The sequence below is a fragment of the Rhodococcus sp. TAF43 genome, assembly GCF_052113525.1.
GTDB lineage: Bacteria > Actinomycetota > Actinomycetes > Mycobacteriales > Mycobacteriaceae > Prescottella.
The window spans coordinates 1-113,448 of sequence record NZ_JBFRDL010000008.1 but is presented as its reverse complement, the minus strand read 5'-3'; the positions used below and the strand labels follow the sequence as shown (position 1 = coordinate 113,448).

Genomic DNA, 113,448 nt, shown 5'->3' with positions numbered 1-113,448 from the left:
CCATGCGGCGGGCGTGCCGGATGTAGCCGCCCAGCAGGCGGCGCAACGCCGCTGAGTTCTCGTCCCTGAGATCGATCGAATATTCGACCCCGCCCACGGAGAACTCGATCGTTTCTCCGCCGGATTCGATCTTCTTCCCGTCGAGATCGTCGAAGATCTCCACGACCACCTTGTACACCACAACCCCCTCGTTGTGAATGTGGTTGGGCTGGTACAGCCTCCGTGTCCGTCCCTGCTTCCCGTGGGTTTCCGCGGTTCTTCCTTTGGAGGTCCTCGCCAGCATCGAGCCCGCGATCGAGCCCGAACACGCGTAGGGCCCCTGCCTCGTCGGCAGGGGCCCTACGCACTTGCGGTAACCGATGAGGCCCGTCAGCCGAGGCTTTGCCAGCCACCACCTTGCGCCGAGGCTGTGTAGAGGCCGATCAACGTGATGTTGCCCAGGCCAACGATGAGGTCGAGGGATCCGTCGAAGAACTTTCCGAGCATGATGTCTCCTTTATGAGAGTGCCTTGAGGAAGTCGGTGCCGAGCCATGCGGAACCGGTGTAATCACCACCCATCCACGAGCCCATCCCCACCCGGAGTAGATCTGTCAAGAGCTGCCGGAAATCCACGTCGATGTTTCCTTTCTGCTGGTTTCTATCCGAGTTAGGCGGGTGCGCCCAGGGACAGCGTCACGGGCCCCTGCACCAGGAGCAGGAACAGGATCGGGAGCATCTGCTCGACGGTCTGGCCGAGCGAGCTGGTTGCGTTCTGAATCGAGAGCATCGTTCCTCCGTTGGGTTTCGAGCTGCTAGGAGTAGCTGTTTCCGGACATGGTGTTCAGTCCGGTCAGCGAGCCACTGAGGATCGGCGCGAACCCCATCACGAATGTGCGCAGGGCTGCGAGGAGATCGTAAGACATGTATTTCCTTTCCAGAGGTGTGTGTCACTGCATGAGCCACCATTCATCGCCCCCCGGCAAAGGGATGCCGAGGGGCGATGAACAGCGTGCAGATGGATCAGAGAGTGCCGTTGAACCCGTAGGCAGAATTGAAGTACACGGAATCCACGTGGGTAAAGAAGTCGCCAGTGCCGATACCCGACGTCCCCCAGGTTCCGAAGTTGACCGCGGAGGTCCCGTTGGTCCCGGAGAGGACGACCTTGGCACCGCCGAGGACAGCACTCTTCATTGCCGCGTTGCCCTGAAGGCAGTACCCGCCGTCAGAAGCCGTGGTGGCCGTGTAGGTGCCGCCGGTGCTCAGGTTGCCGGTGACGGAGACGCCACCGACGCCAGCCCCGCCACTGGTCACGTTTCCGCACATCTGGTAGTCCGCGGTCGGACGCTGCGGGGTCCCGGCCTGTGCAACGCCCGCACCGAGCGCGGTCATCGCGGCGGCGCCGGCGAGGACGCCGGCAAGTGCTGCCTTGTTCCGAACGTTCATACAGATTCACCTCTGGATTCCATATGGCGGCCCACTAGGAAGATCGCCGTCACGGGGTCGGGCCGTCGGATGTCCCCAGCGACATGCGGAACGCTATTACGGATCAATCAAGTCCGTTAACGATTCCGCATATCTACTATTCGGTAACTTTTCAAACAACAGCCGCCGAAGATTATTGCGGGGTCCCAGTTACGTTAACAAAACTCGCGGGCGGCGTTAATTTTGAACTGCGGTACAATTTAGTCCGCGTCGGCAGCTTGCTTCTGAACGTTTGTTTTAGATCGAGGAATAAGTGCAGGATATAGTCCGCACGCTAAGGCACACGACAGCAAGTGGATCCCTCCCAGTCCGACGTGCGCCAGGTCCGGGAGCGGCGACGCCAGCGCCCTTTGCAGTCTTCGCAAAAACGTCATACGGCTCGCGTCGCTGCGACGTCATCGACGATGGTTCCGCCGCCGTGCGCTCACCAGTCGCGCGCGGGAGACGAGGTTGCGCGCGGCGACCGCCCGGGTCGACGCGCAACGCACCCTCCCGCCGACACCCCCGTCGGCGCTAGATTGCTTGTATGGCCGATCGCGATCGGGACACCCTCGGCAAGCCCCGCAACGCCCGCCCCCGGGACCGGTTGGGCCGGCCGCTCGAGTGGGGCGAGGAGGGGTTTCCGACGATGCCCGACGATCTGGATCTGGATCCCGGCGAGGCGATCACCGAGGCGCAGCGCCTGCTCGACCACGACCTGCCGTTCCACGCGCACGAGGTGCTGGAAGCGGCGTGGAAGAAGGCGCCGCACGAGGAACGCGGGCTGTGGCAGGGGCTGGCGCAGCTGGCCGTCGCCGTCACCCACCAGATGCGCGGCAACCCGGCCGGCGCGGTGTCGCTGCTGAGGCAGGGCCGGCACCGGATCGTCCCGTTCGAGGAGAATCCGCCGCACGCCCTCGACATCACCGGGCTGGTCGCGTGGGCCGACCATCTGATCATCGAACTGGACCGGGACACCCCGCCCGACACGGTCCCGGTTCCGAGGCTCCGAATGCCGTGATGGGCCATTCTGGTCGAATGACCGTTCTGCCCATGTTTCCCCTCGGCTCGACGCTGCTGCCCGGGGAACGGTTGCCGCTGCACGTGTTCGAGCCGCGCTACCAGGCGCTGGTGCGCGACTGCCTGGCCGCCACCGAGGGGCCACGGTTCGGCACCGTCCTCATCGCGCGTGGCCACGAGGTGGGTGGCGGCGACGTCCGGCACGAGGTGGGCACGTCGGTGCGCATCGTCTCGCACGTCGACATCGGCGACGGCCGCTACGCGCTGAACTGCGTGGGCGAGGAGCGCATCCGCATCCGGCACTGGCTCGACGACGACCCGTACCCGCGGGCCGAGGTGGAGTCGTGGCCGGTGGGACCGGGCGGCCGGGTGGACGACACCCGGCTCGAGCAGCTCACCGACCGGCTCACCGAGCTGTACGTCCTGCTCACCCGCATCCGTGGCCGCGAGGACGACCCCCAGCCGGCGCCGCCGCGGCTGTTCGACATCCTCGAACAGCCCGGCGATCACCTGTATGCGCTCGCGGCGTGGGTGCCGATGGGCGCCGCGGACCAACTCCAGGTGCTGACGGCGGAGTCCGCGGACGACCGCTACCGCGCGGTGTCCGAGGCGATCGACAACGCGCGCGAGATCGCCGAATTCCGACTCTCGGGACGCCAGTGACGGGGGTCACGTTCGACGTGTACTAGCGTCCACTCTCCAGGTTGTTCAGGGGAGGGGAGAACTCATGATTCACGTTCGCCACAAGGCGGTGGCCGTCGTTCCCGTCGAGCTGGCCTTCGCGCACATCGACGACTACCGCAACGTGCCCGACTGGATGTTCGGCATCACCCGGTTCGACCCGATCGGCGCGCTCGACCAGGGCCTGGGCGCCACCTACGACGCGACGATGCAGCTCGGCCCCAAGGCACTGAAGTCGACGGTCGAGGTCACCGAATGGGAGCAGGACCGGCTGATCACCCTCAGCTCGGTCTCCGGGTTCGGGAACCGGTCCAGCTGGATGTTCACGCCCGTCGCCGACGACCACACCGAGCTGTCCGTGGACTTCGGCTACGAGCTGCCCGGCGGGCTGGCCGGCAGGGCGCTCGGCAAGCTGATCGAGCCGTTCGTCGTCACCGCGATCAAGCAGACCGAGGCGAACCTGCGCAGGCAGATCGAGGCGCGGAGGCTGTAGCTCAGGCCGAGTGCCGACCGCGGTATCCCAGTGCGCGCCGGGCGAAGTCGAGGCTGAAGGCGATCGTCATGGTGCTCTCCTTCAGGACCGTGCCCATCACCGGGTAGGCGTGGATCTGGCCGCTCCACACGTGGGTCTCCACGGCCTGCCCGGCGTCCTCGAGCATCCCGGTCATCGCCTCGACGTCGGGGCGCATCAGTTCGTACTGCCCGACGCTGAAGAACGTCGGCGGGTACAGGTGCGGGTCGGCCTCGATCGGTGAGTCGGCGCCGACGATCGGATCCGGCCCGCCCACCCACTTGTCCTTGAGCGCCTCCACCTGGCTCATCGGCAGGTAGGCGTCGCGGCGCATGTAGTCCGGATCGTGCTTCTCCAGCGCGAGATTGAGCAGCGGCGAGTAGCCGATCACCGCGGCCGGGGTGATCATGCCGCGGGTCGCCGCCAGCTCGGCCACCTTCATCGCGAGGTAGCCGCCCGCCGAGTCCCCCGCGACGATGATCTTCGTCGGATCGGCGCACGTGCCGAGCAGCTCGGTGTACGCGGCCATCGCGTCGTGGATCGAGGTGCCGATGCCGCCGTACGGCAGCTGCCGGTACTCCACCGAGATCACCGGGATGCCCGCCCGCGCGGCCAGGACCGCACACAGGCTGCGGTGAGTGGCCAAGCCGCAGAACACGAATCCGCCGCCGTGGAGGTACAAGATGGTCGCGCCGGCCAGCGAGTCGGAGGCCTGGCGGTGATGCCTGATCAGCTCGCTCGGCACGCCCCCGAGGGTCATCGGCTCGATGTGCACGCCCCGCGGCCGCGGCAGCCGATCCACCACCTTCTCGAGATGCCCGAGGGCCGCGATGCCGCGATCGGTGGTGGGCCACGCCGCGAACAGCGGTTTGACGAAGATCCGGGCGAACCAGAACACCAACCACGCCCGCAGGCTCACCTTCCAGTGCCGGATGATCGTCGTTTCACGCGTTCGCATGCCGCCCCCAGTCGTCTCCGCACGGGTGGCTCCGTCCACCCCGTCCGCCACCCTAGAGACCAACGACGCCGCGCGCAGCCGCTCCGACGGTCAGATCTGCAGCAGCGGCACCAGCAGTTCGTCGTCGGTGAGCGCCCCGTGCTGCCCCGCCAGCATCGACATCCGGGGTTCGGCCTCGCTGCGCACGATCGCCGACCCGCCGCGGGCGATGGCCACCACGTCACCGATCCGGCGCCGCGCGGCCTCCGACGGGTCCGGGCCGAGCAGTCCCGCGGCCACGACGTCGTCGCGGGTCCCCACCCACGCCCGCTCCCCCAGCTCCGCCCGCCACCGCCGCAGCACCGCCTCGGTGTGCCCCGGCTCGGTGCGGACGTAGCGGCAGCGGGCCTCGCCGGTGAGCGCCGCGACCCCGTCGGACAGCGCGGCATCGCCGTCGAAGTCGATCCGGTCGGCGGCGGCCACGGGCACCATGCCGTGATCGGCGGTCACCAGCAGGTTCACGTCGGATCCGAGATGCGCGACGAGGTCCTCGACGAACCGGTCGACGATGGTCAGCTGCGCCACCCAGCCGTCGCTGCCGGGGCCGTACACGTGGCCGAGGGTGTCCATCTGGCTCAGATAGCAGTAGACGAGCGTCCGCTCCCCCGCCTTCGCGGCGTGCACCGTCGAATGCAGCAGGTCCCCGTACGCGACGGTGCCGACGAAGCGGGCGCCGCGCAGCACCGCCCGCGTCAGCCCCGTCCCGGCGAACTCGCGGGGCAGCACCGTGGTGGTGACGATGCCGTCGGCCGCCGCCCGCTCGAAGGCGGTGTGGGACGGCTGGATCCGCTCCGGCACCACCTGCCCGAGCACGTCGCGGTGGTCGCCGACGCGCTGCCAGCGCAGCCAGTTGAACGGGCCGCCGGCCTCCGCGACGTCGGAGACGTACCCGGTGACGCCGTGCCGACCCGTCGGCAGACCGGTGCCGAACGACGCGAGACTGGTCGCGGTGGTGGTGGGAAAGCCCGCCCGGATCGGCCGGCCCGCCGCCTCGTCCAGGAAGGGCGCGGCATCGACGTTGTGGCGCAGCAGGTTCCACCCCAGTCCGTCGACCAGCAGCACCACCGTCCGGTCGGTGCGCGGCAGCCCCAGGGCGTCGATCTCGCCGGGCACCCCCAACGACGCCAGCACCGACGGCAGCACGTCGGCGAGCGTGGGCTCGGCGTACACGTCCCGGAGCGGAAGGTCGTCCGACACTGGTGGTCACTCGCAATCGTCGCTCGGTGTGCTGGGGTTGCACCCGACTGTAGGCGCGCACCCCCGCCGAGTTCGGGGAATCGGCACCGAGAAGCGGCCCACAGTGCCAACCTGAGTTCATGACCGCCGCACATGTCCGTTCACGAGGTGATCGCTGATGGCCCGCCCGGTACGCGTCGTGGTGCTCGGGTCGGGCTCGTGGGGCACCACCGTGGCCAAACTCGCCGCGCACAACACCCCCACCCTGCTGTGGTCGCGCAACCCCGAGACGGCCGACGAGATCAACATCGAGCACCGCAATTCTCGCTACCTCGGCGAGCACGAGTTGCCCGAGAGCCTGCGGGCGACGTCCGACATCGTCGAGGCGGCGAACGAGGCCGACGTCCTGGTGGTGGGGGTGCCATCGCACGCGATCCGCAGCACGCTGGGCCAGATCTCGAACGAGGTCCGCGCGTGGGTGCCGGTGCTCTCGCTCGCGAAGGGCCTCGAGCCGGGCACCCGGCAGCGGCCCACCGAGGTGATCTCCGAATGCCTGCCCGGACATCCCGTCGGATTGCTCGCCGGACCGAACATCGCGAAGGAGATCGCCGACGGCCTCGCCGCCGCGTCCGTCGTCGCGACGCAGGACGAGGACGTCGCGACGGCGCTGCAACCGCTGTTCGCCTCCAAGGTCTTCCGCGTGTACCGCAACACCGACGTGTTGGGCTGCGAGCTCGGCGGGGTCCTCAAGAACATCGTCGCGATCGCGTCGGGCATGGCCGACGGTCTGGGCGTCGGCGACAACACCCGCGCAATGGTGCTCGCGCGGGGACTCGCGGAGATGACCCGCATGGGCGAGGCGATGGGCGCGAACCCGCGCACGTTCGCGGGCCTGACCGGGGTGGGTGACCTGATCGCGACGTGCATGAGCCCGGCGTCGCGCAACCGGCGCGTGGGCGAGGCCATCGCGCGCGGGCTCACGGTGGAACAGGCCGTCGAGAAACTCGGGCAGGTGGCCGAGGGCGTCAAGACCGCGCCGACGGTGATGGAACTGGCCCGCGACTACAACGTCGAGATGCCGATCGCCGCGGAGGTCGAGGCCGTCGTCGCCGGCCGTCGGACGCCCGAGGAGGCCTACCGTGGCCTGCGGAAAGTCGCCCCCGGCGGCGAGGACGAGGTGGCCTGACCCGGCCGACCGATTTGTCTTGAACGACGTTCAAGTTGCACACTGCTGACGTCAGGCGGTGAGGGGAGGCGCTGCGCAAAACCTCACGGATCGGAATGCAGCGTGTCGCAGGAGCAGGTTCGCCGTACCCGGGTGCTGATCGTGGGCGCGGGATTCGCCGGACTCGGGATGGCGCTCGAGCTCACGCGACGCGGCGAGCGCGACTTCCTGATCCTCGAGCAGGCCGACGCCGTGGGCGGCACGTGGCGACAGAACACCTACCCGGGCTGCGAGTGCGACATCCCGTCGGTGCTGTACTCGTATTCCTTTGCACCCAAGCCGGACTGGACGTCGTCCCACGCGGCGCAGCCCGAGATCCTGGACTACCTGTCCCAGCTCACCGACCGGCACAGCCTCGCGGACCGCATCGAGTTCGGGACCACCGTCGCCGGCGCACGATGGGACGAGAACGACTGCCGCTGGAACGTTTTCGACAGCACCGGGCGCGAGTACGTGGCGCAGTACCTCGTGATCGCGTCGGGCGCGCTGAACGTGCCCCGCCTGCCCCGCATCCCCGGCGCCGAGACGTTCACCGGTGTCAGCATGCACTCGGCGGCGTGGAACGACGCCGTCGACCTCACCGGCAAGCGGGTGGCGCTCGTCGGGACCGGGGCCAGCGCGGTGCAGGTGGCGCCGCAGCTCGCCCGCGCCGCCGCGGAGCTGCACGTGTTCCAGCGCACGCCGGCATGGGTGCTGCCGCGCCGACGCCACCGTGCGGCGGTGGCCGGGAGTCGCCGGAGCACTTTGGTGCGCAAGCTTTTTCGAACCGCAGCATATTGGGGCGCGGAGACGCTCGCGGTCGGCCTCGGCCGGCAGCCCCGACTGCTGGGGATCACGCAGGCGCGGGCCCGGCGACACCTGCGGCGGCAGGTCCCCGACCCCGTCCTGCGTGCGGCGCTGACACCGGACTACCGCATCGGCTGCAAGCGGATCCTGCGCTCCAACGACTTCTACCCCACGCTGACCCGGCCGAACACCACGCTCGTCACCGACGCCATCACCGAGATCCGCCCGGACGGAGTCGTGACCGCGGACGGAACCCACCACCCGGTGGACGTCATCGTGTACGCCACCGGATTCCGCGTCGCCGGCGCCCTGAACCGGATGCAGCTCGTGGGCCGCGGCGGCGTCAGCCTGCTCGAACGCTGGCAGCGGGGCGGGGTCCGCACCCACCTGGGTGTCACCATCGCCGGCATGCCCAACGCGTTCTTCCTCTCCGGTCCCAACACCGGCTTGGGCCACAACTCGGTGATCGTCATGATCGAGGCGCAGATCGCGCACGCACTCGAGGCGATGCACCTGGTCGAGCGGCACGGTGCGCGCGGGCTGGACGTGCGCACCGAGGTCCAGGACGCGTTCGACGCGGCCCTGCGGGAGCGGCTCTCGCGCGGCGTGTGGAGCACGGGCGGCTGCGCCAGTTGGTACCTGGACGCGCGCGGGTCCAACCACGCGCTGTGGCCCGGGTCGTCGTGGAGCTACCGGCGCCGCACCCGCGTCGTCGATCCCGCGGACTACGAGCTTCTCCGAGCCGCTCCGGAATCGGTCGCGTGACGGGCAGTCGACGATCGGCCGGAAATTGGCTGGACGGGATTCGGTTCCGGTTGATAGCGTGCGCCCGACCGTGACTTCACGCCAGGAGGTGAGACCCATGTACGCAACATCCATGTGGGTGCTCCCACTCGTGTCCACGGTCGGGCGATTGACGTAGGTGTCGCCGGGAGCGCCTGAACAAGGCAATCCCGAAAGGCCACACCATGCATTTCATCTCCGAGACATCGTCGAACGGTGTCATCGAACGCAATTTCATTCTGGACGGGATCACCGGCGTGCTCTGGTCGCCCGCATCCGGAACCGTCGGCGCACCGCTGCTGCTGTCGGGGCATTCCGGCGGCATGCACAAGAAGGCGCCGGGGCTGGTCGCCAGCGCACTCCACAGCGTCACCACCTGCGGGTTCACCGTCGCCGCCATCGACGCCCCCGGCCACGGTGACCGGCCGCGGAACCTGCAGGATCAACGATGGGCCGAGGCGATCCATCAGGCGCGGGCGGCGGGCGAGCCCATCGCCCCGATCGTCATCGACTACAACATGTCGCTGGCGGAGCGTGCGGTGCCGGAATGGCAGGCGACCCTGGACGCCCTGCAGGCGCTGCCCGAGATCGGCGCCGACGCGCCGATCGGCTACGGCGGCATGACATTGGGTGTCGCGACCGGGCTGATGTTGACGCCGGTCGAACCCCGGATCGCGGCCCTGAGCCTCGGCGGGGTCTTCGTGAACGACGCCCTGATCGAGGCCGCACGACGGATCACCGTCCCGGTCGAGTACCGGATTCCGTGGGACGACGAGGAGATCGACCGCGTGTCCGGGCTCGCGCTGTTCGACGCCTTCGCCTCGAAGGAGAAGACGCTGCACGCCCACCCGGGCCGGTACTTCCAGGTGCCCGAGCACGAGCGTGACAGTTCGGCCCGGTTCTTCGCCCGCCATCTGGGCCGGACCGCCGACACGCCTTCGGACTGACGCGAGGCGGTATCGGCGTCCGGCCCCGCGCCGGACGCCGATACCGGCACCGCGCCCCGGACCCGCGGACGTCCCCACATGCACGAATGCAGATCTTCGACTTTGACAATGATTTTCATTACCCTATAGACCTTGCGGCATGATTCGCATCGAACCCACACCCCGACGCCTCACGCTCGCCGCCTCGGTCGCCACGTGCGCGGCCCTGCTCGCCGGCTGCACGTCCACCGCCGACGGCGCCACCACCGAGACGTCGACGTCGTCGTCGGCCGGGTCGACCGAGCCGACGCAGGCCCGGTCCGCGACACCGCGGCTGGCACTGACCTACGACGGCGGCATCCTCGTCGTCGACGCCGAAACCCTCTCGGTGGTAGGCGAATCCGATCTCGACGGGTTCAACCGCATCAGCCCGGCCGGCGACGACCGGCACGTGATCGTCTCCACCGAGGGCAGCTTCCGGGTCCTCGACACCGGCACGTGGTCGGAGGCGCACGGCGACCACGCGCACCACTACACCGCGGCCCCGGCGCTCACCGACATCACGTTCGACGCCGACAAGCCCGGCCACGTTGTCCGGCACGCGGGCCGCACCGTGCTGTTCGACGACGGCACCGGCCGCGTCGTGTCGTTCGACCCCACCGGGCTGGCCGACGGCATGCCGCAGGTCTCGACGTTCACCACCCCGCACGCGCATCACGGCGTCGCCGTCGAACTCGCCGACGGCGGCCTGATCACCACGGTCGGCGACGAGAAGACCCGCACCGGCATCGTCGTGCTGGACGCCGGCCGGGGCGAGGTGACCCGCAACGAGCGGTGCCCCGGCCTGCACGGCGAGGCCGTCGCCGCGAACGAGGCCGTGGTGTTCGGCTGCCAGGACGGCCTGCTGATCTACCGGGACGGCGCGATCACCAAGGTGACCAGCCCCGATCCGTACGGGCGGATCGGCAACCAGGCCGGGTCCGAGGAATCGACCGTGGTGCTCGGCGACTACAAGAGCGATCCCGACGCGAAGCTGGAGCGTCCGCAGCGGGTGTCGCTCACCGACACCGTCACCGGTGAGCTGCGGCTCGTGGATATCGGCACCAGCTACACGTTCCGGTCGCTGGGCCGCGGAATGTTCGGTGAGGCCCTGATCCTCGGCACGGACGGCGCGCTGCACGTGCTCGACCCGGCGACCGGCGCGACGATCCGGACCGTGCCGGTGATCGACCCGTGGACCGAGCCCGAGGAGTGGCAGTCGCCGCGGCCCGCGCTGTTCGTGCAGGGCTTCACCGCGTACGTCACCGACCCTGCCACCAAGCGGATCCACGCCGTCGACATCGAGAACGGCCAGGTCACGACCAGTGCCGAGCTGCCGCACACCCCGGACGAGATCACCGGCGTGCGCGGCTGACTTGGCCGGAGGGTTGCGTGTATCCGCGAGTCGCGCTTAGAATCCTCGGTCATGCAGCGCATTCAGGTAGTAGTTCACCGCCGTAGCGGGGTCTGATTCGGACCGACCCCTCGCTGCGGGTCGTTGAGCTATCTACTTGTCGGTCCTTCCTTCACTTCAGGAAGACCCCCGAAAATGCGCACCTCCCAGGCTTTCGCCACCACCACCGCTTCGTTCTCCGACGATCCGTTCTCGCTCCGCTTCGGCCTCCCGCTGCCGCGCGACATGCGCGCCCAGGCACAGGGTCTGACCTGGGCCGAGTTCACCGAGCGCTTCGGCCCCACCGGCGGCCCCGTCCGCCTGGGCAGCTGGACGTCGGAGCACCTCGGCGCCGGTCGGCACACCTTCACCRCCACCCTCGGGCTCGGCGACACCATCTCGTCGGCGTCCGCGACGGCCACCGGCCCCATCGCGGCGCTGACGTCGATGCTCTACGACGCCGGTTTCCAGCTCGAGATCCTCTCGTTCCACCAGCAGCGCACGTCGGCGGGCACCGCGACGTTCCTCCTGTGCGAGCACGAGGGCGAGCGCCGCTGGGCGATGTCCATCGCCGACGACTGCAACTCGTCGGCGCGGGAAGCGATCATCGCCGGCGCCAACCTGCTGCACCGCTGAGAAAGTGATCATCCGGACCGATCCGGGGTGGGAGGCGGCTCCGAATACCGGGTGACCGCCTCCCCCTCGGAAAGGACCGCCATGCGCGCCACCAGGAAAGTCACCGCCGGATTGTTCGCCGCTGCCGCCGCGGCACTGCTCGTCAGTGCGCCCGCCGCGGCCCAGCCCACCGGATCGGCCGACCTGTGGCAGCCGCTCGCCCCGATCCCGTCGTTGGACGTCGCCCGCTACGCCGGCACCTGGTACCAGCTCGCGGCCGTGCCGCAGCCGTTCAACCTGGACTGTGCGCGCGACACCCGCGCCACCTACGGCGTGATCGACGCGTCCAACGTCAGCGTGAACAACACGTGCACCACATGGACCGGCGGGACCAACGGCATCGTGGGCAACGCCCGCGTCAACGACCCGGCCACCAACGCTCAACTGCACGTGAGCTTCCCGTCGGTGCCGTTCCAGAACTCGGCCGACGGCCCCACCAACTACGTCGTCACCTACATCGCCGACGACTACTCGTGGGCCCTGGTCGGCGACCCGATGCGCGTCTCCGGGTTCGTGCTCTCCCGCACCCCCGCCGTGAGCGCAGAGGGCTGGCAGCAGATCCGCAACGTCGTCGAGTCCCGCGGCTACAACTCGTGCCTGCTGCTCACCTCACCCACCACCGGCGGACGCTCCGGCATCGCCCCGCTGTGCACCGTGTGATGCTCAACGATCGGTGACTGCCCCCTAACCGGCCTCGTCCTCGTCGGCCAGTTGATCGAGCACGGCCGACAGCCGACGGATCGAGGCGAGCGCGTCGGCCAGCTCGTCCCGTCCCATGGCCCGCGCCAGTCGGGCGGCGAAGGCGGCGTGAGCGGGGCCGATCCCCGACACCGCCCGACGCCCCTCCGGCGTGGGCGTGACGAGCTTGGCACGGCGGTGCGCGGGGTTCGGCTGGTACTCGGCCAGACCCCGGGTGACCAGCAGATCGGCGATGCGCTGCACGCTCTGCCGGGTGATGCCCATCTCGCGGGCGATGTCGGCGACCGACAGCGGCTGCGTCAGGACGGCGCCGAGCACCTGCCACCACGCGGCGGTGAGACCCACCGGGCGGGCCAGCCCCTCCGCCACCTCGAGGAACTGGCCGTTGAGCCGGAACGAGCCGAGCGCGAGACCGCTCAGCAGATCCTGGTCGTCCCGTGCACTCATTCCGCCATCAGTTCGTAGAAGCCCGCGGGATCGCGGTCCCCGTAGAGCTTGAACCAGGACGCCAGCACACCCGGCGCGAACACGTCGAGCCGTTCGAGGATCTCGCGGGCGAAGTGGACCGGCGCGTTGGCCGCGCCCGTGATGAGGTCGCGATCGGTGACGGCCGGCTCGTCGCGGTACAGGTGCCCGCCCGCATACCCGACCGAGTTCAGGAACTCGGCCGCGTTGCTCGTGTGCGCGCGGTCGTCGAGCAGTCCGGCCATCGCCAGCCCACCCGTCGCACCGCAGATCGCGGCCACCGGCACCCCCGCGGCGAGGAAATCGCGAGCCTTCGCCGCGAACGGCGAGAACTGTTCGGTGTTCCAGATGTCGTTGCCCGCCAGGATGAGCATCGCGCTGTCCTGCGGCCTGACCACGTCCAGCGTGGTGTCCGGGACGACGCGCATTCCGCCCATCGTCACGATCGGGCTCGCGGTGGCGCCGACCGTGGCCACGGTGAATAGGCCCGGCTCCCGGTGCCACATCGGCTTGTTGATGTGATCGATCGCCAGACCGATCTCCCAATCGACGAAGGTGTCGTACACGGCGACATGCACTGTTTCAGTCATGACAGGAGGCTGTCACTTTGACAGCATTCTGTCAATACCCACCGGGCCGCACTCAACCGGTCGCGGCGTACTCCCGCGCCGCGGCGCCGGTGATGTTGGTGAGCATGCCCTTGAAGATGATCCCGTGGAACGGCAGGATCGAGTACCAGTAGAGCCGTCCCGCAAGACCTTTCGGGAAGAAGATGGCGCGCTGCTCGAGCCGGGAGCGGTGCGGGCCGTCCGGGTGCACCCGCCATTCCAGCCAGGCACCGCCCGGCGTCCGCATCTCCGCGCGCAACCGCAGCAGCGAGCCGCGGTCGATCTGCTCGACGCGCCAGAAGTCCAGGGGGTCACCGGTGTTCAGGCGGCGGGCGTCGCGCCGCCCGCGGGTGAGCCCGACCCCGCCGACGAGCCGGTCCAGCCAGCCGCGGACCACCCACGCGAGCGGGAACGAGTACCAGCCGTTCTCGCCGCCGATGCTCTCGAGCACCCGCCACAACGTGTCGGCGTCCGCGTCGCAGCCGGCGCCGCGCTCGTCGGTGTACACCGCCTCCCCCGCCCAGTTCGGGTCGGACGGAAGCGGATCCGACGGCGCACCCACCGGCGACGCGCTGGCCCAGTTGGTCTCCACCTCGCCGCTCCGTATACGGCGCAGCGCCAGCCGGACGGCCTGCCGGTACGGCGTCAGCCCCTCCTTCGGCGGCGGAATCACGTCGTCGATGTCGCGGTTCGCGGCGACCGCGTCGTTGTGCAGCGACTCGATGAGCGCCCGCCCCAGCGAACTCGGGATGGGCGTCACCAGCCCGATCCACAGTCCCGCCAGCCGCGGGGTGAGCACCGGCAGCACCAGGACGCGGCGACGCCGCAGCCCCGCCACGTCGGCGTACACCTTCATCATGTCGCCATACGTCAGGACGTCGGGGCCACCGATGTCGAAGGTGCGGCTGCCCGGCAGCGGGGCCTCGGCCGCCGCCACCAGGTAGTAGAGGACGTCGCGCACCGCGATCGGCTGGATCCGGTTGTTCACCCACCGGGGCGTGGTCATCACCGGCAGCCGATTCGTCAGGTGCCGGATCATCTCGAACGATGCCGATCCGGACCCGATGACGACCCCGGCCTGCAGCACCATGGTCGGGATCCCGGAGTCCACGAGGATGCGGCCGACCTGCGCGCGCGAGCGCATGTGCGGCGAGAGTTCGGTGCCCTCGGGGTGCAGTCCCCCGAGGTAGACGATGCGGCGGACGCCGCTCGCCTTCGCCGCGGCCGCCAGGTTGGACGCCCCGATCCGTTCGGTCTCCACGAACTCCGTCGACGTCCCCATCGAGTGGACGAGGAAGTACACGACGTCCATGTCGGCGGTGGCCGCCGTCAGCGAGTCCGGATCGCCCAGATCGCCGCGGACGATCTCGACCTGCTTCGCCCACGGCACGTCCCGCAGTTTCTCCGGGGACCGCACCAGCACCCGCACGTCGTACCCGGCCGCGAGCAGGCGCGGGGCGAGACGGCCACCGATGTACCCGGTGGCCCCGGTGACCAGCACCCGTGGTCGCTGCACCGTTCCACGGTAACCTCGATGTTCATGAGCGCGCTCGACGAACCGGTCCTCCTCGACACCGACGGGGTGTACGGCTACCTGCACCGCCCCGCAGGCGACGCGGTCGGCAAGCTGGTCCTCGCCCACGGTGCCGGCGGCGACTGCGAGGCAAAACTGTTGCAGGCCATGGCGGCCGGATTCGCGGAGCGCGGCCTGCTGGTGCTGCGCTACAACCTCCCGTTCCGGCAGCGGCAGCCGTCGGGCCCGCCCAACCGGGCGCGCGCGGCCGCCGACCGCGACGGCATCGTCGCGGCCGCCGACGCGATCCGCGCACTCGCCGACGGCCCGATGATCCTGGCCGGACACTCGTACGGCGGCCGCCAGTCCACGATGCTGGCCGCGGAACGCCCCGAGGTCGCGGACGGGCTTGTGCTGCTGTCGTATCCGCTGCACTCACCGGGCAAACCGGAGAAGCAGCGCACCGAACACCTGCCGCAACTGCGCACGCCGTCGCTGTTCGTGCACGGCGACCGGGACCCGTTCGGCACCCCCGACGAGGTGCGCGCCGCCCTGGAACTGATCCCCGCCGAGCACCCCCTGCTGTTGATCGAGGGCGGCCGGCACGGGCTCGACCCCGACCGCGCCGACGTGGTGGCACGGACCGTCACCGCCGCCACCGAACTGTTCGCGCTGCCCGCCGTGCGCTGACGCCGGAGCCGTTGTCCCACATCGTCTATCGGTACCCGATCCCCGACGAGCGGGAGGTCAGGGCATCAGCGCCGAGCTGCCCGCACTGACGTCGAGCGACGTGCCGGTGACGTACCGCGCCTGTTCCGAGACCAGGTACAGCACCGCGTGCGCGATGTCCTCCGGCGCCACCCACGGCACGCGCATCGGGGTGATACCGGCGTACCGGGACTCGACGGTCTCCCGCGTCGGATTCTCGACATCCGGGGCGAACAGCCCGTAGAAGGCCTCGTTGTGAACCATCGGGGTGTCGACCGAGCCCGGACAGACGGCGTTGACGGTGATCCCGTATCGGGCGAGTTCGAGCGCGAGCGTCTTCACGAGGCCGATCACGCCCCACTTCGCGGACACGTAGTGGGCGAGGTTCGGGATGCCGGCGCGCCCGCCCATCGACGACGTCGCGACGATGCGTCCGTAACCCCGTTCGATCATGTGCGGGGCCACCGCACGCAGCGTCTTGAACACGCCGGTGAGGTTGGTGTCGACGACGGCGTCCCACATGTCGTCCGTCAGGTCCCACGTCTTCGCGAACGCGCACACACCGGCGTTCGCGACGCAGATGTCGATCTTGCCGAACTCCGCGATCGCGGTCGCGACGGCCGCGTCCACCGCCGCGCGCTCGCGCACGTCCACGACTGCGGTTCGGCAGCGCACGCCGTGCTGCTCCACCAGCCGCCGCGTCTCGTCGAGGTCCGCGACGGCGGCCAGCGGGTACGGCACCGTCGCGACGTCGGCGCAGATGTCGATGCCGAAAACGTCCGCGCCCTCCGCGGCGAGCGCGAGAGCGTGCGCGCGGCCCTGGCCCCGCGCGGCGCCGGTCACGAATGCGGTCCGCCCTTCGAGTTGCCCCATATCTCCTCCAAGTCTCTACTGCCCCAGATCATTACCGATAGGACGCCCGTCCGGTCCAGAGTCTCTTCCACGGAGCGGGCAACGGGCCCTTTCCAGAGCGGGAACCGCGCCGTCCGCAAAGCACTGCCGCGACGTGACCGCGCTGGGTAGTCTGAAAAGCGACCAACTACCGGGAGGTCGAGGAATGCTCTACAGCGATATTCCGAGTCATGCCGAGGTTCGCCGGCTCGCCGGGGTGGAGGGCCACACCTGCATCTCGATCTACACGCCCACCGAGGACGACATCCAAGAGCCGGGCAAGAGTCGTATCGAGTTCACGAACCAGGTCAAGTCCGCGCTCGAGCAAGTCGAAGACCACAAGGAACGGGTGGCATTCGAGCAAGCATTCGACGACCTGATCGAGGACGAGGCTTTCTGGTGGTATCAGGCGCGGACGCTCGTCGTGCTCGCCACGACGGACAGGGTGCGGCGCTACCGACTGCCCAACCGACTCGGAGCGTGTGCCATCGTCAGCGACCGCTTCTACATCAAGCCGCTGCTGCGGACGGTGACCTTCCCGCAGACCGCGTTCGTACTGGCCCTCGCCGAGGGATCCGTCCGATTGATCGAGGTCACGGCCGATCAGCCGCCGGCAAAGATCGACGTGCCGGGTCTGCCCAAGGACGCTGCGAGCTACGCCGGCGTGCCGTCACTCGGCAGGACGACCGGCGGCCGCGTGCACGGTCGGGGAGGATCCGCCGGGGGTGCCGGGAGCGGGCGGGCGGCGCCCGACCGCGCGCCGGGGCGGGTGCAGGGCGAAGAGGGACGAAAGCTGCGCGTGCGCGAGTACGCCCGCGCGATCGACCACGAACTGCGCAGCGTGCTGACGGGACGGGACACTCCCCTGATCCTGGCCGCCGCCGAACCGACGGCCTCGATCTACCGTTCGGTGAACAATTACCACCAGCTGCTCGACGAGGGCATTCAGGGCAATCCGGAAGAAATGAGCGACGAGCAGATCGCCCGGACCACTCGCACGGTCCTCGACGGTCACTACGCCCAGCAACTCGCGGACACCCGCAAACAGTTCGACGACCTGCGCTCGAAGGGCCGGGCCCAGGTCGAGATCTCCGACGTGGCCCGCTCCGCGACGTTCGGCCGAATCGAGACGCTGCTGGTCGACATCGAGGGCATCGTCCCCGGCACGATCGACCCGGACAGCGGAACCGTCGAACTGGCCGAGCTGAACGGCAACCACGAGTACGGCGTGGTGGACGAGATCGCCCGGCGGGCACTGCTCACGGGCGCGAAGGTCCTCGCCGTCCGCTCGGGCGACGTGCCCGACGAGGTACCTGCGGCCGCGATCCTGCGGTTCGCGCAGTGAGCGACGGAACCCACTGCACCGGAACCGATCCGCGGCGTGGGGCTAGGACCCCCCCGATCCGAAGGAGCCACCCGAGCCCGTAGCGAGCGCGTCGGGTACGTACAGGGCGAACCCGATGGGCGGGGTTCCGTACCCGTACTCGGCACCGGTGTGGGTCCACGTCCCGGGAAGGCGGCTTGTCCCGTGTCCTCGAAGATCGGGACGTTCGCGTCGAACGCCGCTTGCAGCGTGGCCAGCGTCGGCGGCAGTGCCGCCCCCTGCCCACTCGACAGCGCCGACCCGGACGCCGCCGATGTCTGCGCCAGGGCCGGCGCGGCACCCGCGACCGCTGCACCGTTACCGGGCACCCCGTACCGAGCCCCGATGGCGCCGCGTCACGCCCCCGCGTCGTCGCGTGCCGCGAGGAACTGGGACAGGGTCGCGACGATGAATGCGTCGGCCGCCGCCTTGTCCACTCCCAATTCGGCGAGCACGCCGGCGCCGTCCTCGAGTTCGAGCAGCGCGAGGAGCAGGTGCTCGGTGCCGATGTAGTTGTGCCCCAGCCGCAGTGCCTCCCGGAACGTGAGTTCGAGGGCCTTGCGCGCGCCGGCGTCGAAGGGAATGAGCTCGGGCAACTCGTCGACGCCCTCCGGCAGGACCGCGGTGGCTGCCTGCCGAACGGATTCGGGAGTAAAGCCCTGGGCGGCGAGCACTTTCACCGCGATCGCCTCGGGGTCCGCCAGCAGGCCGAGCACCAGGTGCTCCGGGGTGATCTGGTCGTTGCCCGCGGCCCGCGCCTCGTTCTGCGCCGCCATGACGACGTTGCGGGCGCGGGGGGTGTACCTGCTGAAGCCCTGACTGGCATCGAGGTCGGCGGGCTCCTCGGGGCCCTTCGGCACGAACCGCTTCTGCGCGGCCTGCTTGGTCACCCCCATGCTGCGGCCGATGTCGGTCCAGGACGCGCCCGAGCGTCGGGCCTGGTCCACGAAGTGGCCGATCAGGTGGTCGGCCACCTCGTCGAGGTGCTCGGCGGCGAGGACCGCGTCGGTCAGCTGTTCGAGTGCATCGGTGTGCACCTTCTTGATGGCTTCGATGAGATCGTCGAGCCGCACGGGGTTCGACATGCGCGTCGGATCAGTCATACGACAACCGTAGGTTGACGATTGCGTGTCGTCAACCCCGGGTTGTCGATTCTTTCGGTGCTCGGACCAGCGCCTCGGCACCTATCGTGAGGAGAGGATCGTCACCAGACGAAGGAGCCTGCTGTGCCCGACTACGGCCACACCATCCGATTCGGCTACTTTCTCGTCCCCGATGCCCACGCTCCGCGAGCGGCACTCGACACCGCCGCCGTGCTGGACGAAGCCGGCTTCGACCTCGTCGGCATCCAGGACCACCCATATCAGAAGAGTTTCCTCGATGCGTGGACCCTGTTGTCCGCCATTGCCGCTCGCACCGAGAAGCTCGCGGTGTTCCCGGACGTCGCCAGCCTGCCGCTGCGCCCGCCCGCGGTGCTCGCGAAGGCCGCCGCGAGCCTCGATCTCCTCAGCGACGGCCGCGTCGAACTCGGACTCGGCGCCGGCGCCTTCTGGGACGCGATCGCGGCGATGGGCGGCGAGCGACGCTCGCCCGGGGAGTCGGTGCAGGCCCTCCGGGAGGCGGTATCGGTGATCCGTCTGATGTGGAGCGGCGAGCGATCGATCCGGTTCGACGGCGAGTTCTACTCCGTGAACGGCGTCCACCCCGGGCCCGTTCCCGCGCACCCGATCGGCATCTGGATCGGCGGCTACAAGCCGCGCATGCTCCGCCTGATCGGGGAGATGGGCGACGGCTGGCTGCCGTCGCTCGGCTACATCGACGCCGACGGGATCGCCTCGGCCAGTGCGGCGATCGACGACGCGGCCACCGCCGCGGGCCGCGACCCGTCGCGTATCCGACGCGTCCTCAACATCGGCGACGGAATCGACGTCCGGGACGTCGAGAACCTCCCCCGCGCACTGTCCTCGCTCGCGCTCGATCACGGCTTCGACACGTTCGTCCTCAGCGGGCCCACCGACGAGCCGTCCCTGCGGTACCTGGCGGGTGAGGTGTTCCCACGCGTGCGCGAACTGGTGGACCAGGGCCGTTCCGGAGCCCGCTGACGGACGGGTCAGTCCTCCGCCGTCACGAACCCCTGGTCCACCAGCCACTGCCGGGCCACGGCCGCCGGATCCTTGCCGTCGACGTCCACCTGACGATTGAGTTCGGTGATCGCCTCGTTGGTGAGCACCGCCGAGATCGGCGCCATCACCTCGGCCACCTCCGGGTACTGCTCGGCGAAGTCCGCCCGCATCGTCAGCGCCGGGTTGTACTTCGGGAAGAACTGCCGGTCGTCCTCGAGCACCACGAGGTCGAGGGCCGCGATTCGGCCGTCGGTGGTGAACACCTCGCCGAACTTGCACTGGCTGCCGTCGGCGGTGGCCTGATAGATGATGCCGGTCTGCAGGATGCGCTTCTCCGCGCGGGCCGGATCGAACCCGTACGCCGCCGCCATACCGGGGAACCCGTCCTGACGGACGTTGAACTCGGTCTCGACGCACGTCGCCGCCGCGGCCGGATCACGTTGCACCAGAGCGGCGTAGTCCGACAGCGTGCGCACGCCGGTCTGCTCCGCGGTGGCCCGACTGGTGGCCAGCGCGTACGTGTTGTTCATCGGCGCCGGGTCGGTCCACACCATGCCGTTGCGCGCGAGGTCCTCGTCCCGGACGGCCTCGAACTGCGCCTGCGAATCCGGGATCGGCTGCTCGTGACCGAGGTAGTTGATCCACCCGGTGCCGGTGTACTCGTAGCTCACGTCGATCTGCCCGGCCAACTGCGCGTCACGGGTGCTGTTGGACCCCTGGATGTTCGTGAGGTCGCGGACATCGGCACCGGCGGCGGACAGCGCGAACTCGATCATGTAGCCGAGAATGATCTGCTCGGTGAAGTCCTTGGAGCCGACCGTGATCCGGGCACCGTCGAGCTCGGGCACCGGCTGGATGCTCGCCGGGCCGACCTTCAGCGGCAGGGCGCCACCGGATTCCAGGCCGCACGACGCGAGCAGGGTGGTGGCGAGCACCACCGCGGTACCGGCCAGGACCCGTCGAATCACCGTCATGTCAGCGCAGCCCCTTCGGCCCGAGGTACGTCTCGGCGAGGGCACCGAGCCAGTCGACCAGCAGCGCCAGCGCGACGGCCAGCACCGCACCGACGACGAGGGTCACGTTGTCGCGCAACTTGTATCCCGTGTCGATGAGGATGCCGAGACCGCCCGCGCTCACCAGGAAGCACAGCGTCGCCGTACCGACGGCGAGGACCAGCGACGTCCGCAGCCCGGCCAGGATGTACGGCACCGCCAACGGGAACTCCACCCGCCGCAGCACCGCGAGCGCCGACATCCCCTGTCCGCGTCCGGCGTCGACGAGGGCCGGGTCCACCTCCTGGTAGCCGAGAATCGTGTTCCGCAGCACCGGTAGCAGCGAGTAGAACGCGATGGGCAGCACGCCGATCCAGAACCCCGTCGTCCGCGTCGCGAGGTAGAACAGCACCAGCAGGCCGATCGCCGGGGCGGACGCGCCGATGTTGGCGATTCCCACGAATACCGGTGCCAGCTTGGTGAATCCGGGGCGGGTCACGAGGGTACCGAGCGGCACCGCGAGCGCCAGCACGATCAGGACCACCACGACGGTGATGAGCACGTGCTGCCACGTGAGGGTCGCGATGTTGCCGATGCTGATGCTCGCCTGCTGGGTGGCAGTGAGATCGCGGGTGAAGGCCCACCCCAGCACGCCCCCCACCAGCAGGAGCACGAGCAGCGGCTGGACCAGGAGCCTGGCCCGTTCGGCGCGTTGCGCGGCAGCCGGTGTCTGCGTGGTCATTTCGACGAGTCCTCCGCCGCACCGGCAGTGCTGTTCTGGGCGTCGACATGATCGTCGGCGTGTTCCTCGCGCATCTCCTGCAGCGCCTGCACCAGGGTGTCGATCGTGATGAGCCCGACGAACTCGCCGCGCCGGCCGGTGACCGCCGCCGACGCGCTGCTCTGCACCAGCAGCGCCTCGAGCGCGTCCTGCAGCGTCGACTGCACCGACACCAGCTCGCCCACCGGTTCGCCGATGTCCTGCAACGACGCCGCCGACGCGAGCTGCGCCGGGGACACCCATCGCAGCGGGCGGTCGCGGTGGTCCAGGATCAGCCCCCAGTGGGCGTCCTCTCGCGCGAGCGCCCGGCGCAGGTCGGCCACGGAGCCGTCCCGGTACGCGGTGGGACAGTCCGTCATCTCGACGTCCCGGACCCGGGTGAGCGTGAGCTGCTTGAGCGAGGCGTCCGCCCCCACGAACCCGGCGACCATGTCGTTGGCGGGATTCGCCAGGATCGCCTCGGGAGTGTCGTACTGCATGATGTGGGACTGACTGCCCAGCACGGCAATCCGATCGCCGAGCTTGACCGCCTCGTTGAAGTCGTGGGTGACGAACACGATGGTCTTGCCGAGCTCCGACTGCAGGCGCATCAGCTCGTCCTGCAACAGCCCGCGCGTGATCGGATCCACGGCCCCGAACGGCTCGTCCATCAGCAGCACCGGAGGGTCGGCCGCCAGGGCCCGGGCCACCCCGACACGTTGCTGCTGACCGCCGGAGAGCTGGCGCGGGAACCGGTCCCGATAGGTATCGGGATCGAGGCCGACCAGGTCGAGCATCTCGTCGGTGCGCTCGGCGATGCGCTTCCTGTCCCACCCGACCAGGCCCGGGACGGTGGCCACGTTCTTGGCCACCGTGAGATGCGGGAACAGCCCGGCCTGCTGGATCGAGTAGCCGATCCCCCGCCGCAGCCGGTCCGGATCGATCGAATGGGTGTCGCGGCCGGCGATCGTGATGGTGCCCGACGTCGGCTCGATGAGCCGGTTGATCATCCGCATCGTCGTGGTCTTCCCGCAGCCCGACGGCCCCACGAACACGACGATCTCGCCGGCGGGAATGGTCATCGACACCCCGTCGACGGCGGCAACGCCCTGCCCGGGGTACTGCTTGACGACGTCGTCGAGCACGATCTCGACGCCCTTGCCGGTCTGTTCTTCGGCGGGTAGCAGTTCAGTCACGGATCCCCCTGGAGGTGGTGAGGCGCCCGACGAGGACCAACAGTCCGTCGAGAACGAGCGCGAGAATGACGATGAGCACGGTTCCGGTGAGCGCCTGCGGCACCGCGGTGGGGCTGCCGACGCGGGACAACCCGGAGAAGATCAGGTTTCCCAGGCCCGGGCCCTTGGCGTAGGCCGCGATCGCGAGGATGCCCATCAGCATCTGGGTGCTGACCCGGATGCCGGCCAGGATCGACGGCCAGGCCAGCGGCAGTTCGATCCGGCCCAGGACGCGCAACCGGTTCATCCCCACCCCGCGGGCCGCGTCGGTGATCGCGGGATCGACCGACGCGAGGCCGATGATCGTGTTGCGGATGATCGGCAGCAGCGCGTACAGCACCAGAGCCGTCACCGTGGGCGCGACGCCCAGCCCGAGAATCGGGATGAGCAGGCCCAACAGGGCGAACGACGGCAACGTCAGGATCGTGCTCGCCAAACCCGTCGCGACCGCCGACCCGATGGGACTCCGGTAGACGGCAATCCCGATCAGGACCGCGATGATCCCGGCGATGACCACCGACTGGACGACGGCACTGACGTGGAGGTACGAGTCCGTGAGCAGCTGCTGGCGCCGCTCGAACACGAAATCCCACAAGGTCTGGAAATCCAAACCGGGCACTCCCTTCTGCAACGCGGAAGGGCGGAAACGCCCACCCGGACAGTCCGAGCAGGCGTTTCCGTTTCGACGCCGCGCTGCGCTTGCCGTCCACATTGCCCCTATCGGGCGGATTCTGCACGGCAATCGAGTCAGAGCGTCAGCGTTCGTGACCGAAGAGCAGTCCGCTGCGCGCGATCGGACGAACCGCGATCCGTACCAACGCCAGCGAACTGTCGTCCCCGGCCGACCGGTTCGAACCGATCCACCCGCAGCCGGCACAGCGGTGGATGATCACCCATTCGCCACCGTCACGCACGGTGATCGAGATGGGGTCCATCCGGCCCCGACACGACGACGCGCGGTCGCCGGGTACGGTCCGGTCCACGTGCCGACTGCACAGACAGTGCGGACAATGGTTGCGATGAGCGGTGCCGGGCGCGCGCATCGGCACGTCCAGCCCGCACCCGACGCACCGGAACGACGAGCCGCGCCGCGCCGGGCCGTCCCTGTGCACCGGCTTGCCGCGTTGCCGTCGTCCGGCTCCGATGTTCCTGCGTGCCATTCGAACTCCTCCCCGCGCTACAACTGGGCGAGGTGCTCGAGCGGGAACGGCGGCTGCGCCAAGGGTTTCACCGCGATCCGCACCAGCAGCAACTGGTTGTCGTCGCCGGCCACCGGGCTGGCCGACAACCGGTCGCAACCGGTGCAGCGATGGATCAGCATCCAGTCACCGTCGCGGAGCACGGCGATGGCGATCGGGTGGGTCCGCGAACCGCAGCGCTGCTCGGCGGTCGAGCCGTGCTTGCCCGCCAGGCAGTTCGGACAGTGCGTGCGCGGGCCCGCGTCCGGCGTCGCCCGGGACACGGCGAGTCCGCAGCGGATGCAGGTGAAGGTCGAGAGATGTGAAATTGGTGTGCCTCGATGGGACACGCGGATTCTCCTCCGTGAGATCGATTGAACGGCAGCGATTGCCGAGCATGTCGATCCCGCGAGAAGCTCACACCGGACGGAAGACCCGATGTCGTCGTCGGATCACCGGCCTGAGCAGTTCACGGGAGCGTGAAGGTACTCGGCGGTTGTCCGGGGCATAATTCACCACTTTCACCAGCGCAGGGACCGGCCGTGTGCCGGATGTCGTGAACCCTAGGTTCCCGTCGGTGGTGCCGCAATCGAATTATCGCGCTGCGGATGCGGTGTCACCGCACTGCAAGTGCGCCAGCGCTACCCGTGCATCGTCGATAGTCGGCGGACACCTCCGGCGGCACCGGAATCGCGCGGGGCCGGGTGTAGTTGCGGACCCGGCCGCCGTCGGGATCGTCGAAGCGGGCGCCGACCACCACCACCGGGTACGCGGCGACGACGAACCGGTGGCGACACTCGAACGCGAATGGGCCGAGGTCGCCGAACTGTGGCGCACCAGCCTCGAGCAGCGGCGCACGGTCCAGCAGCACCTCATGGAGGCACTCGCCGGCAAGGCCGTCGACGTGGCACTGGTCCTGCTCAGCCCGGAGACCTACACGCGAATGGTCTTCGACAGCGACTGGTCGCCCGAACGGTACGAGCGATGGGTGCACGACACAGTGTCGGCCGCAGCCGGGATCTGATCGGAATTCCGAGGGGCGAGAGTTAGTCTCGGGCGATGACCACCCAGAAGTCCGATTCGATCCTGACCCGCGTATCACCGACCCAGTGGGCCGCGCTCGCGCTCGCCGTCCTCGCGATCATCTTCGTCGCCCAGAATCGGCACGACGTATCGATCTCGCTGTTCTTCATCTCGGTGACGGCGCCGCTGTGGTTGACGCTGCTCGTCATCTTCGCGATCGGGTGGCTCGTGGGGATGCTCACCACGCGGCGGCGCAAGTCGTCGAAGGGCTGACCTCGGACTGCGATCGTCCCGACGCCCGGACAGCACCGTGCGAAGTCAGCGTCGACGGCTGAACCACCCCCGCTTGCGTTTGCTCCGGTCGGCATCGAACTTCAGGCGGAGGACGGTCCGGTCGGGGTCGAAGGCGCTCGGGGAGTGGTCGACGACGATCTCGGCGGCTTCGGTGGTGCCGATCGTGTCGCCGTCGTTGATGACGGGTCCTTGCTCGACAAGGTACGAGGCGATGCTCGTGAGGCGGTCGAAGGTGTCCTCGGCGGACTCGGGGGTCTCCGGGATTTCGACGTCCGGGAGGCCGAGCATGTCGAGACCCCGTGTGTGGCCGGTCATCACGCCGTCCGGGCGCTCACCGATGTTGATCGCGACCCATGCAAGCAACGACGGCTCGGGCAGCGTGTCCAGCATGAGATCGCGGAACAACGCCGGCAGGACGACGTGATCGGCACTGCCGAAGTACACAGCGCGAACGGTGTCGGTGAGCGCGATGATCGACGCGACGACGCGGGACAACAACACGGCGTCCGCGATCGCGTCCTCGTGTCCGTCCCCTCGGCCGAGGACGGTGACAATCGTGTGTGCCGAGTAGTCCGCCGGCGCGGGTACCTCGTTCGGCCACAGGCGGCTGTGCTCGACGATCTCGGCGACGTCGTCACCCGCCGGGGACGGGACCGTCAGCAACGCGATCATCTTGCCGTCCAGGTCGAGACACATCGGCGCATCACGGTCGGCGGACTCGTCCCCGCCGACGGCCAGCCCGGAGAAGTCGACGTCGGGCCAGTCCAGCTGCAGTTGCGCAGCCAGGGCTCCTTCGGTGACATCGGCGTCGAGTCGGTCCTGGAACAGCATCGCGAGCGTGGGCATGACTCCCCCTCAGGCTTGGTCGTGTAGCGCGATCGGTCACCTCGCCGGGTGCTTCCGGTGTCCGGTTCGCGCGTTACACCCTATCGGGCAACCGGACAGGGCCTAGGTTGGGCGCACCCCGTCCAGTACCAGCCGAACCAGGTACTCGACGAGGTCGGCCTCGCTCCACGACGGCCGCGTGAGGATCAGCATCGTGACGGCTCCGCGCAGGGTGTCGAGCACCGCACCGCCGTCCACGTCGGCGCGTACCTCTCCGGAATCGATTGCGCGACGGAACACCTCGACGTACCGGGCCCGTACCGGCTCGATGAACCGGCGTTCGGCGGCCTCCTGCAACGCCGGGTCGGCGACCATGTCTCCGATGAGTCCGGGCAGCCCCCGGCGGTACTGGGGCAGGGCGTGCAGCGCCACCATGTCCCGCACCATGGCGGTGAACGTCTCCGCGAAGGTCGCGTCGGCGGGAACCGCACGCGCCGAGAGCGGTTCGGCACGGAACAGCACCTCCTGCACCAGTGCCGCCTTGGAGCCCCACCACTGGTAGAGCAGCGGCCGCCCGACGCCGGCCCGCCGGGCCACCGCCGCGAGGGTGAGCGCCTCGTAGCCGTCGTCGATCAGCAACTCGGTGGCGGCGGCGAGCACCGCACGATGCCGCTCGCGGTCGCGGGGACGACCCCGCCCCGCACCTGTCTCGCCCACTCGACACTCCTCCACCGGATCTACTGACAAATAATCTTACGTCGTGTAAGGGTAATAGTCGGACACCTCACGTCCGGTCCGAACGAAGCGGAGCCCGAATGCCTTTGATCGACGTTTCCCGGCCCAACCCGGCCGTCACGGTGCTCACCCTCAACCGCCCCGAGCGGCTCAACGCGCTCAGCTACGCCCTCGTCGAGGAACTGCACGCCGCGCTCACCGAGCTCGAGTACGACAACTCGTGCCGCGTCGTGATCCTCACCGGGGCGGGACGCGGCTTCAGCGCCGGCCTGGACCTCAAGGACTCGACGCACGTGGCGCCCACCGCAGCCGGACTCACCGGACCCGCGGCCGGGATGCGCACCCAGGAGTACATCGCCTCGCTGGTCCCCCGTCTGCAACGGCTCCCGCAGACGGTGATCGCGGCGGTCAACGGGCCCGCCTTCGGTGGCGGTCTGGCTCTGGCCGCGGCGTGCGACCTGCGGATCGCCGGGGCGTCGGCGCGCTTCGGGGTGCAGTTCGTCAAGGTCGGAGTCTCCGGCTGCGACATCGGCATCAGCTACACGCTGCCACGGCTGATAGGCGCGGGACGTGCCACCGAACTGATCACCACGGCACGGGAGTTCGACGCCACGGAGGCCGAGCGCATCGGATTCGTCACGCGCATCGCGCCCGACGACGAACTGCTCGACGCGGCCCTCGAACTCGCGCGGACGCTCTGCAACCACAGCCCGTTCGCCCTGTCCATGACCAAGCAGGTCCTCGCCGCGAACTCGTCGGCGGGCAGCGTCGACGCGGCGATCGCACTCGAGAACCGCACCCAGATCCTGGCCGGCACCGGCGGCGAGTTCGCCGAGGCCGCAGCCGCATTCATCGAACGCAGACAGCCCGCCTGGGTGGACACAGGAGACCGACCGTGAATCGCGACAAACTGAATCGCCTCTTCGACCTCACCGGCCGTACCGCCGTCGTCACCGGTGGCACCCGCGGCATCGGGCTCGTCCTCGCCGAGGCCTACGTGGCCGCGGGCGCGAACGTGGTGGTGGCCAGCCGCAAGGCGGAGGCGTGCGCGCGCGCCGAACAGCATCTGAAGGACATGGGCGGCAACGCACTCGGGGTGCCCACCCATCTCGGCGAACTGGACGACCTCTCGACGCTGGTCGATCGTTCGGTCGACACCTTCGGAGGGATCGACATCCTCGTCAACGCGGCCGCGAACCCGCTCACGCAGCCGCTGGGAGCGTTCACGCCCGACGCGTGGACCAAGTCCTACGACGTCAACCTGCGCGGCCCGGTGTTCCTCACCCAGGCCGCACTGCCGCACCTCGAGGCCAGCCCGCACGCGGCCGTCCTCAACGTGATCTCGGTGGGCGCGTTCATGTTCTCGCCGGGCGTCGCGATGTACGCGGGTGCCAAGAGCGCCCTGCTGTCGTTCACCCGGTCGATGGCGGCGGACTTCGCGCCCCGCGGGATCCGGGTCAATGCGCTCGCCCCCGGATCCGTCGACACCGACATGGTCCGCAACAATCCGCCCGAGGCCATCGAGGCGATGCGCACGATATCGCTGCAGAAGCGGATCGCCGAGCCCGACGAGATGGTCGGTCCCGCACTGCTCCTCACGTCCGATGCCGGCAGCTACATCACCGGGCAGGTGATCATCGCGGACGGCGGAACCGTCGTGCACTGACCCGGAGTGTGACCCGTACCACTGAGCGAGAAGCGTCCTTCACATCCCCACCCCGACGCGAGATGGTCTGCCTCGAACCGGACAGTCCGGTTCGAGGCAGACCTCGGAGGACGCATGGCACGGCTCGACGGCAAGATCGCGATCATCACGGGCGCAGCGCAGGGCATGGGCGCCGCGACGGCCCGCCTCTTCGTCGCGGAGGGCGCTCGTGTCGCGCTCGGCGACGTGCTAGAGGACAAGGGCCGCGCGCTGGCCGAGGAACTGGGCGACGCGACGTTCTTCGCGCCCCTCGACGTGAGCAGCGAGGCGTCGTGGACCGCATTCGCCGACCAAACGGTCGAACGATTCGGCGGCCTGGACATTCTGGTCAACAACGCCGGCGTCATGCACTGGTCCCCGATCGAGGACATCGACGTCGCGAAGACCGAGCGCCTGCTGGACATCAACGTCCTCGGAAACCTGCTGGGCGCCAAGACCGTCGTTCCGACGATGAAGCGCGCCGGTCGCGGCGTGATCGTCAACATCTCGTCGGTGGACGGCCTGCGCGGCGTCAACGGGCTCGCCGCCTACACCGCCAGCAAGTGGGCGGTCCGCGGGCTCACGAAGGCGCTCGCCTACGAACTCGGCCCGGCCGGCATCCGGGTGTGCTCGGTGCACCCGGGCGGGGTGGACACCACGCTCGGCAATCCCGGCGGCCTCCGCGGCGACGACCTGCAGAGCAAGTACACCGGTGTGCCGCTGCAGCGCATCGGCGAATCCGAGGACATCGCGCGGGCCACCCTGTTCGTCGCGAGCGACGAGGCGTCGTACATCTCGGGCGCCGAACTGGCCGTCGACGGCGGCTGGTCGGCGGGCACCTACTACCCGGGTCTGCCGGGCACCCCGGCGGCGCTGCTCCCCTGACGTACCGGTGGCCGCCGCCCGCCCGGCGGCGGCCACAATGTACGCCGTGAGTTCCGAGATCGCCCCGCCCGTATCCACCCCGAGCACCACCCCGACCGGGCGCGTACGTCGGATCCACCCGGCCTGGCCCGCGGCCGCCGTCGCCTTCCTGGCGCTGGTGGGCGCCGCCGCATTCCGGGCGGCACCGTCGGTGCTCATCGACCCGCTGCACGACGACTTCGGCTGGTCCCGGGCGAGTATCTCGGCGGCCGTGTCGGTGAACCTGGTGCTGTACGGGCTGACGGCGCCGTTCGCGGCGGCGCTGATGGAGCGGTTCGGCATCCGGAAGGTCGTGACCGCCGCGCTGGCGCTGATCGCGCTCGGCAGCGGCCTGACCGTGTTCATGACCACGACGTGGCAGCTAGTGCTGCTGTGGGGCGTGCTGGTGGGCCTCGGCACCGGATCGATGGCACTCGCCTTCGTGGCAACGGTGACCGACCGCTGGTTCGTCGCACGCCGCGGACTGGTCACCGGCATTCTCACCGCCGGCGGCGCGGCCGGGCAGCTGGTGTTCCTGCCCGTCCTCGCGACGCTGGCCGAGCGCTACGACTGGCAGACGGTGTCGGTGACGGTGTCGTTCGCCGCGCTGGCCGTGGTGCCACTGGTACTGCTGTTCCTGCGCAACCGTCCCGAGGACGTCGGCACCACGCCGTACGGCGCCCCCGCCGACTACGTGCGGCCCGCGACTCCGGACGCACCCGGCGGCGCGGTCGGCCGGGCGCTCGGCGTCCTCCGCTCGGCCGCCCGCACCCGCGTGTTCTGGCTGCTGGCAGGCACGTTCGCGATCTGCGGCGCCAGCACCAACGGACTGGTCGGCACTCATTTCGTCCCGGCCGCGCACGACCACGGCATGCCCGTGACGGCGGCCGCGAGCCTGCTCGCGGTGATCGGCATCTTCGACCTGGTCGGCACCATCGCGTCGGGCTGGTTCACCGACCGCTTCGACGCCCGCAAGCTCCTCGGCATCTACTACCTGCTGCGCGGCATCTCACTGATGGTGCTGCCGCTGCTGTTCGCACAGACCGTGCACCCGCCGATGATCGCGTTCATCATCTTCTACGGCCTCGACTGGGTGGCCACCGTGCCGCCCACCGTCGCGCTGTGCCGCAAGCACTTCGGCGCCGACGGCCCCATCGTGTTCGGCTGGGTGCTGGCGTCGCACCAGATCGGCGCCGGACTGGTCGCGTTCCTGGCCGGACTGGTCCGCGACCGCTTCGGCGGCTACGACGCCGCCTTCTTCGTCGCCGGCGGGCTGTGCGCGATCGCGGCGGTGATGGCCCTCGCGATCGCGAAGTCACCGCGACGCTGAGGACGCACCCGCGATGAGTTTCTTCTCCTCCCTCGGTCAGTATCGAGGGGTGCCCCGGGCACGATCGACGAAACGGGAGGTATGCGATGAACGAGACCACCGACGCGAGCATCCAGGCGATGATCGCCGCCGAACGCGGAGAGATGGCGGACCTGCTGGCCGCGCTCCCGGCGGACCTGTGGAATCGCCAGACGCTGTGTGAGGGCTGGCGGGTCCGCGAGGTGATTGCCCACACGACGATGCCGTACCGCTACTCGACGCCACGCATCGTCCTGGGAATCGTCATGGCGGGAGGCAACTTCAACCGCTTCTCCGACCGGGCGGCGCGACGCGACGCCGAGGCACTCGCCTCCGACCGACTCGTCTCGTGTCTGCGGGAGAACGTCCACCACCCGTGGAAGCCCCCGGGCGGCGGGTTCGCCGGCGCGCTGTCCCACGACGTCATCCACGGCCTCGACATCACCGTCGGGCTCGGACTCGACCGGCAGGTGCCGCTCGAGCGGTTGCAACTGGTCCTCGACGGGGTGACACCGAAGAACCTGAAGTACTTCGGCGTGGACCTCGACGGCGTCGAGCTGCGCGCCACCGACCTGGACTTCACGCTCGGCTCGGGCAGCCCCGTCACCGGATCTGCGCAGGACGTCCTACTCGCCGTCAGCGGGCGCAAACTGCCGCCCGGTCATCTGCACGGTGTGCAGGCGCACCGATTCACGCGGGGCTGATCGACGCCGCTCGCTGGTGGCCGCCATCCCTTTCCGTGGCACTGTTCGGGTCAGGGCAGGAGCACGAACTTCCCACGCGCATGCGGTTTCCGGAGCGCCCGGTGCGCTTCGGCCGCGTCGACGAGAGCGAACCTGGTTCCGACGGCGACGTCGAGACCACCGTCGCCGGCCATGTCCACCAGCAGCGGGCGGGCTTCACGGCGAATCCTCGCGCTGTTCTCGTTTCCCCCGCCGATCGACAGGAAGCCGTCCTGCTCCGCCCGGCCGAACGCGACGATGGTGACGATCCGGTCCCGCGGGGCTCCCAACGCGAGCGACGCGTCGACAGCCTCGTCGCTGCCGACCGTGTCGATCACCGCGTCCACCCCGTCGGGGGCGATCGCGCTGATCCTCTCGGGCAACCCCTCGCCGGGCAGCACCGGCAGCGCCCCCAGGGTGCGGAGGAAGTCGTGGTGCCTCTCCCATGCCACCCCGACTACCACCGCACCCCGTGCGACCGCCAACTGCACGGCCAACTCGCCGACCCCGCCGGCGGCGCCCTGGATGACGACGACATCGCCCTCACCGACACCGGTCACCGTGAGTGCGTCGATGGCGGTTCCGCCCGCTACGAGCAGGCCCGCCGCCGACTCCCACGACAACGCGTCCGGTTTGGGCAGAACGTCTTCCGCCGGCAGCACCACCTGCTCGGCGTAGGCGCCTTCCCCGGCGTACGCGATCACCTCGTCGCCGACGCGAACCGCGTCGACGTCGTCACCGACCGCGATGACGACGCCGGCGCCTTCGACGCCCGGACGGACGGGCAGTCGCGCTGGGTCATGTCCGAAACTGCCGTTGTAGAGCTTGTAGTCGACCGGATTCACCCCGATCGCCCTCATCTGCACCACCACCTGCCCGGACTCGGGCGGCGGGATGTCCCGATCGACCACCTCGAGGACCTCCGGCCCTCCGTACGCGTTCGCGACCACGGTTTTCGCCATAACCGAAGAACCGTGGCCCCGCGACGCGTTATTCCCCTCGCCGCCTAACCGTTAAGCCCCTTACCTGCGGAAACTAGTTGGATGCGGCGGCAGCGGCGGTGCGACGCTCGATGTTCTCGGCGACCTCCCGCTGCCAGGCCGCGACGGGCTTGGTGGTGTCCATCTCGAACTCGAAGCGGTTCACCATGTCCGGGGTGATGTCGGCGACGTCGACGTAGAACTGCTCGTACCAGCGACGCAGCTGGTACACCGGCCCGTCCTCCTCGCACAGCAGTGGATTCTCGATCCGGGTCTTGTTCTTCCAGATCGCGACGTCCTGCTCGAAGCCGATCGTGATGTACGACGCCATGCTGGCGGCCAACTCCTGCGCCTCCTCGCCCCGGATCTCGTCGGTCTGCTTGACCTTGATGCCGTACATGAGCACGAACTTGTCCGGCGTGATCGGGTAGTGGCAGTTGATCAGGATCGAGTCGATGTCGAAGTCGGGGTAGCGGTACTTGAGTTCGTCGACCATGAAGGACGGCCCGTAGTACGCCGCCACGGAGTCGTTTCCGATCGGAGTGGTCTTCTCCGCCCCGGCCCGGCGCATGTCTTCCCGACCGACGCCCTCGTAGTACTGCGTGGCGACGTGGCCCTCGAAGATGTTCTTGAACTTGATCGGAAAGCCGTAGTGCACGTAGAAGAAGTGCGCCATGTCGACCACGTTGTCGATGATCTCGCGACAGTTGGTGTCGATGGTGATCGACTTCCACACCCAGTCGGTCCACTCCTCACCGGGCTGGCTCATGTCCGGGATCGTGACCTCCGGCGGCGGCGGGTTGCCCTCGGGGTCGTGCCAGACGAACACCAGTCCGTCCTTCTCCATCGTGGTCCATGCGCGGGTCCGGGCCAGCGGGGGCACGCGGCGGGCATACGGGATATCGGTGCACTTGCCCTTGCCGTTCCACCGCCAGTCGTGGAACGGGCACGCCACCGAATCGCCCTTGACCTCGCCCTGACTCAGGTCGCCACCCATGTGCCGGCAGTACGCGTCGAGCACCTGCAGCTCGCCCTGGCTGTCCGCGAAGACCACCAGTTTGGTGCCGAACGCGTGCACCGGGTGCGGCTTGCCGTCGTTGAGGTCCCGCGTGAGTCCGACGCAGTGCCAGCCCCGCGCGAATCGCGTCGGCGCCGCACCGGCGTCGATCATCCGAACTTCTTCGCTATCCGTCTCTATCGCCGTCATGTCCGCTCCCCGAATCCCTTTCGGTGAAATTGTTCGATCGTTCGATCAACCGCTCGGGCGATCGCGTGTCCTGGCTCACAATCCGACAGGTGTCCGGCGAGAGTGACACGGATCTCACTCAATGGGACCGAATCGGACCATTTGTCCTCGATTGGTGACCAAAGTCCATACGGATCCGGCGATTGAATGCCCGCTCCGACGACCGGCGGGGCATCGTGGAGGAAGCACTGGGTACGCGTTCCACGACCCGGAAGGATCCGCCGATGTCCGACACGCCCGCGGCGCAGTCACCCGATCCGACGGCCTCGAACGGTGCACCGCCGGTCATGTTCGTCCACGGCCTGTGGCTGGCGGCCTCGTCCTGGGATCCGTGGCGCGAGAAGTTCGGCGCGGCAGGGTTCTCGACCCTCGCCCCCACCTGGCCCGGCGAGGCACCGACCGTCACCGACACCCGCGCCCACGCCGACGACCAGGCCGGCATCGGGATCGACGAGGTCACCGCCCATTTCGCCGAGGCGATCGCGCCACTGGGACGCAAACCGATCGTCGTCGGGCACTCGTTCGGCGGCCTGATCGCCCAGAAACTCCTGGCCGCGGACGTCGCCGCCGCCGCGGTCGCGATCGATCCCGCACAGATGCAGGGCGTGAAGGCGCTCCCGTTCGCGCAGCTGCGCTCCTCGTTCCCCGTCCTCGGCAACCCCGTCAACGCCAAACGCAGCGTCACGCTCACCCCGGACGCCTTCGCCTACGGTTTCGGCAACGCGCTCGACCGGAGCGAATCGGACTCGCTGTACGACCACTGGGCCATCCCGTCCCCGGGCCGGCCGCTGTTCCAGGCCGCGTTCGCCAACTTCCTGCCGGGATCACCGGCCCACGTCGACACCAACGTGGAACGCGGACCGCTGCTGATCCTCGGCGGCGGCCAGGACCACACGGTGCCCGAATCGGTCAGTCGCTCGGCGTACCACCGCTATCATCGGGCGCACACCGACAACGACTACCTCGTCTTCCCGGACCGCGGTCACTCGCTGACCGTCGACCACGGCTGGCCCGAGGTGGCCGACACCGTGATCGAGTGGTTGGCGACGAAGGGATTCGGCGCGGCGGTCAGCCACTAGATCCCCCGTCCTATCGGGATCTACCGTTCGATCTCCAGTTCACCCATCCGTGACCAGTCGACTCCGGGAATCTCGGTGTTGATGATGCGCGGAGTCTCACGCAGAGCCGGGCGCATCGCGTCCAGTCCCTTCTCGAAGTGCACGGAACCGACGTGGTCGGCGCCGGCCTGTCCGTCGCGGAACGCCTCGATCAGGACGAACTGCCCGGGACTGTCCACGCTGCGGGTCCATTCGAACCAGAGATTTCCCGGTTCGGCCCGCGTCGCCTCGGTGAATTCCTTGGTGATGACCATCCAGTCGTCCACGCGTTCGTCGAGGACCTCGAACTTCACCACGATAAAGATCACGACGGCTCCAATCTTCGTCAGTAGATATTGGACGGACGGACCATGCCTTCGGCGAGATCGCCGAAGCCCGGGGCCATGATGGCACCAGGATTACCGATGACCTCTTCCACGATGGCGGTCTCGGTCGTGATGAGCAGCGCTGCAATCGATGCCGCGCTTTCGAGGGCGGCACGGGTAACCTTGAAAGGGTCGATCACGCCGTCGTCGAACATGTCGCCGTACGCCCCGGTGAGCGCGTTGAACCCGTGCCCCAGCGGCAGGTCGGCGACCACCCTGACGACGTCGTCGCCATCGAAACCCGCGTTGATCGCGATCCAGCGCAGCGGTTCGTCCAGGGCCCGCCGGACGACGTCGCACCCGATCGCCTCGTCCCCGGCAAGATCGACGTCTGTGAGCGCGCGATGCGACTGTGCCAGCGCGGTTCCGCCCCCGGACACTATCCCCGCCTCGACTGCAGCACGGGTGGCGGCCAGAGCGTCCTCGACACGGAGCATCCGCTCCTTGAGCTCCACGCTGGTGGCGCCTCCGACGCGGATCACGGCCACCCGCCCCGTGAGCCGGGCGATGCGCAGTTCGAGGCTGTCCCGATCGGCATCGATCTTGGCCCGCTCGAGCTGAGCCTCCAGCTGCCCGACTCGGGCATCGAGGAGACGCTGATCCCCTTGTCCGCCGACAATGGTCGTCTCGTCCTCGGTCACGGTGATCCGGTCACACGACCCGAGGCGTTCGAGTGTCACCTCCGACAGCTCGATGCCGGTGTCCTTGGCAATGACGTGCCCCCCGAGCGCCACCGCGAGGTCTTCCAGTTCGGCGACACGGCGGTGTCCGAACCCCGGTGCGCGGACGACCACCGACTGCATCGTCCTGTGCATGTTGCCGCCGACGAGGAGCTGCAGAGCCGGGCCGTCGACATCCTCGGCCAGCACGACCAGGGGCCGGTCGGCGCGCTTGGCCACCTCGATGCTCGGCATGATGTCCTGCACCTGGGTGATCTTCTTGTTGGTGAGCAGAATCAGCGGATGGTCGTGGACGGCTTCCATCCGCTCGGGGTCGGTGACCATGTAACCGGACGTGTAACCGTGATCGAATGCGATCCCGTCGACGATCTCGACCGACAGCCCGAGTGCTTCGCTCTCTTCGGTGGTGACGACCCCCGACTCGCCGACGTAGTCGACTGCCTGTGCGACAACATCTCCGATCGACTCGTCATCGCTCGCGGCGAGCGTCGCGATCCGCTGCAGGTCGTCCCGACCCCCCACCTGAGTCGCCTGATCACGGAGCGCCTCGACGACCACCGTCACGGCCCGTTCGATACCCCGGCGCACACGCATGGGGTTGGCGCCTGCTTCGACCGAACGAAGCCCCTCGCGAACCATCGCCTGGGCCAGCACGGTCGCGGTGGTGGTGCCGTCGCCGACCACACCGTTGGTCTTCATCGCCACTTCCTTGACCAGCTGCGCGCCCATGTTGGCGAAGGGCTCACGGAGCTGGATCTCCCGTGCGATCGTCACGCCGTCGTTGGTGATCGTGGGCGGTCCGGTGAGCTTCTCGAGCACCGCGTTGCGGCCCTTGGGGCCGAGGGTCACCTTCACCGCGTCGGCAAGGGCGTTGACGCCCTGCTCGAGCCGCGATCGCGCATCCGTGTTGTACCGCAGCTCCTTGGCCATGGCCGGCATTCCTTTCGTGGATTTCTGTTGCGGGAGAAGTGCATCTGCGGGAGAACGCGGCTGTCAGGGGACGAGAATCGCCCGGCCTCGCACTCTCCCGGCGTCGAGATCGTCGAGTGCTTGCTGAAAGTCCTCGAGGGGGTACTCGGTGGTGTGCAAGGTGACCTTGCCCTGGGCCGCCAGGGTCATGAGCTCCTGCAGGTCGTTGTAGGTGCCGACGAGATTCCCGATGAAGTTGATCTCCGCGGAGATCACGTCGATCGTCGGGACGTCGATGTTCTCGCCGTAACCGACGACGTAGTAGTTGCCGGCGCGACGCAACACCGAGATCCCTTCGCGAGTGGCGCCACCCTCTCCGACGAAGTCGACGACGGCTTCGGCGCCCTGCCCGCCGGTCAGCTCCAGGACCTGCTGGACGTGGGTACCGTCGGCGACGATGCCGTGATCCGCACCGATCTCCACCGCGAGGTCGACGGCGGCGGGATTGCGATCGAGGACGACCACGGTCACTCCGGAGATCGCCTTGAGGACTTGGATGCCGATGTGGCCGAGCCCTCCCGCCCCGATCACCACGCACACATCTCCGGGTCTGGTCGCCGTCGCGACCTTCGCTACGGCGTGGTACGCCGTCAGGCCGGCGTCGGCGAGAGCGGCGACATCGGCCGGCTCGAGCGAGTCGTCGATCCGTACGACGCTGCGCGCCGTGGTCCGCAGGTATTCGGCATAGCCGCCGTTGAAGTCGATCCCGGGAAACTTGCTGTTCTCGCAGTGGACGTCGTCACCGGACCGGCAGGCACGGCACAGTCCACACGTGATGAGCGGGTGCAGGATCACCTTGTCGCCGACGGCGACGTTGGTGACGGCGTCGCCCACGGCGTGTACCCAGCCCGCGTTCTCGTGGCCGATCGTGTACGGCAGTTCGACGCCGCTCTTCTTCTCCCACTGCCCCTCGAGAATGTGCAGATCGGTCCGGCACACGCCTGCACCACCGATTCGCACGATGACGTCGAGCGGGCCCTCGACCACAGGTTCCGGGATGTCGGTGAGCTGCAGCTTGGTGTGGTATCCGACGACCTGTACGGCCTTCATCGCAGGCTCCTGGTGGTTCTGAGATCGGTGATCCGGGGTGTGGTGCCGACGGAGTCGCCGTCGGCGTAACGGGTGGCGAGCAGACCGCGACAGAAGTGCGCATTGCCTTCCATCGAGATGCGAACGGATTTCGCGAACCTCAGGCGCAGAGGTACCGAATCGGGAGCGATGCGCTGCCCGTTGTCGTCGACGAACACCCGACTGGCAGGGCACACACTCAACCCGAGACGGACGCGGCGGCGCAGCAGTGCGGTCTTGGCCCTTCCTGCTGCAAGGTCACCGAGGGTGAGCTTGTGGATCTCGTTCACGCCCAGGGTCGTCCGCTTCAGGTGGGCTTCGACGCACCGTTCCATTGCGGCCGAATGAGCCTTGGACAGAAAGGTTCTGCGCAATTCGTGCAGACTCTCCTCCGCCTCGGAACCGAACGTTCCGATGTATCCCGCGTCGGCGGCCAGGCCGGCGTTGATCTTGCCGCTGTCGTGGTGGTCGTCCAGCAGAACTCGAACCTCACCGATGTCCTCGACGAGCCGCAGGGCGTCGAGCGCGTCCGACGCCATCAGGTAGGCGAAGTTCGGTGAGCAGAAGGCGGTGGGGAGCCTCAGATGGACGGTGACCCCGTCGTCGTCGAGCGTGATCGAACGGACGAAGCCCAGTTCGGTGATGGGTTCGTCCAGCTCCGGGTCGACGACCGTAGCGAGGGCCTCGACAACGTCGGTCTCCGCGCAGGCAACGGCGGCCGTCATGACGACACGGCCTCTCGGGCACCGGCAGCGACCTCGACACCTTCCTGTCCGGCAGGCTCGTCCAGTCGCAGGTGCGCGGGAACGTCCAGATCGTAGAGGGCTGCCGCGTTGAGTCCGAGGATCTTCCTCTTCTGGTCGACGGTGATCGGGGCGTACTCACCGAGCATGTCCTCGGGAATCTGGAAGTCGACGAACTTCTCGATCAGCCACTTGGGGGTCCAGATCGCGTAGTCGCTTCCGAAGAGGATCTTGTCCTCGCCGATCCAGTAGAGGAGTTCACCGATGATCTGGGCGAAGTACCGGGGCCTGCTGTGGATGAACGGCAAGGCGACCGCGAGCCCGCCGTAGACATTCGATTCCTGAGTGGCGATCCAGCAGAAGTCCTCGAGCCGCGGCAGACCGACGTGCTCCACGACGAACCGCAGATCCAGGTAGTCGGTGGCGACCTTGTCGATGTCGGACACATCGAAGGCGTCGCGATCGAGCGGACGGATCGTCGGCCCCTTGTGGACGTGAATGTTCCTGATACCCAGCTCGATACATTCCTCCAGGTACCGCCTCGACCACGGATCGTCGAGCTTGTATCCGCGGGAGTCACCATGCCACTCCGCGGTGTAGAGCTTGACGCCCTGCAGGTTCATCCGGGCCGCGTCCCTGCGCAGTTGCTCGAGGCCGGCCTCCTCGTGTCGGGGGTCGTACGCATGGTTGTAGGTGAGCTTCCCCGGGTTCTTGCGCACCAGCGCGAGCGCCTCTTCGGTCTGTCCGAACCCGTTGTGGTAGAAGTCGTTCAGCAGGGTTGCCTGGAAGATCGCATGGTCGACGTATCCGTCCACGAAGATGTCGCGCTCGAACCTGTCGGCACCGTAGTAGGTGTAGGTGTCGTAGTCCCACAGGACTTCTTCGGGGCTGAGGTTCTTGTGGTAGTCGTAGAAGCAGTCGATGAACTGCTTGCCATGCACGTTCTTCTGGTTCGACTGGCGCGCGTCCCAGAGGTGTACGTGACCGTCGACGATGAAATACTTTTCACCATTCTTCTCATACATTCTGCAAGCTCCAATCGCTGGAATCTGTTGATGGACGCGATCATCGAGAGATAGTGACCTTCAAAGCGTCGTGGGCATCCGCATGAGCGAAGACTTCGTATGCTTCGACCATCTGGTCGAGGCCGAACGAGTGGGTACCGAACGCGCCGGCGTCGATCCGGCCGTGCTCCACCAGGTCCAGGAGAGTCGCGATTGTCGTGCCGTTGACCAAGCCGGTGGTGATCGTGATGTTGTTGATCCAGAGTTCCTCGAGTCGCAGGCTCACGGGCTTTCCGTGCACACCCACGTTGGCGATGTGCCCCCCGGGTCGGACCAGCGTGGTGCACAGCTCGAAGGTCTCCGGGATGCCGACCGCCTCGATCGCTACGTGTGCGCCTTGACCACCGGTGAGTTCCAGGATGCGTTCGCGCACATCATCTCGGCCGCTGTTGAGCGTCTCGTCTGCACCGAAGTCGAGCGAGCGTTTGAGTCTCGCGTCGGAGAGGTCCACGGCAACCACCGTCGCGGCGCCGTACAGTTCGGCGGTGCAGACCGCGGACAATCCGACGGGTCCGGCGCCGACCACGACGACGGTGTCGCCGGGCCGGACGTGAGCGTTCTGCACTCCGATCTCGAATCCTGTGGGGAGAATGTCGGCCAGGAAGATCGCCTGCTCATTGCTCACGGCGTCGGGCAGCACGTGCACGCTGGTCTCGGCGTAGGGCACGCGGACGTACTCGGCCTGCGTTCCATCGATCAGATGCCCGAAGATCCAGCCGATCCCGCCGACCGACGCGCAGTGCGAGGGCATCGCGGCCTTGCAGGGTGCGCACTTGCCGCACGAGGTGATGGCCGGCACGAGCACTCGGTCGCCGACCGCGAGCGAGGTGACTGCCGATCCGACCTCGGTGATCGTGCCGACCGCCTCGTGGCCGAGGACCCGACCGGGTGTGACGGCCGGGACGTCACCCTCCAGGATGTGCAGGTCTGTTCCACAGATCGTGGTCGTATCCACGCGGACCACCACATCGGTGGGTTCGATCAACTGCGCATCGGGAACGTCGGTCCACGACTTCGATTGCGGGCCTTGGAATACAAGCGCTTTCACGACGACCTCCTTCGGTGGGAGAGATGACCGAGCAATGTCACTGACGTTCCGCGAGATCGAAGCCGATGTGCTCGGCGGCATCCTCGGGGCTGGCGAACAGCAATGTCTTGTCATCGAGGTGGACCATGCGCCCGTAGTGGGTGGAGCTGATCTCCTCGAAGACGGAGCCGTCGAATTCTTCGCCCAACGCCTCGGTGAGTTCGGCGTAGTCGAAATCGAGAAGACGGTGGCCGTCGACGCGAATCATCGACGGGTACTCGGTCAGCTCCACCCCCTCTTTCGCGCCCATTACTTCCGCGACGACGCGACCGATGGGGGTGTTCATCAGGGTGACGCCACACATGTTGGAGAACTCGGTGGACGATCCGAATTGCATGCTCACTTGTCCAACTCCTTCGGGATGTCGAGCCCGAGATCTTCGAGCAAAGACCGGAATTTCACGGTGGCAGCGTCGAGACTCGACGCAAAGGTCACCGCCTTGTCGGCCGGCTGCGACCAGATCGGCTGCAGCGCGCGGGCCGCCTCGAGACACCGGGGCACCCACGTGGCCAGCCACGTGCCGAACAGGTCCTTGTTCGACTCCCCGTACTCGGGATCCCTGGTCAACAACCGGTAGAGGTTACGGGTGTAGGTGAGATCGCGGTCGTAGTCGTGTTCGCCGGTGCCCACGATGGTCGGCGTGATGTAGTCGCCGTTGCCGGCGGCGATCTGCATGACGAGTTCGCTGCGGAACAACGAGCCCACCAACTGCTCGAAGACGATGTTGGAGCCGAAGAGCAGTTCACACCAGTCGGGCGCCGCGGTCAGTCGCTCGACGACCTCTCGGGTGGGCTGCCACTCGGGGGCGGACTGCCACACCTCCTTGTGCACCGCGCCGTCGAAGTTCTCCGTAGCCTCGGACAGATCCAGGTTGAACAGCGCCAGGTCCTGCGCGAATCGCATCTTGTGGGCGGCGTTCACCGCGACGGCGGTGTTGATCATGTTGGTCGGGCACGACCGTTGGATCGACGTGAACACATGCAGCGCAAGACCGTTCTCGGCGTGCATCCACGCCCCCAGGTTGCGGGCGATGAACGTCAGCCACGGCGTGTTCCAGGCGTCGTAGACACGAGCTCGTTTGGCGTTGGACAGACAGAGCTCGACCTGGTGTACGACTTTGGAGTTGTTTCGATAGATCGTCTGGTCCCACTCCTCGTTCGGGTCGAGGAACGCGTGCCAGTCCGACGACTTCGCAGCCGTCCACTCCTTCGGGTATCCGCCGGGTCCGTCGCCGAAGCCGTATATCCACCCCTGCGACAGGTGACGTTCGGGGTCGGGCTGCACGTCGACGGTCACGTCCTCGTACATCGTCGATCGCAACTTGGCCGGCGTGTAGTAGCTGAACCTGCGGCTTCTGGAGCTGGGAAACTCGAGCGCGCCGGCCTCGGAGTCGGTGAACTCGATCTTGGGAAAGCTGCGCTGCTTGGACCCGGTAGTTGTCGTCATCTCATTTCTCAGTTCTGGTCGGTGAAGCGAGGAAGGTGATACCCAACGGCTGCTACTCGAAGGCCGGGCTGGTGAACTTGTCGTAGAAGACCTGATCCCTCGGCGTGCTGTCGGCCTCGAGCAGTTCGAGCGCGGCATCCACCATCGGTGGCGGTCCGCACAGATAGACCTCGGACTTACGGATCTCCGGTTCGCGGCGGCTCACGACGTCGGTGACGTTGCCCTCCTCGCAGGTGATCGGACCGAACGGCGGCGGGTCCATCGACTCCGAGAAGCAGGCGACGAAGGTGAAGTCCGTCAGGCCCTTCCCGAGCTCGAGGATTTCGTCGACGTAGAACAGGTCCTGCGCGGTGCGGGCGCCGTAGTAGAAGTGCACCTGCCGCGTGTTGCCCGTTTCGCTCATGTGCCGGAGCAGCGAGAGGATCGGCGCCATCCCCGCTCCGCCCCCGATGAAGACCACCGGGAGGACGTGCCCCTGTTTGAGCGTGAACGACCCGTAGGGGCCGGTGAGGGAGATCTCGTCGCCCACCGAGATCCCGTCCTCGAGTAGGCTGGAGAATCTTCCACCCGGATACTTCTTGATGAGGAACTCGACCTGCCCGGGCGTCGATTGTGTCGTCGCCATGGAGAAGGACCGGTGCTCCTCGGTGCCTGGAATCTGCAGGTCCGAATACTGGCCCGGTTTGAACTCGTACGCCCCGACCACCTGGAGCCGCAGCGAGACGATGTCCTTCGTCATCGATTCGATCGCGGCGACCCGGGTGCGCACATCCTGGATGGCGATACCGCCGAGGAGTTCGTCCTCGTCGAAATTCAGTAGCTCGATGGTGCAGTCGCTGAAAACGTGTGAGCGGCAGAGCAGTACGTAGCCCTCGTCGGCCTCCGCGTCGTTGCACGCGAAGGTCGAGTAGTCCTCCATCTGGATCTCGCCGTCGAGGACGTAGGACTTGCATGCCGAGCACCGCCCCTCGCGACAGCCGTGCATCAGGTGAATACCCTGCCGGAACGCGGCATCGAGCACGGTCTCCTCTTCGTCGACTTCCATCTCGATGTCGACGGGCTCGAAATTGATTCGGTGCGTGTCGGCCACGGGTGGTCTCCTGGGCTCGGGAATGAGGTTGAGGCCGCATGTGGCGCCGCGTGGACGCGGCGCCACCGACGGGCCCGGTGTCAGGCCGGCACTCCGCCGGCGCGGTACGCGGCGACGTGGGCATCGCGTTCGCTGTCGGACATTTCGTTCAAGAGCACATTCGGGCTCTGGAACGTATTGCCGCGTACGTCGTCGAGAGTCCACAGCTTCTTCGGGTCGTCCAAGTCGAGGTGCGGCTGGCCGACGAGCGTCCTGCCGTCGTCACGCACGTACCCGAGGTCGTGCACAATGTCGGCGAGATCCTTGCCGTGGTGCAAGGTTTCCCATTCGCGGAATCCCGTGAGCCGCCCCATGTTCGGGGTCGGCCTGCCCTGGTACTCGCTGCGGAACGCGACCGCGTCGGTCCAGTAGCACGTCTCCGAGCAATACGTCCGCCACTGGTCGTCGACCTTCTCCACGACCATGTCCTCGCGGATGAGGGCGGGCACCATGCAGGTCCAGCAGCGGTGCGGGTACTGGTACCCGACCTCCTCGAAAGCGATCGGCTTGTTCCGGCCCGGGTAGGCGAGACGGTTGTATTCCTCCCACCACTTGCCGTACTTCGAGTACCAGCCCGGGTACTTGTGCTCGAACCACTCGAAGTCCTTGTCCGTCATCGCGTCGATCCGCCAGTAGTTGACGGGCCAACCCGTGGCGAAGAACCGGGCCACCTCGTGGACGTAGCCCTTCTCGACGATGCGGTTCCACGCCTCTTCGACCAGATCGTGCGGGATGGTCAGGCCGTACTTCTCGAGCGGGATGAGGTAACTGCGGTAGTAGTCGTCGTAGATCCACCGTCGCCACATCTCGGCATAGCTCTCGCGGTCCTTGCGGCGGTCCTTGGTGCCGTATTCGATGAAGGTGCCGATCGCTGCATCGACCACGCAGTGGTTGTTCCACCACGCGTACCGCAGGTCCCGCTCGAGGAGGGGACGGTTCCGTTCGTCGGCGAGCGCCATCAACAGAATCGAGTAGCCGTTCGAGATGTGCCGCGATTCGTCGGACTGCACCGAGTGGAAGACGGTGGGCAGCAAGTAGTCTCCGTTGGCCGCGGCCTCGTCGGGCATGGCCACGAACAGTGTGTTGGTGAACGCGGTCTCGGCCACCACCGTCAGGTAGATGTTCGCCGCGGTGATCGCGTCACCGGTGATGAACCCTTCACCGAACTGTCTGCCGATGGTGCCGGCGTAGTTGTTCGCGAACGCCTTCTCCGTCATGTCGAAGCCGGCAGGGTCGATGTAGTTGTTCATATACAGCTTCTTGAGGTTCATCTGGATAGTCGAGTGACGAACCTCGTCGATCATCTGAACGGCAAGTCCGTTGTGGATCTCCGGGTTGGGCACGGCGTCGATGGCCATCGGCATGGCCCGCGCCGCCGAGATTTCCGGGAAGGGAATGATCGACAGGAACAACTTCTGCCATTCCAGCCACCGCTGCTGCACCTGCCGGAACATGTTGCCGCGGATCGCGCCGTCCATGGCGCCGTAGACCCGATTGTCCTTTTCCTCCTCCATTGGGAAGTAGGACCGCATGATCTGCTTGAGAGGGTCCTTCTTCGGGGCCTTCTCGAACGTGTAGTCGGTGCCGAACCGGGTGGCCGGGGTCGCGAAAGTCGGCTCCCACGAGAGCTCGGTGATCTTTGCGTGGGCCTTAGTCAGGCTCTGCCTGCTCACTGTGCGCCTCCTGAACGGGGTGCCGGCCGGATGCCGGCTAGGGGGGACGTTGTGCGTCCGATTCAACGCTGTGATACACGGCATATCTGTCTCAGTGTGAGACGAAACTCACATTCACTAGGGCGCCTGCTGCATACACTTGCCCCGCGCGATGACCTCTGGCCCGCCCGAACAGCCGACACGGGAGATCAACGATGGGTTCGCAGACGCCGAACAGCCCACATCCGCATGGGACATCTACCGGCGATACCCCCCAGGCTCATTTACCGACTGCGGCCGCCGGCTCTCCCGGTCGCCGGCTCGACCATTGGCTCCGCATGTCCTGGTCGCGGTCACGGGTCGTGCTGGGTGACGTCGACCGTCCCGCCGCGGAATACGTCGAGCGACCGCCGGTCGACACCGTTCTCACCCGCGCCGCCCGACCGGTGCTGGCCGCCCTGGCCGCCGAGATCGAGAACGAGCCGGTCTCGCTGATCCTGACCGATGCCACGGGCGTCGTCCTCTGGCGCCGCAGCGGAGACCGCGGATTGCTGACGACACTCGACCGAGTGGACCTCGCTCCCGGATTCCGCTACGCGGAAACACAAGTCGGGACAAATGGGATAGGAACGGCACTGGAGGTCGGGGTGCCCGTTCTGGTCGACGGGAGCCAACACTTCAGCGGGCAGTTGCGTTCGTTCAGCTGTGCCGGGGCGCCGGTGACGCATCCCATCACCGGCGCGATCCTGGGGGTCGTGGACCTGACCACCAGGGCACAGCATTCGAACTCGCTGCTGCTGTCCTTCGCCAAACTGGCCGCCGCCCGCATCAGCGAACGCATCCTCGAGGATGCCCACGAACTGGACCGGGCGGTGTTGAACGACTATCGCGCTGCATGCCAGCATTCGGGACGACCGGTCATAGCCATCGGCGAGGAAGTGCTGATGATCAATGCGTTGACACAGCAACAATTCGACGCGGGTGACCAGATGGCCATCATCGAACACGCCCGGGACGCACGCGGGGTGGCCAAGCCGTTCTCGACCCTCACCGACCTACCGAGTGGCACCACCGCGCGGCTGAGCTACGAGCCGACCTTCGCCGGCGACAAACTGGCCGGGGGCATCGTCCGGATCAAGGCGCAGGTTTCCGCCACGACCCGTTCCCCGCTGGGCGCCGGGCGTGCACCTGCGCTGCGTACGATCGCCGGAAGCAGCGCTGTGTGGCGGCACACCGCCCAGGGTGTGATCGATGCATGCAAGCGGCGGGAATGGCTCGTCCTCGACGGAGAGCCGGGGGTCGGGAAGGCCGCGTTGATCCGGGCGGTGCACCAAAATGTCTGGGCAGGGCACAGACTCGCGCTGCTCGACGCCGCCGAGCTCGACAGCAACGAACTACTCGACCGAGCAGCATCGGAGTTCGACAGCGGATCGGATCTGGCAATACTTCACGCCGACGTCTTGCATGAGCCCGAACTCGTCGAGCTCACGCACGTGCTGCAGGCGGCGCCCCCAGGGCCGCTCGCCCGTGATCCGTGGGTGAGCCTGACCCGACATCCGCAGGCGGTCGACACTTCCTCTCTGCTCCGGCTGTTTCCGAAGTCGATCAGCGTGCCGCCCTTGCGGTATCACCTCGAGGACATCCCTGATCTCGTGCGGGTACTCCTCGACGCGGCCGGGGCCACCGACCTCGTTCTGGCGCCCGCCGCCTTGAACCAGCTCATGCGCCTGGCATGGCGCGGAAATGTGACTCAGTTGCGCGACGTCCTCGAGGAGGTCCATAGGCACCGCCGCTCGGGTGTCATCGAACCGGAGGCGTTACCCGCCGAGTGCCGGGCGACGACCCGCCACAACCTGACCAGGATGCAGGCCCTCGAGCGCGATGCGATCGTCGATGCAATCGCCCTGCACGCCGGTGACAAGACTGCCGCAGCGGCGGCGCTGGGAATGTCTCGCGCAACGATCTACCGCAAGATCCGCGAGTTCGGGATCGTGTAGCTCTGGCGAGATGGACAGAGTCCGATCGGTATTCGGTCCGATGCCCGACCGGTTGTCTCGTTGATCCCGTCAGTACCGTCGACGGTCGACCTCGGCTGGATATGGCCCCGTTCCGACGACTACGGTCTCCATCGACGGCGATGGGTTGCCGGCGTCGGGACGCTCGGACAGCCACCGCTCGAAGGCCCCGCCTACCGGCAGCGCCTGTCGAAGTGGACGTGCAAACGAACGAAGGCTGGTCGCAGAGCAATGACAGATCTCGGCGTGCAGGACCGCCGCACCGCAATCGACGTGACTGCCCGCGCGCTGACCGAGGTCGGTGCGCCGTGGGTCGTCAACATCGTGGCGTCGATGATCATGGGTGTCGCGGTGGGCGCTCCCGGCTGGGGGGCATTCGTCGCGGTGTGCGCCGGCGTCGTCCCGATGGGCGTCATCCTGGCCGGGATGCGGCGGGCGCGGATCGGCGATCACCACGTCACCCGGATCGACGAGCGACATCTGCTGATGGTCGTGCTTCTCGTTGTCGTGTTGGGCGGGTTGGTCGTCCAGATCGTGGCGCACGCGCCGATCGAGATGATCGCGTTCATGTCGGCGGGCCTGGTGGCGCTGCTGGTCGCGGCCGTGATCACCAGCCTCTTCCACTGGAAGGTCAGTGTCCACACCGGTGTGTCGGCAGGCGTGACAGTCGTTCTGGCGCTCGCCGTGTCGCCGTGGTGGCTGCTGACGCTGGTCCTCACACCGTTGATCGGCTGGTCCCGGGTTCACCTCGGAGACCACACGCGCGGGCAGGTCGTCGTCGGCGCGCTCGCCGGAGCGCTCGCCGCCGGCCTGACCTACGCGTCCATCGCCTAGGACGGCTCGTCGGCGCGACCCTCGATCAGGCCGGCAGGTTCTCCGTGGCCCAGGCCGTGATCTCCCGCAGCGCCGGGAGAAGCGCCTGGCCGGACGGCGTCAGACTGTAACTGACAGCGATCGGCGGACCGTCGTCGACCACCCGCTGGACCAGTCCGGCCTTGCCCAGAACGCCGAGCCGCTCGGAGAGCACCGAGTCGCTGATGCCCGCGACCGCGCGGCGCAACTCGGAGAATCCGGCCGGGCCGGACAGGAGGGTCGCGAGAATGACGCCGTTCCAACGCTTCCCGAGAAACTCGAAGGCGCGTGCGAGGGCCGCGTCGCACGCCCTCGGTTCGTGTTCCTCGATCGCCATGCCCCGATCCTAGCAACCAGTGCTACTTTCGACATAGCCACTAGTAATTTAGAAGTCGCAAGGAAGAAGGAAGCATCATGACCGAACTTGCCGAGGGCGTGACCCACACGCTCGRCACCCTCGACGAGGCCGGCCGCGCCGCGCTGTTCACCGAGGCGCGCACCGCGAACACGTTCGCCTCCACCCCCGTCAGCGACGCCGAGCTCGCCGAAATCTGGGAGCTCGCGAAGTGGGCGCCGACGGCAGCCAACACCCAGCCGCTGCGGGTGCTCTTCGTCCGCACCGACGAGGGTCGCGCGCGGCTCGCCCAGCACATGGCCGACGGCAACAAGGCGAAGGTGCAGGCAGCGCCCGCGGTGGCCGTACTCGCGGTGGACACCCGCTTCCACCAGCACATTCCGACAGTGTTCCCGATCCGCCCCGAAATGGCCGACTTCTACGAGGCCAACGAGGAGGTGCGCTCCGGCACCGGGTCGTTCAACTCGGCACTGCAGGCGGGCTACTTCATCCTCGCGGTCCGCGCGCTGGGCCTGGCGGCCGGGCCGATGGCCGGCTTCGACGCCGCCGGGATCGACGGCGAGTTCTTCGCGGACGGGCCGTGGAAGTCGATCCTTGTCGTCAACATCGGCCACCCCGGCGAGAACCCGTGGTTCGACCGTCTCCCCCGGCTCGACCCGGCGGAGACCCTGCACTGGGCCTGAGACGTCGTCAGCTCCCCGTCGCCGCGATCTCGGTGAGCAGGGTGGACGCTCGGTCGATGGCATCGTCGGCCGAGCGTCCCTCGCCCTGCACCGCACCCACCACGAGGCGGCCGGGCGCACCGACGGTCGCGGCGAAGAGAAAGACCCCACCCGCCTCGTCCGTGGTGCCGGTCTTGAGGCCCACCACGCCCTGCCGGCCGAGCAGCCAGTTCGTGTTCCGCACGACCCCGACGCCGGAGATCACCGCGTCGGGCCGTGCCACGATCTCGGCGATCACGGGGTGTCGCATCGCGGCCGCGGCGAGCAGCGTCAGATCGTGCGCGGTGCTGGTCGTCGAAGGCGAGAACCCGCTCGCGTCGGATCCGACCGTGGTGGCGGTCATGCCGAGTGAGCGGACCAGACCGGTCGCCGCCGTCCGGTAGTCGGCGAGCGAACCGAACGCCCACGTGGCGAGGGTGTCCGCCAGGTTGTTGGCCGACGGCAGCAGCATGCCCTCGAGGATCTCCCGTTGGGTCAGCTCTTGTCCCTGCCCGACCACCACCACGGAACCCTCGCGGGCGGCGTAGCTGCGGTACAGCTCGGCGTCGGCCTCCGTCATCGTCAGGACGGGGCCGTCCTCACCCGGCGCCAGCGGTTCCTTCCCCAACACCGTCAACGCGGTGATGATCTTCGCGGTGCTCGCGGTCGGTTGTGGGCGCTGCTTCGGATTCGCGACCCGGACCTGACCGTTCTCGTCGTCGGCGAGCACGTACGCGGTGGACGCCCCGTGTCGGTACAGGCTGACCGGGCCACCGGATCCCGGGGCCGCCATCAGATCCACGAACCAGAGTGCGGCGACGACGAGCAGGATCACGATGGCGATCGGGAGGACGAGCCCCCTTCGAAGGTTGTGCATGCCGTCCACCGTCGCGGCGGTGTATTCGGATCCTGCCGGGGTTGTGTCACCGTTCTGCTACAACGTGTGGCGCTCATTGTGGCGTCCGGTCCCGCCCGGAGGATGGGGTCCATGAGTTCGGTGCTGCTGATCGAGGACGACGACAACCTGCGTGACGCATTCGGTCTCGCGCTCGGTCGTTACGGGCACACGGTGACGCCGGCCGCCTCCGGATCGACCGGGATCGCCGCGCTGGGGAGCGGAACGTTCGACATCGTGGTGCTCGACGTCATGCTCCCGGACGTCGACGGATTCGAGGTGTGTCGGCGGATCCGGTCCGACAGTTCCGTCCCGATCGTGATGCTGACCGCCCGCGGCGAGGACGTCGACGTGGTCTCGGGACTCGAAACCGGGGCCGACGACTACGTGGTCAAGCCGGTTCAGCCGCGGATCCTCGACGCCCGCATCAAGGCGGTACTGCGACGCACGGCCGGAGCCACGGTTCCCGAATCCGCCCGCGAGGTGCACGGCGACCTCGTCATCGACCGCGACGCGTTGACGGTCACCGAGGGTGCCCGTCGGCCCGCTCTCACCCGCACCGAGTGGCAGCTGCTGCTGGCACTCTCGGAGCGCCCCGGTCAGGTGTTCTCCCGGGAACAACTGCTCGAAAGGGTGTGGGGCTTCGACCATCTGGGTGGGTCCCGCCTCGTCGACGCCTGTGTGCAGCGGTTGCGCGCGAAGCTCGAGAAGGATCCGTCGGCACCGCGGTACGTGCAGACGGTACGCGGCTTCGGCTACCGATTCGGGCCGGTCGCATGAGCTGGCGCAGACCCGGGCTGCAGGCCCAACTTGTGGTGGTCCTCTCGGCACTCGCGTTCGTCGCCGCGGTCGCGGCCTCGGCGGCGGTGTACCTCCAGGCGCGCAACAACATCTTCTCGGCGGCCCAGGACCAGATCCTGAACGGGTTCGCCGACACCATCGACGCCGCCTCCGACTGGATCGGACCGGAGCCGACCCGCCGCGAACTGGCGGAGCTCACCATTGTCGGCGACGGCAGCGTGGCGCGCTCCGGGAACGTCCAGGTCGGCAGCTGGCCGTTCGACGTCCCCGACCCGCCGCAGGCGCTGCTGAATCGCGTCGAGCAGTCCCCGATGCCGGTCTTCCAGCGCGAGTCCGGGCACGCCGTGCCACTCTTCTACGTCGCCGGGCAGATCCGGAACGACTGGAACAGTGAGGAGTTGACTCAACCGGTGCTGGTCACCGCCGTATACAACCTCGCGCAGGCCCAGTCCCAGATCGACAGCCTCGAGCGCCGGGCCGCAGCCGTCGCCGCCGTCGTCGCGGTCCTCGGCGCCCTGATCGGTCTGTGGATGGCACGCAGACTGGTGCTTCCGTTGCGCCAACTCAACGCGGCGGCCGCATCACTCGTCCCGGGCACACCCCGCCGCGAGCTGACCGCCGCGGCCGGACACGAACTGGCCGAGCTGGTTTCGACGTTCAACCGGACTGCGGCAGAACTCGATCGCACCGTCGCCGACCTCGCGGCCAAGGAGGCCGACGCGCGACGCTTCGTCGCCGACGTGTTCCACGAACTCCGCACGCCACTCGCCGCGCTCGTCGCGGTCACCGAGATCCTCGAGGACGACGCGGCGTCGATGGAGCCCGACACCGCGCGGGCGGCCCGAATCGTGAGCCGCGGCACGGAACGACTCTCACGACTCACCGAGGACGTCATCGAGATCTCGCGCTTCGACACCGGCCGCGCCGACCTGGACCTGCACGTCCACGATCTGACGGAACTGACCCGGGAATCGCTCGGCACCCGCGGATTCGAGGACCGGGTGCGGCTGATCGACGGCACCCCCGTCCGGTGCACCGTGGACAGGCGGCGGCTGGACATCGTGATCGGGAACCTCGTGGCGAATGCGCTCGCCCACGGACGACCACCGGTCGTGATGACCGTGACCGGGGACGACGAGACGGCCGTCCTCTCCGTCACCGATCACGGCCCGCCCATCCCGGACGACCAGCGCCGACGGTTGTTCGAGCGCTTCTACAAGGCCGACGCGTCCCGTGGCGACACCGAGGGCAGCGGCATCGGGCTGGCCCTGGTCGAGGAGAACGTCACCCTGCACGGCGGAACCATCACCGTCACATCGGGTTCCGGTGGCAACACCTTCACCGTCAGGCTGCCCCGACTGCCCCGGCTTCCCGGTCACGCGAACGAGACGTGAGCGGCACACCCCGCCCACACAGGAGACTCACATCCTCACCTCAGGGGTCGCTCGAGGTCGGGGCATCTACTGGAACGTGCAGCACCGACCGGTGCGGTTCGAGATCACGACATGGCCCCGGCCACGGAAGGATGGCGGACTCGGCGGTGGCGGGGGGCTGGGCGGCTTCGGCAGCTAGAAACACGGTCCGCTCGCAGGTTCCGGGTCGGCAGGTCACCGGCCCGGAACGGGCACCTGCCCGTCGCTCACAGGCCAGTCGGCGATGCTCCGCAGCAGATCGTTGAGGTGGGTACAGGTGTCGACACCGCGGAACTCACGCCGGACCCGCGCCTCCACCTCTGCCACCGCCATGCCCACGAGGCGACCGGCGCTCGCGACCGCGCCCGGGCAGTCGAACCACGGCAGCACGCGCGGCGTCGCGACGGCCTCCCGGATGACGCCGGTCTCGGCGTCCGCGACCACCGCGAGCTGGTACTCGTGGATCACGGTCTCGACCCCGTCGGCGCGGCCGTAGGTGTCGCGGAACATCGCGTCGATGTGCACCGCGCCGTCGGCGACCCAACGGTCGATGCGCCGACGTCGACGCATCGAGTGCGGGGCGAGCGGGCCCGGCAGTCGACCGAAGGCGTCGTCGATCCGCGGCGCGACCGGACCGTCCGCGACGGGGCTACGCCCACGCACCCCGATCGTCGCGATGAGGGCTCCGCGTTCGGCGTATCCGGCGCACTGGTCACCGACGGGAACGTATCCGGTACTCGCAGTTCCGCTTTGCGGATCCAACTCGTTCGCCGCGGACACCGCGTGCCCGGAGATGAGGGTGCCCAACGGCACGTCGTCGAGCAGCAACACCAGCGGCGTATCCCGGCGGACGGCACCGCCCGCGACGACCGCGCCCAGACGTCCACGGAACCCGGAGATTGCGGATTCGCCGACGAGGCCCGCGAGTTCCGGGACGGCGGGCGTGGTCTCCAGGCCGGTCAGAACGCGGCCGCGGTGGTAATCCACAGCTGCTCGGAGAGCAGCGGTTTCACGAACCGACGGAAACCGGTCCGCGTCGATCTCGAAATCCCACGCCCGCCCCGACAGTTCGAGTGCGCCGCCGATCCCGGTGGGCCGGTCCAGGTCCAGACACGTCACGCGCCGACGCGATGTCGCACGCGCCACTGGGGCCTCCGCCCGCGGTCCGCGTACGGAACCGTGCAACGCGGGGTCCGGTACGCGCTCGCTCATGCAGACGACGGTGCCTCGGGACCCGGAAACCGTCAAGACGGGGTCTCATCCGTCGGGACGAGGGTCACGAACAGACCGGTCTTTTCGGTTTGCAATGATCGGACTCGGACAGGTTGATGGAGCGGATGTCCGTGTTTGCCCGCCATCATGACTGTCGGCGTGCACAATCGAGACCGAAACGGGGGGTGGATCTTGATGAGACAGCGTCGAGACAATCATTGTCCCGACCCCCCTCCGCGCCGCAGTTCGACGTGGGCGCCACCCCGGAAGCGACTGCTCGCCCGCTTGGATCGCAACTCTCCGATCACCGTCATTCGCRCGCCACAGGGGTTCGGCAAGCTCGATCTGGTCAGGTCCTGGCTGGAGACTGCTCGTTCGGACTTCCGTGCGGTGCTGTGGATTCCGGCCCCCACCGGGACTCCGGATTCCGAAGCGTTCTGGACCACGGTGATGGATCGGATCCGCACTGCGGGCGTCATTGCCGGGGAAACGAATCCGGGTGGCGATGCCACCTCGGCGGCCGAGTCGGTCCGCGAGTTCCTTGCGCGGAGCGGGGCGCCGGTACTTCTCGTGCTGGTGCGGGTCGATCTGGTTCGTGACGACCGGATCGAGGAGGAGATCCTCCACCTGCTCGACCGCTGCCACAACGTCAACATCGTCGCGACCACGTGCGGACGGTCGCTGTTCGGCGATCCGATCCGTGTGGAACCGACGCACGAATTGATTCTCACGCGCGATCTTCTCTACACCCGCGAGGACGCCCGAGAGCTGTTCGCACACTCCGAAATCGAGCTCGAGCCGGGCGAACTGGAGTACATCCTGGAGCGCGTCGGCTCGTTGCCGGCGCTCATGCGTGTCGCGGTCGTGGTCGCCAAGACGCTGCCCGACCTCGCGGGTCGGCGGGCGCTGCTCGCGCATCGGCTCGACAACGCGATCGACCGATACGTGCATTCCACTGTCCTCGCATGCCTTTCGGTTGACGCCGATCGCAATTTCGTCATCGCGGTGGCATCTGCCCGCGTCATCACTCCGGACGTCGCGACACTGCTCACCGGGGTGGACGACGCGGCCCGGCGTCTCGAGTCTCTCGAATCCGCCGGAATCGTCAACCATTGCGAGACGGTGTTCGAGGACGCCTGGGAGTTCGCCCCCGCGATCCGGGACCGGCTGATCGCCGCCCAGGAGTCGGTCGGCATCCAGCCCGCGCAGAACCTGACGAAACTCGCCCGTCATTCGCTGGAACGAGGGGACGTCGCCGGCGGCCTGGCGTACGCGGCCGAAGCCCGTGACTGGGATCTCGCGATCGATCTGATCGACACGCACTGGGTCGGTCTCGTCGGAAGTCATCTCACCGTACTGCGGGCAGTCCTCCGTGAAGTGCCGGAGGAGCGGCTCGCGTCGCGTCCCGCGATCAAGGCCGGACGCGACCTGTTCACGGCCCTCGACACGCAGTCCACGATTCCGGAGAGCGTCCTGCCCGACGATCCGAGGGACGTCGAGACATCCGGAGCCGCTCCGGCTGCCGAGCACGCGCTCGCCGTCGGTTGCGTACAGGCCCTCATGCTGCGGCTGGCGGGCGAGCACGAGCGCGCTGCGGAGTTGACGCGCCGGCTGTCGCACCTTGTCCGCGGGGCACTGGACGCCCGGCCCGACGAGATCGGACCCCAGCTTCCGGGCATGCGGCTGCAGTGGGGGATCACCTACCAACTCGCGGGGGCGTTTCCCGAGTCCACGGTCGAGCTCCGCCTCGCCCATCGCGGCGCCCTGGCACAACGGATCCGTGTCGGGGCCCGCCACGCCGCCGGCAACTCCGCGATGAACTGGGCTGTCGTCGGCGAACCGGGACGCGCCACGGAATGGCTCGAACTCGAGGACGCCCATCCGGACCCGGACGGCTGGCTCGAACCGCGGGCCAAGGTCGGCGGTCTCGTCGCCCGCACCCTGGTGGCGGTGGACCGGCTGGACTTCACGGCGGCGGCCGCCTGGCTCGACGAGCTGGGTGAGGCGTCCGGGCGAGAAGAGCTGTGGCCGTTCGTGACCTATGCGCACGGACGCTTCGCGTTGGCCGCCGGTCAAGCGCATGCCGGAATGGCCGTCCTGCAGCGGGCGATCGCATCGCATGCCGCGGTGCTGCGCCCGGGATCGACGATCGATCTGGTGCTGACGGCCCTCGAGGTCGATCTGCGCCTGGCGCTCGGCGAAGGCAACCGGGCGCTGTCCGTCCTCTCCACGCAGACTCCCGACGAGCCGATCCTCGCGGCGACCGCGGCCCGCGCCCGCCTGCTCACCGGTGCGCCGGCGGCAGCACTGGCGCTGTGCCGCAAGTTCGATTGGTTCAGCTACCCGTTCACCCGCACCCAACTGGAGGCGCTGCTCGTCGAGGCCGCCGCCCATCGGGCCCTGGGTGAGAACGCCGCCGCGACACGGGCCTGGCAACGCGCGGCCGCCATCGCCGACCGCGCCGGGCTGGTGAGCACGCTCTCGACGGTGCCGCGAGAGTTGTTGGCAGCGCTCGACTCCGCCGCGGCGAACCCGTCGTCGACCGCGCGCGTCCTGCTCGCGTCCGATGCGCCCGAGATGTACCCGGCGGCCGTGCATCACGTCGACCTCACCGCGCGCGAGCGGGCCGTGCTCGCCGAACTGGCGGTGGGTCTGTCGACGGTCGAGATGGCCCGCAAGCTGTTCGTCTCGACCAATACGATCAAGAGCCAGTTGCGGTCGCTCTACCGGAAGATCGGCGCCCACTCCCGCGACGAAGCGTTGGAGATCGCGTACCGCACCGGTTTGATCGACTGAAGGCCGTTCGAGAGGAACCCCGACATGCACGACCCCCTAGGCGCGACGTCGCCGGCAGGCCCCACGGCCCGCTCCACCGGACACTTCGCCGACCTCGACTTCGCGGGGTTCTGGAACGACGGCGACTACTCCTGCGAGAACTATCTCGAACCCACACCGAGCGACGAGCTGATCGCGGAGGTCGAAGCAGAGCTCGGCTACCGGCTGCCCGACTCCTATGTGGAGCTGGCGCGGATGCGCAACGGCGGCATGGTCGAGCGCTCGTGCCATCCGACGGACGAGCCGACGGGTTGGGCCGAGGATCACATCCAGATCACCGGCATCTACGCGATCGGCCGGACGGCGACCTATTCGCTGTGCGGCGAGCTGGGTTCGGCGTTCATGCGCGACGAATGGAACTACCCCGACATCGGCATCGGCATCGCCGACACCCCGAGCGCCGGTCACGAGCAGATCATGCTCGACTACCGCGCATGCGGCCCCACCGGCGAACCGTGCGTGGTCCACGTCGACCAGGAGGCCGACTACGCGATCACTCCCGTCGCACCCGACTTCGCATCTTTCGTCCGAAACCTGGTGAGCGAGGACGAGTTCGACGACAGCGCGGAAACCCTCGCCGCCGACCTCGAGACGGTGCGGCTCGGCACGCTGTCGCCGATCGTGCGACGCGCTCTCGACGCCGCCGACCTGCCGGACGGTGAGGCCGTCGTCCGCGCACTCGCGGAACGGATCGTGGAGGCGAAGGGCTTCTACTCGCTGCACGCCGACCCCGACTCGCACCTGATGTACGACGCGATGTTCTGGCTGTACTCGCACCTGACGACCGCCACATCGTTCGAGGACTTCGTCCACAGAGCCGAGGGACAGACCGACTACGCCAGGCCCTGCTACACCCTCATGGTCACCACGCGCTTCGTCGACGATCCGTACGGGTTCTGCACCGGCGGCTACGCCGAGGGATTCCTGCGCGACTGGTGGGATGCGCGGATTCAGGCCGGGCACATCGTCCCGTCGGGCGCGGGCTACCGGCTCGATCCGGAGTACGCGACGCAACTGGTCCGGGTTCTGCGCGCCGTCGCCGGCACCTTGTAACCGTGTAACCGCGTATCGGTAGATCCGCACCGCAGCGCCTACCCGCCCTGCTTCAATCAGGTATGGGCCCACACACCGGGCAGTCGATCGGATCCAGGGCGACACTCGTCCTGGCGACGCTGTCGGCCGGTCAGTTCCTCATGACCCTCGACAGCTCGGTCATGAACGTGTCGATGGCGATGGTCGCGTCCGACCTCGGAACGACGATCACCGGCATCCAGACGGCGATCACGCTGTACACGCTCGTGATGGCGACGCTGATGATCACCGGCGGCAAGATCGGGAGCATCGTGGGCCGCCGCCGGGCGTTCGCGATCGGGCTCGTCGTCTACGGGGCCGGGTCGCTCACCACCGCCCTCGCGCCCAATCTCACGGTCCTACTGATCGGCTGGTCGCTACTCGAGGGCATCGGTGCGGCACTCATCATGCCCGCCATCGTCGCGCTGGTCGCATCCAACTTTCCTCCCGAGAGACGTTCGAGCGCATACGGATTGGTCGCCGCGTCCGGCGCGATCGCGGTCGCGGCGGGTCCGCTGATCGGCGGTGCCGTGACCACCTTTGCGTCGTGGCGGTACGTCTTCGCCGGCGAGGTGGTGCTGGTCCTGGTGATCCTGCCGGTGCTCCGCCGGATCGAAGACACGCCGCCGTCCCGGGTGCGCCTCGACATCATCGGCTCGCTGCTGTCGGTGCTCGGTCTGGGACTCGTCGTGTTCGGTGTGCTGCGGTCCGGCGAATGGGGCTGGCTGCGCAACCGACCCGGCGGGCCCGAGATGTTCGGTCTGTCCCCCGTGTTCTGGCTCGTCGTGTCCGGACTGCTCGTGGTCTACGCATTCATGCGGTGGGAGGCGCGCCTGACCCGGCTGGGGCGGGAACCGCTTCTCGACACCCGCCTGCTCGGCAACCGGCAACTGTCCGGCGGCCTGACGATGTTCTTCGCGCAGTTCCTGGTCCAGGCCGGTGTCTTCTTCGCAGTGCCGCTGTTCCTGTCCGTCGTCCTCGAACTCAGTGCGCTGCAGACCGGGATCCGCCTGCTCCCGCTGTCGATCGCGCTCCTCCTGGCCGCCGTCGGTATCCCCCGGGTGCGGCCGCACGCGTCGCCGCGACGCGTCGTCCGCCTGGGGTTGGGGTCCATGATCATCGGCATCCTCATCCTCGCGGCCGGCATGAGTCCCGGAGCCAACGCCGGCATCGTCGCCGTCCCGATGCTCCTGATGGGGCTGGGCCTGGGGGCGCTCGCGTCACAACTGGGCGCGGTCACCGTGTCGGCGGTGCCCGATGCACGCAGCGCCGAGGTGGGTGGTCTGCAGAACACCGCCACCAACCTCGGCGCGTCTCTCGGCACCGCACTCATCGGATCGGTCCTGATCTCGACCCTCACCGCGTCGATCATCGCCGGAATCCAGAACGATCCGCGGGTCCCCGAAACCGTGCAGCAGCAGGCCGAGACCGATCTCGCGAGCGGCGTACCCTTCCTCAGCGACACCCAACTCGACGCCGATCTGCGCGACGCCGGTGTGGATCCGAACACCGCGAGCGCGGTCGTCGACGCGAACTCCGATGCCCGGCTCGAGGCCCTGCAGAGCGCGCTCTCGGTGGCCGCGCTGCTGGCCGTCGCCGCGCTGTTCGGCACCGGGCGGATACCTCGCAGGCCGGTCGGATCCGACGAGGAGAACGCGGACGAGTGAGGCCTGTCAGGCCCGCGAACACAGAATCCCGTTGGGCGACAGTCACTCCGGACGCATCGAACCCGTCTCGTTGAACCGCTGGTGGAACGACAGCGCCTCGCCCAGCAGGTGCGGGGTGTGGCCGGCCGACGGGTACGCCTCGGCGCGGTCGACGTAGTCGAGCAGCATCGCCCGGTAGTCGGGGTGCGCGCACTTGTCGATCACGACGCGCGAGCGCTTGCGCGGCGACAGCCCGCGCAGATCCGCCAGGCCCTGCTCGGTGACGAGCACCTGGACGTCGTGCTCGGTGTGGTCGACGTGCGGGACCATCGGCACGATCGACGAGATCGCGCCGCCCTTCGCGGTGGACGGGCTCAGGAACATCGACAGGTAGCCGTTGCGGGCGAAGTCGCCCGAGCCGCCGATACCGTTCATGATCTTGGTGCCCATGACGTGCGTCGAGTTCACGTTGCCGTAGATGTCAGCCTCGAGCATCCCGTTCATCGCGATGATGCCGAGACGGCGAACGATCTCCGGGTGGTTGCTGATCTCCTGCGGCCGCAACACGATGTGCTTGCGGTAGAAGTCGATGTTCGACATCAGTTCGTCGATGCCCTCCTCCGACAGCGCCAGCGACGTGGCCGACGCGTACCGGACGGTGCCGTGCTTGATGAGGTGCAGCATCCCGTCCTGGATCACCTCGGAGAAGCACGTCAGGCCCTTGTGCGGTCCGGCATCCAGACCCTGCAGCACCGCGTTGGCGACGTTGCCGATGCCGGACTGCAGCGGCAGCAGGCCGTCGGCGGGCAGCCGCCCCTTCGACACCTCGTACTCGAAGAAGTCGAGCACGTGTGCCGCGATGGCCTGGCTCACCTCGTCCGGCGGGGTCAGCGGGCTCGCGCTGTCGCGGGCGTTCGTCTCGACGACGGCGACCACCTTGTTCGGATCCACCCGCAGCGTCGGCTGGCCGATGCGGTCCTCCACCGAGATCAGCTGGATCGGCTTGCGGTACGGCGGCAGCGCGGTGCCGTAGTAGACGTCGTGGATGCCGGTCATCGCGTCGGGCACCCACGAGTTCACCTCGAGGATGACCTTGTCGGCGACGTCGAGCCAGGTCTTGTTGTTGCCGATCGACGCGGACGGGACCAGTTCGCCGGACTCGGTGATCCCGGCGACCTCGACGACGGCGACGTCGACGTTGCCGTAGTAGCCCTCCCACACCTGCTGCGCGACGTGCGAGAGGTGGATGTCGACGTAGTCCATGCGGCCGCTGTTGATGTTGCGGCGCGCGGTCGGCTCGGACTGGTACGGCATCCGCAGCGAGATGCCGTCGACCTCGGCGAGGAGGCGTTCGGTGCCCACGGACACCGAGGCTCCGGTCAGGAGGTTGATGGTGAAGTTCGACCCGGCACCGCGGACGGCGTGGATGCGGTCGGCGAGGGCCGGGATGATCGCCTTGGGCGTGCCGGCGCTGGCGAACCCACTGATCGCGACGGTGTCGTGGGGGTGGATGAACTTGACGGCCTCCGCGGCGGAGGTCACCTTGTTCCGGAAGCCCGAATTGCKGATCCGGGTCGGGTTCGACAGGGAACCGGCTTCGTCCATGCGCGAGGTCACAGTGACAAGGCTAACTCTCGACCTGCCGATGAAATGTCCGCCTCCATTGATCAAAATGTCTCTGACGTGCGGGTTTCGTTCCGCAATGCACGCGGAGATCGGTGACGCGCCCGAAACGTGCGACGAGCGCGCACATCGCCGCGACGAACAGCGTTCCCCGGTTCAGCCGAACACCCAGTTTCCAAGAACCATGTAAGCCGCGGTGCCACCGACGATGCTGAGCAACGCGTGACGGCGCCACCGGTGCAGACCCACGGTGACGGCCAGCGCGACCACCGCCGGCACCAGCGACGACGGCGTCGCCGAGACGTTCCGCAGCGTGTACACCGCGAGGATCAGCATGATGCCCACCGGCATGTGTATGCCCAGGTAGTGCACCAGCGCCGACGAACGCAGCGGGGCGATGACCGCGAACGGCACGGCGCGCAGCGCGAAGGTGACGGCCATGATCACCGCGAGGGCGGTCAGGATGTACGCGACGTCAGGCATCGACGGCGTCCTTCCCGCTCCGGCGGTGCAGCAGGAAACGGACCAGCAGCGCCGCCACGAACAGCGTCATCGCGACCATCAGCATCTGCTCACGCGCGACGACCAGGGCCGCCAGCGCGCTCAGCAGCGCCAGGATCGGGGTGGGGATGTCCCGGCGGGCGCGGAACGCGTCCAGCGCCAGCACCACGAACAGGGCGGTGAGCGCGAAGTCCAGGCCGACAAGTTGCATCGGGATCGCGTTGCCGACGACGGCACCGACGACACCGCCGAGCACCCAGTACAGCTGGCAGAACACCTGGATGAAGAGGACGCGGCGACTGCTCAGATTGTCGGGATCCTTGCCCGCGGTGACCGCGTACGCCTCGTCGGTGAGCGCGTACATGCTGTAGACCTTCGCGAGACGTCCACGCACCCGGTGCAGCGGGAACGACAGCCCGTAGAACACGTGCCGGAAGTTGACGAGGAACGTCGTCATCGCCACCGACGCGAGCGGCGTGACCGCCAGCACCAGCCCGATCGCGAGGAACTCGAGCGAGCCGGCGTAGATCGTGAGCGAGAAGATCGGCGCCCACCACCATGCGAACCCGGACTGGACCAGCAACAGGCCGAACGCGAGCCCGAGCGGGAACAGCCCGAACCCGACGGACACGGTGTCGCGGGCCGCCGCGCGGACATCGGACCGGCGCGACTCGGCGGGGGAGGCTTCGAGGCCCGGGAGGCCCGGGAAACACTGCTCGGGAAACGCGCTGGTCACGAGGCAATAATAGTGCGGAGTCGGTGGCATGTGATTGCCGGATATTGCCCCCGGAGGCGATGGGGCGCAATATTCTGCTGTGGATGATCTCGATCGCGCAATATTGCGCGAGTTGCGTTCGAACGCCCGGCTCACCAATGCCGAACTGGCCGATCGGGTCGGGCTGACGCCGTCACCGTGCCTGCGGCGGGTACGACGGCTCGAGGCCGACGGCGTCATCGTCGGCTACCAGGCCGTCGTCGACCCGGACGCTGTCGGACGCGGATGCGAGGTGATCGTCAACGCCGAGATCGTGTCGCAGGACCGCAAGACGGTCGAGCAGTTCGAGAACGAGGTGGGCGCCTTCGACGAGGTGGTGGAGTTCCGCCGCATGATCGGCCTGCCCGACTACTTCATTCGCGTCGTTGTCGCCGACCTCAACGCATTCGAGGTGTTCCTGCGCACCAAGCTGATGGAACAGCCGGCCATCTCGAAGATCGAATCGCACCTGACGATGAAGAAGTTGAAGGGTTGAGCAGTTTACAGGAACCGGGGCAGTCGGTTTCGATGAATCGCGCAATCCGGATGAGCTCGCGCAATATTTCACCCTGCCGCCACCCCCACTCCCGCCCCGCCCGAGGGCGCGTCTGTAACTAGCTTTGTACCCATCGGCCGTCGGGGCGCTGAGGAGTACGGAAACAATGGTCATCGCTTTCGGCATGCGCGCCCACGGGCGGGCACAGGCCATTCACCAGATCGAGCAGGGTCTCCAGAACGCCGCCGCAGGCTCGGGCTCGGCGCTCGTCGTGACGGGGACGCGGCGGTCCGGGCGCACCCACTTTCTCGACGAGGTGTACCGGATGCACGAGGGCCGGACCGCCTTCGTCACGGGCCTTCGCGAATCCGACCTTTCGCCGCTCGCTGCTTTTCTCCCGCTTTTCACCCGCATCGGGGTCGACGGGGACGCCCTGGTCGGGGCAATCCCCAATGACCGCAAGCCGGCAGTGGACGATGTCGGGGCAATCATCGGCGACCGTGTGTTGTCCGCCCTCGAATCCTTCGACACGGGCGAGTTCCCGTTGCTCGTTGCCGTTGACGACGCCGACCTCCTACCGCCGTCGTGTATCGCGATCCTCGGCTACGTGGCTCGACGCCTCGCGAAGTTGCGGGTGTTCGTCGTCCTGGCCTCCGGGCCCCGGGTCGATCCCCGCCTCCAGGCGCTCCCCCAGCTGCCCATGTACACGATGACGCTCGCCGAATCGGGCGCGTTCGTCGAGTCGGCGACCGGCGGCCGGCCGCCGCTGTCCACGATCATCGAGCTGCACCGCATCGGCCGCGGGAACCCCGTCGATATCGGGGAGCTGTGTGAGCATCTGACCACGGCCCAGCTCCACGGACATTCGGTACTCCCGAAACCAGTTGCGGTGGCGCACAATCGCACCGATCGGTGGCGCACCGCCTTCGGGAGCCTGACCGCCGCGCAGCGAGCCGCCCTCACCGTGCTGTCGATAGCCGGGGCGGTGGAGCCCGATCGACTGGTCGAGACGCTCCGGTCGAAGTTCGGTTCGGACATCGACCTGGACCTGGACCACGAGATTGCCACCCTCGTGCGTGCGGACCACATCCAGTCGATTCGTCACCAGGTGCACGTCCACAGCCACCTCGACCGCGCCGCGATCTATACGATCGCCCCACCGAAGCTGCGGGTGGAATGCCATCGCGTCGTCGACAGCCACTCGTTGCTGCGCGAGCGACCCGCTCTCGCAGCCGCGAACCGGGTATTTATCGGCGAGCCGGTGGACATGCACACCGACGAGATCATCCGCCGGATGGCTGAATTGGCCAAGTCCGGAGAGGTTGCGCTCGCGATCCACACCATTCGCAGGGTTCTCGACACACTCGACACGTCGGACGAGACCCACCAATCGCGTCTGGCGGCCCATGCGCTACGAATCGCGACCTCGTGGGGATACTTCGCCGACGCCACCCAGTTCGCCGACTGCATCGAGCCGCAGCTCCTGCGCCCGGATGAGGCCGCCGCCGCCGTGGCCACCCAGCTTTTCCTGCGCTATCTGCGGGATGAACGGTTCGACGACGAGTGGGTTCGGAACACCGTGACCGCGCTCGCGTCTCGATGCCCGCATTCCGCATCCACGCTCGCCGGCGTCGCGGGCTACCTCCACCTGTGTCGACACGAGCAGGAACAGGCGCACCTCGTGCTCGCCGCCGCCGAATCGGCGGACCTCCGCGAGTCCGACCCGGCATCGACCGCGTCACTCGCGAAGGCCCATCTCGCGATTACCGATGGTTCGTCGGAGCTCGCGAGCCATCGGCTGTCGTCGAGTGCGGTCACCGACCGCATGAACGACCATCGTGTGGGGTCCGCGATGTCGGCGCACCTGCTGCAGCAGCTCGGTCGCCACAGCGAAGCGGGCAACAGCCTCGGACGACTCTCGACGCAGGCCACCTCTCCGGTGGAACGCACGGTTGTGATGACACTGCAGGTGGACGGCGAGCTGTTCGCCGGAAACATCGACGCGGCCCGCCTGCTGTGGGACGAAAGCCAATCCCTCGTCCCGGCTGAAGACTGTCTGCCCTCCCTGCGCCTGTGTCAGCGCATCCAGATCCTCGGGCTCTCCGGACGATTCAACGAAGTCGACGACCTCGTCGACCGAATCCGATCGACACCGTCGTCACACGCTCACCGCGCCAACGAGTCGCGCCTGCGGTGGGCACTCGGTCAGATCGCCCTGATGCGCGGCGACTACGAATCCTCGATTTCGTTGCTGGAGCAGAGCTTCGACCTCGACGGCCAGGTCGGTGGACACTGGCAGCTGCAACGACAAGTGGATCTGATCGAAGTGTTCGTACGCTCGGGCGAGCCCGAGATGGCCGAGCGGGTGCTGCGCACGCTCGGGTTGCGCCTGGCCGCCCGACACTCGCCCAGCACCACCGTGACCCTCGCCCGCGGTGAACTGCTCGTCGCGAAGTCGCCGGAGGAAGCGCGCATGGCGCTGTCACGGGCACTGGGTCCTCGGACCGCGCCGGCGCCGACCCTCGAACGTGCGCGCGCGCATGCGATCTATGCCGATCGACTGCGTGCCGATTCGGAGGTCACCTCGTATCGGCACCACCGCCGGACGGCGCGTTCGCTGTTCGCCCGGATCGGGGCGGTGGGATGGCTCGACGCCGCCAGGGTGACACGGGAGACCTCGGCCGCCGACCAGCCTCCCGTCCCGAGTCTCGCTCAGTTGACCGAGCAGGAGAACGAGATCGTCGCTCTGGTGCTCCAGGGTCTCCGCAACCACGACATCGGGCGTCGAACGTTCATCTCACAACGCACGGTCGAGAAGCGACTGACCGGGGTGTTCCGGAAGCTCGGAATCCGTTCACGGGCAGAGCTGTTCGCTGTCGCAGCGGCAGAGCACACCGAGGCCGGTGCCACATCTCCTGGGCATCCCCGTCGGGCCGGTTGAGCGCCCACGGGCGGCAGCGCGTACTCACAGTGTCAGCAGATCCACTCCCGCATTCATGAAGTCGACAAGTCACCACCGTCGTGGGGCGTTCGGCGCCGTGGAGACCTAACAAGCGCCAGACTCTCAACACCGCCGCCGCGCCACATCCGGTAGATAATGGGCACGCCCGTCGCACACCCGACACCACCCGGGCCGTGTCGAAGGGCCGTTTTGCAGGAGTCGCAGTCGTGACCGTCGGTGCCACGCTCGCACGGATCGAAGGATGTCGATGGTCACGGAAATCGTCCGGGCGTCCGGCCACGCGGCCGGGAGTGTTCCTTCCCCCGCGCGACTCCTGTCCCGCCTCGGCAGGAACTGCCCCCTCGTCGTCCTCCGGGCGCCGCACGGTTTCGGCAAGTCGGCGCTGGTCACGGGCTGGCTGGAGTCCGGACCGAGCACGGGATATCTCGGCGTCCGGATTCCACCGCCGAACAGGCCGACCGACACGGACGGCTACTGGGAACTGATCGCGGCCCGACTGCTGTCGGCGGGCGCGGTCGGCCCCGAACACGTGCGCCCGGGTACCGAGCCATGGGCGGATACCGTCCGGCACGCCCTCGAGGACACCTCCACACCTGTCCGGCTCGCTCTCGAACGGGTCGATCTGGTCGATGCTCCAGACCTCGAGCAGCAGATCCTCGACCTGGTCGAAGCATGCCACCAGGTCGACGTCGTCGTGACGATGACCGGTAGGCCGATCTTCGCGGACTCGCACCTGATGGATCCTGCCCACGACCTCCTCGACGGTGACAGTCTGTCCTTCGCCAGGGACGACATACGACACTTGTTCTCCGAGAACGGACTTGACCTACATGAGGAGGAGATCGACCTCGTCCGGCGACTGACCGGTGGCCTATCCTCGCTGATGCCGATCGCCCTGCGCGTAACCGCGGAGCTACCTGCACTCCCCCACCGACTCGAAATCCTCGAACGCTACCTCGCCGCAGCAGTGACCGCCCAGATCCGAACGACGATCCTTGCCGATCCCCGGGTCGCACCGCGCCGCGAATTCCTCCTGACAACCTCCACCGCGCATACCCTCTCCTCCGAGGTCGCCGCCTTCCTCGGCGGTGGTCCGAACTCGATTTCACACCTGGAGACACTCGAAAGTTCCGGTGTCCTGGAACATCTCGGGACAACGGCGAAGGGAGATTTCTGGCGCCTTCCGTCGGCCGTGCGCGCCGCCCTCATCGAGGCACGGCGAGAGGCGGGCATCGATCCGGGGGCCGACCTCACCCGACTCTCGCAGTATCACCTCGATCGGAACGACAAGGCGGCGGCACTCCGGTGCGCCGCTGAAGCAGAGGCCTGGCCTGCCGTCGTGCGCCTGCTCACGACCCGGTGGTACGAGCTCCTGGGATCCGATCTGACGGCGGTACGCGAGGCGATCTTCAAACTTCCCGAGAGCGTAATCACCGCCTATCCGCGGCTGCGCGAAGGTCGAGAACTGTTGGCGGGTCTGGACGGCGCCGTGACCGGACACGTACCTGAACCGGAACACCAGGACAAGCTGGATGAGACGAGCACGATCCGCACCGGTTCACACCGGGCGATCATGCTCCGCCTGGCCGGCGAATACACCCGCGCCGCAGCGGTCACCCGGCAAGTCGGGGAGATTCTCGACCGCGCGCTGGCAGATCAACCCGACGAGCAGATCACCTATGGGCTGGCCTTCACCCGGCTCCAACGCGGACTGACCTATCAACTCGACGGCAACTTCGGTGCATCCATCGGGGAACTCGTGCGCGCGCACCAACTCGGACGCTCCAGGGGGATCGACTTCACCGCCCGGAACTCGGCATACAACATCGCACTCAGCTGGGCGCTCGTCGGCGAGCCGCAGCGTGCACGAGAATGGCTGGCACACCAGCGAGACGGCTCGACGACGGATTCGATGACCGAACGGCTCGTCGAGGTCGGCGGGCACGCCGCGCGGGCACTCGTTGCACTGGACACCCTCGACATCGACTCCGCACGAGCCGCGCTGGGCAGGCTACAGCGCCTTCCCCCCGTGACCGAGCTGTGGCCATTTGTCGTGTATGCACGCTGCCGGTACGCCATCGCCTCCGCAGATCCCCACATCGGCCTGCGCGCCCTCGATCAGTGCTCCGAACCGCGCTCACGGGCGCGCGGCAGCTTCGTCACCGCCCTTCTCGACGCCATCGAGATCGAGGTCCACCTTGCAGACGGGAATGCCTGGCGCGCAATCCAACTAGCCGAATCGACTCCGAAGAACACGCCGTGGTCGGTGGCAGCGTCGGCACGAGCGCGCTTCGTCACCGGTGACCACGATGCCGCGATCGTCACGTGCCGACGCTTCAACTGGTTCAGCGGCCCCTACACTCGTCCTCATCTCGAAGCACTCGTCGTCGAGGCCGCCGCGCTGTACTCGACCGGCAACGAGAAAGCAGCCGTCCAGCCCTGGACCCAAGCGTGCGCGATATCGGAGCGCACCGGAATCCGAAGCACATTCCTCACGGTGCCCAGACATGTCGTCACCGCATTGCACGACCTCACCGGCAGCTCGTCCCACCACGTCACCGAGGCCTTGGCATCACGTAGTGCCGAGTACTACCCGGCGGCTCTCTCGTTCCCCACATTGACGGAGCGCGAGAACGAGATCCTTGCAGGCCTGGCGGAAGGGCTCACCTCGCGCGAGATCGCGTCGAAACTCGTCATCTCGCCCGCCACCGTCAAGAGCTTTCGCAAGAGCCTGTACGGCAAACTTGGCGTTCACACCCGCCGGGACGCGGTGGACACCGGCCGAAGGCTCGGCATCGTCGCGAGCCCCGCGGATCCACCGGCACGGGCACACTTCCGGTCGCCCAGGCCGTGAGATTGCCGTCACTTCTCGCTACGTCGAACGGCACGGTTCGACCGGATTCCTCGAGCCGGGGCGGAACCGGTCTGCAGTCGATCCCGACCCACTGTGTCACAGTGACGTAATTTATGCGCCCCCGAGACCGGAGAGACGGCCTCACCTCGACATACGCCGCGGAAGTCGACCAAACCCATCAGTCCGATAGCGGCGAAGCCCGGGCCGCCCGCGTGTCCGCTTTGGGGCCCATGAGGCTTTGACCAGGGGGTTTCCTCGAAACCGGTCGGTATATAACTCATCAAGGTAAAGATTCGATCACGGTGGACGAGTTGATACCGCTTTGTTACATTTCCGTGACGAAAGATCCGAGGTCGCGGTTCCCGACCGGGCCGACCAGAGACACAGATGAGGTATCCACTGTGGCCAATCCTCACAGGACGATGAGTTCCCACACCCTGACGTCCCTGCGCGACCGCTCCGTCAAGGCCGCAGCGGTCGCAGTCGCCACCGGTGCGCTGCTCGCGGGAAGCATTCAGATCGGCGCCACCACCGCGTCGGCGGCGCCGCTGCGTCTGCCCACCATCGGCAACGTCCAACTCCAGCTTCCGGCGGGCCCGTTCCTGCCCGGCATCGACATCCCGGCRTTTCCTGCCACGCCCGAGGCCGCCACGACACAGTGGACGCCGCCGTCGGCCGAGAAGTGGACGCCCGCCCCCAAGCTGCTGGCGCCCGCGCCGGCACCCGAACCGCAGGCCGCACCGATTCCGGCGCCGATGCCCTTACCCATCATCGTTCCGGTACCACCCCCCGTCGTCCAGCCTGTGGCCGGCTTCCTGACCTCCAGCTACGGACCGCGCTGGGGCACCCACCACAACGGCATCGACATCGGCGCCAACCTCGGCACGCCGATCTTCTCGGCCGCCGGCGGTGTCGTCATCAACGCCGGCCCCGCGTCCGGCTTCGGCCAGTGGGTGCGCGTGCTGCACGACGACGGCCACATCACCGTCTACGGGCACGTCGACACCTTCACCGCCGGTGTCGGCGACCGCGTGGCCACCGGTCAGCAGATCGCCACGGTCGGCAACCGCGGCCAGTCCACCGGACCACACCTGCACCTCGAGGTCTGGGATCCGGCCGGTATCCAGGTCGATCCGCTGATCTGGCTGCACGACAGCGGCGTCGTCGTGAACTGGTAGTCCCTCGCCGCTTGCACCACAGACAGCGTGACTGGCCCGGCCCCAACGTAAAACCGTTGGGGCCGGGCCATTCACGTCGTCAGTTCCGGCCGATGCTAGACCGCGTCCAGCATGGTCCGGAGTTCCCGCTTGAGGAGCTTTCCGCTCTGGTTCCGGGGAAGCTCGTCGGCGAAGCGGATCCGCTTGGGCACCTTGAAGGGCGCGATCTTGCCCCGCACGTGCTCGATGAGCGACTCCGCATCGACGGCATCGGCGTCACCCCGCAGCACCACGACCGCGGTGATCGCCTCCATCCACTTGTCGTCCGGGGTGCCGACCACGGCCACCTCCGCGACGGCGGGATGTGTGTAGAGCGCATCCTCCACCTCGCGGGACGCGACGAGGATCCCGCCGGTGTTGATCACGTCCTTGATCCGGTCCACGACGGTCACGAACCCCTCGGCGTCCCGCGTCACCAGGTCCCCGGAATGGAACCACCCGTCACGGAAGGCCTCCGCCGTCGCCTCGGGGTTGTCCCAATATCCTTGGCACAGTTGCGGAGAGCGATAGAGAATCTCACCCGGCTCACCGTCCGCGACGTCGTTGCCGTCGGCGTCCACCACGCGGGCCTCGACGAAGAACACCGCCCGCCCGCACGACGACGGCCGCCCCTCGTGCTCCTCCGGCCCGAGGACCATCGCGAGCGGTCCGATCTCCGACTGCCCGAAGCAGTTGTAGAAGCCGAGGGCCGGATACCTCTCGCGCAGGCGGTTGAGCACCGTGACCGGCATGATCGACGCCCCGTACTGCGCCTTGGTGAGCGACGACAGGTCGCGGGTCTCGAGGTCGGGGTGACTCGCGAGCGGGACCCATACGGTGGGCGCGAGGAACAGTGACCCGATCCGGTCGGCTTCGATGCGGCGCAGGATCTCCGGAATGTCCGGGGACTGCATGAGATTGACCGTCGCGCCCACCGACAGGTACGGCAGCATGAACACGTGCATGCCCGCGGAGTGGTACAGCGGCATACAGATCAACGGATTGTCGTCGGCGGCCAGTCCGAGCGCGATCACCGACGACACGTACTCGTGGACCAGCGCACCGTGGGTCATCATGGCGCCCTTGGGCTTCGATGTGGTTCCCGAGGTGTAGAGCAACTGCACCAGATCGTCCACCGCGGCCCCGGGTCGGTACTCCGGGACGTCGCCGGCGGAGCTGGACGCGAGCAGCGAACCGGCGTCGTCGCGCAGCGGGATCACGTGCTCGACGACGAGCGTGTCCCGCACCGTGTCCAGCGTCGACGCCAACTTCGGATCGACGAGCACGGCCCGCGCTCCCGACTGCGCCAGCAGGTAGTGCAGTTCGTCGCCCGTGAGCGCGTAGTTGACGGGGACATGCACCAGGCCGGCGCGGGCACAGGCCAGGAAACCGATGACGTAGGCGTCGGAGTTGACGCCGTACGCGGCCACCCGGTCGCCCGGCGCGAGACCGAGCGCCCGTAGGCGCGCGGCGCCGCGTGTGACGGCGTCATCCAGCTCTCGGTACGTCCAGGTGCGGTCGTCGAAGGTCAGAGCAGTGCGGCCGGGCTGCCGTGCGGCAGCCCGGCGCAGCACGCCGTCGACGGTGTCGGTGCGCGGATCCTCACTCATGTGACGCAGGTTATAGGACGTCCAACTATTGCGTAAGGGGTTTCTTTCGGCGCATCCGTTGTGTAGTTTCGCGAGCCTGCGCGGCGCCCGGTCAGCCGCCGAACGCGGCGGTGATCGCTCCCATGTCGAAGTAGTCACGCCACACGGCGATCTTGCCGTCCACCACCTCGAAGACGCCCATCACCGGCAACGAGGTCTCCTTCCCCATGCCGCGCAGCACGTCGGTCCGCTCGTTCATCACGGTGCCACCGGACGCGACCTGCTTGTGGATCCGGAAGTCGATCCCGTCGAAGGCCGCCACGAAACCCGAGATGAACTCGCGGATCTCGTCCCTGCCCTTCACTGGATCCATCGGAATATTTTGGTAGACAGCATCTTCCGTGAAGTAGCTCGCCAGCACGACAGGGTCCGGATCGGCCCACAACCCGCAGAACTCCGTGACCAGATCCTCGGCAGCGCTCATGTGTTCACTCCTGTTCTTCCATCCAGTTCCCGAGCGGTTCGGGTGAGTTGTTCGATGTAGTGCGCTCGCTCGCCACGCGACGCCGCGGAGCGCAACGGCCCGATCTGCAGCTCCCACGCGGCACGGCCGTCCGCCGCGAAGACCGGCGCCACGAGATAGCTGACCGGGAGCGCGTCGTCGCTGTCGAGATCGGCTGCGCTGTAAGGCCGGCCGCTGATACCGCCGAGCAGCACCAGCACCCGCTCCCGCAGGGCCTGCCTGGTGGGATCCTCGGCGAGATGCTCCACCACCTCGGCCAGGACGTCGAGCAGGCGAGGGTCGGCGATGGCGCACGTAGCGCCGCGTCCAGCCATCAGTTCGATCACCGACATCACCCGGTCGGTCGGCGGTGATCCGCCGGCGCTCCTGCCACGGTCCATGTGCCCTCCTGCCTCGGCACAGTAACCGATACTCGTTCAGGGCGACACGAATATTCGTGTCGCCCTAAGCTGCCCGCATGAACGTTCGGACGGGTGTCACGCTCGCCATCGGAATAGCCCTCGCCGCGGCATGGGCAGCCTGGGTCCGGCTGCGACTCGACTCGCCGTTGGGTTCGCGGCAATGGCAGTCCGACGAGATCGGCCCGGACGAGTTGGCCGGGTGACCTCGGCCCGACCTCACCGCGGCAGGATGCCGTGCAGCACGATGTCGACCAGCGCCGCCGACAGCCCGTCCTGATCCTGGACGTCGCGGACCGACTGCGCGAAGATCGCCGTGCCGGCGATGACGTCCAGCAGCGTGTCCGGGTCGACGCCGTCCCGCAGTTCGCCGGCCGCCGCGCCCGCGCGTAGGCGCCGCCCCAACTCCTCGCGGATCACCTCGAGCTGATCGGTGAGCAGCGCCTGGCGGAGCGTCTCGTCGGTGCGGACCTCACTCATGAGCGCGGGCACCGCCTCACGCGCGGCCGGGCCGCCGAACAGTGCCACCGCGCCGTAGGTGAGCCGCTCGACCTCCTCCCCGATCGGGAGGTCCGACACGTTCTCGGACTCCGCCACCGGGTACACCGCATCGTGGACGATGTGCGCCTTGGACGGCCAGCGTCGGTAGATGGCCGGCCGCCCCACACCGGCGCGCGTCGCGATCGCGTCGATCGAGGTCCCCGCATATCCGTTCTCGACCAACAGCTCACGTGTGGCCTGCAGGACGGCGTCGTCGATCTCGGGGTTTCGTTGCGGCCCAAGACGGTGCTGCGCTTGCCGCTTCTTGGACATCGGTGAAACCCCTTGCGTAGAGATGTGACGGGCGTTACATTGTGTCACGTCGTAGTCGATACGGAATGTATCGGCTAGAGCTTTTCCCGCCCCGCCGACACACCGGGGCCGTCGACCTACCCGCTCTTCCTGCCGTACCCGCTGCACCAGTTGGACCGCACGAATTCACGCATGCGAGGCGTCGCGCGCCTCCCGACGTCGAAGGGACGTCATGAGTTCCGAGAACACGACACAGGACCAGGATTTCTCCGAGGTCGCCAGGCCCGGTCAGTCCCGCACCGATCCTGCCGAACTGGGCTCTCGCCTGCAGAAGTGGCTGCGCACCAAGCTGCCCGCAGACGCCGATCCACAGGTCACCGACGTACAGGTGCCGGCCGCGAACGGAATGTCGAACGAGACGGTTCTCTTCGACGCCCTGTGGAACGAGGACGGGCAACAGCGTCACCACTACCTGGTGGCGCGCATCGCCCCCGCCCCGACCGGGGTCCCGATCTTCCCGTCGTACAACATCGCCCAGCAGTTCGACGTGATCAAGACCGTCGGCGAACACTCACCGGTCCCCGTGCCGCGCGTGTACTGGTCCGAACCCTCCCCCGAGCCACTCGGCGGCGAGTTCTTCGTGATGGAGCGCGTCGACGGCCTGGTGCCGCCGGACGTGATGCCGTACAACTTCGGGTCGTGGGTGTCCGAGGGATCAGACGAGGACCGTCGCCGCCTTCAGGATGCATCGGTGCGCGTGCTCGCCGACCTCCACGCCATTCCCGAACCCGCCCAGCTCTTTCCGAGCCTGCGCGACGATCTCGGTTCCGGCGCCGTCACCGCCGACGCCGCGCTGCGCGCCCACGTCGACGGGCAGCGGCGCTACTACGAGTGGGTCGTCGAATCCGGCCCGCGGGTGCCACTCATCGAGCGCGCCCTGGACTGGCTCGATGCCCACTGGCCCTCGGTCACGGGACCGGCGGTGCTGTGCTGGGGTGACTCGCGCGTCGGCAACGTCATCTACCGCGACTTCGAGCCGGCGGCCGTGCTCGACTGGGAGATGGCTGCCCTCGGGCCTCGGGAGATCGATCTCGGTTGGATGATCTTCCAGCACCGGTTCTTCGAGGACCTCGCGGGCGTCGCAGGACTTCCCGGCCTGCCCGGCTTCCTGCGCCGCGAGGACGTCGTCGCGAAGTATCGGGAGATCAGCGGCCACGAGGCCGCAGACCTCGATTTCTACACGCTGTACGCCGCACTGCGGCACGCAATCATCATGTTCCGGGTGCAGAGCCGCGCGGTCGCATTCGGACAAGCCCCGGCACCGGAGGACCCGAACGACATGATCCTGCACCGCAAGACCGTCGAGGAGATGCTCGACGGCACCTACTGGGACCGCGTGAACGGGCAGGGGGTCGCCTGATGCTCTCCCCCATGGACGATTTCCCGGTGCACCAGATCGCCGAGCCGATCCGTCACGTCGGCACCTCCGACCGCAACTTCTACGACCGCTACTACTTCAACTGCCACCCCGGGCTCGACTACGACGGCGAACCGCTGTTCCTCATCATCGGGCTGGGCCAGTACCCCAATCTCGGTGTCACGGACGGGTTCGCGGTACTCCGCCGCGGCAACGACCACATCGTCACCCGCACGTCGAAGGCGCTCGGCTCGGATCGTATGGATGTCACGGTGGGACCGCTGCGCATCGAGGTGCTCGAGGGTCTGCACCGGCTGCGCGTCGTCCTCGAACCCACTGCGGAGGCGCCGGACCTGTCGTTCGACCTCGTCTTCGAGTCCGACGTGCCGGCCGCGTTGGAGGCGCGACACTTCCACCGCCAGCTCGAACGGGTCACGTTCGACACGCAGCGGTTCGTCCAGACCGGTACGTGGAGTGGAACTCTCACCGTCGACGGCGAGACAATTTCGGTCACCCCCGACACGTGGCGAGGAAACCGCGACCGGTCGTGGGGTGTCCGTCCGGTCGGTGAGGCCGAGCCGCCGGGACGTCGCGCGGACCCGTCCCTCGCGGGCGATCAGAACTTCTTCTGGATCTACGCGATCATGCAGTTCGACGACTTCTCGATCGTCGCGATCATGCAGGAGGACCGGCAGGGCCGCCGCATCATCCAGGACGCCACCCGCGTGTGGAGGGATCGCACCCGCGAACCCGAGTGGCTCGGTCGTCCCGAGCACGACCTGACCTTCATCTCGGGAGGTCGCGAGATCGCCGCGGGCACCCTCGAGTTCCACCGCCCCGGTGGATACGGAAAGCCCGACGAGATCCTCACCGTCGCTTGCGAACCGGTACTCCCCCACTACCTCGGCGTGGGCACCGGCTACGGACTCGAACAGGACTGGCGCCATGGCATGTGGCAGGGCGAACTCGTCGTCCAGGGCCTGCGCGAGAAGGTTGCCGACATCGAGCCGTGGAAGAAGATGTTCTGCCCGGTCGACAATCTGTCCCGGTTCACACTGAGCGAGAACGGCGAGACCATTGTGGGCTCCGGACTTTTCGAGGTGGCGGTCATCGGACCCTGTGACCGCTACGGCTTCACCGGCGCCGGCGACGTCGCCCCCTGATACACCCCACCACGAAAGGAACACGAGATGAAGGTTGGTTCCAGCCGGTTACGCACGCGGACCGCCCGGTCCGCCACGGCACTGCTCCTCGCCGGAGGACTGTTCCTCTCCGGCAACACGATCGCCTCGGCACTGGATCTGGGCCAGCTGCCGATTCCCGAGGGCGCCCTCGGATCGCTCGGGACGGCGTCGTCCGACGTCCACCTGGCTCCGACGCCGCGCCTGGCATCGGTTCCCAACTTCCGGGATGTCGCCGGAAACGAGGGTGGCGGCTACGAGGCCCTCGCCGGTCGCCACCTCAAGCGTGGCGTGCTCTACCGCGCCAACGCACTCTCGTCCGCCAGCGAAGAAGATCTCGCGACCCTGTCGTCGCTGAACGTCACGCACATCTACGACCTCCGCGGTCAGTCCGAGATCTCCAATCCGATGGTCGGCGGCCCCGACAAGATTCCGGCGGGTGYCGATTACACGCACATCCCCGTCGAGTTCGGGGACCTGATCACGCTCGCGCAGACGATCCAGTCGCCCGAGCAGGGCCGGCAGTTCATGGAGGACGCCAACCGCAGCTTCGTCACCGATCCTGCGCGGCGCGAGGGCTTCAAGCAGTTGCTGACGCAGATCGCCGAGAGTGACGGCCCGGTGCTCTTCCACTGCAGTGCCGGCAAGGACCGCACCGGCTGGATCGCCGCGCTCCTCCTGAGCATCTCGGGGGTTCCCGAGCAGGCCATCTTCGACGACTACCTGCTCAGCAACGAGTACCTGGCCGAGTCGAACACGGCGACACTCGCCCAGATCCGGGGCGCCCTCGGCGACCAGGCCGCACTCAACCTCGAACCCGTCCTGGCCGTCGATCGGAGCTACCTCGAAGCCGGATTCGAGCAGATGCGCGCCGACTACGGCGGCCCGGTCTCCTATCTCGCCGATGGGCTCGGTCTCGAGCAGATGACCATCGCAAAGCTTGCGCGCAAGCTCGTCTTCTGACGACTGCCCGCAATACACCCGGACGGTCCTGTCCCCGACCAGGACCGTCCGGGTTCTTTCGTTTCCCACTTGCCACCGACTCACGCCTCCGTTATTAATTAAGTGACTACTCAATTTATTAATTTCGACCCGGGAGCAAGCATGCGAACCGTCGACGAGGCCGCACGGCGGGCCAAACGGACCGAACTGCTCGACGCCGCGGCCCGGTGCTTCGCCGAGCGCGGCTATCACGCCACCCGCACCGCCGACATCTGCGCGCTCGCGGGCATGAGCTCCGGAAACCTCTTCCACTACTTTCCGACCAAGCAGGCGGTGTTGCTGGCGCTGATCGAGCGCGACGGCACCGAGACCGCGTCGGCGGTTGCGGAACTCGGCGCTTCGGACGATCCGTTCGGTGCGCTGCTGCTCTTGCTCGATGACGTCTGCCGTCTCGCCGCGGATTCCACGTACTCCGGTTTGGCGCTGGAAATCTCGGCGCTCGCCCACCGAGACGACGATGTGGCGGTGCTGTTCAAGGCCAACGACCTGAGTTTCCGGAAGGCGCTCGAGGATCTGTTGGAACGTGCCGACGACGCGGGACAACTCGACACCGACCTCACAGCCGAGGATGCGTCGACCTGGATCGCAGCGCTCGTCGACGGCATGTTCGCCCGCGTCGCGGCCGATCCCGACTTCCAGCCGGAGACACAGTCCGCGGTGCTTCGGCGCATCGTCACACAACTCCTCCGAGGGGCGGCGTCGTGACCGGCACGACGTCGCGGGCCCCGGAGCATGCCCGACGTCTGCAGAACGTCGACGCGCTGCGCGGGTTCGCCCTGCTCGGCATCCTGGCCGTGAACGTCTGGGCCTTCGCCGACCCGTACTACGCATCGACGGAGACGAACCCCGGCTTCGACAGCGGGCTCGATCACGCCGTGCGGTTCGTGGTGTCGCTGCTGTTCGAGACCAAGTTCTACCTGCTGTTCTCCTTCTTGTTCGGGTACAGCTTCACCCTGCAGATGGCCGCCGCCGAGCGTGCGGGGCGTGGGTTCGTGCCGCGGATGCTGCGGCGGCAGACGGGGCTACTGGTCATCGGGCTCCTCCACGGCGCRTTCCTCTACTACGGCGAGATCCTCTCGACCTACGCCGTGCTGGGGCTCGTGCTGCTGGCGTGCCGGAACATATCCCCGTCGACCGCACTCCGGCTCGGCGCGGCGCTGATCGTCGGGTCGTCCGCCGTCTGGATGCTCCTCGGCCTCGCGCAACTGGCTGCGGGCGAGATCACCGGTTCGGCCGCGGGTGACGCGGCCGGGAAGCTCGCGGCGTTCCAGGGCGACGCGGCCGCGACGCTCGGGTTCCATTCGGGGCATCTCACGGACACCCTCGGCGCACTCGCTGTGCTGCAGGCGCCGAGCGCGATGGCGATGTTCTTCTTCGGCTTCGCGGCCGGTCGCGTACGGATGTTCGCGAGCCCGGAGCGATACCGCTCCGCCGCCGATCGGGTCCTGCGCTTCGGACTCCCCTTCGGACTGATCGGTGCCGGAGCGTACGCACTCGCGGCCGCCTACGCACCGGGCGGTGGGCTCGAGACGGTGGCGTTCGGATTCGGGCAGCTGACGGCGCCGGCACTCACCGCCGCGTACGTGGTGGCCGCGATCCTGCTGTTCCGGACGTCTTTCGGTGGGCGCGTCGAGACGGCATTGGCCCCGATGGGCAGGATGGCGCTCACCAACTACCTGCTGCAGTCGCTCACACTGGGTGTGCTGTTCACCGGCTACGGCTTCGGCTTGGTCGATCGGCTTCCGCCGGCGGCGGTGATCGCCGTCGTGCCGATCGTGTTCGCCGCCCAGATGATCGTCAGCCGACTGTGGCTGCGTGCGCACCCGTACGGCCCGGCGGAGTGGGCGCTGCGGGCCGCGACACTCGCGGCCGTCCCGCCGTGGCGCTCTCCTCGAACGACCCCGTCACCGAATGATCGGCGGTAGCGTCGAAGCCACGAAGAGCAGTTCCCGCGTCATCGATCGGCAGTATCCGCGACGACCCCAGGAGCATCCCGTGACCTCTCGACTCAACCCCTACATCAGCTTCGCCGGCAACGCGCGCGAGGCGATGGAGTTCTACAAGAGCGTGTTCGGCGGCACGCTGAACATGAGCACCTTCGGCGAGTTCGGCGCGCCGGGTGACAACGACAAGATCATGCACGCCATGCTCGAGACCGGCAGTGGCTTCACGATCATGGGAGCCGACACCCCGCCCGGCATGGAGTACAAGGCCGGCACCGACATGGCGGTGAGCCTCAGCGGCGACGACGCCGACGAACTGCGCGGCTACTGGGACGCGCTGTCGGGGTCCGGGACGGTCCAGGTTCCCCTCGAGAAGCAGATGTGGGGCGACGTGTTCGGCGCCTGCGCGGACCGCTTCGGCGTCTCCTGGATGGTCAACATCACGGAACCGCAGGGCTGACCTGCAACAAAAGTCCAGGTGAGTTGCCATCGCCTCCTTTCATGACCAGACTCGCCTTTGCCGAAGACGACTCCGTGATCATCAGGAAGGCACCATGGACAGCAGTTCACCGAAGACGACGGTCGTTGTACCCACATACAACGAACGCGACAACCTCCCGAAGATCGTCGAGCGGTTGGCGGCGTTGGAGGTCCCGAACCTGCACCTGCTGGTCGTCGACGACAACTCCCCCGACGGCACCGGCGAGGTCGCCGAGAAGCTCGCGATCGACTCGCCGTTCCCCATCGGGGTGCTGCACCGCACCGAGAAGGACGGCCTGGGCCGCGCCTACGTCGCCGGCATGACCCGGGCGCTCGCCGAGGGCGCCGACATCGTCGTCCAGATGGACGCCGACCTGTCGCACCCGGCAGAGGTCATACCCACGATGATCCGCACCCTGACCACCACCGATGCGGCCGTCGTGCTCGGTTCGCGATACGTGGCGGGGGGTGCGGTCGCGAGCGACTGGCCGTGGCACCGCAAGGCGCTGTCGGCGTGGGCCAACTTCTACGTGAACGCGATCCTGCGACTGGGCGTGAAGGACGCGACCGCCGGGTTCAAGGCGTGGCACGCCCGCACCCTCGAAGCGATCGACGTCGCGGGAGTCCAGAGCAACGGTTACGCCTTCCAGGTGGAGATGAACTACCGGACCACCAGCCGCGGCATGAAGATCGCCGAGGTGCCGATCCGTTTCGAGGAGCGCATCGAGGGCGTGTCGAAGATGAGCCTGGCCGTGCAGCTCGAGTCGGCACTGGTGCCGTGGAAGCTGCGGTTCGGCAAGCGCTGAAAAATCACGGGCCTTCCCGGCCCGGATCTGCCACCATCGCAGGTATGACGCTCGACTCCGCGATCACCGTCCGCACGGCCACCGACCAGGACTGGCCGGCCCTCGAACTGCTGGACGCGGTGGCGTTCGGCTACCACCCGACCGATCCGGACCGCACCCTCACCCGCGCGCTGACGCGGACCGAGGACGTCGTCGTCGCGACCGACAACGGCACCCCGATCGGGTTGGCGATGGATCTGCCGCTGGAGTTCACCGTGCCGGGCGGCGCCCAGGTGCCGGCGCGCGGCGTCACGTGGGTGTCGGTGGCGCCGACGCACCGTCGTCGCGGTGTCCTGCGGGCGCTGTTCGAGCACCTGCACCGCAACATCGCGGCCACCGGGACCCCGCTCGCCGCGCTCACCGCCAGCGACGCCGGGATCTACGGCCGCTTCGGCTACGGACCGGCCACGGTGGCCGCCGACGTCACGATCGACCGGCGGTTCGCCGCGTTCCGTGCCGACGCCCCCGACCCGGGCGGTGTGACGCTGACGGACGCGCAGACGGCCGCCGAACGCCTGCCCGACATCTACGAGCGCTGGCGGCGGATCACGCCCGGTGCGCAGAACCGGCCGCAGGCCCAGTGGGACTACACCTTCGCCGACCCCGAGGTGTACCGCGACGGCGGATCGGCGCTGTTCTACCTGACCCACCCGGACGGCTACGCGATGTTCCGTCGGCGCGGCAGCGACGACGACATGGTGGCAGCCGTGGAGGAGCTGGTCGCGGTCACCGCGGACGCGCACGCGGCACTGTGGCGCGCGCTGTGCGGGCTGGACCTGATGAAGCGCATCGAGGTCACCCAGCACCCCGACGACGCGCTGCGACTGATGCTCACCGACTACCGCCTGCCCCGCACCACCCGCCTCGCGGACGACCTGTGGCTGCGCATCATGGACGTTCCGGCCGCGCTCGAGGCCCGCTCGTACCAGGTGGACCTCGACACGGTGCTCGACGTCCGCGATCCCTATCTGGACTGCGGCGGCGTGTTCGCACTGACCGTCCGGGACGGCCGGGCCCAATGCCGCCGCACCGACGCGGCGCCGCGCATCTCGATGGACCTGGACGCGCTCGGCAGCCTGTACCTGGGCGCGCACCGGGCGCGGGGACTCGCGGCGGCGCACCGCATCACCGCCGCTTCCGAGCGCGATCTGGCACTGCTGGACCTGGCATTCGGGGCCGATCGCGCGGCCGTCCTCGGCTGGGGATTCTGAGTCCGCCGCGACCACCACGGCTCACCCGTTACGGGTGAATCTCTCCGCGTCGGCGCTCGTTCGGCTCGCATGATGCCGACCGGTCGTCAGTCTGGTCGGGAACCTCTCACAGCTGGCCCCACATATCGTCGACACGAAGGGGATTCACATGAGTCTGTTCCGAAACTCCATGGCAGCAGCCGGATTCGCCGGCGCAGTGTGTCTCGCGTTCACACCCACCCCCGTGGGCGCGGACGGAACGTCCCCGATCCTCCTCGAGATCACCGAGCCCGATGGCGATCTGCGCACCCTCGATGAGCGGGGCGATCTGGGACAGGTGGGTTTCGAGGGCGAAATGACCGGTGCCGAAGAGGTGGAACGTCGCGTCGGGCACATCGTGGTGAAGCACACGAGCCCTTGAATCGATCACAACCGACTCCTCGAATTGTGATTGATACACAGACACGTTCAGGTCCAGCGACCGCGCCCTGGCGCGTCAACGAGGGTCGACGCCGGTGGTCCGTCCCGTGCCGAGGGGGCCGACGCAACCAGCACGACGATCCGGCCGCGAGCGAGCGGCCGGATCGTCGTTGTGATGCTCGGGATTCGTGTCGGGTCAGCGCCCGATGAGCGCCCGCCGCTCGATCTCGGCGAAGTCCGTGCCGGCGGCGTCGGGCTTCGACCGTCCCACCAGCGAGCCCACGTAGGCAAGCAGGAACCCGGCCGGCACCGACACCAGCGCCGGGATGGTGAGCGGGAAGATCGGGTCGACCCCGTGGATCAGCCCGGTCGGTCCGAGGATGTTCGGGCTGATCGCAACCAGGCCGAGGCTGACGATCAACCCGCCGACGAGCGCCCACGTGGCGCCCACCCGGTTGAAGCCCTTCCAGTAGATGCTCAGCAGCAGCACCGGCAGACTGGTGCTGGCCGCGACCGCGAACGCGACGTTCGCGAGGAAGCCGAGGTTGAAGCCCTTGGCGCCGAGCGCGAGGAACATCGCGACGATCGCGATGCCGAGCAGCGACATGCGTGCGACCTTCAATTGCTTTTCGGCCGAGGCCTTCCCGTTCTTGATGACGTGCGTGTAGAGATCGTGCGCGAAGGCACCGGAGGTCGCAATCGCGACGCCGGCGAGCACCGCGAGAATCGTCGCGAGCGTGATGCCGATGATGACCGCCTCGAGCACCGGTCCGCCCAGCTCGCGGGCCAACTGCACCACCGCGAGATTGCCCTGCGGGTGCGCCTTCACGATCTCCTCGGAGCCCAGCGCACGCAGCGCGCCGTACCCGATGAACGGCAGGACGACGTAGAACGCGCTGAAGATCCACAGCGCCACCACTCCGGACTTGCGGGCGGCCTTCGCGTCCTTGACCGTGAGGAAGCGGACCATCACGTGCGGCAGACCCATGACGCCCAGGGCGAGCGCGAGCTGCTGCGAGATGATGTCGAAGGTCTTGGTCGTGCTCTGCTCGTGCGACGAGACCATGGCATCCGGGAGCGCGTCGACCACGTGCAGCGGACTGGGGCCGTACCGCATCAGCACCAGGAACAGGATCAGCGCGGTGCCGCCGAGCAGCAGGCCGGTCTTGAGGACCTGCACCCACGTGGTGGCCAGCATCCCGCCGAACATCGTGTACACCACCATGAGCAGGCCCAGCACCACCACCGCGACCCAGAACTTGATGCCGAGCAGGGCCTGCACCAGCAGGCCGGCGCCGACGAACTGGATCACCATGTACATCGCCGAGATGACGATGGTGGTGACGGCCAGGCACGCGCGCAGCCCACGCCCGGAGAATCGGGCGGCGACGGCGTCGGCGAGCGTGAAGCGGCCCAGGTTGCGCAGCGGCTCGGCGATGATCAGCAGCACCAGCAGGTACGCCAACGGCACGGCCGTCGCGAGGTAGAAGCCGTTGAAGCCCGCCAGCCCGATCAGGCCGGTGATGCCGAGGAACGACGCCGCGGAGACGTAGTCACCGGAGATGGCGAGACCGTTACCGATCGGCCCCACCTGCCCCTCGGCCACGTAGTGGGAGTCGGTGGAGGTGTTGCGCTTGGCGGCCAGATACGTGATCGCGAGCGTGACACCGATGATCGCGACGACGATAGCGATGCTCAAACCCATTGTCACTCACCATCCTTCGTGTCATCGAGTGATGCGAGGTGAGTGTCGATGATCGCGTCCATCCGACGCGCCCAGCGGACGTAGATCTGCGCGACGACGAGGATGCCCGCGAAGATGGCGAAGCCCACCCAGTACGCGACGCCGAGGCCGCCCCAGCGGCCGGACAGGACGGTGGTCGACGTCGTGAGGGCGATGTAGCCCATGAACACGGTCAGCAGGACGGCCGCCGACCCGAGGGAAACGCGGCGACGACGGCGCGCGACATCGAGGATCGCGTCGAGTGCGGGATCGACGGGAGGGGAGTCTGGGGGCGCGGCATCGGCCGGGGACAGACCAATCGACATGGGTCACCTCGAGGGTATGAACGGAGTATGTGATCAATCCTTTGATCACTGAGTGTCGGCATACCGTAAGTGAGGGTGCTCACAAGACGCAAGGACCCGGCGCGAAATCGCCGGAAATCGACCGATCGGTCCGGTCAATCCCGGGTGTGGATCTCCACCGATGACGCCGTCGCCAGCTTCTCGAGCAGGCCGATCAGGACCATCCGCTCCGGCTTCGTCAGCGCGTCCGCCCAGACCTGCTCGCGCCGGTTGTGGTCGGCGTACGTCGTGGTGATCGCGTCGAGTCCGGCGTCAGTCAGGCTCAACTCGACCGCGCGTCGATCGACCTCGGAACGCCGGCGAATGACGTACCCGTCCCGCTCGAGGGTGTTGACCAGCGCCGACACCGCAGCCCGACTCATACCCGACAGCTTCGCGACCCGCTTGGCCTCGCTCGGACCGGCGAGCCAGAGCACGAACAGCACCCGGAACCCCGGCCAACTCCAGCCGCCCGGCCGGTGGACGGTGGATTCGAGGTCGTAGACCAGTGCGCTGGCCACCCGGGTCAGCTCGAGGACCAGCTTCATCGAGATCGGATCGACCGTCGGCATCGCCCGCGTCGTCTTGCGCACGGCGAAATCCACGAAGGACAGGAAGTCCAGATCGTCCACATTCTCAGGGGTCGCGCGGCCGTCGCCGCCCTCGCGTTCCGCGTCGGTCATGCCGCCAGGGTAGAGCCCGCACCTGCCGTTTCCCCGAAACTTTGGTCAAAGGCTTGCATATTGCGTGTGACACCGCTTACCTTGTCCAGATATTCAGTCAAAGCTTTTACTATTCGAGGTGACCCCATGTCCGCACTGTCCTTCGCCTCCTCTGCCGACCTCGGCGAGAAGGAGCAGACCCTCGAAGTGCTCGCCGACGGCGTGTACGCACTCACCGCGGAGGGCGACCCCAACCTCGGCGCGATCGAGGGCGAGGACTTCGTCGTGTGCTTCGAAGCCCTCGCGACGCCCGTCGCCGCACAGGATTGGCTCGCCAAGCTGCGCCAGCACACCGACAAGCCCGTCCGGTACCTGGTGCTCTCCCACTACCACGCCGTCCGCGTCCTGGGCGCATCCGCGTTCGACGCCGAGATCATCGTCGCGCACGAGAACACCCACAAGCTGATTGCCGAACGCGGCCAGGAGGATTGGGCGTCGGAGTTCGGCCGCATGCCGCGCCTGGCCAAGGGCGCCGAGTCGGTGCCCGGCCTCACCTGGCCCACCATGACGTTCTCGGACCGGCTCACCATCGATCTCGGTGGCGACCGTGGTGAACTGGTTCTCCAGTACCTCGGCCGCGGCCACACCGAGGGCGACATCGTGGCATGGCTGCCGAAGCAGAAGATCCTCTTCGCCGGTGACCTCGTGGAGGCCCAGGCCGCGCTCTACACCGGCGACGCCTTCCACCGCGATTGGGCCACCGGCACTCTCGACGGGATCAAGGCCCTCGGCGCCGAGGCGCTGATCGGCGGTCGCGGCGCCGTCAGCCGCGGCCGGGACGAGGTCGACGCCGCGATCGAGCAGACTCGCCACTTCCTCGACGTCATGCTCGCCGAGGTCGGCGCCGTGCAGCAGCGCGGCGGCACCCTCAAGGAGGCGTTCGAGGCCACCCACGCCGCCCTGTTCGAGCAGTACGGGCACTGGCCGATCTTCGAGCACTGCCTGCCGTTCGACGTCTCGCGCGTGTGGGACGAACTGTCGGGCATCGAACGCCCCGTCATCTGGACCGCGGACCGCGACCGCGAGGTCTGGGCCCAGCTGCAGGGCTGAGCCGGATACAGCGGTAACAGGAGGATCTTTCGATGGGCGTCAACCACATTCACACCGGCACCGTGGCCGTGATCGGCAACGGACCGGTGGGCCAGACCACGGCACTGCTGCTGGCCCGCTGGGGCGTGCGCGTCGTCCTGCTCGACGGCCGCGCCGAGCGGGACCCGATCGGCTCCAAGGCGATCTGCCAGCAGCGCGACGTGCTCGAGGTGTGGGCCGCGATCGGCGTCGGCGAGCAGATCGCCGCGGAGGGCGTCACGTGGGACACCGCGCGCACCTTCCACCGCGAACACGAACTGTTCTCGCAGCAGTTCGTGGACCATGGGCAGTCGCCGTTCCCGCCTTTCGTCAACGTCTCGCAGGCCCGCACCGAGGAACTCCTCGACGCGGCCATCGCGCGGCAACCGCTCATCGACGTGCGGTGGGGGCACCCGGTCGAGCAGATCGAGCAGGACGGATCCGAGGTCCGGCTCGGGTGCGCCACCGAGTCCAGCCCGGTGACGGTCGCGGCCGACTACGCGGTGCTCGCCACCGGATCCCGCAGCAGCGAACTGCGCCGGCAACTCGGCGTCGGGTTCCCCGGCCGGTCGTTCGATGACAAGTTCCTCATCTGCGACATCCAGGCCGACATCCCGGGCTGGGCCAACGAGCGGCGCTTCTACTTCGATCCGGAGTGGAATCCGGGTCGGCAGGTGCTGATCCACCCGTGCCCCGACTCCACCTTCCGCATCGACTGGCAGGTTCCCGGCGACTACGACCTCGACGCCGAGGCCGAGAGCGGCGCGCTGAACGACCGGATCCGACAGATCATCGGCGACACCCCGTACCGGATCGTGTGGAAGTCGGTGTACCGCTTCCACGCCCGCCTCGCCGACCGCATGCAGGTGGGCCGGGTGCTGCTGGCGGGCGACTGCGCCCACATCGTGTCGCCGTTCGGCGCGCGGGGACTCAATTCGGGTGTCGGCGATGCCGAGAACGCGGCGTGGAAGCTCGCGTTCGTGCTGCGCGGCTGGGCCGATCCGGCACTGCTCGAGACGTACGACCTGGAACGCCGCGCCGCGGCGGCCGAGAACCTCGCGGTCACGTCGGCGACGATGGACTTCCTGGTGCCGCAGACCGACGAACAGCACGCCCGCCGCCTGTCGGTGCTCGAGGCCGCGGTCGCCGATCCACAGGCCCGGGCCGAGGTGGACTCCGGTCGACTGGCGGAGCCGTTCTGGTACGTCGACTCCCCGTTGACCACTCCGGATCCCCGGCGCCCCTTCGCCGGACGCCCGGCCCGCGGCGTCGCGCCGGACCCGGTGCCCGGCGTCCTGGTACCCGACGTCCCGGTGACCGTGCGCGGCCAGAGTTGCGCACGCCTGCGGGAGATCGCCCGACACGGTGTCCTGCTGCTGCACGGAGCCGACGTCGATCCGACGGCGGTCCGGGAGGCCGCCCTCACCGCCACCCACTCCCCAATCCGGATCCACGCCCTGAGGGACATCGACACCACCGGGCTGCTCACGGCGGCAACGAAAGCCGGTGCGAACGACGTGTGGATCGTGCGCCCGGACGCGCACATCGCGGCCGTCGTCGACGGCAGTGACCGCCCGGCCCTGGCGGCCGCCCTGCGCCGGGCGGTGGGCGCCGAGGTGACCGCCGGCGAGCGACAGGTCGGCTGACTCACTGCCGGACGCGGTGGGCCTCGGCCAGCGCGCAGTCCCGCAGGACCCGCACCAGCGGAGTCACGCGGGAGGYGACGTAGACGAGGCTCACCGCGGTCGGTGCGGCGTCGGCGATGTCGACGAACCGTACGTTGTGGTGGTGCACGCGGCGTCGGGCGGCGATCGGCACCGCCCCCACCCCTCGATCGGCGGCGACCAGTTCCAGCCACTCGTCGAAGTTGGTGCAGGTCACGATCTCTCGACGCGGGTCGGGTTCCGTCCAGGACTCGGCGCGGGTCGTCCCGGTCAGGGTGTTGACCACCAGTGGGTGCGTTCCCAACTCGGCCCACGTGACCGTGTCCCGCTCCGCGAGGGGTGAGCGGGCGCTGACGGCGGCAACGCGTGGCTCCGAGAACAGGTGGTGGACGGCCAGCAGCCCGCCGGCGACGTCGCCGCGCATCACCGCAGCATCGACGACGCCGTCACGTAGCGCGGCCAGCGGATCGTCGCACCGCTGCAACAACACTCGCGCGCCGGAGCGTTCCTCGCAGGCGACGATCGTGTCGTGTGCCCACGGGTCCGGAAGCAGCCAGCTGAATCCGAGTCGCACCGTCCGATTGGCCTGCGCGGACGCGATCGCGGCATCCAGGTCGCCCAGGACGTGGCGAATACGTTCCGCGAACGCCCGCCCGTCCTCGGTCGGCGCCATCGACCGCGACGTCCGCTCCAGCAATCGGGTTCCGAGCGTCGCTTCCAGTTGCTGGATCGTTCGGGTCAACGCGGGTTGGGTGATGTTCAGCCGATCGGCGGCGGCCGTGAAGGTGCCGGCATCGATCACCGCGATCAGTGCCCGCAGATGCCGCAGCTCGACATTCATAACCAACGAGCATAGATACCGTCGAAACGGCATTTCCGTACGCCCGGCGGTCGCGCATAACGTCGTGACGACGAAGGGGACCACGTGAACCTGCCGACCCGGACCGACACGGGGGCTCCGCCCCGGCACGCCCGCGCGACGGTGGTGCGCGCCGCCGCCGGACTCGCCGCGGCGATGGGTGTCGGCCGATTCGTGTACACCCCGCTGCTCCCGCTCATGCAGGAGCAGACCGGGCTCGCGCCGTCCGATACCGCGCTGGTCGCGACCGCCAACTACCTCGGGTACTTCCTGGGCGCGATCGCACTGGCCGCCCACCCGTCCGGCGCGCGCTCGCGGGCCCTCTTCCGCTCGTCGATCCTCGCCCTGATCGCGAGCGAACTCGTGATGATCATCGGCACGGACGTCCGCCTGTGGCTCGCGGCGCGCGTCGTGGCCGGCATCGCCAGCGCCGCCGTCTTCGTGTACTGCGCCACGGCGGTGGTCGGCCATCCGTCGGCGGGCGTGACGTTCACCGGCGTCGGGGTCGGCATCGCGACGTCGGGCATCCTCGTGATGGTTCTCGGACCGGTCGTGTCGTGGAACGCGCTCTGGGCCGCCGCCGCCGCGATGACGGCCGGCTACGCCGCGATCGCCTGGAGCCTGCCACCCGGATCTTCTTCCCCACTGGCCCACAACCGATCTCGGATGCGCGCGTCACCTTCGACGCGCTGGTGGACACTCGGCGCCTGTTACTTCCTCGAGGGCCTGGGCTACATCATCCTCGGTACGTTCCTGGTCGCGGCGGTCTCCGCCGGGGGTGCGCAGTGGACGGGCCCGGCGGCATGGGTGATGGTCGGGCTCGCCGCGATCCCGTCTCCACTGTTGTGGGCGAAGGCGCTGCGCCGCTGGTCCGCGGAGTCGCTGCTCGCGCTGGCACTTGTGCTGCAGGCCTTCTCCGCACTGCTTCCCGCACTGGTCGCCGGTCCGGTGGCCGCCCTGATCGCCGCGATCCTGTTCGGCGGGACCTTCATGGGCATCACCCTGCTCGCCATGGATTCGGCGCTCGGACTGGGCATTCCACGCGCCGCGGCGGCGTTGACGGCGGTGTACGGGCTCGGGCAGATTCTCGGACCGCTCGCGGTGACCCCGATGCTGGGTGACGGATTCCGGGCGGCGTTCGTCTGTGCCGCCGCCGTTCTCGTCGTGGCCGCGCTACTGGCGGGTGCGACCCGACGCCGGTAGCAGCAGATCCACCACCCGCTCCGCGGTGTCGGCGTCGACGAGGCCGCCGGTGACCACCTGACGGTAGAACACCGCGCCGGCAAGCGCGTCCATGAACAGGTCGACGTCGAGATCGGCCGGCAGGTCGCCGCGCGCCACTCCCCTCTCGATCACCGCGGCACAGTTGGCGCGGCGTTCGGCCAGGAATGCGGTGCGGAAGGCGTCGAGTCCCTCGGGCGTCGACGCCAGATCGCTGACGAGTGCCGGCATCGCGGTACCGAGGGGCGATCCGGCGTAGTTGCGCACGGTCCCGGTCAGCCACGCCACGAGATCGGAACGGGTGTTGCCGGTGTCGGGCACCGGCCCGGTGTCCATCAGCGTCGCGAGGGCGTCGGCGACCAGTTCCGGTTTGCCGGACCACCACCGATACAGCGTGGTCTTGTGCACCCCGCTCGCCTCCGCGATGCGCTCGACCGTCAACTGCGCGTACGACGTCGTCGTGAGTTCGTCGACGACGGTCTGCAGCACGAGGTGACGTTTGCGGGGGCCGCTCCGGCCCGCAGCGGGTGTGGTTACCGGCACTCCCACACCCTGTCACGAGGTAGAGTGCAACGCAACGTCGCGTTGCATTCAGGATTGGAAGCTATGAGGATCACCGCGTTCATGGGATCGGCCACCGGCCACGACCCGGCCCACCTCCGGACGGCGAGCGCCTTCGGGACCGACCTGGCCGCGGCCGGGATCGGCCTGGTCTACGGCGGCGGCCGGGTCGGGCTGATGGGCGCCGTGGCCGACGCGGTCGTCGCCGGCGGCGGGGAGGCCATCGGCGTGATTCCACGGCATCTCGCGGACAAGGAGATCGCTCATCCCCGGTTGACGTCCCTCGAGGTCGTCGAGTCGATGCACGCGCGCAAACAGCGCATGGCCGCGCTCGCGGATGCGTTCGTGGTCCTGCCGGGCGGCGCCGGGACGCTCGACGAGTTCTTCGAGATCTGGACGTGGCAGCAACTCGGGCTGCACACCAAGCCGGTGTTCCTGCTCGACACCGGAGGCTTCTGGCAGCCGCTCGTCGCACTGATCGATCATCTCGTCGACACCGGATTCGTCGGCGCACACCAGCGGGATGCGCTGCAGATCGCCGGTGATCTCGACGCAGTGCGCGCCGCGATGACGGGGTGGGCTCCGCCGGTGCCGAAGTGGACTACAACCAGCGGCCCGACCGACACGGACCTCGAGCCCGCATGACCGCCGAACGCCCCAAGGTCGGGGTCGGCATCGTCGTGGAGCGCGCCGACGGGCAAATCCTCTTGGGTCGCAGAGTCAAACCCACCGAACCCGAGACGTGGTGCCTGCCGGGCGGCCACCTCGAACCGGGCGAGACGGTCGAGGCGGCGGCTCGCCGCGAGTGCCTCGAGGAATCCGGCCTCTCCGATACGACGAACGCCGCGGGGTTCGTGGCCGTCGTGGACACCGGCTCGGCTGGTGGCGGTGTCGTGTTCGGCGTGCACGCGCGCAGCGGCGGAGTGCCGACCGGACCCGGTGAGCCGCACATCTTTCCGGAATGGGTCTGGGTCGACCCGACGGACCTGCCCCGCCCGCTCTTTCCCGCGAGCGACGCGCTGCTGCGCGCGTGGACCGGGGCGGAGCCGGATCCGGCGTGGCAGGTCCTTCGCGTCACAGCCGGGTGACGTCGAGGCTTCCGTCGTGGAAGTCGGCGCGCAGCCGCTTCTTGTCGAACTTGCCGACACTGGTCTTGGGCACCTCCTGGATCACCGCCCAGTTCTCGGGCAGCTGCCACTTGGCGACCTTGTCCGCCAGGAAGTYCCGCAGCTGATCCAGCGTGGCCTCGCTGCCCTCACGGAGCACCACCGCCACCAGCGGACGCTCGTCCCACTTCTCGTCCGGCACACCGATCACCGCCGCCTCGGCCACGGCCGGGTGACCCATGACGGCGTTCTCGAGATCCACCGAGGAGATCCACTCGCCGCCGGACTTGATGATGTCCTTCGTCCGGTCCGACAGCGTCAGATACCCGTCCGCCGTGATGGAACCGACGTCCCCGGTGCGCAGCCAGCCGTCCCGGAACTTGTCGGGAGCGTCGACGCCGTAGTACGACGACGTGATCCACGGACCCCGGACCTCGAGCTCACCGATGCTGCGGCCGTCGTGCGGCACCCGGTTGCCGTCGTCGTCGATCAGGCGGGCCTCCACGGACGCCGGGAACCGGCCCTGCGTGTAGCGGTACTTCCAACGCTGATCGCCGGTGGCCTCGGCCGGCGGGCGGCCCACAGAGCCCACCGGGGAGGTCTCGGTCATGCCCCACGCGTGCAGCACCGACACCTGGTGTTCGTCCTCGAAGGCATGCATCAGCGCCGGCGGCACCGCGGCGCCGCCGATCAGCACCTCCCGCATCGACGAGATGTCCTGCGGATGCTGCTCGAGGTACAGGTGCAGGCCCTGCCAGATCGTCGGCACCGCGGCGGCGAACGTCGGCTTCTCCGACGCGATCAGCTCGGCCAGTGGCGCGGGCTGCAGGAAGCGGTCGGGCATGATCAGTGATGCGCCGATCATGAATGCCGCGTACGGCAGACCCCACGACATCGCGTGGAACTGCGGCACCACCGCCAGGGCACGGTCACCCTGCTTCAGGTTGGGACCGTCGCTCATGCACACCTGCATCGAATGCAGGTAGATCGACCGGTGCGAGTACACGACGCCCTTCGGGTCGCCGGTGGTACCCGACGTGTAACACATTGCCGCAGCGGACCGTTCGTCGAGCTCCGGCCAGTCGTACTCGGTCGGCAGGCCCGCGATCAGACCCTCGTAGGTGTGCACCTGCATCCCCTCAGGTGCCTCCAATCCGACCGTCGAATCACCGGTGACGACGATGTGTTCCACCGTCTTCAGCTGCGACAACTGCGGCGCGAGCAGCGGGATCAACGTCGCGTCGACGATGATCACCCGATCCTCGGCGTGGTTGGCGACGTGCACCAACTGCTCCGGGAACAGCCGGATGTTCAGGGTGTGCAGCACCGCGCCCATCGACGGGACCGCGAGGTACGCCTCGAGATGCTCGGCGTTGTTCCACATGAACGTCGCGACCCGGTCGTCGCCCTCGACTCCCAGTCCGCGCAGCGCGTGCGCCAGCGCGGCACACCGCCGCCCCACCTCGGCATATGTGCGACGGCGCGGCCCGGCCTCCGTCCAGGTGATCACCTCGGCGTCCGCATGGACGGTGCTCCCGTACCGCAGCAACTGCGCAATGGACAGAGGCAGATCGTTCATCGTGCTCAGCATGGACGGCTCCTGGATCGATGCGTGCCGGTGTGGCGAGGTCATTGTGCGCCGAAACTACGCCACGAGGGAGACCTGGGTCACCCTCCCCCCACCTCGGCGTTTCGAACCAATCGGTCACTTGACCAACGGCCGACCTGCATCAACCGATGGGTCGGGACCCGAGTCGATAGGCGCGCCGCGCGTTGTCCCGGGCGATCATCCGGGCGATCCGCTCCGCATCCTCGGCCTTCCAATGCTCCTGCGCCACCGCATCCTCGAGCACATTCCCCAACGCCCGACGGAACAGCACCGCGCTCACATGGAACAACTCGGGCAGGCCGCAACCGTCGGTGGAGAACAGCACCGACCCGAACGGTGCCAGCTCGAGCAGCTCGGCGAGGATCCTCGTCGCACCGCGGGCTCCGACGTTCTGCACCGCGAGGCCGACGTCGACGAAGACGTGGTCGAACACCTGCGCGAGGTAACCGGCGTGTCGGTGGAACGGGTAGTTGTGCAGCAGCATGATCGGCACGCCGCGGTCCGCGGTGGCGCGCAGCAGCGGCATGAGCAGCAGCGGGTCGGCGCGGGCGAGGTCGGTGTCGGCGTCGCCGTACCCGACATGGAACTGGATCGGCAGCCCGGCGTCGACCGCCGTCCAGATGAGGAACCGGGCGAGCGTCCCGTCGACCAGTCGCGCCGGCGCGCCGCCGTCGATGTCCGCCGCCCACCGCACCGCGGCCGTGAAGACCGCCGCGTCGGAGGGGTGTTCGGGCGGCAGATCGAGCCCCACCCGATAGGCGGCGATCGTCTTGAACGCGACGGCGGACCCCGCAGCACTGCGAACCTGTTCGCGGAACCGGTCCGCGAAGTCGGGCGGGCCGTGCTCGACGATCACGCGCTCGGCCAGTGATTCCAGGCGCACCACCTCGTGCGCGGTCCCGCCGGTGTACGCGGCCAACTCGTGGGGCGTTGTCAGGCTCTCGGGCCGAAACCCGGTGTCGACGAGGTACTCGGCGATCCCGGCCGCGCGCAGCAGCCGCCGGGCCACCTCGTCGGCACCGAGTTCGGCACGACGCTCGAGGTAGTCGTCGGGTGCGACGTGCGACTCCAGGCCCAGCGCGGGCGCGCACAGCCGCCGCACCGCGAACCCGACCTGGGTGTCGAAGAGGCTGCCGTGCCACGGACCGGGCGCGGCCGCCTCGCACAGCAACGCCTCGAAGGCGGGGCGATCGAGTGGTTCGCGCACGATCCCGTGGCAGTGATGGTCGACGAGGGCAATCCTGTCGACCAGCTCCGCAATCGGGTTCTCGCCGGGCGGTCCCGGCGTATCGTCTGGGAACGGCGCCATCTACGCCATTGTGCCGCTGATCAGGCCCGGCGCGAGGGAGATGCGATGGATCGGCACGAACGTGACCGACGGGCTCTCGAGGCCGCGCGGCTGACTCGGCGGCTCACCGCGCGCGGCGTCGTCGGCGTCGCCCTGACCTGGGTCGACAACAGCGGCGTCAACCGGATGAAGGCGGTGCCCGTCGAGCGGTTCGAACGGGCCGCGACATGGGGTGTGGGTGCCTCCCCCGTGTTCGACGCGTTCACCCCGGACGACACCATCGTCGCCGGACGCTTCGCCGGCGGCCCGGTGGGCGATCTGCGCCTGCTGCCCGACCTGGACCGGGTCACGGTGCTGACCGCGCTGCCGGGATGGGCGTGGGCACCCGTCGACCGGTACACGCAGGACGGCGACCTGCATCCCCAGGACTCGCGCGGCCTGCTTCGCCGCGCCGTCGCCCAGCTCGTCGAGGACGATCTGACGGCCAGAGCCGCATTCGAGATCGAATGGGTGATCGGGCAGGACGAGAACGATTTCGTGCCCGCCACCCGCGGGCCCGCGTACGGGTTCGCCCGGCTCGTGGAGCGGTCCGGGTATCTCGCCGACGTGCTGTCCGCGCTGCGCGAGCAGGACGTGCGGGTGGAGCAGATCCATCCCGAGTACGCGCCGGGACAGTTCGAGGTGTCGGTGGCCGCCGAGGATCCGCTCGGCGCCGCGGACACCTTCGTACTGGTGCGCGAGACCATCCGCGCGGTGACCACACGGCACGGCCTGCGGGCGTCCTTCTCCCCCAAGGTCGAGGCCGCGGGCGTCGGCAACGGCGGACACGTGCACCTGTCGCTGCGGCGGGAGGGGATCAACCTGCACAGCGGAGGCGACGGGCCGTGCGGGATCACCGACACCGCAGAGTCGTTCGCGGCGGGAATCCTGGAACGGTTGCCGGCGCTGCTGGCCGTCGGGGCGCCGTCCGTCGCGAGCTATCTGCGGCTGGTGCCGGGTGCGTGGGCAGCGCCGTTCCAGGTGTGCGGGCACGAGAACCGTGAGGCTGCAGTGCGTTTGATCACCGGCAGCACGGGCGACGAGGACCGCGCGGCGAATCTCGAGGTGAAGGTCCTCGACCAGTCCGCCAACCCGTACCTGTGCATGGCCGGCCTGYTGTTCGCCGGGATGTGGGGCGTCCGCGCAGGCCTGCGCCTGCCCGCACTCGTGGACGTCGACCCGGCATCGCTGTCCGAGGAGGAACGAGAGGCACGCGGAATCCGTCGTCTCCCAGCATCGCTCGCCGAATCCACCGATGCGTTCGAGGCCGACACGCTGCTGACCCACGCATTCGGCACCGAACTCGCCGGCACCATCGTCGACGTGCACCGCGCCGAAATCGAGCAGTTCAGCGGCGCGACGGACGAGGACATCGCCGCGGCGCTCCGGTGGGCGTTCTGACGGACGCCCACCGCGGCCTGGTCTTGACCCTGACGTAGCGTCATAGTTGATGCTGGTCTCATGCGCATCAGCGACATCGCACAGGCGGCAGGAACCACACCGCGCACGGTCCGGCACTACCACCGACTCGGCCTGCTCGACGAGCCCCGGAGGCTGGCGAACGGGTATCGCGAGTACGACCTCGCGGACCTCGTCCGGCTCATGCGGGTGCGGTGGCTCGCGAGTGCGGGGGTGCCATTGGGCTCGGTGTCGTCGATCGTGTCCGCCACGACCGACGAAGCGGCGGCCGACGACCTCGAGTTGGACCTGACCGCGTTGATCGACTCCATCGAGGCGGAACGCCAGGTATTGGCAACCAAAAGCAGCCGTTTGCAGGAAATGCTCGCCGCCCATCGGGCCGGACGACCGGTCTCCCCGCTTCCGCCGGGCCTGGCGCTGATCTTCGCCGATCTGATCGGTACCGAGTCCGATCCCGCCGTGCGGGCCGAGTTCGAACGGGAGCGCGACGCGTTCGAATTGGTGGCGATCTCCGGGGCGGCCCCCCAGGCGTTCTTCGACTCCGCCGCGCGTCAACTCGCCGACGAGCGCGCGAGGGACCGGATCGTGAACCTGTACCGGCGGTTCGCCGCCCTGAGGGGCCACGATCCGGCCCACTGCACGAGCGAGATCGAATCACTCGTCGAGGCAACGGAAAACACGATTCGGCCGGTGCTGGCGGAGGCGGGCATCCTCGAACAGTGGAAATCCGCGGTCCCGTCCCTGGACGGATCCACGGTGTCCGTCACGGACCTCGTCCCCGATCAGGCCCAGGGCGCCGTTTTCACCCTCCTGTTGCAGCGACTCGGCATCGTGCCCGAGGTCTCGCCGTGATCCGGTCGCTGTGGTTGTGGTGCCGCGGACGAGTCGACGGAGCCGGCGACGGCGTCTCCACATTCGGGTACACCGCTGGCACGCTGGGCATCCCGGTGGCGTTTCTCATCGCCACCGGCGTCGAGGCCACGGCCGTGCACCTGCTCGTGCCGTGGCAGTGGCTGCGGGTGGCGCTCCTCGTACTCACCGTCGCGTCCGTCGCCGCTGCGGCGGGCTGGCTCGCGACCCGCGCCGTCCATCCGCACCTGGTGACCGCCCAGAAGCTCATCCTGCGGTCAGGCCGGGCGACGATCCTGTCCGTCGATCGGGGTCGGATCGCCCGGGCCCTCCCCAGCCGGCGGTTCGAGCACACCTCCCCCGGCATCCACCACGGCCGGCTCTATCTGCCGGGTCCGGACGGAACCGTCGTCGACATCGACTTCGACGTGCCGGTCCCCGTCGACAAGCTCACGGCCACTGCGCAACTCGAGTCGTCCCTGGTCACCGGGGTGAGCCTGTACGTCGACGCGCCGAGGGATCTGTGCGCCCGACTGAGCATGAGGTGCTGACGAAAACCCTTCTCCTCACAAGGAGTTCAGAGCGACCACTCGTCCGCCAGCTCGACGACGATCTTCTTGTCGTTGCCGGGGTCGGCGGGGTCGTACCAGAGTCGGGTCTGCTGGCCGTCGACAACGGGGGTGGCGGCATGGACGACCATCCGCCGCTGCACCCATCGCTGGGTGTTCCCGCCGTCGGTGAACGAGAACGTCACCGCGGTGAAGATCCGGTCACTCTCCCGAAAGACGCTGTATCCCTTGTCGCTGACGATCGCCGTGGTGACCGTGCCGGTGCGTTTGGTCTGGTGGTCGCCGGCGCGTCGGGCCCGCCGTCCGCGCGCTGCGTTCAGTCCACCGATCAGACAGATCGCCGCTATCACGAGGCAGCCGTATCCGATGCCGGTCACGATCGGGCTGTCACCGATCTGCCGCCCGGCGGTGATCACGCCGATGCCGGCACCGGTCCACCAGGCGGCGATACCGTAGAGCAGTCCGAGATGGCGGGCCTTGAGGGCGATCGACGCCCAGAGGATGAACCCGGCGATCGCCAGCGGCAGACCGGCGAGGGCCCCGACGAACGCGAGCGCAGGCGGATCGAAGGACTCCGGCTCCATGCCACCGCCGAACATCCTCGGCCAGCCGTACCCCATACCCGCGCCCCCGGCGAACAGCAGCATCAGGGCAAGCGAGACCCGCCCCACACCCGGTGGACGGTTCAGTCGCGCGCGTCTGGCGGCAATCGGATCGATCGTGCTCATCGAAACTCCCCCTCACGCCACTGGATGGCGTGCTCCTACAGCGAGCATAAGCGGTCGCCTCTGCCCGGCGTGATCAGGAATCGAGTCGACCGAAACCGACAACGGCGGAATCGGATTCCCAATCGAGGTCGTGGACCCGGATCTTGCCGAGTTCGTTGCCACCGACGGTGGTGGCGTCGTCGCCGTCGACAGCGACGACGAAGTTGGTGTGCTGACCGATCCGGAACTCGTTGTTGTACAACACCACGTCACCGGTCTTGGGGCGGTAGCCGTTGCCCATCGGCTCGAACCGTCCCTCGGCCTCGTAATACTCCTGGAGCGTGTAGACGCCCGGGATCCGCCACGACCCGGAGTTCGGATTCGACAGCGGCTCCCCCGCCTCGCGCATGATCCAGCTGACGAAGTTGGCGCACCACGGCTCCTTCGCGCCGTCGGAATAGAAGGTGCCGGGCCGCTGCTCGCGGTGCTCGGCCTCGAGGAGGTCGACCACCTTGGCCTGTGTGGGAGTCAGCGTCGCGGTGTCGACGTCCGGGAAGGCCGCGGTGTCCCACGGCAGGTACCGATCGGGCGCCCACCACAGCACCGCGCCCGCCGCCAGCACCAGCACCGCGATCACGGATGCGCTCCACACGGCGAGGCGACGACGACGGGCGACGGGCTGTGCGCTCATGCCCTCGAATGTAGCTGGAAACGAGACGGTGCTCGGGTGGCGGCACCCGAACGGGTCAGCGGAACTCGATGATCAGCTGGGGCGGATCCTCGACGGTCACAATTTCGAACTGCGCAGGCTCGGCGCGAAGACCGATGAAGGACTGGGTGGTTCCGTTCACGTCTCGTGTGTCGGGCAGCAGGAAGAGTTGGGTTACGCGGGACCGGTCCGGTCCCACCAAGGGAGTTGCGGTGTCGTAGAGGCGGCGCGCGGGCAGCGCGGTACCCATGATGTCGACCTGCATGATCGCCCGTCCCGTGACCGGCAGGGTCGGACCGCCGCCGTAGGGGACCGCCTCGGCGACATATCCCGCCTTCCAGAAGGGAACACCGGAACCGTCGAACAGATAGACAACCCTCTCGATGCCGGTGTCGGCGTCGATCTCGATCCGCACGTCGTCCACTGCCGCAGTGGGACCACCACCGTCGGGCGACGGGACGTCGGTGGCGGGCACGGCGGGCACGGGGGGCTCGAGCGTCGCCGGGGGTAGAGGAGTCGCGCCGAACTGGATCCTGCCGGTGCGGTCGGCGGGAGTGGACGTAGCTGGCGGTGCGGGCAGCGAATCCGATTGTGGCGATCCCGAATCGGCGCCACAGCCCGCCAACATGATCGCACCTGCCACTGCTCCGATGGTCGCAGACTTCACCCTCGACACGAACTCCCCCTCGCCTGACTACCCCGCCCGCGTCGACTCTACGTCGCAGGACACGATCGTCTGAGACACTTCGAGGCATGGATCAGCCGGGATACGACGTCATGGCGAATCTCTACGCCGAGACGTTTCCATCTCCGTACCTGACGCCACTCGAGCGTCAGGTCATCGCAGCGTTCGCGGATCTCGTGCATGACAGTCCAGGCGAGGGCGCGGTGTTGGATGTCGGGTGCGGTCCCGGCGATGTCGCCGCGGACCTCGCGAGCAAGGGACTCGACGTGCTCGGCATCGATCCGAGCGTCGCGATGCTCGGAATCGCCCGACGCAGCTATCCGCACCTCCGATTCGTCTACGGTGACGCGCACCTGGCCGCCGAGGAACTCGCCGGCGTAGCCGTCCGAGCCATTCTGGCGAGGTTCAGCCTGATCCATGTCCCACCCGCGGAAGTCTCCGCAGTACTGCATCACTGGTCCGCACTGGTGGCCCCGGGTGCATTCGTCGCGGTTGCAGGCCAGACCACCGATGCCGTGGGCGAGGTGATCGAGTTCGACCATGCCGTGGCACCGGCCTGGCTCTGGCATCCGGACCGCCTCGCCGCTGCGCTTGCCGACGCCGGCTTCGACGAGGTGTGGCGGACGATCAGCAGGCCGGATGCGAACCATCGATTCCCCGAGGTGCACCTGGTCGCGCGACGACGCTGAGGCTCGAGTCTCGGCGACCAATCCATTGACTCGAAGATATGTTCGAACCAAACTTGCAGCATGAATCCGGGGGGAATCATCGAACCAGGCGCAGCAGCCTTACCGCTGCACGCCGACGACGTGCGCGCGTTCCCCGAATCCGAGCTCCTCGCCGCCTGGTCGACATTTCCCGCGAGATCGAACGCCTCGAAACCCTCCACGTCGCCGCGGTCGCCGAAATCGACGAGCGCGTAATCTCGTTCGACGCCCTCGGCTTCCGCAGCGTCAAACTCTGGCTCGCATCGACGACCCTCCTCGTAGTACCCGCCGCCGCCCGGATCCTCGCCCTCGGCACAGCCCTCCGACGCCAACCCGAGATCGCCGACGCCTACGACAATCTGCGCATCTCCGCCGACCACGCCGGTTTGATCGCCAAATTCTGCGAGCGCCCGCCCCGCGGCATGCCCGACGAAGCCCTCGACTCCTGCCGAAACGTGCTGCTCGACTGCGCCACCGGACCCGCCGCCACCGACACCGTCCGTGGGGCCATCGCCAAACTCGAGCGGATCTTCGAATCCGACGACCTGCCCGCCAGCGAAGACACCGACCGCAACGAACTCCACGCCTCCAAAACCCTCAACGGGCGCGTCGCCGTCAAAGGCGACTTCGACTCCGCCACAGGCGAAATGCTCCTCACCGCACTCTCGGCACTCACCAAACCGAGGAATCCGGTCGACGACTCGGCGTCCACCCGCACTCCCGGACAACGACGCGCCGAAGCATTCACCGACATCCTGCGCCACTACCTCAACTCCGGCGACGCCCCCATCGAAGGCGGACAACGGCCACACCTGTCACTACACGTGAACGCCCGCGACCTCGCCCGCACCGAGCCGAACACTGACGACCACGCCGACACAGGCAGCAGCACGCCCGCCGATCACGCGGACACGTTGGGAGACAAGGACGTCGCCTGGATGCCGTGGATGGGGCCGCTCACCATCGCAACCGCCCGCCGCATCGCCTGCGACTGCACCCTCACACCCGTCCTCATGGACGACGGGGTACCGCTCGACCTCGGCCGCACCACCCGCACCGTGCCCAAGAAACAACGCCGAGCCCTCGCCGCCCGCGACAACGGCTGCGCCTTCCCCGGATGCGGCGCACCACCCGCCCACTGCGAAGGCCACCACGTCCAGCACTGGGCCGGCGGCGGACCCACCGACCTCGACAACCTCGTACTCCTGTGCCGCTACCACCACCGGTTGCTGCACCACTCGCACTGGGACGTCGAGATCGGCATCGACCGGCATCCGCCCCCAAGCACTTCGTGCAGGGGGTACCCCCAGGTTCACCCCACCGAGTTCGGTCGACCCCTACAAGAAGCCCATCCCGGCGCACAACCGGGCCGGGCCGCTCGCCGCCTGATTCTCCGCATCACCCGTCGAGAGCAGGCGCGGGCAAGTACAACGCTGCGCCATTCCCGCGCAGGCTATGGACGGTATGCGGCGGGGTCGAGGGGCGTGCCGACGGGATGCGCCTGCTGCGAGCCGTCCGCGACGCGGTAGCTCACCCCGTGCCGCGCAGTGCCGCGCGGATCGGTGGGATCGTTGACGTAGAACCAGTCCATTTGCGCCCCAGCCTTGTTCACCTCGAACACGCCGTAGCCGTGGGAGTCGAGCTCGACGTACCGGACGTGCCGGTTGAAGGCCTTGAACGCCTCCTCGACCGGGACGGTCGCGGTGCGCGGCGGAACCTGCAGCGAATCGTCGATGTTCGGTGACGTCACCGACGGCACCACGAACTCGGTGCCGACCGTGCCGGCGGCCGGGTAGTTCGCGGCATCCACCGGCAGGTCGCATGCCCACGACGTGTGGATGTCGCCGGTCAGGAACACCGTGTTACGGACGTTGTTCGCGGTGATCGCATCGAACAGACGACGCCGGTCGGCGGTGTAGCCGTCCCACTGGTCCGTGTTGAACGGGATGCCGGCGTCGGGCAGGCCGATCATCTCGGTGACGGCCGCAGTGGTGTGGGTGTCGAGCGGCGGAAACGCGCACGGCGCGATCATCACCGGATTGCCGACCAGCTTCCAGCGGGTGGGCGAGGTGACGATACCGCCAGTGAGCCAGTCCATCTGGGCGCGGCCGGTGATGGTGCGGTCGGGGGAGTCGGTCTGGCGCCACCCCGCACCGGAGGACGCCTGCTCGTCGCGGTAGGTCCGCAGATCGAGCATGGAAAGCTCGGCCAACGCGCCGAACCGGAATCGTCGGTACAGCGCCGCATCGGTTCCGTTGGTCCGCACCGGCATCCACTCGAAGTAGGCCTGCGTGGACGCGGCCTTCCGGGCACCCCAGTCTCCCTCGGTGGCGGGATCGTGGTTCTCGGCGCCGCCGTCGTACGCATTGTCGGCGGACTCGTGATCGTCCCACGTCGCGATGAACGGGACCTTCGCATGCAGGGCCATCAGATCGGGATCGGTCTTGTACTGCGCGTGCCTGATCCGGTAGTCGGCGAGCGAGACGATCTCGTGTGCCGGATCGTGCAGGCGGACCGAGCCGTTCCTGGCGCCGTACTCGCCGCGCCCGTACTCGTAGATGTAGTCGCCCAGGTGCAGGATCGCGTCGAGGTCGTCCCGCTCGGCGAGCAGGCGGTACGACGCGAAATATCCGGCTTCCCAGTTGGAGCACGACACCACACCGAACCGCAGGCGGTCGAGGTCGGCGTCGGTCGCCGGCGCGGTACGGGTCCGTCCCACCGGCGAGACCTGCCCGGCCGCGGTGAACCGATAGAAGTACGTGGTGCCCGGCCGCAACCCGGCGACGTCGACCTTCACGGTGTGGTCGCTCCGGGGGTCGGCCGTGACGGTCCCGCTACGTACGACGGCACCGAAGCCGCTGTCGGTCGCGACCTCCCAGGTCACCGAAACCGTCTCGCCCACACCCGAACCGGGCTGCGCTGCCGCCGACGGCGTGACGCGGGTCCAGATGATGACGCCGTCGGGCAGCGGATCGCCCGACGCCACGCCGTGCACGAATCCCGCAGGTCCCGCAGGTCCCGACGCCGGGACCCCGGCGGCGGCGCGTCCCGCCGCCGCGACGGTCAGCCCGGCACCTGCCAGCACCGCCGAGCCGCGCAGCAGACCGCGTCGGCTCACACCGCTCCGAATGTCGCTCTTGTCGCCCTCGGGCGCCCGATTCTCGAACACGACAGGATCACAACGAAATTCGGACGGATGTTCAACTCAGATCGGCCGAATCTCCGAGTGTTCACCTACTGTTCGCCGCGGTCGCCCCGTCAGAACACCTGCCGGGCTCCGGGGCGGTGGACCACCCCGCGGGCAACCAGCTCGATCGCGACCGCCACCGCACACGTCTGTGCGAGGAGCAGGCCGACGAGGACGAGGATCTGCACGGCGCCGGCCTGGACCGCGGAACCGCTCGCCAACAGGACACCGACGAACGCCCCCGGCAGTGTCACCAGACCCACCGTGCGGGTCTGATCCAGCCCCGGCAGCAGGGCGTCGGACGCCGCCGGACCGACCACCTCCATGCGGGCGTCCCGCACACTGAACCCCAGGCTCAGCCCGGCTTCGACCTCGCCCCATCGCTGGTCGATCGCGTCCAGGCCGCGTTTGGCGGCGAGTGCCGTCGCGGTCATGGCGTTACCGAGCACTATGCCCCCGATCGGCACCAACGCGACGCCCTGGAGCGGCACGACCCCGCTGACGAGCATCAGCGGAACCACCAGGCCGACACCCGTGGCGAGGGCCACCGACAACCACACCGCCGACCGCCCCGCCCGCGCACGCCGGGCCGCCGTCACCGCGGCGGCCACGAACATCACGGCGAGCACGAGCAACGACGACCACAGGTGTGCCAGCGCCGCGGCCAGGATCAGGGAGACGGCGACGAGCTGAAGCGCACCCCGGACCGCGGCCCGCGGAGCCGTCAGCGGATTGCCCAGACCGGCGAACCGGTACACCACGGCCGCCATCGTGACCATGACCCCGCACAGCACGACGAGCGCGAGGCCGGGGTTCGCCAGCGCGGTACTCACGGTCGTCACCTTCCCACCAAGACGGCGCTCAGCGGAATGCCGGCCGCGCGATCCTGGTCGGCCCGAGCGGTCACAGGACCTCGGCTGACCCGGACAGATCCTCGATTCCGACCGGTGCCGTCCCGGTGAAGCGCACGCCGATCCCGAACTCCTCGCCTATCGCGAGGCCGCATTCGGCGAAACGGATCATCCATGATCCGTCCGACCAGATGATTGCCTCGGGCAGGCCGAACGGCGCCTCCGGCCCGTCGAGCCGCGCACGGTCCTCCGCGTCGAGTTCCCACACCGGATCGGCGAGCTCGGCGACGAGATAGCGCGACGCAGCGGCTGCCAGCACGTCGAAACCGGCGATGGCCTGCGCCGCGGAGTCGACGGCCTGATCGGTAGGAGGCCCCGCCGGTTCGATGACGATGCTGACCGTTCGCGGTTCGTCACCGGGCAGATCGGCAGCCCAGCAGACGAACTCCGCCGCGAGGCCGATGCGGTCCAGCACCGTGCCCCGCACCTCGATCTTCTCGGGTAGGTCGTTCATGCTCCAAGTCAACCAAACCCCGGTCCCCCGCCGTGGGACGCCGGTTTCGCCGCGTCAGGCGTTCCATTGGGCTTCGACGTCGAGAACCCAGGTGACGCCGTAGCTGTCGACGAGCATTCCGTAGAGGGGAGCCCACTGTGCGGGTGCCAGTGGAGCCAGGATCGTCGCCCCGTCGGCAAGCTTCTCCCAGTAGGCCGAGATCTCCTCGGCGTCGGTGCCACGGATCGAGACGAAGAACGGGATCGTGCCGGGCTCCCACGTGGTGTGAGAGGGCACGTCGTAGGCCATGATGCGGAAGCCGTTGTCGGAGAGAACCTGTCCCCACATCACCTGATCCGATTCGTCCGGGTCGGTGACGTTCTGCGCGTCGGCGTAGGTGATGACGGCCAGCTCGCCGCCGAACACCGATCGGTAGAACTCGAGCGCTTCGCGGGCGTCGCCACGGAAGTTCAGGTGGGGGGTGACGTTGACGGGCATGTTGTTTCTCCTCGAGAGCGGTCGGCCACCGGTTCTCGACCGGTGGTGTCAGCAACGCTCCCAGTAGAAGCGGTCAGTTCCTGTCCGCTACTTCGGGTACTTTCGAGACATGTCGACGGCCACCTCGCGCTCGCTGCTGCTGTTGTCGATGTTGCAGACACGCAGAGACTGGCCGGGCCAGGTTCTCGCCGAACGGCTCGAGGTCAGTTCGCGCACCGTGCGGCGGGACGTCGATCGCCTGCGGGCGATGGGGTACCGGATCGTCGCACTCAAGGGTCCGGACGGTGGGTATCGGTTGGAGGCCGGATCGGAGCTGCCGCCGATGCTGTTCGACGACGAACAGGCAGTGGCCATCGCGATGGCCCTGCAGACGGTGGCGGCGAGCGGAGCCGGGGTCGCCGATGCTGCGGAGCGGGCGCTGTCCACGGTGCGTCAGGTCATGCCGTCGCGGCTCCGGCATCGACTCGATTCGCTGCCGATCATCGCGTTGCGCGCGCCGGCGGACGTCGACCCCGCCGTACTCGTCTCCCTCAGCACAGCAGTCGCCGCGCAGGATGTTCTGCGATTCGACTATCCCACTCGCGCAGGTTATTTCGAGCGGCGTCGGCTCGAACCTCACCACCTTGTGGCGGCGGCAGGGCGTTGGTACCTCGTGGGTTGGGACCTCGACAAGGACGATTGGCGGATCTTCCGCGCGGACCGGGTCCATCCCCGTGTCCCGACCGGGCCCGGATTCGCCCGCCGCGAGCTACCGGCCGGCGACGTGAGGGCCTACGTCGCCGCGAGATTCAAGGGGTCGCCCGGACCCGACCAGTGGCCCTGCACCGGCGAGGTGATCCTCGGGATACCCGCCACAGAGATCRTGCCGTATGTCGACACCGACACGGTCGAGGATCTCGGCGGCGGACGTTGCCGACTCGTCGCCGGTGCCTGGTCGTGGGAATCGCTGGCCGCGGCGATCGGCCGGTTCGATGCCGACATCGACGTCGTCGTCCACCCGAACTGACCGCTGCGTTCGCCACCCTCGCAAGGCGTTACGCGCACGCTGCAGAGCCCGGCTCGTGATTGCACGGCGCCACGGACAGGCACCCCACCGTCGTCGCGACCGAACGTCTGGCCTGCCAACTCGAGGATCCCCCTGCAGCGACCGCGCTCCGGGTGCAGGATGGGTTCCACGCCCGATCACCCGACTGTAGGAGGTCCCCGTGATGAATCTCGTTCGCCGACTGGCCGTCTGCGCGGCCGTCGCGGCCGGTTCGGTCCTGGCGCCGGTCGCCGTGGCCTCCGCGGCGGTGACCGTCCCGTTCCAGATCGATCCGGCGCCGTTCGGGAACCCGAACGGCAGTTTCGACGTGCCCCCGATCCGCTGTGCGACCGTGGTCGGCGAACAGCCCGGCACGTTGACGATCACCGGCGGCAAGGACGGGCGGTGGGGATGCCTGCTCTCGGCCGACGTGCACTGGCTGAACCTGTCGACCGGGGCGTTCGGCTCCGCCCGGCTGTCGGACGGCCTCCACGGATTCCCGCCCGCAGCGACCCTGCAGACCGGCACCGGGCAGGTCGCCGTGACCGTCGTATCCACGGTGGGCGGAACGACCACCCCGGGCCTCGCAACCATCTACGTTCCGTAGGTGACGGCGCCGCCCGATCGCACCCACCGGACGCTTGTGAACACTTTGTTGTCAATAATTCGTTGACAACAGGTGGGGACGGGGCGGACGCTCGAAGTATGACCTCAGATCCCTTCACCCCGCCCAACCCGAGCCGCGAGCGGGCCCACCGCGAGTACGCCGGCCTGTTCCGCATCGCCGAAAGGCACGGCACCACGCCCGAGCAGCGGGCGCGGCAGTCCCACCCCGAGATGCTCGATCCGCTGGGCGCGATCCGCATCGTGGCCGCGATCGCCGGTGGCGTCCACACCCCGGACCCCGGAGAGCCGGAGATCGACGACGCCGACGTCACCGCGGCGCTCGGGCTGATCCCGAAGGCCCGCGCCGAGATGGACCAATTGGAGGCACTGCTCCTGGACATCGCGCGGCAACGTGGAATGACCTGGCAAGAAATCGCTTTCGGCCTGGGACTGGGGAGCACACAGGCGGCACGGCAGCGATACGACAGGCTGGTCAAGCGCACCTGACCCCCGAACAAGGCTCGAGCCCGAAGTCGACGAACGACTTCGGGCCCGAGGTGCGCTGGTGCCGCGTTGTTCAGACGAACAATGCGGCGACACCGGCGACACCGGCGACCAGGCCGATGACCGTCGAGATCAGCGTCGCGCCGGCTGCGACCTTACCGAGATCCGCTGTGGAAGAACCCATTTGATACCCCTTATTCCATTGAAGCGCTGCTTCTCTTGTATCGCCGTTGTCGGCGCCACTGCATGTCTAACGGACCGGACGACCGTGTTCCAAGTGCTAATCCCCAGATTCCGCAATGCCTTACAGAAAAGAAACGCGATGTGAGCCAGGCGTAAAAGCGGCGACATACAGCGTTAACAAGAGGCCCCCCGAACCCGCAGATCGCGCGCCAGATGGTCGTGCTGCTCGAGCACCGGTCGACGCAGTGCCCCGGCGCATCGCCGTTCGCGGCGCGCCACGAATCCACCGAATCGACCGAATCGGACGCCGGGAAGTTACGCACGTCCCCGCGCGCGGCCGAGTCCATGCAGAACGCGCCTCGTCGACCTGGTCCTCGGGCACATCGACGCAGAGTCGGCCGGTTCACGGCCACACATTGTCTTCGCCTTTGCTCCCGTAAAGCTGGTGCTTCGTCTCAGTCGCCGTTCTCGGTGCCACTGCATGCGTAGCGGAGCAGCCGAGAGGTTTCCACTCCCGTCGGTCCGACTACCGGTCGAGTACCGCGGTGAGGGCCGCGGTCAGCTCCGCGGTGGCGGTCGCTTCGGCGTTCGGCGACGTGTTCCGACGCCACGCGACGTACCCGTCGGGACGCACCAGCAGCACACCGTCCTCGGCGATCTCCCGCAGCCGCGCCCACCGGCCGTACGCATCCCGCAGACCGGGGGTGTCGATCCGGACCGACCGGATGGGGATGTCGAGCTTCTCGGCCGCGGCGGCCGCGGCCCGCTCCCACACCCCACCGGACAGGCCGGTGACAACGGAGAACTGTCCGCGCCCGACGACGTCGAGGGTCGAACGGCGCAGCCCGTCCCCGTCGACCAGCCATGCGTGCGGCAATTTGGCTCCGGGCCGAGTGGTCGGCTTGGCGAACAGTTCTCGGTCCCGGACCCATTCCTCTTCGGCGCTGCTGTCGGGCACCGTTGCGGACGAGGCGTACCGCTGGTTGAGCTCGACACCGTGCGCATTGAACTCGTAGTTCTTCAGCTCGATCGCGTCGATCAGCGCGCGCCGCCGCGCCGCCCCCTCCGCTGTCTCGGCGCGACACATCGCGAGTCCCGTCTCGATGCCGTCCTCGTCGGTGCCCCCGGAGATGCCCCGGGAGTACTCGGTGGCATAGCTGTGGTTCACCGTCCACAGCGACGTAGAGTCGATCTGCACGTCGATGCTGTCGTCGCCGAGCAGGTCCAGGACGATACGGCGGGCCTCGTCCTCGTCAAGCGTCGGCGGCTCACCCTCGATGTCGTAGCCCCACGTGAGCAGCCACTCGTTCCACGGCCGCACCATGCGGATCAGACCCATACCGATACCGCCCATGTGCGCACCCGGGCGCATCGCCCAGTACAGGACACTGGGACGGTGCTCGCAGTAACGGGACAGATCCGCGGTGAAACAGATGTTCATCGACCCACCGACACCGCTACGACCCGCGATCGGCAGCCCGATCTGCTCGGCAACTACACTCCTGGCACCGTCGGCACCGATGAGATACTTTGCACGGACAGTGTATTCGTCACCTCGCAAGCGGTCACGTAGCGTCGCGGTGACGCCGTCCGCGTCCTGTTCAAGGGACACGAATTCGGTGTCGAACCGACACTTGGCGCCCCGCTCGGCCGCATTGGTCACCAGGATCGGCTCCATGTAGGTCTGCGGCAGGTCGATCATCGGGCACGGGCTGGCCGACGAGTACTCCGACAGATGTGCCTCACCGGCGCCCCAAGTGCTGATCCGGCCGATCTCCTCGCCGGCGAGCGACGTGCACAGCACCGTGTCACCCATCATGTCCTGCGGAGTGCCCTGCGCGAGCGCCTCCGCTTCCACACCGAGATCGCGCAGGACCTCGAGGGTGCGCTGGTTGGTGATGTGTGCACGCGGCGTGTTCGCTACCCAGCCGTACTTGTTCACCAGCATCGTGTCGACACCGTAGGTGGCGAGCAACAGTGCCGCCGAACCACCTGCCGGCCCGCTACCGATCACGAGAACGTCGGTGTCGTAGGTCTTGTCGTTGGTCATGTCTGTCTCCGGAAGTAGTGATCCGACGGGGAGCGCAGTCACGCGTCGGGGGCTATGCGGAAGGTGAAATCGAGTCGGCGCCATGCCCCGTCGACCACGCGGCCATCCGGGGTGGGGCCCCGATGTTCGGGCATGTCGACGATCAGGTTGTGCTTCACCCCGAATACCGAATCGGAGGTGAGGTAGGCGCCGTCGGACGGGAAGAGCTGGGTGATCAGGCGGCGGTGCCCGGGAGCGCTGATCATGAAGTGCACGTGCGGGGCCCGGAACGGGTGCCGGCCGACTGCATCGAGCATCTGCCCCACCGGCCCGTCGTCGGGAATGGGGTACTCGCACGGGAGGATCGTCCAGAACCGCAGCCGCCCATCGGCATCGGTTCGGAACTGACCGCGCAGGACCGGACCGTCGAGATCGGGCAGCTGCACGTCGTAGAAGCCGTCCTCGTTGGACTGCCAGACATCGACGATCGCATCCGGGAGCGGGGCGCCGTCCGGGTCGGTGACGGCCACGTCCACCCACATCGGGACGCCTGGAAGCCCCTCCGCAAGATCCGCTCCGGATCGCACGGCCGGCGGACCCTCGACGTAGAACGGGCCGAGTACCGCCGACGGTGTCTGCTCCCGGACACGTGAATTGGTGAGGATGTCGACCATCGTCGAGATCCCCAACGTGTCCGACAACAGAATGAACTCCTGGCGCACATCGGAGCAGACCTGCCCGGTACGCGTGAGGAAGTCGATCGCGAATTCCCATTCGGCGGTCGTGAGGTCGTTGCTCGTGACGAAATCGTGCGCACGACGGACAAGGTCGGTCATGAGGGTGTGCAAGCGCGGATCCTCGGTGCCGGCGAAACTGGCGACCACCGCGCGTGACATGCGGTCGAGTTCGGCACGGGGGAAGGCGTTTCCGCCGCCGGGCCGGGATCCCGCCACCGCATCTGCCAGCAACGCGGAAATGCCGTCGACAGTGACCGAACGCGGATTCGGGTACGGCCGGGCCGTCGCCAGAGCCGCTGCCTTCGGAATGTCGTCGACGGTGAACCCGAGTTCCGCCAACGACGTCGGCCCGCCCAGGCTCGCGACGAGGTCGTGGACGCCGGCGGCGGCGTCCGGCACCCGCATCACCTGGGCGATCCGGCGCATCACGTCCTGCGCGGCGGGCGCGTTGTACGCCATCGCGTACGGAAGGATCACCGTGTGCATCTGCGAGTGCGGCAGATCGAAACCGCCGCCGAGTGCATGACAGAGCTTGTGATGCACCCCCATTCCGACCGCGGCCAGGCAGCTACCCGACAGCCAGGCCGCCTGCAACAGCTCACCGCGGCCATCGAGGTCCGACGGATCTGCCATCACCTTCGGCAGGCCCTGCGTGATCCCGCGAATCGCCTCGAGGGCGAGCTGATCGGTCACCGGATTGGCCTCCGGCGCATACAGTGCCTCTACCGCGTGCGCCATCGCGTTGATCGCGCTGGTCAACGTGATCGCTTGGGGCAGACCGACGGTGAGATCCACATCGTAGACCACCGTCTCCGGCAGGATGTCCGCCGACGACCGGGTCGTCTTCACGCCGTTCTCGGTCTCGCCGAGCACCGGTGTGACCTCGGACCCGGCATAGGTGGTGGGGATGATCACCTGGTCGTAGCCGGCCCGCACCGCGAGTGCCTTCGACAGACCCGTCGTGGATCCGCCGCCCACCGACACGACGCAGTCGACATCGTGGGCGCGGGCCGAGGCCAGCGCCTCCTCGGCGACCTGTGTGGGGGTGTGCATCGCGGCCCCGTCGAAACGGGCGACGAGCAGATCGCCGAGTGCCCGAGCGACTTCGGTGGCCGGCTCGGCCACATCATGGCCGGTGAGCAGCAGCACTCGGCTGCGCCCCAGCCGCAGAACCTCGTCAGCGACGGTTCGGCTCGTACCGCTTCCGAACACCACTCGCGACGGCTGTGCGTTGTAGGTGAAGGTTTTCATATTCGCCGCTCTCACATTCCACGTCACACGTTGCGTAAGTCACACACCGATGTCGATGATGGACGCCCGGCGGCCGAGTCGTCCTGCACGATCCGCGCATCGGCAGGCACGAAACGTGCATGCCGAACCCGAGAAAGGCCGGCTCAGCCCGCGCGGCGAACCTGCGCGGGCGTGGTGCCCAACTGAGCCCGCATCGTGCGGGTCAGGTGTTCCTGGTGCGAGAACCCGCAGTCGACCGCGATCTGGGCGATCGGGTGGTCCCCCGTCCGCAGCTCCCGTGCTGCCTGCTCCACCCGCAGCCGCACCAGGTACCGGTGGGGTGTCATCCCCGTCGCAGCCTTGAACTGCCGGGTGAGCTGGCTGGTGCTCAGTGCAACGGCACCGGCCAGCTCGGACAACGGAATAGGCTCCGCCAGGCGATGTTTCATCAAATCGATGACAGCAGAGACACTGCTACGGGTCGATCTGCCACCTGCCGCCGGTCCATCCGCCGCGGCCCGGCATCGTCCGGCGCCGTACCGGTGCACCAGGTGCACGGCGAGCATCGTCACCAGATGGTCGGCGTACGTCCGTGCGGACGGGTGCCAGTCACGCAGTGTGGCGTCCATCGACCGCACCAGTTGCTCGAGCATCGGATCGTGGACGCCGATATGCGGTTCCAACTCGACCGGTCGCCCGTCCGCGGCCTCCTCGAGCAACGCGGCATCCAGGTTCGCGTGAATGGTGTCGAGGTCCGCACCGAGTTCGACGGTCAACTCCTGGCCGGCCGGATGGACGAAGAAGCCCCCGGCCGGCACCGTCGTCCGCTGGGCGGCACCACCACGCCCGCGGACGACGTCGACGGGTCCACCGAGATGCAGGATCAGCAGGTGCGAACGCGCCCCGTCGAATGCACCCCGGTAGGGCCGTTCCGCCTGGGTGGAGACATACGCACCGGACCATCCACGACCCGCGCTGGTCCGGCGTGGATGCACCCATGGCTGCCGGAGGATTCCTACGGTGTCGTCGAGTCCCAGCTCGACCATGCCGGCTCCTTCCCGCCGCCACCGTCCGGGCACGCACACGACCGGGGCGATCTCACTGCGATCGCACCATGGTAGCGAGCTACCCGCGTGGCTTCCCGATCCCGAAATGCATCAGATCCTCGCCCACGACGAGGTTGCCGGTGAAGTCGGTCCGCGCCTTCTCGTCACCCAGACCGGTCGGTGGCTCGATGTCCGCAACATCGAAGATCTCCCGCAAATCCTGCTTGGCGTTGTCGCGCATCCGATCATTGATGTCGGTGGCATACGCCTCGAGCAGCTTGCGGGTCGAGGCGGCGGTACCGGGCGTCGGGGATTCGGAGCACCAACACTTCCGGCTGCAGTCCCGGTCCCTGAAAATCAGGTGTAGCGCACCGTGATTCTCGGGGCCGAGCACCCTGATCGGCTTCTTCGGACCGTTGTACCCGTTGCGCCAGGACAGGATCAGGAGGTTCGGGTAGTCGACCGTAGCGTCGGAGTGATGGTGGCTGAGGAACCAGCGTTTCCTGGACCTGGTCGTGGCGAACCGCATCGGGTGAACGAGCATCGACACCCGTCAACACCACGTCGCCCGGATCCGGAGATCCCGGGCGAGGTGGTCGCGCTGTTCGGCGACCAGTCGGCACAGTGCGCCCGGTGCATCAACGTTCGCGGCGAGCCACGAATCCACCGAATCGACCGAATCGGACGCCGGGAAGAGCCCGAGGACGATCCGGCGGGCGATCTCGATGCTGCGCTGCGCCCACACCCCGCGGATCGCCGCGAAGTAGGCGTCGTCGTAGCCGGCGATCAGGTCGCGGCGCTCGCCCGCCCGGAATCCGGCGATGACGGCGTCGAGGTGGTCGTTGCTCAGCGCCGTGTCCTCGAGCGCCGACGCCCAGGCCCGCGCCTTGACCTCCGGGTCCGGGCGGGCGGCGAGCGCACGCAGTTGGGCGGTCCGCCCGGACGCGGTGTCGTCGCGCGCCAGTTCGACGTCCAGCGTCTCCGGGTCGGCGTGCCCGGTCGCGGACAGCGCCGTCCACAGCGCCCAGCGCAGGTCCGGATCCAACCGGAGCCCGTCCGGGCCCGGCCGGCCGCCGTCGAGGATCGCACGGATGTCGGCCGCGTGACGGTCGTCGACAACTGCTGCGGCCGCAGCCGCACGGGCCCATGCCAGCTGTCCACCCGAGCCCGATTCGGCTTCCTGCATTGCCGTCCAGCAGGTTTCGAGCCACTCGCGCCGCCAGCGGTCCCGCGCCTCGGTGGGCAGGTAGTGGCCGATCGCGAACGACGCGTTCGCCAGGAACGCGGTCAGCAGCGCCATGTTCGGCTCGGACGGCGCGAACGCGCGTGCCATCGTCAGGTACCGCTCGGGGGCGAGTTCGCCGTCGCGGGTGGCGTTCCACAGCGCCGACCAGATGAGGCCCCTGGCCAGCGGGTCGACGACCCGGTCCAGCGAGCGCTCGACCGTCGCGAGCGAGCCGGCATCGAGACGCACCTTCGCGTACGTGAGGTCGCCGTCGTTGAGCAGCCGGAGCGTCGCGGGGGACAGGTCGACCGGTGTCCGCTCGGCGACCACGTCCAGCTCCACGCGATCACGTCGAACCAGGTCACCGGCGTCGTCGAAGTCGTAGAGCCCGACGGCCAGGCGGTGCGGCCTCGGATCGCTCTGCACGATCTCGTACCCGCGCACGTCGTCGCCGCCCTCGAGGGTGAGGGTGGAGACGCCGGTGGTCTGCAGCCACGCCTGCGCCCACGCGCCCAGGTCACGGCCCGAGGACGCCGACAACTCCGCCAGGAGGTCGGCCAGCGTGGTGTTGCCGAAGGCATGCTCGCGGAAGTACCGCCGGGAACCCTCGAAGAACGCGTCGCGCCCGACATAGGCGACCAACTGCTTGAGGACGCTCGCGCCCTTGGCGTACGTGATGCCGTCGAAGTTCAGTTTCGCCGCCTCCAGGTCGACGATGTCGGCGACGATCGGGTGCGTCGTCGGCAGCTGGTCCTG

Annotated in this window: 111 protein-coding genes and 3 pseudogenes (1 of these 114 only partly in view); 55 read left to right on the top strand and 59 right to left on the bottom strand. The window is 68.2% G+C overall.

The genetic code is table 11. From position 1 onward, the window contains the following. Together AB4Z09_RS08345 and AB4Z09_RS08340 are read right to left on the bottom strand one after the other, a co-directional pair. A protein-coding gene (locus tag AB4Z09_RS08345; protein ID WP_429517084.1) for a histone-like nucleoid-structuring protein Lsr2 crosses the window boundary here: on the bottom strand, nt 1-181 show its 5' portion. Its footprint begins 155 nt before the window's first position; 181 of the gene's 336 nt are visible here — the first part of the coding sequence; its start codon is at nt 179-181; the stop codon falls past the left edge of the window. Between the two features lie 819 nt (nt 182-1,000). Next, nucleotides 1,001-1,423, bottom strand: a complete 423-nt coding sequence (locus tag AB4Z09_RS08340) for a hypothetical protein (protein WP_429517086.1) — start codon at nt 1,421-1,423, stop codon at nt 1,001-1,003. 565 nt (nt 1,424-1,988) lie between these two features. Between AB4Z09_RS08340 and AB4Z09_RS08335 the strand changes: the two genes are divergently transcribed. The 3 genes from AB4Z09_RS08335 (at nt 1,989) to AB4Z09_RS08325 (ending at nt 3,635) form a co-directional block, all read left to right on the top strand. After that, entirely contained in the window at nt 1,989-2,462 is a 474-nt protein-coding gene (locus tag AB4Z09_RS08335; protein ID WP_429517088.1) for a DUF309 domain-containing protein, read from the top strand. Between the two features lie 17 nt (nt 2,463-2,479). Continuing rightward, a complete protein-coding gene (locus AB4Z09_RS08330) occupies nt 2,480-3,124 on the top strand; it encodes an LON peptidase substrate-binding domain-containing protein (protein WP_429517090.1) in 645 nt (214 codons plus the stop codon). Nucleotides 3,125-3,188: 64 nt separating this feature from the next. Then, on the top strand, nt 3,189-3,635 hold the full coding sequence (locus AB4Z09_RS08325; RefSeq protein ID WP_429517092.1) for an SRPBCC family protein: 447 nt from the start codon (nt 3,189-3,191) through the stop codon (nt 3,633-3,635). Nucleotide 3,636: 1 nt separating this feature from the next. Here the strand turns inward: AB4Z09_RS08325 and AB4Z09_RS08320 are convergent, their stop codons facing one another. Together AB4Z09_RS08320 and AB4Z09_RS08315 are read right to left on the bottom strand one after the other, a co-directional pair. Continuing rightward, nucleotides 3,637-4,611 carry an alpha/beta hydrolase fold domain-containing protein gene (locus AB4Z09_RS08320; RefSeq protein WP_429517094.1) on the bottom strand — a complete coding sequence of 325 codons (975 nt, stop codon included), beginning with the start codon at nt 4,609-4,611 and terminating at the stop codon, nt 3,637-3,639. A gap of 90 nt (nt 4,612-4,701) precedes the next feature. Further along, complete coding sequence (locus tag AB4Z09_RS08315) at nt 4,702-5,847, bottom strand: alkaline phosphatase family protein (RefSeq protein WP_442239527.1); 1,146 nt, start codon at nt 5,845-5,847, stop codon at nt 4,702-4,704. Nucleotides 5,848-6,004: 157 nt separating this feature from the next. Between AB4Z09_RS08315 and AB4Z09_RS08310 the strand changes: the two genes are divergently transcribed. The 6 genes from AB4Z09_RS08310 (at nt 6,005) to AB4Z09_RS08285 (ending at nt 12,313) form a co-directional block, all read left to right on the top strand. Next, entirely contained in the window at nt 6,005-7,012 is a 1,008-nt protein-coding gene (locus AB4Z09_RS08310) for an NAD(P)H-dependent glycerol-3-phosphate dehydrogenase (RefSeq protein WP_442239526.1), read from the top strand. A 102-nt stretch (nt 7,013-7,114) separates the two neighbouring features. After that, a complete protein-coding gene (locus tag AB4Z09_RS08305; protein WP_442239525.1) occupies nt 7,115-8,602 on the top strand; it encodes a flavin-containing monooxygenase in 1,488 nt (495 codons plus the stop codon). Between the two features lie 203 nt (nt 8,603-8,805). After that, complete coding sequence (locus AB4Z09_RS08300) at nt 8,806-9,567, top strand: alpha/beta hydrolase (protein WP_442239524.1); 762 nt, start codon at nt 8,806-8,808, stop codon at nt 9,565-9,567. A 139-nt stretch (nt 9,568-9,706) separates the two neighbouring features. Beyond that, nucleotides 9,707-10,960, top strand: coding sequence for a zinc metallochaperone AztD (aztD, locus tag AB4Z09_RS08295; protein WP_442239523.1), 1,254 nt, complete (start codon nt 9,707-9,709; stop codon nt 10,958-10,960). Nucleotides 10,961-11,134: 174 nt separating this feature from the next. Then, the gene (locus tag AB4Z09_RS08290) at nt 11,135-11,614 is read left to right on the top strand and encodes a 2-isopropylmalate synthase (protein WP_442239522.1); all 480 of its coding nucleotides are present in this window, start codon (nt 11,135-11,137) and stop codon (nt 11,612-11,614) included. Between the two features lie 81 nt (nt 11,615-11,695). Continuing rightward, nucleotides 11,696-12,313, top strand: coding sequence for a lipocalin family protein (locus AB4Z09_RS08285; protein ID WP_442239521.1), 618 nt, complete (start codon nt 11,696-11,698; stop codon nt 12,311-12,313). Nucleotides 12,314-12,337: 24 nt separating this feature from the next. Here the strand turns inward: AB4Z09_RS08285 and AB4Z09_RS08280 are convergent, their stop codons facing one another. Genes AB4Z09_RS08280 through AB4Z09_RS08270 form a run of 3 tightly spaced genes read right to left on the bottom strand, consistent with a single transcriptional unit; the run spans nt 12,338 to nt 14,941 of the window. Next, a complete protein-coding gene (locus AB4Z09_RS08280) occupies nt 12,338-12,799 on the bottom strand; it encodes a MarR family winged helix-turn-helix transcriptional regulator (protein ID WP_442239520.1) in 462 nt (153 codons plus the stop codon). Continuing rightward, entirely contained in the window at nt 12,796-13,407 is a 612-nt protein-coding gene (locus AB4Z09_RS08275) for a DJ-1/PfpI family protein (protein WP_442239519.1), read from the bottom strand. The genes AB4Z09_RS08280 and AB4Z09_RS08275 overlap by 4 nt, the downstream gene beginning before the upstream one ends. 52 nt (nt 13,408-13,459) lie before the next feature. Further along, nucleotides 13,460-14,941 (bottom strand): SDR family oxidoreductase, encoded by a 1,482-nt coding sequence (locus tag AB4Z09_RS08270; protein ID WP_442239518.1) that lies wholly within the window; start codon nt 14,939-14,941, stop codon nt 13,460-13,462. A gap of 24 nt (nt 14,942-14,965) precedes the next feature. On the opposite strand from AB4Z09_RS08270, the gene AB4Z09_RS08265 reads away from it, so the two are divergent. After that, nucleotides 14,966-15,628, top strand: a complete 663-nt coding sequence (locus tag AB4Z09_RS08265) for an alpha/beta hydrolase family protein (RefSeq protein WP_174913779.1) — start codon at nt 14,966-14,968, stop codon at nt 15,626-15,628. A 57-nt stretch (nt 15,629-15,685) separates the two neighbouring features. On the opposite strand, the gene AB4Z09_RS08260 is transcribed toward AB4Z09_RS08265, so the two are convergent. Next, nucleotides 15,686-16,519, bottom strand: coding sequence for a mycofactocin-coupled SDR family oxidoreductase (locus AB4Z09_RS08260; protein ID WP_174913782.1), 834 nt, complete (start codon nt 16,517-16,519; stop codon nt 15,686-15,688). A 184-nt stretch (nt 16,520-16,703) separates the two neighbouring features. Between AB4Z09_RS08260 and AB4Z09_RS08255 the strand changes: the two genes are divergently transcribed. Further along, nucleotides 16,704-17,882: a baeRF11 domain-containing protein gene (locus AB4Z09_RS08255; RefSeq protein ID WP_114723905.1), complete on the top strand. Its 1,179-nt coding sequence runs from the start codon at nt 16,704-16,706 to the stop codon at nt 17,880-17,882. Between the two features lie 374 nt (nt 17,883-18,256). On the opposite strand, the gene AB4Z09_RS08250 is transcribed toward AB4Z09_RS08255, so the two are convergent. Further along, entirely contained in the window at nt 18,257-19,003 is a 747-nt protein-coding gene (locus AB4Z09_RS08250) for a Clp protease N-terminal domain-containing protein (protein ID WP_174913785.1), read from the bottom strand. 123 nt (nt 19,004-19,126) lie between these two features. On the opposite strand from AB4Z09_RS08250, the gene AB4Z09_RS08245 reads away from it, so the two are divergent. Then, nucleotides 19,127-20,002: an LLM class flavin-dependent oxidoreductase gene (locus AB4Z09_RS08245; RefSeq protein ID WP_174913788.1), complete on the top strand. Its 876-nt coding sequence runs from the start codon at nt 19,127-19,129 to the stop codon at nt 20,000-20,002. A gap of 8 nt (nt 20,003-20,010) precedes the next feature. Here the strand turns inward: AB4Z09_RS08245 and AB4Z09_RS08240 are convergent, their stop codons facing one another. The 6 genes from AB4Z09_RS08240 to AB4Z09_RS08215 all read right to left on the bottom strand — a co-directional run bounded on the left by AB4Z09_RS08240 (nt 20,011) and on the right by AB4Z09_RS08215 (nt 24,538). After that, a complete protein-coding gene (locus AB4Z09_RS08240) occupies nt 20,011-20,997 on the bottom strand; it encodes a glycine betaine ABC transporter substrate-binding protein (protein ID WP_174913790.1) in 987 nt (328 codons plus the stop codon). A 1-nt stretch (nt 20,998) separates the two neighbouring features. Next, on the bottom strand, nt 20,999-21,757 hold the full coding sequence (locus tag AB4Z09_RS08235; protein ID WP_114723909.1) for an ABC transporter permease: 759 nt from the start codon (nt 21,755-21,757) through the stop codon (nt 20,999-21,001). Next, on the bottom strand, nt 21,754-22,971 hold the full coding sequence (locus tag AB4Z09_RS08230) for an ATP-binding cassette domain-containing protein (protein ID WP_442239517.1): 1,218 nt from the start codon (nt 22,969-22,971) through the stop codon (nt 21,754-21,756). The genes AB4Z09_RS08235 and AB4Z09_RS08230 overlap by 4 nt, the downstream gene beginning before the upstream one ends. Beyond that, nucleotides 22,964-23,620 (bottom strand): ABC transporter permease, encoded by a 657-nt coding sequence (locus AB4Z09_RS08225; protein ID WP_114723965.1) that lies wholly within the window; start codon nt 23,618-23,620, stop codon nt 22,964-22,966. Before AB4Z09_RS08225 ends, AB4Z09_RS08230 begins: the two co-directional genes overlap by 8 nt. A gap of 145 nt (nt 23,621-23,765) precedes the next feature. Beyond that, nucleotides 23,766-24,170, bottom strand: a complete 405-nt coding sequence (locus tag AB4Z09_RS08220; RefSeq protein ID WP_174913795.1) for an RNHCP domain-containing protein — start codon at nt 24,168-24,170, stop codon at nt 23,766-23,768. A 17-nt stretch (nt 24,171-24,187) separates the two neighbouring features. Further along, on the bottom strand, nt 24,188-24,538 hold the full coding sequence (locus AB4Z09_RS08215) for an RNHCP domain-containing protein (protein WP_114723912.1): 351 nt from the start codon (nt 24,536-24,538) through the stop codon (nt 24,188-24,190). A 230-nt stretch (nt 24,539-24,768) separates the two neighbouring features. Here AB4Z09_RS08215 and AB4Z09_RS08210 point away from each other — a divergent pair, with 230 nt between their 5' ends. Beyond that, complete coding sequence (locus tag AB4Z09_RS08210) at nt 24,769-25,212, top strand: hypothetical protein (RefSeq protein ID WP_442239516.1); 444 nt, start codon at nt 24,769-24,771, stop codon at nt 25,210-25,212. Between the two features lie 35 nt (nt 25,213-25,247). Then, a complete protein-coding gene (locus tag AB4Z09_RS08205; RefSeq protein WP_114723913.1) occupies nt 25,248-25,484 on the top strand; it encodes a lipopolysaccharide assembly protein LapA domain-containing protein in 237 nt (78 codons plus the stop codon). Nucleotides 25,485-25,529: 45 nt separating this feature from the next. On the opposite strand, the gene AB4Z09_RS08200 is transcribed toward AB4Z09_RS08205, so the two are convergent. Both AB4Z09_RS08200 and AB4Z09_RS08195 read right to left on the bottom strand, forming a co-directional pair. Further along, entirely contained in the window at nt 25,530-26,351 is an 822-nt protein-coding gene (locus AB4Z09_RS08200; RefSeq protein WP_174913801.1) for a DUF4261 domain-containing protein, read from the bottom strand. Nucleotides 26,352-26,453: 102 nt separating this feature from the next. Then, the gene (locus AB4Z09_RS08195) at nt 26,454-27,047 is read right to left on the bottom strand and encodes a TetR/AcrR family transcriptional regulator (RefSeq protein ID WP_254622673.1); all 594 of its coding nucleotides are present in this window, start codon (nt 27,045-27,047) and stop codon (nt 26,454-26,456) included. A 98-nt stretch (nt 27,048-27,145) separates the two neighbouring features. On the opposite strand from AB4Z09_RS08195, the gene AB4Z09_RS08190 reads away from it, so the two are divergent. The 5 genes from AB4Z09_RS08190 (at nt 27,146) to AB4Z09_RS08170 (ending at nt 31,704) form a co-directional block, all read left to right on the top strand. Next, entirely contained in the window at nt 27,146-27,964 is an 819-nt protein-coding gene (locus AB4Z09_RS08190) for an enoyl-CoA hydratase/isomerase family protein (protein WP_114723915.1), read from the top strand. Next, complete coding sequence (locus AB4Z09_RS08185; RefSeq protein ID WP_442239515.1) at nt 27,961-28,731, top strand: SDR family NAD(P)-dependent oxidoreductase; 771 nt, start codon at nt 27,961-27,963, stop codon at nt 28,729-28,731. Before AB4Z09_RS08190 ends, AB4Z09_RS08185 begins: the two co-directional genes overlap by 4 nt. 114 nt (nt 28,732-28,845) lie before the next feature. After that, on the top strand, nt 28,846-29,634 hold the full coding sequence (locus AB4Z09_RS08180) for an SDR family NAD(P)-dependent oxidoreductase (RefSeq protein WP_174913807.1): 789 nt from the start codon (nt 28,846-28,848) through the stop codon (nt 29,632-29,634). 46 nt (nt 29,635-29,680) lie between these two features. After that, nucleotides 29,681-30,982 carry an MFS transporter gene (locus tag AB4Z09_RS08175; protein ID WP_429517129.1) on the top strand — a complete coding sequence of 434 codons (1,302 nt, stop codon included), beginning with the start codon at nt 29,681-29,683 and terminating at the stop codon, nt 30,980-30,982. An 86-nt stretch (nt 30,983-31,068) separates the two neighbouring features. Next, on the top strand, nt 31,069-31,704 hold the full coding sequence (locus AB4Z09_RS08170; protein WP_442239514.1) for a maleylpyruvate isomerase family mycothiol-dependent enzyme: 636 nt from the start codon (nt 31,069-31,071) through the stop codon (nt 31,702-31,704). 50 nt (nt 31,705-31,754) lie between these two features. On the opposite strand, the gene AB4Z09_RS08165 is transcribed toward AB4Z09_RS08170, so the two are convergent. Together AB4Z09_RS08165 and AB4Z09_RS08160 are read right to left on the bottom strand one after the other, a co-directional pair. Beyond that, nucleotides 31,755-32,684, bottom strand: coding sequence for an NADP-dependent oxidoreductase (locus AB4Z09_RS08165; RefSeq protein ID WP_114723919.1), 930 nt, complete (start codon nt 32,682-32,684; stop codon nt 31,755-31,757). 73 nt (nt 32,685-32,757) lie between these two features. After that, on the bottom strand, nt 32,758-33,909 hold the full coding sequence (locus AB4Z09_RS08160; protein WP_429517133.1) for a Rieske 2Fe-2S domain-containing protein: 1,152 nt from the start codon (nt 33,907-33,909) through the stop codon (nt 32,758-32,760). 263 nt (nt 33,910-34,172) lie between these two features. On the opposite strand from AB4Z09_RS08160, the gene AB4Z09_RS08155 reads away from it, so the two are divergent. After that, nucleotides 34,173-35,027, top strand: a complete 855-nt coding sequence (locus tag AB4Z09_RS08155) for an alpha/beta hydrolase (RefSeq protein WP_174913819.1) — start codon at nt 34,173-34,175, stop codon at nt 35,025-35,027. Between the two features lie 20 nt (nt 35,028-35,047). Here the strand turns inward: AB4Z09_RS08155 and AB4Z09_RS08150 are convergent, their stop codons facing one another. The 10 genes from AB4Z09_RS08150 to AB4Z09_RS08105 all read right to left on the bottom strand — a co-directional run bounded on the left by AB4Z09_RS08150 (nt 35,048) and on the right by AB4Z09_RS08105 (nt 45,290). Continuing rightward, nucleotides 35,048-35,374, bottom strand: a complete 327-nt coding sequence (locus tag AB4Z09_RS08150; RefSeq protein ID WP_174913822.1) for a putative quinol monooxygenase — start codon at nt 35,372-35,374, stop codon at nt 35,048-35,050. Nucleotides 35,375-35,391: 17 nt separating this feature from the next. Then, nucleotides 35,392-37,041 carry a chaperonin GroEL gene (gene groL / locus AB4Z09_RS08145; RefSeq protein ID WP_442239513.1) on the bottom strand — a complete coding sequence of 550 codons (1,650 nt, stop codon included), beginning with the start codon at nt 37,039-37,041 and terminating at the stop codon, nt 35,392-35,394. A 63-nt stretch (nt 37,042-37,104) separates the two neighbouring features. Further along, complete coding sequence (locus AB4Z09_RS08140; RefSeq protein WP_174913828.1) at nt 37,105-38,130, bottom strand: NAD(P)-dependent alcohol dehydrogenase; 1,026 nt, start codon at nt 38,128-38,130, stop codon at nt 37,105-37,107. Beyond that, complete coding sequence (locus AB4Z09_RS08135; RefSeq protein ID WP_174913831.1) at nt 38,127-38,873, bottom strand: iron-sulfur cluster assembly protein; 747 nt, start codon at nt 38,871-38,873, stop codon at nt 38,127-38,129. The genes AB4Z09_RS08140 and AB4Z09_RS08135 overlap by 4 nt, the downstream gene beginning before the upstream one ends. Then, on the bottom strand, nt 38,870-39,916 hold the full coding sequence (locus AB4Z09_RS08130) for an amidohydrolase family protein (protein WP_174913834.1): 1,047 nt from the start codon (nt 39,914-39,916) through the stop codon (nt 38,870-38,872). The genes AB4Z09_RS08135 and AB4Z09_RS08130 overlap by 4 nt, the downstream gene beginning before the upstream one ends. Nucleotides 39,917-39,956: 40 nt before the next feature. After that, on the bottom strand, nt 39,957-41,003 hold the full coding sequence (locus AB4Z09_RS08125) for a zinc-binding dehydrogenase (RefSeq protein ID WP_442239512.1): 1,047 nt from the start codon (nt 41,001-41,003) through the stop codon (nt 39,957-39,959). A 37-nt stretch (nt 41,004-41,040) separates the two neighbouring features. After that, a complete protein-coding gene (gene mimD / locus AB4Z09_RS08120) occupies nt 41,041-41,385 on the bottom strand; it encodes a propane 2-monooxygenase effector subunit MimD (RefSeq protein ID WP_442239511.1) in 345 nt (114 codons plus the stop codon). After that, complete coding sequence (locus AB4Z09_RS08115) at nt 41,382-42,488, bottom strand: aromatic/alkene monooxygenase hydroxylase subunit beta (protein ID WP_442239510.1); 1,107 nt, start codon at nt 42,486-42,488, stop codon at nt 41,382-41,384. Before AB4Z09_RS08115 ends, mimD begins: the two co-directional genes overlap by 4 nt. A 52-nt stretch (nt 42,489-42,540) precedes the next feature. Then, complete coding sequence (locus AB4Z09_RS08110) at nt 42,541-43,578, bottom strand: 2Fe-2S iron-sulfur cluster-binding protein (protein WP_429517146.1); 1,038 nt, start codon at nt 43,576-43,578, stop codon at nt 42,541-42,543. Nucleotides 43,579-43,658: 80 nt separating this feature from the next. Further along, nucleotides 43,659-45,290, bottom strand: coding sequence for a methane monooxygenase (locus AB4Z09_RS08105; RefSeq protein ID WP_174913849.1), 1,632 nt, complete (start codon nt 45,288-45,290; stop codon nt 43,659-43,661). 317 nt (nt 45,291-45,607) lie between these two features. On the opposite strand from AB4Z09_RS08105, the gene AB4Z09_RS08100 reads away from it, so the two are divergent. Beyond that, nucleotides 45,608-47,266 (top strand): sigma-54-dependent Fis family transcriptional regulator, encoded by a 1,659-nt coding sequence (locus tag AB4Z09_RS08100; protein ID WP_442239509.1) that lies wholly within the window; start codon nt 45,608-45,610, stop codon nt 47,264-47,266. A gap of 249 nt (nt 47,267-47,515) precedes the next feature. After that, entirely contained in the window at nt 47,516-48,118 is a 603-nt protein-coding gene (locus tag AB4Z09_RS08095; protein WP_174913855.1) for a hypothetical protein, read from the top strand. A 25-nt stretch (nt 48,119-48,143) separates the two neighbouring features. Here AB4Z09_RS08095 and AB4Z09_RS08090 read toward each other — a convergent pair whose 3' ends face one another. Continuing rightward, entirely contained in the window at nt 48,144-48,473 is a 330-nt protein-coding gene (locus tag AB4Z09_RS08090) for a winged helix-turn-helix transcriptional regulator (RefSeq protein ID WP_429517151.1), read from the bottom strand. Between the two features lie 77 nt (nt 48,474-48,550). Between AB4Z09_RS08090 and AB4Z09_RS08085 the strand changes: the two genes are divergently transcribed. Next, complete coding sequence (locus AB4Z09_RS08085; protein WP_442239508.1) at nt 48,551-49,174, top strand: malonic semialdehyde reductase; 624 nt, start codon at nt 48,551-48,553, stop codon at nt 49,172-49,174. Between the two features lie 7 nt (nt 49,175-49,181). Here AB4Z09_RS08085 and AB4Z09_RS08080 read toward each other — a convergent pair whose 3' ends face one another. After that, the gene (locus AB4Z09_RS08080; RefSeq protein WP_114723970.1) at nt 49,182-50,069 is read right to left on the bottom strand and encodes a D-alanyl-D-alanine carboxypeptidase family protein; all 888 of its coding nucleotides are present in this window, start codon (nt 50,067-50,069) and stop codon (nt 49,182-49,184) included. A gap of 111 nt (nt 50,070-50,180) precedes the next feature. On the opposite strand from AB4Z09_RS08080, the gene AB4Z09_RS08075 reads away from it, so the two are divergent. Next, nucleotides 50,181-50,867, top strand: a complete 687-nt coding sequence (locus AB4Z09_RS08075; RefSeq protein ID WP_181818928.1) for a response regulator transcription factor — start codon at nt 50,181-50,183, stop codon at nt 50,865-50,867. Then, nucleotides 50,864-52,282, top strand: coding sequence for a sensor histidine kinase (locus tag AB4Z09_RS08070; RefSeq protein WP_442239507.1), 1,419 nt, complete (start codon nt 50,864-50,866; stop codon nt 52,280-52,282). Before AB4Z09_RS08075 ends, AB4Z09_RS08070 begins: the two co-directional genes overlap by 4 nt. A 213-nt stretch (nt 52,283-52,495) precedes the next feature. On the opposite strand, the gene AB4Z09_RS08065 is transcribed toward AB4Z09_RS08070, so the two are convergent. Next, a complete protein-coding gene (locus AB4Z09_RS08065; RefSeq protein WP_442239506.1) occupies nt 52,496-53,512 on the bottom strand; it encodes a DUF2889 domain-containing protein in 1,017 nt (338 codons plus the stop codon). Nucleotides 53,513-53,797: 285 nt separating this feature from the next. On the opposite strand from AB4Z09_RS08065, the gene AB4Z09_RS08060 reads away from it, so the two are divergent. The 3 genes from AB4Z09_RS08060 to AB4Z09_RS08050 all read left to right on the top strand — a co-directional run bounded on the left by AB4Z09_RS08060 (nt 53,798) and on the right by AB4Z09_RS08050 (nt 59,085). After that, a complete protein-coding gene (locus AB4Z09_RS08060) occupies nt 53,798-56,308 on the top strand; it encodes a LuxR C-terminal-related transcriptional regulator (RefSeq protein WP_442239505.1) in 2,511 nt (836 codons plus the stop codon). Between the two features lie 24 nt (nt 56,309-56,332). Then, nucleotides 56,333-57,400, top strand: coding sequence for an SMI1/KNR4 family protein (locus AB4Z09_RS08055; protein WP_429517163.1), 1,068 nt, complete (start codon nt 56,333-56,335; stop codon nt 57,398-57,400). 62 nt (nt 57,401-57,462) lie between these two features. After that, complete coding sequence (locus AB4Z09_RS08050) at nt 57,463-59,085, top strand: MFS transporter (RefSeq protein WP_442239504.1); 1,623 nt, start codon at nt 57,463-57,465, stop codon at nt 59,083-59,085. Between the two features lie 42 nt (nt 59,086-59,127). Here AB4Z09_RS08050 and AB4Z09_RS08045 read toward each other — a convergent pair whose 3' ends face one another. The 3 genes from AB4Z09_RS08045 to AB4Z09_RS08035 all read right to left on the bottom strand — a co-directional run bounded on the left by AB4Z09_RS08045 (nt 59,128) and on the right by AB4Z09_RS08035 (nt 61,924). Next, a complete protein-coding gene (locus tag AB4Z09_RS08045) occupies nt 59,128-60,669 on the bottom strand; it encodes an acetyl-CoA hydrolase/transferase family protein (RefSeq protein WP_442239531.1) in 1,542 nt (513 codons plus the stop codon). Nucleotides 60,670-60,843: 174 nt separating this feature from the next. Next, nucleotides 60,844-61,170, bottom strand: coding sequence for a branched-chain amino acid transporter permease (locus AB4Z09_RS08040; RefSeq protein WP_442239503.1), 327 nt, complete (start codon nt 61,168-61,170; stop codon nt 60,844-60,846). Continuing rightward, entirely contained in the window at nt 61,163-61,924 is a 762-nt protein-coding gene (locus AB4Z09_RS08035; protein WP_442239502.1) for an AzlC family ABC transporter permease, read from the bottom strand. The genes AB4Z09_RS08040 and AB4Z09_RS08035 overlap by 8 nt, the downstream gene beginning before the upstream one ends. A gap of 79 nt (nt 61,925-62,003) precedes the next feature. Between AB4Z09_RS08035 and AB4Z09_RS08030 the strand changes: the two genes are divergently transcribed. The 4 genes from AB4Z09_RS08030 to AB4Z09_RS08015 all read left to right on the top strand — a co-directional run bounded on the left by AB4Z09_RS08030 (nt 62,004) and on the right by AB4Z09_RS08015 (nt 69,432). Then, complete coding sequence (locus tag AB4Z09_RS08030) at nt 62,004-62,438, top strand: Lrp/AsnC family transcriptional regulator (protein ID WP_442239501.1); 435 nt, start codon at nt 62,004-62,006, stop codon at nt 62,436-62,438. Nucleotides 62,439-62,604: 166 nt separating this feature from the next. Then, nucleotides 62,605-65,379, top strand: a complete 2,775-nt coding sequence (locus AB4Z09_RS08025) for a LuxR C-terminal-related transcriptional regulator (protein WP_442239500.1) — start codon at nt 62,605-62,607, stop codon at nt 65,377-65,379. A 268-nt stretch (nt 65,380-65,647) separates the two neighbouring features. After that, nucleotides 65,648-68,254, top strand: coding sequence for a helix-turn-helix transcriptional regulator (locus AB4Z09_RS08020; RefSeq protein WP_442239499.1), 2,607 nt, complete (start codon nt 65,648-65,650; stop codon nt 68,252-68,254). A 422-nt stretch (nt 68,255-68,676) separates the two neighbouring features. Next, nucleotides 68,677-69,432 carry a M23 family metallopeptidase gene (locus AB4Z09_RS08015; RefSeq protein WP_442239498.1) on the top strand — a complete coding sequence of 252 codons (756 nt, stop codon included), beginning with the start codon at nt 68,677-68,679 and terminating at the stop codon, nt 69,430-69,432. 95 nt (nt 69,433-69,527) lie between these two features. Here the strand turns inward: AB4Z09_RS08015 and AB4Z09_RS08010 are convergent, their stop codons facing one another. From AB4Z09_RS08010 to AB4Z09_RS08000, 3 genes are all read right to left on the bottom strand, one after another. After that, nucleotides 69,528-71,060, bottom strand: coding sequence for an acyl-CoA synthetase (locus tag AB4Z09_RS08010; RefSeq protein WP_174913894.1), 1,533 nt, complete (start codon nt 71,058-71,060; stop codon nt 69,528-69,530). Nucleotides 71,061-71,151: 91 nt separating this feature from the next. Beyond that, on the bottom strand, nt 71,152-71,523 hold the full coding sequence (locus AB4Z09_RS08005) for a limonene-1,2-epoxide hydrolase family protein (RefSeq protein WP_442239497.1): 372 nt from the start codon (nt 71,521-71,523) through the stop codon (nt 71,152-71,154). Continuing rightward, nucleotides 71,520-71,942 (bottom strand): hypothetical protein, encoded by a 423-nt coding sequence (locus AB4Z09_RS08000; protein WP_442239496.1) that lies wholly within the window; start codon nt 71,940-71,942, stop codon nt 71,520-71,522. The genes AB4Z09_RS08005 and AB4Z09_RS08000 overlap by 4 nt, the downstream gene beginning before the upstream one ends. A 77-nt stretch (nt 71,943-72,019) precedes the next feature. Here AB4Z09_RS08000 and AB4Z09_RS07995 point away from each other — a divergent pair, with 77 nt between their 5' ends. Beyond that, nucleotides 72,020-72,166: a hypothetical protein gene (locus AB4Z09_RS07995; protein WP_442239495.1), complete on the top strand. Its 147-nt coding sequence runs from the start codon at nt 72,020-72,022 to the stop codon at nt 72,164-72,166. Nucleotides 72,167-72,179: 13 nt separating this feature from the next. Here the strand turns inward: AB4Z09_RS07995 and AB4Z09_RS07990 are convergent, their stop codons facing one another. Then, complete coding sequence (locus AB4Z09_RS07990; protein ID WP_114723938.1) at nt 72,180-72,773, bottom strand: TetR/AcrR family transcriptional regulator; 594 nt, start codon at nt 72,771-72,773, stop codon at nt 72,180-72,182. A gap of 211 nt (nt 72,774-72,984) precedes the next feature. Here AB4Z09_RS07990 and AB4Z09_RS07985 point away from each other — a divergent pair, with 211 nt between their 5' ends. The 9 genes from AB4Z09_RS07985 to AB4Z09_RS07945 all read left to right on the top strand — a co-directional run bounded on the left by AB4Z09_RS07985 (nt 72,985) and on the right by AB4Z09_RS07945 (nt 81,231). Then, nucleotides 72,985-74,172 (top strand): phosphotransferase family protein, encoded by a 1,188-nt coding sequence (locus AB4Z09_RS07985; protein WP_114723939.1) that lies wholly within the window; start codon nt 72,985-72,987, stop codon nt 74,170-74,172. Continuing rightward, entirely contained in the window at nt 74,172-75,332 is a 1,161-nt protein-coding gene (locus tag AB4Z09_RS07980; protein WP_442239494.1) for a hypothetical protein, read from the top strand. The genes AB4Z09_RS07985 and AB4Z09_RS07980 overlap by 1 nt, the downstream gene beginning before the upstream one ends. Nucleotides 75,333-75,359: 27 nt before the next feature. Then, entirely contained in the window at nt 75,360-76,313 is a 954-nt protein-coding gene (locus AB4Z09_RS07975) for a tyrosine-protein phosphatase (protein ID WP_442239493.1), read from the top strand. A 141-nt stretch (nt 76,314-76,454) separates the two neighbouring features. Next, nucleotides 76,455-77,057 carry a TetR/AcrR family transcriptional regulator gene (locus tag AB4Z09_RS07970; protein ID WP_114723942.1) on the top strand — a complete coding sequence of 201 codons (603 nt, stop codon included), beginning with the start codon at nt 76,455-76,457 and terminating at the stop codon, nt 77,055-77,057. After that, a complete protein-coding gene (locus AB4Z09_RS07965) occupies nt 77,054-78,277 on the top strand; it encodes a DUF418 domain-containing protein (RefSeq protein WP_442239492.1) in 1,224 nt (407 codons plus the stop codon). Before AB4Z09_RS07970 ends, AB4Z09_RS07965 begins: the two co-directional genes overlap by 4 nt. A 70-nt stretch (nt 78,278-78,347) precedes the next feature. Then, nucleotides 78,348-78,755 carry a VOC family protein gene (locus AB4Z09_RS07960; protein ID WP_442239491.1) on the top strand — a complete coding sequence of 136 codons (408 nt, stop codon included), beginning with the start codon at nt 78,348-78,350 and terminating at the stop codon, nt 78,753-78,755. Nucleotides 78,756-78,849: 94 nt separating this feature from the next. Next, a complete protein-coding gene (locus AB4Z09_RS07955) occupies nt 78,850-79,581 on the top strand; it encodes a polyprenol monophosphomannose synthase (protein ID WP_114723944.1) in 732 nt (243 codons plus the stop codon). A 44-nt stretch (nt 79,582-79,625) separates the two neighbouring features. Next, nucleotides 79,626-80,831 (top strand): enhanced intracellular survival protein Eis, encoded by a 1,206-nt coding sequence (locus tag AB4Z09_RS07950; protein WP_174913919.1) that lies wholly within the window; start codon nt 79,626-79,628, stop codon nt 80,829-80,831. Between the two features lie 148 nt (nt 80,832-80,979). Then, the gene (locus AB4Z09_RS07945; protein ID WP_442239490.1) at nt 80,980-81,231 is read left to right on the top strand and encodes a hypothetical protein; all 252 of its coding nucleotides are present in this window, start codon (nt 80,980-80,982) and stop codon (nt 81,229-81,231) included. A gap of 195 nt (nt 81,232-81,426) precedes the next feature. Here AB4Z09_RS07945 and AB4Z09_RS07940 read toward each other — a convergent pair whose 3' ends face one another. From AB4Z09_RS07940 to AB4Z09_RS07930, 3 genes are all read right to left on the bottom strand, one after another. Beyond that, the gene (locus tag AB4Z09_RS07940; protein WP_114723946.1) at nt 81,427-82,935 is read right to left on the bottom strand and encodes a solute symporter family protein; all 1,509 of its coding nucleotides are present in this window, start codon (nt 82,933-82,935) and stop codon (nt 81,427-81,429) included. A 2-nt stretch (nt 82,936-82,937) separates the two neighbouring features. Further along, nucleotides 82,938-83,279, bottom strand: a complete 342-nt coding sequence (locus AB4Z09_RS07935; protein ID WP_114723947.1) for a DUF485 domain-containing protein — start codon at nt 83,277-83,279, stop codon at nt 82,938-82,940. 134 nt (nt 83,280-83,413) lie between these two features. Further along, a complete protein-coding gene (locus tag AB4Z09_RS07930; RefSeq protein WP_114723948.1) occupies nt 83,414-83,980 on the bottom strand; it encodes a MarR family winged helix-turn-helix transcriptional regulator in 567 nt (188 codons plus the stop codon). Between the two features lie 126 nt (nt 83,981-84,106). Between AB4Z09_RS07930 and AB4Z09_RS07925 the strand changes: the two genes are divergently transcribed. Together AB4Z09_RS07925 and AB4Z09_RS07920 are read left to right on the top strand one after the other, a co-directional pair. Further along, complete coding sequence (locus AB4Z09_RS07925; RefSeq protein WP_114723949.1) at nt 84,107-85,069, top strand: MBL fold metallo-hydrolase; 963 nt, start codon at nt 84,107-84,109, stop codon at nt 85,067-85,069. 32 nt (nt 85,070-85,101) lie between these two features. Continuing rightward, nucleotides 85,102-86,733, top strand: a complete 1,632-nt coding sequence (locus AB4Z09_RS07920) for an FAD-dependent monooxygenase (RefSeq protein WP_442239489.1) — start codon at nt 85,102-85,104, stop codon at nt 86,731-86,733. A 1-nt stretch (nt 86,734) separates the two neighbouring features. Here the strand turns inward: AB4Z09_RS07920 and AB4Z09_RS07915 are convergent, their stop codons facing one another. Next, complete coding sequence (locus AB4Z09_RS07915) at nt 86,735-87,592, bottom strand: LysR family transcriptional regulator (RefSeq protein ID WP_442239488.1); 858 nt, start codon at nt 87,590-87,592, stop codon at nt 86,735-86,737. Nucleotides 87,593-87,676: 84 nt separating this feature from the next. Between AB4Z09_RS07915 and AB4Z09_RS07910 the strand changes: the two genes are divergently transcribed. Then, the gene (locus tag AB4Z09_RS07910; protein ID WP_442239487.1) at nt 87,677-88,813 is read left to right on the top strand and encodes a YbfB/YjiJ family MFS transporter; all 1,137 of its coding nucleotides are present in this window, start codon (nt 87,677-87,679) and stop codon (nt 88,811-88,813) included. Here AB4Z09_RS07910 and AB4Z09_RS07905 read toward each other — a convergent pair. Then, entirely contained in the window at nt 88,784-89,374 is a 591-nt protein-coding gene (locus tag AB4Z09_RS07905) for a TetR/AcrR family transcriptional regulator (RefSeq protein WP_114723952.1), read from the bottom strand. The two genes, AB4Z09_RS07910 and AB4Z09_RS07905, sit on opposite strands and share 30 nt — an antisense overlap. 63 nt (nt 89,375-89,437) lie before the next feature. Here AB4Z09_RS07905 and AB4Z09_RS07900 point away from each other — a divergent pair, with 63 nt between their 5' ends. Beyond that, complete coding sequence (locus AB4Z09_RS07900) at nt 89,438-90,037, top strand: TIGR00730 family Rossman fold protein (RefSeq protein ID WP_174913931.1); 600 nt, start codon at nt 89,438-89,440, stop codon at nt 90,035-90,037. Continuing rightward, entirely contained in the window at nt 90,034-90,480 is a 447-nt protein-coding gene (locus tag AB4Z09_RS07895) for a nucleotide triphosphate diphosphatase NUDT15 (protein WP_174913934.1), read from the top strand. Before AB4Z09_RS07900 ends, AB4Z09_RS07895 begins: the two co-directional genes overlap by 4 nt. Here AB4Z09_RS07895 and AB4Z09_RS07890 read toward each other — a convergent pair. Together AB4Z09_RS07890 and AB4Z09_RS07885 are read right to left on the bottom strand one after the other, a co-directional pair. Beyond that, nucleotides 90,467-92,089, bottom strand: a complete 1,623-nt coding sequence (locus AB4Z09_RS07890) for a long-chain fatty acid--CoA ligase (RefSeq protein ID WP_442239486.1) — start codon at nt 92,087-92,089, stop codon at nt 90,467-90,469. The two genes, AB4Z09_RS07895 and AB4Z09_RS07890, sit on opposite strands and share 14 nt — an antisense overlap. 139 nt (nt 92,090-92,228) lie before the next feature. Then, nucleotides 92,229-93,416: an amidohydrolase family protein gene (locus AB4Z09_RS07885; protein WP_429520251.1), complete on the bottom strand. Its 1,188-nt coding sequence runs from the start codon at nt 93,414-93,416 to the stop codon at nt 92,229-92,231. 45 nt (nt 93,417-93,461) lie between these two features. On the opposite strand from AB4Z09_RS07885, the gene AB4Z09_RS07880 reads away from it, so the two are divergent. From AB4Z09_RS07880 to AB4Z09_RS07870, 3 genes are read left to right on the top strand one after another with little or no spacing between them, the layout of a single operon-like run. Continuing rightward, nucleotides 93,462-94,835: a glutamine synthetase family protein gene (locus AB4Z09_RS07880; protein ID WP_174913939.1), complete on the top strand. Its 1,374-nt coding sequence runs from the start codon at nt 93,462-93,464 to the stop codon at nt 94,833-94,835. Between the two features lie 60 nt (nt 94,836-94,895). Beyond that, entirely contained in the window at nt 94,896-95,705 is an 810-nt protein-coding gene (locus AB4Z09_RS07875; protein WP_442239485.1) for a MerR family transcriptional regulator, read from the top strand. After that, nucleotides 95,702-96,253: a hypothetical protein gene (locus tag AB4Z09_RS07870; protein ID WP_254622678.1), complete on the top strand. Its 552-nt coding sequence runs from the start codon at nt 95,702-95,704 to the stop codon at nt 96,251-96,253. The genes AB4Z09_RS07875 and AB4Z09_RS07870 overlap by 4 nt, the downstream gene beginning before the upstream one ends. 26 nt (nt 96,254-96,279) lie before the next feature. Here AB4Z09_RS07870 and AB4Z09_RS07865 read toward each other — a convergent pair whose 3' ends face one another. The 3 genes from AB4Z09_RS07865 to AB4Z09_RS07855 all read right to left on the bottom strand — a co-directional run bounded on the left by AB4Z09_RS07865 (nt 96,280) and on the right by AB4Z09_RS07855 (nt 98,330). Beyond that, nucleotides 96,280-96,999: a hypothetical protein gene (locus AB4Z09_RS07865; protein ID WP_442239484.1), complete on the bottom strand. Its 720-nt coding sequence runs from the start codon at nt 96,997-96,999 to the stop codon at nt 96,280-96,282. Between the two features lie 73 nt (nt 97,000-97,072). Next, nucleotides 97,073-97,669: a CHAP domain-containing protein gene (locus tag AB4Z09_RS07860; RefSeq protein WP_174913948.1), complete on the bottom strand. Its 597-nt coding sequence runs from the start codon at nt 97,667-97,669 to the stop codon at nt 97,073-97,075. Nucleotides 97,670-97,724: 55 nt separating this feature from the next. Next, a complete protein-coding gene (locus tag AB4Z09_RS07855; RefSeq protein ID WP_174913951.1) occupies nt 97,725-98,330 on the bottom strand; it encodes an AMIN-like domain-containing (lipo)protein in 606 nt (201 codons plus the stop codon). Nucleotides 98,331-98,440: 110 nt separating this feature from the next. Here AB4Z09_RS07855 and AB4Z09_RS07850 point away from each other — a divergent pair, with 110 nt between their 5' ends. Next, nucleotides 98,441-99,061, top strand: a complete 621-nt coding sequence (locus AB4Z09_RS07850) for a class I SAM-dependent methyltransferase (protein WP_174913953.1) — start codon at nt 98,441-98,443, stop codon at nt 99,059-99,061. A gap of 60 nt (nt 99,062-99,121) precedes the next feature. After that, nucleotides 99,122-100,468, top strand: a pseudogene (locus AB4Z09_RS07845) (DUF222 domain-containing protein). A 64-nt stretch (nt 100,469-100,532) separates the two neighbouring features. Here AB4Z09_RS07845 and AB4Z09_RS07840 read toward each other — a convergent pair. The 4 genes from AB4Z09_RS07840 to AB4Z09_RS07825 form a co-directional block, all read right to left on the bottom strand. Beyond that, nucleotides 100,533-102,248, bottom strand: coding sequence for an alkaline phosphatase D family protein (locus AB4Z09_RS07840; protein WP_254622679.1), 1,716 nt, complete (start codon nt 102,246-102,248; stop codon nt 100,533-100,535). 89 nt (nt 102,249-102,337) lie between these two features. Next, nucleotides 102,338-103,099 (bottom strand): ABC transporter permease, encoded by a 762-nt coding sequence (locus AB4Z09_RS07835; RefSeq protein WP_174913955.1) that lies wholly within the window; start codon nt 103,097-103,099, stop codon nt 102,338-102,340. A 70-nt stretch (nt 103,100-103,169) separates the two neighbouring features. Continuing rightward, nucleotides 103,170-103,631, bottom strand: a complete 462-nt coding sequence (locus tag AB4Z09_RS07830) for a hypothetical protein (protein WP_442239483.1) — start codon at nt 103,629-103,631, stop codon at nt 103,170-103,172. A 54-nt stretch (nt 103,632-103,685) separates the two neighbouring features. Then, complete coding sequence (locus AB4Z09_RS07825) at nt 103,686-104,108, bottom strand: VOC family protein (protein ID WP_174913959.1); 423 nt, start codon at nt 104,106-104,108, stop codon at nt 103,686-103,688. A gap of 109 nt (nt 104,109-104,217) precedes the next feature. Between AB4Z09_RS07825 and AB4Z09_RS07820 the strand changes: the two genes are divergently transcribed. The 3 genes from AB4Z09_RS07820 (at nt 104,218) to AB4Z09_RS07810 (ending at nt 106,245) form a co-directional block, all read left to right on the top strand. Continuing rightward, nucleotides 104,218-105,114: a helix-turn-helix transcriptional regulator gene (locus AB4Z09_RS07820; protein ID WP_442239482.1), complete on the top strand. Its 897-nt coding sequence runs from the start codon at nt 104,218-104,220 to the stop codon at nt 105,112-105,114. A gap of 202 nt (nt 105,115-105,316) precedes the next feature. Next, nucleotides 105,317-105,739, top strand: a complete 423-nt coding sequence (locus AB4Z09_RS07815) for a hypothetical protein (protein WP_442239530.1) — start codon at nt 105,317-105,319, stop codon at nt 105,737-105,739. Between the two features lie 98 nt (nt 105,740-105,837). Next, nucleotides 105,838-106,245 (top strand): DNA-binding protein, encoded by a 408-nt coding sequence (locus tag AB4Z09_RS07810; protein ID WP_114724535.1) that lies wholly within the window; start codon nt 105,838-105,840, stop codon nt 106,243-106,245. Between the two features lie 706 nt (nt 106,246-106,951). On the opposite strand, the gene AB4Z09_RS07805 is transcribed toward AB4Z09_RS07810, so the two are convergent. From AB4Z09_RS07805 to AB4Z09_RS07780, 6 genes and pseudogenes are all read right to left on the bottom strand, one after another. Then, nucleotides 106,952-108,475 carry an FAD-dependent monooxygenase gene (locus AB4Z09_RS07805; RefSeq protein WP_442239481.1) on the bottom strand — a complete coding sequence of 508 codons (1,524 nt, stop codon included), beginning with the start codon at nt 108,473-108,475 and terminating at the stop codon, nt 106,952-106,954. Nucleotides 108,476-108,513: 38 nt separating this feature from the next. Beyond that, nucleotides 108,514-109,299 (bottom strand): annotated as a pseudogene (locus AB4Z09_RS07800) (dioxygenase family protein); the annotation flags it as partial. 90 nt (nt 109,300-109,389) lie between these two features. Next, nucleotides 109,390-110,442, bottom strand: a pseudogene (locus tag AB4Z09_RS07795) (maleylacetate reductase); the annotation flags it as partial. Between the two features lie 143 nt (nt 110,443-110,585). Continuing rightward, nucleotides 110,586-111,467 (bottom strand): AraC family transcriptional regulator, encoded by an 882-nt coding sequence (locus AB4Z09_RS07790; RefSeq protein ID WP_114724532.1) that lies wholly within the window; start codon nt 111,465-111,467, stop codon nt 110,586-110,588. 79 nt (nt 111,468-111,546) lie between these two features. Beyond that, the gene (locus AB4Z09_RS07785) at nt 111,547-112,017 is read right to left on the bottom strand and encodes a hypothetical protein (RefSeq protein WP_442239480.1); all 471 of its coding nucleotides are present in this window, start codon (nt 112,015-112,017) and stop codon (nt 111,547-111,549) included. Nucleotides 112,018-112,020: 3 nt separating this feature from the next. Further along, nucleotides 112,021-113,448 (bottom strand): ERAP1-like C-terminal domain-containing protein (locus tag AB4Z09_RS07780; RefSeq protein ID WP_442239479.1); only part of this gene is annotated, 1,428 nt, incomplete at its 5' end.

Coding starts and splice junctions, on each gene's coding strand:
- AB4Z09_RS08025 (WP_442239500.1), top strand. CDS start 62,605: ATGGTCATCGCTTTCGGCATGCGCGCCCACGGGCGGGCACAGGCCATT.
- AB4Z09_RS08100 (WP_442239509.1), top strand. CDS start 45,608: ATGTCCTGGTCGCGGTCACGGGTCGTGCTGGGTGACGTCGACCGTCCC.
- AB4Z09_RS07920 (WP_442239489.1), top strand. CDS start 85,102: ATGGGCGTCAACCACATTCACACCGGCACCGTGGCCGTGATCGGCAAC.
- AB4Z09_RS08160 (WP_429517133.1), bottom strand. CDS start 33,909: ATGACGGCGATAGAGACGGATAGCGAAGAAGTTCGGATGATCGACGCC.
- AB4Z09_RS08285 (WP_442239521.1), top strand. CDS start 11,696: ATGCGCGCCACCAGGAAAGTCACCGCCGGATTGTTCGCCGCTGCCGCC.
- AB4Z09_RS08320 (WP_429517094.1), bottom strand. CDS start 4,611: ATGCGAACGCGTGAAACGACGATCATCCGGCACTGGAAGGTGAGCCTG.
- AB4Z09_RS07935 (WP_114723947.1), bottom strand. CDS start 83,279: ATGTCGATTGGTCTGTCCCCGGCCGATGCCGCGCCCCCAGACTCCCCT.
- AB4Z09_RS07980 (WP_442239494.1), top strand. CDS start 74,172: ATGCTCTCCCCCATGGACGATTTCCCGGTGCACCAGATCGCCGAGCCG.
- AB4Z09_RS08095 (WP_174913855.1), top strand. CDS start 47,516: ATGACAGATCTCGGCGTGCAGGACCGCCGCACCGCAATCGACGTGACT.
- AB4Z09_RS08280 (WP_442239520.1), bottom strand. CDS start 12,799: ATGAGTGCACGGGACGACCAGGATCTGCTGAGCGGTCTCGCGCTCGGC.
- AB4Z09_RS08075 (WP_181818928.1), top strand. CDS start 50,181: ATGAGTTCGGTGCTGCTGATCGAGGACGACGACAACCTGCGTGACGCA.
- AB4Z09_RS07955 (WP_114723944.1), top strand. CDS start 78,850: ATGGACAGCAGTTCACCGAAGACGACGGTCGTTGTACCCACATACAAC.
- AB4Z09_RS08130 (WP_174913834.1), bottom strand. CDS start 39,916: ATGTATGAGAAGAATGGTGAAAAGTATTTCATCGTCGACGGTCACGTA.
- AB4Z09_RS07805 (WP_442239481.1), bottom strand. CDS start 108,475: ATGACCAACGACAAGACCTACGACACCGACGTTCTCGTGATCGGTAGC.
- AB4Z09_RS07885 (WP_429520251.1), bottom strand. CDS start 93,416: ATGGCGCCGTTCCCAGACGATACGCCGGGACCGCCCGGCGAGAACCCG.
- AB4Z09_RS08155 (WP_174913819.1), top strand. CDS start 34,173: ATGTCCGACACGCCCGCGGCGCAGTCACCCGATCCGACGGCCTCGAAC.
- AB4Z09_RS07940 (WP_114723946.1), bottom strand. CDS start 82,935: ATGGGTTTGAGCATCGCTATCGTCGTCGCGATCATCGGTGTCACGCTC.
- AB4Z09_RS08255 (WP_114723905.1), top strand. CDS start 16,704: ATGCTCTACAGCGATATTCCGAGTCATGCCGAGGTTCGCCGGCTCGCC.
- AB4Z09_RS08065 (WP_442239506.1), bottom strand. CDS start 53,512: ATGAGCGAGCGCGTACCGGACCCCGCGTTGCACGGTTCCGTACGCGGA.
- AB4Z09_RS07950 (WP_174913919.1), top strand. CDS start 79,626: ATGACGCTCGACTCCGCGATCACCGTCCGCACGGCCACCGACCAGGAC.
- AB4Z09_RS08235 (WP_114723909.1), bottom strand. CDS start 21,757: ATGACCACGCAGACACCGGCTGCCGCGCAACGCGCCGAACGGGCCAGG.
- AB4Z09_RS08310 (WP_442239526.1), top strand. CDS start 6,005: ATGGCCCGCCCGGTACGCGTCGTGGTGCTCGGGTCGGGCTCGTGGGGC.
- AB4Z09_RS08220 (WP_174913795.1), bottom strand. CDS start 24,170: ATGGCACGCAGGAACATCGGAGCCGGACGACGGCAACGCGGCAAGCCG.
- AB4Z09_RS08080 (WP_114723970.1), bottom strand. CDS start 50,069: ATGCACAACCTTCGAAGGGGGCTCGTCCTCCCGATCGCCATCGTGATC.
- AB4Z09_RS08135 (WP_174913831.1), bottom strand. CDS start 38,873: ATGACGGCCGCCGTTGCCTGCGCGGAGACCGACGTTGTCGAGGCCCTC.
- AB4Z09_RS07815 (WP_442239530.1), top strand. CDS start 105,317: ATGAATCTCGTTCGCCGACTGGCCGTCTGCGCGGCCGTCGCGGCCGGT.
- AB4Z09_RS08275 (WP_442239519.1), bottom strand. CDS start 13,407: ATGACTGAAACAGTGCATGTCGCCGTGTACGACACCTTCGTCGATTGG.
- AB4Z09_RS08170 (WP_442239514.1), top strand. CDS start 31,069: ATGAACGAGACCACCGACGCGAGCATCCAGGCGATGATCGCCGCCGAA.
- AB4Z09_RS07850 (WP_174913953.1), top strand. CDS start 98,441: ATGGATCAGCCGGGATACGACGTCATGGCGAATCTCTACGCCGAGACG.
- AB4Z09_RS08165 (WP_114723919.1), bottom strand. CDS start 32,684: ATGGCGAAAACCGTGGTCGCGAACGCGTACGGAGGGCCGGAGGTCCTC.
- groL (WP_442239513.1), bottom strand. CDS start 37,041: ATGGCCAAGGAGCTGCGGTACAACACGGATGCGCGATCGCGGCTCGAG.
- AB4Z09_RS08140 (WP_174913828.1), bottom strand. CDS start 38,130: ATGAAGGCCGTACAGGTCGTCGGATACCACACCAAGCTGCAGCTCACC.
- AB4Z09_RS08050 (WP_442239504.1), top strand. CDS start 57,463: ATGGGCCCACACACCGGGCAGTCGATCGGATCCAGGGCGACACTCGTC.
- AB4Z09_RS07925 (WP_114723949.1), top strand. CDS start 84,107: ATGTCCGCACTGTCCTTCGCCTCCTCTGCCGACCTCGGCGAGAAGGAG.
- AB4Z09_RS08020 (WP_442239499.1), top strand. CDS start 65,648: ATGGTCACGGAAATCGTCCGGGCGTCCGGCCACGCGGCCGGGAGTGTT.
- AB4Z09_RS07990 (WP_114723938.1), bottom strand. CDS start 72,773: ATGTCCAAGAAGCGGCAAGCGCAGCACCGTCTTGGGCCGCAACGAAAC.
- AB4Z09_RS08040 (WP_442239503.1), bottom strand. CDS start 61,170: ATGCCTGACGTCGCGTACATCCTGACCGCCCTCGCGGTGATCATGGCC.
- AB4Z09_RS08340 (WP_429517086.1), bottom strand. CDS start 1,423: ATGAACGTTCGGAACAAGGCAGCACTTGCCGGCGTCCTCGCCGGCGCC.
- AB4Z09_RS08260 (WP_174913782.1), bottom strand. CDS start 16,519: ATGGGGCAACTCGAAGGGCGGACCGCATTCGTGACCGGCGCCGCGCGG.
- AB4Z09_RS08055 (WP_429517163.1), top strand. CDS start 56,333: ATGCACGACCCCCTAGGCGCGACGTCGCCGGCAGGCCCCACGGCCCGC.
- AB4Z09_RS07875 (WP_442239485.1), top strand. CDS start 94,896: ATGCGCATCAGCGACATCGCACAGGCGGCAGGAACCACACCGCGCACG.
- AB4Z09_RS08330 (WP_429517090.1), top strand. CDS start 2,480: ATGACCGTTCTGCCCATGTTTCCCCTCGGCTCGACGCTGCTGCCCGGG.
- AB4Z09_RS07945 (WP_442239490.1), top strand. CDS start 80,980: ATGAGTCTGTTCCGAAACTCCATGGCAGCAGCCGGATTCGCCGGCGCA.
- AB4Z09_RS07860 (WP_174913948.1), bottom strand. CDS start 97,669: ATGAGCGCACAGCCCGTCGCCCGTCGTCGTCGCCTCGCCGTGTGGAGC.
- AB4Z09_RS08240 (WP_174913790.1), bottom strand. CDS start 20,997: ATGACGGTGATTCGACGGGTCCTGGCCGGTACCGCGGTGGTGCTCGCC.
- AB4Z09_RS07985 (WP_114723939.1), top strand. CDS start 72,985: ATGAGTTCCGAGAACACGACACAGGACCAGGATTTCTCCGAGGTCGCC.
- AB4Z09_RS08325 (WP_429517092.1), top strand. CDS start 3,189: ATGATTCACGTTCGCCACAAGGCGGTGGCCGTCGTTCCCGTCGAGCTG.
- AB4Z09_RS08000 (WP_442239496.1), bottom strand. CDS start 71,942: ATGGACCGTGGCAGGAGCGCCGGCGGATCACCGCCGACCGACCGGGTG.
- AB4Z09_RS08115 (WP_442239510.1), bottom strand. CDS start 42,488: ATGACGACAACTACCGGGTCCAAGCAGCGCAGCTTTCCCAAGATCGAG.
- AB4Z09_RS08250 (WP_174913785.1), bottom strand. CDS start 19,003: ATGACTGATCCGACGCGCATGTCGAACCCCGTGCGGCTCGACGATCTC.
- AB4Z09_RS08200 (WP_174913801.1), bottom strand. CDS start 26,351: ATGCCCACGCTCGCGATGCTGTTCCAGGACCGACTCGACGCCGATGTC.
- AB4Z09_RS07830 (WP_442239483.1), bottom strand. CDS start 103,631: ATGAACGACCTACCCGAGAAGATCGAGGTGCGGGGCACGGTGCTGGAC.
- AB4Z09_RS07810 (WP_114724535.1), top strand. CDS start 105,838: ATGACCTCAGATCCCTTCACCCCGCCCAACCCGAGCCGCGAGCGGGCC.
- AB4Z09_RS07865 (WP_442239484.1), bottom strand. CDS start 96,999: ATGAGCACGATCGATCCGATTGCCGCCAGACGCGCGCGACTGAACCGT.
- AB4Z09_RS08300 (WP_442239524.1), top strand. CDS start 8,806: ATGCATTTCATCTCCGAGACATCGTCGAACGGTGTCATCGAACGCAAT.
- AB4Z09_RS08205 (WP_114723913.1), top strand. CDS start 25,248: ATGACCACCCAGAAGTCCGATTCGATCCTGACCCGCGTATCACCGACC.
- AB4Z09_RS08005 (WP_442239497.1), bottom strand. CDS start 71,523: ATGAGCGCTGCCGAGGATCTGGTCACGGAGTTCTGCGGGTTGTGGGCC.
- AB4Z09_RS07995 (WP_442239495.1), top strand. CDS start 72,020: ATGAACGTTCGGACGGGTGTCACGCTCGCCATCGGAATAGCCCTCGCC.
- AB4Z09_RS07970 (WP_114723942.1), top strand. CDS start 76,455: ATGCGAACCGTCGACGAGGCCGCACGGCGGGCCAAACGGACCGAACTG.
- AB4Z09_RS08190 (WP_114723915.1), top strand. CDS start 27,146: ATGCCTTTGATCGACGTTTCCCGGCCCAACCCGGCCGTCACGGTGCTC.
- AB4Z09_RS08090 (WP_429517151.1), bottom strand. CDS start 48,473: ATGGCGATCGAGGAACACGAACCGAGGGCGTGCGACGCGGCCCTCGCA.
- AB4Z09_RS07790 (WP_114724532.1), bottom strand. CDS start 111,467: ATGGTCGAGCTGGGACTCGACGACACCGTAGGAATCCTCCGGCAGCCA.
- AB4Z09_RS08335 (WP_429517088.1), top strand. CDS start 1,989: ATGGCCGATCGCGATCGGGACACCCTCGGCAAGCCCCGCAACGCCCGC.
- AB4Z09_RS08265 (WP_174913779.1), top strand. CDS start 14,966: ATGAGCGCGCTCGACGAACCGGTCCTCCTCGACACCGACGGGGTGTAC.
- AB4Z09_RS07930 (WP_114723948.1), bottom strand. CDS start 83,980: ATGACCGACGCGGAACGCGAGGGCGGCGACGGCCGCGCGACCCCTGAG.
- AB4Z09_RS08180 (WP_174913807.1), top strand. CDS start 28,846: ATGGCACGGCTCGACGGCAAGATCGCGATCATCACGGGCGCAGCGCAG.
- aztD (WP_442239523.1), top strand. CDS start 9,707: ATGATTCGCATCGAACCCACACCCCGACGCCTCACGCTCGCCGCCTCG.
- AB4Z09_RS08070 (WP_442239507.1), top strand. CDS start 50,864: ATGAGCTGGCGCAGACCCGGGCTGCAGGCCCAACTTGTGGTGGTCCTC.
- AB4Z09_RS07825 (WP_174913959.1), bottom strand. CDS start 104,108: ATGCCCGTCAACGTCACCCCCCACCTGAACTTCCGTGGCGACGCCCGC.
- AB4Z09_RS08010 (WP_174913894.1), bottom strand. CDS start 71,060: ATGAGTGAGGATCCGCGCACCGACACCGTCGACGGCGTGCTGCGCCGG.
- AB4Z09_RS07900 (WP_174913931.1), top strand. CDS start 89,438: ATGAGGATCACCGCGTTCATGGGATCGGCCACCGGCCACGACCCGGCC.
- AB4Z09_RS07895 (WP_174913934.1), top strand. CDS start 90,034: ATGACCGCCGAACGCCCCAAGGTCGGGGTCGGCATCGTCGTGGAGCGC.